Here is a 111,247-nt window from a genome sequence, read left to right as displayed (position 1 = left end):
GCCCAGTGCCGCGCAACGGTCGTCTTGCCCGCGCCCGCCGGGCCGATCAGCAGCACCGCGAGGGTGGCCGCGCCGGTGCCGGGGGCGACCGCGGGCGGCAGCGGGATGTGCCCGGTGGGCTCCGTCGACGGCGGCTGGGCGGGCGGCAGCGGAACGTATCCGCCGCTGTCCCGCGCCGGGGACCGGTCGTGCGGCGCCGGCGGCCCGGGCTGGGCCGGCGCCGCGGAGCCCGGCCAGCCCTGCGCCGGGGGTATGGGCGGCTGCGGGGGCGCCTGCGGATGCTGCCCCGGCTGCCCCCAGCCGCCGCTCCCCACTCCTTGCTGCATCCGCTGCCACTCCGTCTCGTTCCGGCGACTGATGCGAGAACGTTATATGACCTCGGGGCCCGAGCCGCCCACCAGCACCGTCAGAGCGTGACTTCGTCCGCGAGGGCGCGCAGGGCCAGCCGGTACGAGCCGATGCCGAAGCCCGCCACCGTACCCGTGGCGACGGAGGCGATGACCGACGTGTGCCGGAACTCCTCGCGCGCGTACGGATTGGAGATGTGCACCTCGATCAGCGGAGCCGTGCGCTGCGCCGCCGCGTCCCGCATCGCGTATGAGTAGTGCGTGAAGGCGCCCGGGTTGATCACGACGGGGATCTTGCCGTCCGCGGCCTCGTGCAGCCAGCGCACCAGCTCGCCCTCGTCGTTGGTCTCGCGGACCTCCACGTCGAAGCCGAGCTCCGTGCCCACCGCCCGGCAGCTCTCCACCAGCCCCGCGTACGAGGTGGCCCCGTACACGTCGGGCTCGCGCGACCCGAGCCGGCCCAGGTTCGGGCCGTTCAGGACCAGCACCCGCCGGCTCACGCGGCGACCTCACCGAAGGCGGCGAACAGCACCGCCGGATCCGGGCCCTCCAGGACGGTCGGCTTGGCCAGCCCGTCGAGCACGATGAAGCGCAGCAGGTCGCCGCGGGACTTCTTGTCGAGCTTCATGGTCTCCAGCAGCTTGGGCCACTGGTCGCCCCGGTAGGTCAGCGGCAGCCCGACGGAGGCGAGCACCGCCTTGTGCCGGTCCGCGGTCGCGTCGTCGAGCCGGCCCGCGAGCCGGCCGAGTTCCGCGGCGAAGACCATGCCGACCGAGACGGCCGCGCCGTGGCGCCACTTGTAGCGCTCGTTCTTCTCGATGGCGTGCGCGAGGGTGTGGCCGTAGTTGAGGATCTCCCGCAACCCCGATTCCTTGAGGTCGCTGGAGACCACGTCCGCCTTGACCCGGATCGAGCGCACGATGAGCTCGGCGGTGTGCGGGCCCGCGGGCGTGCGGGCCGCCTCCGGGTCCGCCTCGATCAGGTCGAGGATGACCGGGTCGGAGATGAACCCGGCCTTGATGATCTCCGCCAGGCCGCTGACGTAGTCGTGGACCGGCAGCGAGTCCAGCGCCGCGAGGTCGCAGAGCACACCGGCGGGCGGGTGGAAGGCACCGACGAGGTTCTTGCCCTCGGCGGTGTTGATGCCGGTCTTGCCGCCGACGGCCGCGTCCACCATGGCCAGCACGGTGGTCGGGACCGCGACCCAGCGCACGCCGCGCAGCCAGCTCGCCGCGACGAAGCCCGCGAGGTCGGTGGTGGCGCCGCCGCCCACGCCCACGATCACGTCGGTGCGGGTGAACCCGGACTGTCCGAGCGCCTTCCAGCAGTACGCCGCGACCTCGACGGTCTTGGCCTCCTCGGCGTTCGGCACCTGGATGGCGACGGCCTCGTAGCCCTGCGCCGCCAGGTCGTCCCGCAGCGCCTCGCCCGTCGAGGCCAGTGCCTCGGGGTGGATCACGGCCACGCGCTGGGCCCGGGTACCGATCAGGCTGCCCAGCTCGCCGAGCAGCTGCCGGCCGACCAGCACCTCGTACGCCTCGTGTCCCGCGCTCGCGCCGACCTGGATGCGCGTCACCTGGTCTGTCATACGTCCTTCAACTCCAGAGCGTCGAGGACCGCCTGGGCGACCTCTTCGGGGGTGCGGTCGTCGGTGGTCACCACGACGCGCGCGACTTCGGTGTACAGGTGGCGGCGGGCGTCCATCAGCTCGCGCCACTGGCGGCGCGGGTTGACGGCGAGCAGCGGGCGCGCGGCGCCGAGGCCGACGCGCCGTACCGCCTCCTCGACGTCCATCGACAGGTAGGCGACGGGCAGGCCGGCGAGCAGCTCGCGGGTGCCGGGGTCGAGGACGGCACCGCCGCCGAGGGCGAGGACTCCGGTGTGCTCGGCGACGGCGGCCGCGACGGCCCGGCGCTCCAGCTCGCGGAAGTACGGCTCGCCCTCGTCGACGAACAGGTCCGCGATCTCGCGGGCTTCGGCGGCGACGATGTCGGCGTCCGTGTCCCGGTAGGGGACGCCGAGCCGCTCGGCGAGGAGTCCGCCCACCGTGGACTTGCCGGATCCCATCGGTCCGACGAGGACGATCAGGGGCCCGCCGGTCACCGGATCTGCAGGTTGTCGAGGTACGAGCGGACGTTGCGGCGGGTCTCGGGGACGGAGTCGCCGCCGAACTTCTCCACGACGGCGTCCGCGAGGACGAGCGCGACCATGGCCTCGGCGACGATGCCCGCCGCCGGGACGGCACAGACGTCGGAGCGCTGGTGGTGGGCGACGGTCGCCTCACCGGTGGCGACGTCGACGGTGGCCAGCGCGCGCGGCACGGTCGCGATGGGCTTCATCGCGGCGCGGACGCGCAGCAGCTCGCCGGTGGTCAGGCCGCCCTCGGTGCCGCCGGAGCGGCCGGTGGTGCGCCTGAGGCCCTCGGGGGTGGAGACGATCTCGTCGTGGGCCTTCGAGCCGGGCACGCGGGCCAGCTCGAAGCCGTCGCCGACCTCGACGCCCTTGATGGCCTGGATGCCCATGAGCGCCGCCGCGAGGCGCGCGTCGAGACGGCGGTCCCAGTGCACGTGCGAGCCGAGGCCGACGGGGACCCCGTACGCGAGCACCTCCACGACGCCGCCGAGGGTGTCGCCGTCCTTGTGGGCCTGGTCGATCTCGGCCACCATCGCCTTCGAGGCGTCGGCGTCCAGGCAGCGCACCGGGTCGGCGTCGAGCTTCTCGACGTCGGCGGGGGTCGGGTAGACGCCGTACGGGGCCTTGGCGGAGGCGAGTTCGACCACGTGGGAGACGATCTCGATGCCGGCGGTCTCCTTGATGAAGGACCGGGCGATCGCGCCGAGGGCCACACGGGCGGCGGTCTCACGGGCGCTGGCGCGCTCCAGGATCGGGCGGGCCTCGTCGAAGCCGTACTTCTGCATGCCGGCGAGGTCGGCGTGGCCGGGGCGGGGGCGGGTCAGCGCCGCGTTACGGCCGGTGTCCTTGAGCAGCGAGGGGTCCACGGGGTCGGCCGACATGACCGTCTCCCACTTGGGCCACTCGGTGTTGCCCACCATGACCGCGATGGGGGATCCGAGGGAGAGCCCGTGCCGGACGCCGCCGAGGAAGGTGACCTCGTCCTGTTCGAACTTCATCCGGGCACCGCGGCCATAGCCGAGCCGGCGCCTTGCCAGGTGGTCGGCCACCAGCTCGGTTGTGACCGGGACGCCGGCGGGGAGGCCCTCCAGCGTCGCCACCAGGGCCGGTCCGTGCGACTCTCCTGCGGTCAGCCAACGCAACCTGCTCAACGATGCTCCTCATGCTCGCGCCTGGTACAGCCACGGCGCGATCGGGGTGCGCGGCCCGGATCCGCCGTACCCGATCCTCCCACGTCCGCGCCGGTGCACCACGCTCCGGTCCAGCTATCGGACGGCCGTCCCACGCCGGCGCCACCACTGGAAACCCTCCCAGAGGCCTGCGGCGGCCACGAGGGAGCCGACGGTCCACTTCGCCCAGGCCGGAAGCGTACCGAGCAGCACCCGGGCCAACACCACGACGCCGTACGCCGCATCCCACTTGGATGCCAGCGCCTGACCGGTCCCGATCGCGTCCACCCGAACCCCCTCGCCCCCGGACCCGCCGGTGGCAACCCTAACGGGCTGCGAGGGCCCGCTCTCCGGCGGCCCGCATGGCGGCGAGCGGGCCGGGGGCGCGGCCGGTCATCTGCTCGACCTGGAGCACCGCCTGGTGCACGAGCAGGTCGAGGCCGCCGACCAGGGCTCCGCTGCGGCCGGTCCAGGCGGCGGCCAGCGCGGTGGGCCAGGGGTCGTAGAGGACGTCGAACAGGGTGCCGGGGGCGGCGGGCACGGCGGGGGTCAGCTCGTCCGTGGCGCCGGCCGGGGTGGTGGCGATGACCAGCGGCGCGGACAGTGCCTCGGCCGCCCGCGACCAGTCGGCCGTGCGGACCTCGACGCCGAGCCGTTCGCCCCACTGCCGCATCTCGTCGGCCCGGGCACGGGAGCGCACGTACGCGGTGACCTCGCCGGTGCAGATCCGCGCGAGCGCGGCCAGCGCAGAGGAGGCGGTGGCGCCGGCTCCGAGGACCGCGGCGGCCGGCACCTTGTCGACGCCGCGCTCGTGCAGCGCGGCGACGATGCCGGGGATGTCGGTGTTGTCGCCGAGGCGGCGGCCGTCCTCGGTGAAGACCACCGTGTTGACGGCCTCGACGGAGGCGGCGGTGTCACTGACCCCGTCGAGCAGCGGCATGACGGCCCGCTTGAGCGGCATGGTCAGCGACAGCCCGGCCCACTCGGGTCCGAGCCCGGCCATGAACCCGGCCAGCGCGGCCTCGTCGATCTCGAACCGGTCGTAGGACCAGTCGGCGAGGCCGAGCTCGCGGTAGGCGGCGCGGTGCAGCACCGGTGAGAGGGAGTGCTCGATGGGCGAACCCAGCACCGCGGCCCGTATGCGTGACATGTACTGCTATCCGCCGTTCTTCTGCTTCTGCCGCTCCTGGAACTCCGCGGCGAGCCTCTGATGCTCCTCGTACGTCTTGGTGAAGGTCGTCGTCTTGCCGTCGACCGACACGAAGAACATCCAGCCACCGTGATCCGGGTTGAGCGTAGCGCTCAACGCGTCCGCACCGGGGTTGTCGATCGGGCCGGGAGGCAGTCCCTTGACGAAGTGCGTGTTGTACGGGTTGTCGAACGTCCTGGCTTCCTTGAGCGAGAAGTTGATGTTGCTCGTGCCCTTGACGTAGTTGTACGTGGAGTCGAATTCGAGCTTCTGGTTGGTGACGTCGTTCGTCTTCTTGAGGCGGTTGTACACGACCTCGGACATCTTCCGGAAGTCGTCGTGGTTCTTGCCCTCGGCGTTGACGAGACTGGCGACCGTGATCACCTGGAGCGGGTTTTCCAGGCCCAGGCTCTTGGCCTTGGACTCGATCCCGAGCTCCGTGTACTTGTCCGTCGCGTTCTTGACCATCTGCTTGAGCAGGGCCTCGGGGGCCATGTTCTTGGTCAGGTCGTAGCGCGCCGGGTACAGGAACCCTTCGAGGGGGTCCATGAGCTGCGGGTTGTTGCCGGCCCAGGCCGGCAGGCCGAGGTTCTTCGCCTCGCGCTTGGCGATCTCCTGGGTGGTGCCCTGCGGCTTGCCGAGCTTGTTGTCGATCATCTCGTAGACGGCGGCGTTGCGCTTGCCCTCGGGAACGATGATGACGTTCAGCTTCGACGGGTCCGTCATCAGTGCGACGGCGGCCGCGGCGGACATCTTCTTCTTGAGCGGGTAGGTACCGGGCTGGATGCCCTTGCCCTTGGGGGTGTCCGCGGCGGTGATGAAGGCCTTGGCGCTCGCGACGACGCCCGCCTTCTCCAGGATGCTGCCCATCTGGGCGAGGGTGGCGTTCTTGGGGATCTCGACGTCCACGGTCTCTTCGAGGCCGGGGCCGGCGTAGTCCTCGCCGGGGCCGTAGCGGGCCTTGATGTACGTGTAGCCGTAGTAACCGCCACCGCCGAGGACGGCCGCGACCACCACGGCCGCGACCAGGCAGGACATGCCGCGGCGTCTGGGTTTCGCCTTCGTCTTCTTCGAACGGCCCCCGCGGCGGCCGCCCTCGCCACCGCGCCCGTCGTCGTCGCCGGCGAGGGGCTCGGACTCCTCCTCGGGGTCCTCGGTGAGGAGGTCGGTGTCCTGGCTCCCCGGCTCCGGCTCCAGGTGGCGCCGGCTCGGGGGCACCGGCGGCGGGTAGGCCTCCGGGGTGGCGTACAGGTCGGGGGCCTCGCCGGGGAAGCCGGCGCCGGTCTGCTGGGCGTACGGCTCGGCGCCCGCGTACGGGTCCGCACCCGGGTACGGGTCCGCAGGCGCGGGCGCGCCCGCGTACTGGCCCTGGCCGGTGTCCCAGGGCTGGCCTCCGTACGCCGGCTGCGGCTGGTCGCTCTGCTGGTACTGCTGCTGCGGGAGGAAGCCCTCCTGCGGGTACTGCTGGTACTGCTGCGGGAGCTGGTCCGGGTGCTGCTGGTACTGCTGCCCGTCCTGGAACTGGGGGGCCTGCAACTGAGGGTCCTGGAACCGTGGGTCCTGGTGCTGCGGCGCCTGCGCGTACTGCTGCTGGTCACCGGCGTACGGCAGCTGACCCTGCTGGGCCGGATGCCCGGTGTACCCCTGGTCCCCGTACAAGGGGTCCTCGGGGTGCCACGGTTCGGGGGCGCGGCCCCGGCCATACTCAGTCATCGGTCCCCTAGAGCCGCGAGACGGAGGCAGCGGCTCATCGCCGCGGCACCCGGTTCCGCCTCTGAAGTGGTGGGCGACGGCTGTTCGAATGCCGTCACATCGCGCGGAACGTTACCGTATCGCGATCAGACAACCACTTCGACGCACTCACCGGGCGGATTACCTGATACCCGTTCGGTCTCAAGAGCGTTCTGGAGGATCACCACGGCGGCGGCCTGGTCGATGACCGCCCGCCCCTTCTTGGCGTTCCTGCCCGAGGCCCGCAGCCCCTGGGCGGCGGTGACCGTGGTCATCCGCTCGTCCACCAGACGGACCGTCACCGGCTTGATGCCCTTGGCGAGTTCGTTCGCGAAGGCGCGCACTTTGGCCGCGGCCGGCCCCTCCCGCCCGCTGAGCGAGCGGGGGAGGCCGACCACGACTTCGAGCGGCTCGTACTCCTGCACGAGCTGCCGCAGCCGCCGGTGGGCGAACGGGATGTCCCGGCCCGGCACGGTTTCCACCGGTGTGGCCAGCACCCCGTCGGGGTCGCAGGAAGCGACCCCGATCCGGGCGTCCCCGACGTCGATGGCCAGTCGGCGGCCGCGGCGCAGCGTCATCGTCAGGCCGTCTCGGCGACGAGGCGCTCGACCGCGGCGATGGCCTCGGGCACGGCGGCCGGGTTCTGGCCGCCGCCCTGGGCGACGTCCGGCTTGCCGCCACCGCCGCCGCCGAGGGTCTTGGCGGCGGTGCGGACCAGGTCACCGGCCTTGAGACCGCGCTCGCGCGCGGCGTCGTTGGTGGCGATGACCGTCAGCGGACGGCCGCCCGCCACGGTGAACAGGGCCACGACGACCGGGCGGCCGCCCTGGATGCGGCCCCGGACGTCGAGGACGAGCTTGCGCAGGTCGTCGGCGCCGGTGCCGTCGGGCACCTGACCGACGACGAGGGCCACCCCGCGGATGTCCTGGGCGTTCTCGGCGAGGCCCGCGGCGGCCTGGAGGACCTTCTCCGCGCGGAACTTCTCGATCTCCTTCTCGGCGTCCTTCAACTTGCCGAGCATGGAGGCGATCTTCTCCGGCAACTCCTCCGGACGTCCCTTGACCAGCTCCTGGAGCTGGGCGACGACCGTGTGCTCCTTGGCGAGGAAGTTGTAGGCGTCCACGCCCACCAGGGCCTCGACGCGGCGCACGCCGGAGCCGATGGAGGACTCGCCGAGCAGCTTGACCAGGCCGAGCTGGCTGGTGTTGGCGACGTGGGTGCCGCCGCACAGCTCCTTGGAGAAGTCGCCGATGGTCACGACGCGCACGCGCTCGCCGTACTTCTCGCCGAACTCGGCGATGGCGCCCTGCTTCTTCGCCTCGTCGATGCTCATGACCTCGGCGGTGACGTCGAGCTCGCGGGAGAGCACGTCGTTGATCTTCTGCTCGACGTCGGTGAGGACGCTGCCGGGGACGGCGTTCGGCGAGCCGAAGTCGAAGCGGAAGCGGCCGGGCGAGTTCTCGGAACCGGCCTGGGCGGCCGTCGGACCGAGCGCGTCACGCAGCGCCTGGTGGGTCAGGTGCGTGGCGGAGTGGGCGCGGGCGATGGCCCGGCGGCGCTTGACGTCGATGGCGGCGTAGGCGGAGGCGCCCACGGTCACCTCGCCGACCTGCACCGACCCCTTGTGCACGGAGACGCCCGGGACGGGCTGCTGGACGTCGCGGACCTCGATCACGGCGCCGGAGTCGAGCTTGATCCGGCCCTGGTCGGCGAGCTGGCCGCCGCCCTCGGCGTAGAAGGGGGTGCGGTCCAGGACGACCTCGACCTCGTCGCCCTCGGAGGCGGCGGGCGCGGAGACGCCGTTGACCAGCAGGCCGACGATGGTGGACTCGCCCTGGTTGGTGGCGTAGCCGGTGAACTCGGTGGCGCCGGAGCCGTCGGCGATCTCCCGGTAGGCGGACATGTCCGCGTGGCCGGTCTTCTTGGCCTTGGCGTCGGCCTTGGCGCGGTCGCGCTGCTCCTGCATGAGGCGGCGGAAGCCGCTCTCGTCCACGGAGAGGCCCTGCTCGGCGGCCATCTCCAGGGTGAGGTCGATCGGGAAGCCCCAGGTGTCGTGGAGCAGGAACGCCTTGTCGCCGGAGAGGACCGTGCCGCCGGTGGCCTTGGTCTCGCTCACGGCGGTGTCGAGGATGTTGGTGCCGCCCTTGATGGCCTTGAGGAAGGCGGCCTCTTCGGCGAGCGCGACGGTCTCGATGCGCTTGCGGTCGGTGACGAGCTCCGGGTACTGCTGCCCCATCGTGTCGATCACGACGCCGATGAGGTCCTGGACGACCGGGCCGGTGGCGCCCATGAGGCGCATGTTGCGGATGGCGCGGCGCATGATGCGGCGCAGCACGTAGCCGCGGCCCTCGTTGCCGGGGGTGACGCCGTCGCCGATGAGCATCGTCGAGGTGCGGATGTGGTCGGCGACCACGCGCAGCGAGACGTCGGTGCCCTGGGCGGCCCCGTACCGGACGCCGGTCAGCTCGGTGGCCTTGTCCATGACCACGCGCAGGGTGTCGGTCTCGTACATATTCTGCACGCCCTGCAGGATCATGGCGAGGCGTTCGAGACCGAGACCGGTGTCGATGTTCTTCGAGGGCAGGTCGCCGAGGATCGGGAAGTCCTCCTTCCCGTCGCCGGCGCCGCGCTCGTACTGCATGAAGACCAGGTTCCAGATCTCCACGTACCGCTCGTCGTTGACGGCGGGGCCGCCCTCGACGCCGAACTCGGGGCCGCGGTCGTAGTTGATCTCGGAGCAGGGGCCGCAGGGGCCGGGGACGCCCATGGACCAGAAGTTGTCCTTCTTGCCCAGGCGCTGGATGCGCTCGGCGGGCACGCCGATCACGTCGCGCCAGATCTGCTCGGCCTCGTCGTCGTCGAGGTAGACGGTGATCCAGAGCTTCTCGGGCTCAAGGCCGTAGCCGCCGTCCGCCACGGAGCTGGTGAGCAGCTCCCAGGCGTACTTGATGGCGCCTTCCTTGAAGTAGTCCCCGAAGGAGAAGTTGCCGCACATCTGGAAGAACGTGCCGTGGCGGGTGGTCTTGCCGACCTCTTCGATGTCCGGGGTGCGCACGCACTTCTGCACGCTGGTAAGCGTCGGGGCCGGCGGCTTGACCTCGCCCAGGAAGTAGGGCTTGAACGGCACCATGCCCGCGGGCACCAGCAGCAGAGTCGGGTCGTCCGCGATGAGCGACGCCGAAGGGACAACGGTGTGACCGCGCTCCTCGAAGAAGCTCAGCCAGCGGCGGCGGATTTCAGCCGACTCCATCAGTGGTCCTCATTCCGGTTGTACGAGAGATTCGGGCGGTGGGTGGTCTGGTCGTGCGGGTCGGGCGCGATGCCCCGCGTCCGCCGGGGCCCGGGCAGGGCCGTGACGTTGTGGGGCAGGGCCGGCCCGTCGGCGTCCTGGCGCAGGCCCAGTGCGTCGTTCAGCTGTTCCTCGCGCTGGGTCATTCCCGCCTTGACGTCCAGGGCGAAGTCCTTGAGGCGGTGGCCCGCCTCGACGGCCTTGTCGGCGGCCTGTGCGGCGAGGCTCTCCGGGGTCAGCTTCTTGAGCTGCCGGTTGACCTTGGTGGTGGCCCACACGCCGGCGGCTGCGCCTGCGGTGAACCAGAAGGCTCGGCGGAACATCGGAGTCTCAGCCCTTCTGCTTCCGGCGCCGGGCGGCCGGCACCGTACGGCCGACGATCACAGTGCGTCGGGTGGTCTTGGCGGCCTCGGCGTCGGTCCTGCCCAGGGCCTTGCGCACGCCGTAGCCGAAGGCGGCCACCTTGACCAGCGGGCCGCCGAAGGTGGAGGCCACGGTCGAGGACAGCGCGGAGGCGTTGGAGGTGACCTCCTGGACGTCGCTCGCGATCGCGTCGACCCGGTCGAGCTGGGTGCGCGCGGAGCGCACGGTGGTGGAGGCGTCGGCGAGCAGCGGGACCGCCTGCTCGGTCACGTCCGCCACGAGCTTGGTGGTCGCCTTGAGCACCTGGGCCAGTCTCACCAGTACCACGGCGAGGAAGGAGACCAGGATGGCCCAGAAGACGGCCACGAGGATCCCGGCCACCTCTCCACCGGACACGTTTGCACCGCTTCCTGCACATAGATCGCTGGGTATAAAAAGTCTTCTCCGACCCTATCGCGCCGGAGATCCCCGGCCGTACCGGAATTCCGGCCCGGGCCGGGAAAACAGGAAGCCCGCCGGCTCCCCCGAGGGGGAACCGGCGGGCTGACCAGCCTGTGAGGCTACGGCCGCCGGAAGATCAGCGGGCGTAGTACTCGACGACGAGCTGCTCGTCGCAGATGACCGGGATTTCCTTGCGGTTCGGGTCGCGGTCCAGGCGGAAGGCCAGGGCCTTCAGGTTGACCTGCAGGTAGCGGGGGGTCTCGCCCTCGCCTGCGTAGCCACCCTCACGGGCAACCTGGAACGGAACCTTCTCGCGGCTGCGCTCGCGAACCGTGATCACGTCGTCCGGGCGGACGCGGAACGACGGCTTGTCGACCTTGGCACCGTTGACCTCGATGTGGCCGTGAACGACCATCTGGCGGGCCTGGTAGATGGTGCGGGCGATGCCCGAACGCAGGACCAGGGCGTCGAGGCGACGCTCGAGCTCGACGACCAGCGCCTCGCCCGTCTTGCCTTCGGCCTTCTTGGCGCGGTCGTAGGCGCGAGCCATCTGACGCTCAGAGATGTCGTACTGCGCGCGAAGACGCTGCTTCTCGAGCAGACGAACCTTGTAGTCCGAGTTCTGCTTGCGGCCACGGCCGTGCTCGCCCGGCGGGTAGGGGCGGGCCTCGAAGTACTTGACGGCCTTCGGGGTCAGCGCAATGCCGAGGGCACGCGACTTCTTGACCTTGGGTCGCTTCTGGTTCACGTGGAACCTACCTCCATGTAGTCAGGTGAGACTTACCGGTAACGAGGGGGACGTAATGTCTCGACCACATGGGATCCCCCTGCCCAGTGCGCATCGGAGTTCGGGTTCCAACGAAACGGAATCCGCTTTCGACGACGGTAAGCAGGGTCAGCCGCGTCCCAGGGAAGGCGTTCGGCAGCTCACCGGAGCCGAACGCGTACGAACCCTCGTAAGAGTCCAACGCCTCAGTATCCCCCACGTCGCCGGATGCTCCTGACACCAGGAGCCGCCGGGGGTGCGGGACAGGGGGGCCGGCCGCTTGCGGCCGTCACCCCGGACGGGGACGTGGTCCTCCGTGTTCCCACGGGTTCCGCGGCCACCGAGGCGGTCGCCCACGTCCAGGACCGGCCTCACCGCCGTGATCGAGATCACGGATGTGGCGCCGGTTTCCGTGGACCATCGTATCCGAGGCCGCGACGGGCGCGGGGCCGCCCCGGCGCAGGTCAGCCGCGCTCCCCGCGCAGCCGTTCGCGTACCTTCTCCACCACGTCCGCGTACCGGGCCTCCGCGCCGTAGCGCGTGGGCTCGTAGTACCGCTTGCCCTGGACCTCGTCCGGTGCGTACTGCTGGGCGGCGATCGCGCCCGGCACGTCATGCGGGTACACGTACCCCACCGCGTGGCCGAGCTTGGCCGCGCCCTTGTAGTGGCCGTCCCGCAGGTGCGCCGGGACCGGGCCGGCCAGCCCGGCCCGTACGTCGGCCAGGGCCGCGCCGATCGCCGTCGTCGCGGTGTTCGACTTGGGGGCCAGGGCCAGCGCGATCGTCGCGTGCGACAGGGTGAGCGCCGCCTCCGGGAAGCCGATCATGGCCACCGCCTGCGCCGCCGCGACCGCGAGCGGCAGGGCCGTGGGGTCCGCCAGCCCGATGTCCTCGCTCGCGGAGATCATCAGGCGTCGCGCGATGAACCGGGGGTCCTCCCCCGCCTCGATCATCCGGGCCAGGTAGTGCAGTGCCGCGTCCACGTCGGAGCCCCGGATCGACTTGATCAGCGCGCTCGCCACGTCGTAGTGCTGGTCGCCGTCCCGGTCGTACTTGACGGCGGCGCGGTCGACCGACTCCTCCAGCGTCCGCAGGGTGATCTCCGGCTCCCCCTTGGCGATCGCCGACCCGGCGCCGGCCTCCAGCGCCGTCAGGGCGCGCCGGGCGTCGCCCCCGGCGATGCGCAGCAGGTGCGCCTCGGCGTCGGCGAGCAGGGTCACCGCCCCGCCCAGTCCCCGCTCCTCGGTGAGGGCGCGCCGAACCAGCGCGCTCAGGTCCTCGTCCGTCAGCGGCTCCAGCGTCAGCAGCAGGGAGCGCGAGAGCAGCGGCGAGATGATCGAGAAGTACGGGTTCTCGGTGGTCGCCGCGATGAGGGTGACCCAGCGGTTCTCGACGGCCGGGAGCAGCGAGTCCTGCTGCGCCTTGCTGAACCGGTGGATCTCGTCGAGGAAGAGGACGGTCTCCTTGCCGTACCCGCCGGCCGCCCGCCGGGCGCCCTCGATCACGGCGCGTACTTCCTTGACTCCGGCGGTGATCGCCGACAGCTCCACGAACCGCTTCTGCGTCGCCTGGCTGACGACGTAGGCGAGGGTGGTCTTCCCGGTGCCGGGAGGGCCCCACAGGATCACCGAGGACGCGCCGGCCGGGCCCCCGGCGCCTTCCCCGACCAGCCGGCGAAGGGGCGCGCCGGGTTTGAGCAGGTGCTGCTGGCCCACGACCTCGTCCAGGGTGCGCGGGCGCATGCGGACGGCGAGCGGAGAGCTGGAGGGGTCCTTCTCCTGGCGGTCCTCGGCGGCGGCGGTGAAGAGATCTGGTTCCACACCGGAAGCCTAAGCGAGGGCACTGACAGCCCGGGCGGCCGTCATATGACCGTCAGGAGGTCCAGAAGTCCCACCAGCGGGTCAGGATCAGCATCCCGATGACCCCGATGTGCAGGACGGGCAGCACCCAGGTGAACTCGTCCAGGAAGCCCCGCAGCCAGCCGGGGGCCGGCAGCATCCGCGTGCGCACGTTGTGGGCGGTCACGTACCAGAACATGAGGATGGTGGCGACCCAGGCGAGGCAGCACCACAGGCACAGCGAGTTGATGTTGTACAGCGACTGGTACATCAGCCAGGTGCAGAAACCGACGCCGAACAGCGTGCCCGCGTTGAGCGCGAGCCAGTACCAGCGCCGGAAGCGCGCTCCCGCCAGCAGGCTCATGCCGACGCAGATCACGATCCCGTAGGCCACGAGCCCGAGCATCGGGTTCGGGAACCCGAAGACGGCCGCCTGGTCGCTCTTCATGATGTTGCCGCAGGAGACGATCGGGTTCAGGCTGCAGCCCGGTGTGAAGTTCGGGTCCTCCAGCAGCTTGAACTTGTCGATGGTGATCACCCAGGCGGCCAGCAGCCCGGCCGCACCCGTGATCACCAGCAGCAGCGCCAGGGCCCGGCTGCCGCCGGAGGTCCGGGCGGTGTCCGCGTCAGAGCCTGTTGTCGTCATCCCGCCCGCTCCACATCTGCAAGGTCATCAAGCACCGGCCATTGTGCCGTACGGATGAGCCGCGGGGCCGTTCGATGGGGATAAGGGGGCCCTGCGGGGCCGACACGGCGAAGGGGCGGGACAGGGAGTCCTCCCCGGCCCGCCCCTCGACGACGCCTGCCGTCAGGCCAGCTGCGCCCGCAGCACCTCGACCACCTCGGTCAGCGCCACCGGGTTCTGCTCGCCGGACTCCAGGTCCTTGAGCTGCACGACGCCCTCGGCGAGGTCCCGGTCACCCGCGACGATCGCGTAGCGGGCGCCGGAGCGGTTCGCGTCCTTCATGGCCCCCTTGAGGCCCTTGCCGCCGTACGAGATGTCCGCCGCGACACCGGCCCGGCGCAGCTCCGTGACCAGGCCGAACAGCACCGGCTTCGCTTCGCCGAGCGCCACCGCGAACACCGACGTGGACGCGGGGATGTCCAGCTCGACGCCCTCCGCCTCCAGCGCCAGCACCGTACGGTCCACGCCCAGCGCCCAGCCCACCGACGGCAGCGCCGGGCCGCCGATCATCTCGGACAGGCCGTCGTAGCGGCCGCCGCCGCCGACCGCCGACTGCGAACCCAGACCGTCGTGGACGAACTCGAAGGTGGTGCGCGTGTAGTAGTCGAGGCCGCGCACCAGCTTCTCGTCGTCCTCGAACGCGACGCCGGCCGCCGTGATCAGCGCCCGCACCTCCTCGTGGTACTGCTTGCACGCGTCGCACAGGTAGTCCCGCAGCACCGGGGCGCCGACGAGCTGCTTCTGTACGTCGGCCCGCTTGTCGTCGAGGACACGCAGCGGGTTGATCTCGGCCCGGCGCACGGTCTCCGCGTCGAGGTCGAGGCCGCTCAGGAAGGCCTGGAGCGCCTCCCGGTACACCGGGCGGCACTCCTTGTCGCCGAGCGAGTTCAGCAGGATGCGGAAGTTGCGCAGGCCCAGCGAGCGGTACGCCTGGTCGGCGAGGATGATCAGCTCGGCGTCCAGGGCCGGGTCCTCGGCACCGATCGCCTCGGCACCGACCTGCGAGAAGTGGCGGTAGCGGCCCGCCTGCGGGCGCTCGTAGCGGTAGTACGAGCCCGAGTACCAGAGCTTGACCGGCAGGTTGCCCTTCTTGTGCAGGCTGGCCTCCAGTGCCGCGCGCAGCACCGAGGCCGTGCCCTCCGGACGCAGGGCCAGCTGGTCACCGCCCTTGGTCTCGAAGGCGTACATCTCCTTGGAGACGATGTCGGTGGACTCGCCGACGCCGCGCGCGAACAGGCCGACGTCCTCGAAACCGGGCGTCTCGATGTAGCCGTAGCCGGAGTTCCTCAGCGGGGCGGCGATGGCCTCGCGTACCGCCAGGAACTTCACGGAGACCGGCGGGATCAGGTCGTAGGTGCCCTTGGGGGCCTTGAAGGTGCTCACGGAAGTCTCGTCACATTCCTCGTCGTGGGGCGGCTGCGCCGTCCCCCAGGCCGGCGGCGACGTCCCGCAGGTACGGGTTGGTCGCGCGCTCGCGCCCGATGGTGGTCTGGGGACCGTGGCCGGACAGCACCACCGTCGAGTCGTCCAGCGGCAGGCACACGCGGGCCAGCGAGCGGAGTATCTCGGCGTGGGAGCCGCCGGGCAGGTCGGTGCGTCCGATGGAGCCGGCGAAGAGCAGGTCGCCGGAGAAGAAGACGGACGGGATGTCCGCGGTCTCCGGCATCCGGAAGGTCACCGACCCCTTGGTATGTCCGGGCGCGTGGGCCACCGAGAAATCCATCCCGGCCAGCTTGAGGCCCGCTCCGTCGGTCAGCTCGCGGACGTCGTCCGGTTCGCCGACGGTCAGCTCGCCCATGAGCGGCATCCCGATGGAGCGGCCGAGGGCCTTCTCCGGGTCGCTCATCATGTAGCGGTCCTCCGGGTGGATCCAGGCCGGTACGTCGTGTGCTCCGCACACCGGGACCACCGAGGCCACATGATCGATGTGGCCATGGGTGAGGACGACCGCGACGGGCTTGAGCCGGTGCTTCTTCAACGTCTCCTCGACGCCCTGGGCGGCCTGGTGGCCCGGGTCGATGATGACGCACTCCTCACCGGCGGCGGGGGCGACCACATAGCAGTTGGTCCCCCAGGCCCCTGCGGGGAACCCGGCAATCAGCACGTTCGTCCTCAATCGTCGTCCGGCGTGAGCTCGGGCGGCGCGCACGGAGCGCGATGCCGCTGCTCAGAGCCTACCGGGGCGGCTCATGACACAGCTAACCCATATACGGTACGGACTGCCCAGCCCGGACAGCGGTACCAGAGACGTACAAGGAGACGACCGGTGGTCAGCAGCGATCAGCGTCGGCGACAGCTCGCCAGGGAGAAGTACGAGCGCCAGCAGCAGCGGCGGGCCGAGGCCCGCCGGAAGGCGCGCCGCCGCACGGCGGTGATCGGCGCGGCCGTGGCCGTGGTGGTCGCGACGCTGGTCGGACTCGTGGCGGGCGGTGTCTTCGACAGCAAGGACAAGAAGACCGAGGCATCGGACACCCCCTCGCCGACCGCGTCGCCCACCCCCAAGCAGTCGCCCCCGGCGATGGCGATCGACGACAAGGCGAAGTACACCTTCGACCTCAAGACGAGCGCGGGCGACGTCAAGTTCGAGATGGACGCCGCGAAGACCCCGCAGACGGTCAACTCGTTCAAGTCGCTCGCCGACAAGGGCTTCTTCGACAACACCAAGTGCCACCGCCTGGTGACCAGCGGCATCTTCGTGCTCCAGTGCGGTGACCCGCAGGGCACCGGCATGGGCGGCCCCGGCTACACGATCCCGGACGAGAACCTCGACGCCCTGGGCAAGCCGAACGAGCAGGGCCAGGTGATCTACCCGGCGGGCACGGTGGCGATGGCGAACACCGGCCAGCCCGGGACCGGCGGCAGCCAGTTCTTCCTCGTCTACAAGGACAGCCCGCTCGCGCCCTCGTACACGCCCTTCGGCAAGATCGACGCGGCCGGGCTCAAGGTCGTGGAGGACGTCGCGAAGGCGGGGACGGCCGACGGCGCCCAGGACGGCGCTCCCAAGAACCCCGTGACCATCGAGAAGGGCACCGTCACCAAGAACTGACCGGGACCGGGACGCGGCGGCCGGACGCGGCCGGCCCCGGCGCCCGTACGTCGATATTGCGTCGTGCGGGATGCGGACAGCCGGCCCGGCGGTCGCCTATGTTGGCGTTGTGCAGGGCGGGCGCGGCCCGCCCCAGGAAACTGTGGACGATGCCCGGGGGTGAACCCCTCGCGAGGCATCAGGTGGAGGAGGCGCTGTGAGCAGCGACCCGTGGGGCCGAGTCGACGAGACCGGCACCGTGTACGTGCGTACTGCCGAGGGCGAGCAGGTCGTCGGCTCTTGGCAGGCGGGCACCCCTGAGGAGGCCCTGGCCTACTTCGAGCGCAAGTACGAGGGCCTGGTGGTCGAGATCGGCCTCCTCGAACGGCGGGTGCGGACCACCGATCTGTCCGCCAAGGACGCCCAGACGGCCATCGACCACCTGCGTACGCAGGTGGACGAGCACCACGCCGTGGGCGATCTCGACGCGCTGCGCGTCCGGCTGGACAAGCTGGTCGCGACGGTGGAGTCGCGGCGCGAGGAGCGCAAGGTCCAGAAGGCCAAGCAGGCGGACGAGGCCCGTGCGGCCAAGGACGCGCTGGTCACCGAGGCCGAGCAGCTGGCGCAAAGCGACCAGTGGCGCAGCGCGGGCGAGCGGCTGCGCGCCCTGGTGGACATCTGGAAGGGGCTGCCCCGGCTCGACCGCAAGTCGGACGACGAGCTGTGGCACCGCTTCTCGCACGCCCGCTCGGCGTTCTCCAAGCGCCGCAAGGCGCACTTCGCCTCGCTGGACGCGCAGCGCGAGGAGGCCCGCAAGACCAAGGAGAAGCTGGTCGCCGAGGCCGAGTCGCTGTCGAAGTCGACGGACTGGGGTCCGACGGCCGCCCGCTACCGCGAACTGATGGAGAGCTGGAAGGCGGCCGGCCGGGCGCAGCGGGAGGCGGAGGACGACCTGTGGAACCGTTTCCGCGGTGCGCAGGACGTGTTCTTCGCGGCCCGCAGCGAGGTCTTCGCGGAGCGCGACGCCGAGCAGGTGGAGAACCTGCGGCTCAAGGAGGAGCTGGCCGAGGAGGCCGAGAAGCTCGTCCCGGTGACGGACTTGAAGGCGGCCCGGGCCGCGTTCCGCTCCCTCAACGAGCGCTGGGAGGCCATCGGCCACGTGCCGCGTGACGCGCGGCCCAAGGTCGAGGGCCGGATGCACGCGGTGGAGCGGGCCATCCAGGAGGCCGAGGAAGGCGAGTGGCGGCGTACGAACCCGGAGGCGCGGGCACGTGCGGCCGGCCTGACGGGTCAGCTGCAGGCGGCGGTCGACAAGCTGCGCGAGCAGATCGACGCGGCCCGTGCCGCGGGCAACAACGCGAAGGCCGACAAGCTGTCCCGGGAGCTGGAGGGCCGTCAGGCCCTGCTGGACCAGGCCCTCAAGGGCCTTGAGGAGTTCGGCGGCTGATCGCCCCCTCCTTCGCGGAACGAGGCGGCCCCGGTACGCGAGTACCGGGGCCGCCTTCCGCTTGACCGGGCCGGGCTACGGACCGCGGGGCTACGGCCTGCGGGGCGGGCTACGGCCTGCGGGGCGGGCTACGGCCTGCGGGCCGAGGTAACGCGGTAGACGTCGTAGACGCCCTCGACGCCGCGTACCGCCTTGAGGACGTGTCCCAGGTGCTTCGGGTCGCCCATCTCGAAGGTGAACCGGGAGGTGGCCACCCGGTCGCGGGAGGTCTGCACGGCCGCCGAGAGGATGTTGACGTGCTGGTCCGACAGGACGCGGGTGACGTCCGACAGGAGCCGGGACCGGTCCAGCGCCTCGACCTGGATGGCGACCAGGAACACGGAGGACTGGGTGGGTGCCCATTCGACCTCCAGCATCCGTTCGGGCTGCTGGGAGAGCGAGTCCACGTTGACGCAGTCGGCGCGGTGGACCGATACGCCGCTGCCGCGCGTGACGAAACCGATGATCGGGTCGCCCGGTACCGGGGTGCAGCAGCGGGCCAGCTTGACCCAGACGTCGTCGACGCCCTTGACGACCACACCCGGGTCGGCGCTGCCGCGGCGCTTGCGGCCGCGCGAGGCCGGGACGCTCTCCTCCATGTCCTCGTTGGCCGCGTCCTCGCCGCCGAGGGCCTGGACCAGCTTCTGCACGACGCCCTGCGCGGCCACGTGGCCCTCGCCGATCGCCGCGTACAGGGAGGAGATGTCCGGGTAGCGCATCTCGTGCGCGAGGGTGACGAGGGAGTCGCCCGTCAGGATCCGCTGGATCGGCAGGTTCTGCTTGCGCATGGCACGGGCGATGGCGTCCTTGCCGTGCTCGATGGCCTCGTCGCGGCGCTCCTTGGAGAACCAGGCGCGGATCTTGTTGCGGGCGCGCGGGGATTTGACGAAGCCCAGCCAGTCGCGGGACGGCCCGGCGCCTTCGGCCTTGGAGGTGAACACCTCGACCAGGTCGCCGTTGTCCAGGGTCGATTCGAGCGGGACGAGCCGCCCGTTGACCCGGGCCCCTATGGTGCGGTGGCCGACCTCGGTGTGGACGGCGTACGCGAAGTCCACCGAGGTGGCGCCGGCGGGCAGCGCGATCACGTCGCCCTTGGGCGTGAAGACGAAGACCTCGTTGCGGGAGAGGTCGAACCGCAGCGAGTCCAGGAACTCGCCCGGGTCCTCGGTCTCCTTCTGCCAGTCCAGCAGCTGGCGCAGCCAGGCCATGTCGTTGACGGTGTCCTGGCCCGCGCTGCCCTTGGCCGCCTGCGGGACGTCGGTGCGGACCTTGGAGGTGCCGGCGACGGTCTGCTGCTTGTACTTCCAGTGGGCTGCGATGCCGTACTCGGCGCGGCGGTGCATGTCGAACGTGCGGATCTGGAGCTCGACCGGCTTGCCGCTGGGCCCGATGACCGTCGTGTGGAGCGACTGGTACATGTTGAACTTGGGCATCGCGATGTAGTCCTTGAACCGGCCGGGGACCGGGTTCCACCGCGCGTGCACGGTACCGAGGGCCGCGTAGCAGTCCCGGACGGTGTCGACCAGGACCCGGATGCCGACCAGGTCGTAGATCTCGGCGAAGTCGCGGCCCCGCACGATCATCTTCTGGTAGACGCTGTAGTAGTGCTTGGGGCGGCCGGTGACGGTGGCCTTGATCCGGGCGGCCCGGAGGTCGGCCTGGACCTCGTCGGTGACGATCGCGAGGTACTCGTCGCGCTTGGGGGCCCGTTCGGCGACCAGGCGCACGATCTCGTCGTACATCTTGGGGTACAGGATCGCGAAGGACAGGTCTTCGAGTTCCCACTTGATCGTGTTCATGCCCAGCCGGTGCGCCAGCGGGGCATAGATCTCCAGGGTCTCGCGGGCCTTCTTCTCCTGCTTCTCCCGCTTGAGGTAGCGCATGGTGCGCATGTTGTGCAGGCGGTCGGCGAGCTTGATGACCAGGACCCGGGGGTCCTTGGCCATGGCCACGACCATCTTGCGCACGGTCTCGGCCTGCGCGGCCTCGCCGAACTTGACCCGGTCCAGCTTGGTGACCCCGTCGACCAGCAGGGCGACGGCGTCGCCGAAGTCGCGTCTGAGCTGTTCGAGTCCGTACTCGGTGTCCTCGACGGTGTCGTGCAGCAGACCCGCCATCAGGGTGGCCGGGTCCATGCCGAGCTCGGCCAGGATCGTCGTCACCGCGAGCGGGTGGGTGATGTACGGGTCACCGCTCTTGCGCTTCTGCCCGCGGTGCCAGCGCTCCGCCACCTGGTACGCCTGCTCGATCTGGCGCAGGGTGGCCGTCTCGATCTTCGGGTCGTTGCTGCGGACTATGCGCAGCAGCGGCTCCAGTACCGGGTTGTACGGGTTGGAACGCTGGACCCCGAGGCGGGCGAGGCGGGCGCGCACGCGGTTGGAGGACCCGGCGGGCTTCGCCGGCACGGGCTTGACCGGCGGGACCGGCTTGACCGGCGGGGCGGGCGGGGGCGTGGCGGCGGCCGCCGCGGCCTGCTCGGCCTGCGGGTCGGGCTGAGCGGCGGAGAGTGGCTGGACCTCGTCTGGCAAGAGCGCTCCTCTGGGGGTCCCCCCGGACGGAGTCCGGAGGAGGATCCGGAGCCCCGGTCAGGTCCGGATAACCCATGGTAGCGAGGGTTCGGTCCCCTCGTTCTCCGAGCCTCCCGGCCCCGTGCCGGGCGCCTCCGGGCCGCCTCCCGGCCGCCTCCCCGTGCGTTGCGCCGCGCTCGGCGGACCGGTACGCGAAAGCGGCGGGTACCCGGGTGTCCCGGGTACCCGCCGCCGTGAGCGGGGCGAACGCGTCAGACCACGATCAGCGCGTCCAGCGGGGCGCCGCCCAGGGCGGGCTCCAGCCTCGCCCGGCCGGGCAGGAAGGACAGCTCCATCAGGACCGCCACCCCTGCGACCTCGGCTCCGGCCCGCCGGATCAGCGAGAGCGAGGCCTCCGCGGTGCCGCCGGTGGCCAGGACGTCGTCGATGACCATCACCCGGTCACCGATCGCGAGGTCCTCCGCGTGCACCTCGATCTCCGCGGTCCCGTACTCCAGGTCGTAGGCCTGGCCCAGGGTCGCACCGGGCAGCTTGCCGGCCTTGCGCACCGGCACGAAGCCGATGCCGGCCTGCACGGCCACCGGCGCGGCCAGGATGAACCCGCGCGCCTCCAGCCCGACGATCTTCGTCGCGCCGTACCGCAGCGCCAGCGCCGCCAGCGCGTCCGTCAGCGCCGCGAAGGCCTTCGGGTCGGCCAGCAGCGGGGTGATGTCCTTGAACGTCACACCCGGCTTGGGGTAGTCGGGTACGTCCTTGATCCTGCTGAGGAGCAGCTCGCGCACCTCGGGCGTGCACGCGGTCACCGGCGTCGCCGTCCCTGGCCCTGCGCCACGACCTGCGGGGCGTCCTCGGCGTCGTGCGCGTCGTCCTGGGACTCGCCCTTGGCCGCCGCGGCCGCCCGCTTGGCGAGCACCCGCTTGCGCAGCGCCTTCATCGCCGGCTCGCGCTCCTTGAGGTCGACGACCAGCGGGGTCGCGATGAAGATCGAGGAGTACGCGCCGGCCGCGAGACCGACGAACAGCGACAGCGAGATGTCGTTGAGCATGCCCGCGCCCAGGAAGCCGCCGCCGATGAACAGCAGCGCGCCGACCGGGAGCAGCGCCACGACCGTGGTGTTGATCGAGCGGACCAGCGTGCCGTTGATGCTGCGGTTGGCGATCTCGCTGAACGTGTAGCGGGTCTGCTTGGTGATGTCCTTCGAGCCCTCCTTGAGACCGTCGAAGACGACGACGGTGTCGTAGAGGGAGTAACCGAGGATCGTCAGCAGACCGATCACGGTGCCCGGCGTGACCTCGAAGCCGACCAGCGCGTACACGCCGACGGTGATGGTGAGGTCGTGGATCAGGGCGACGAGCGCCGCCACCGCCATCCGCCATTCGAAGGCGATGGCGAGGTAGAGCACCACGAGCACCATGAAGATGCCGAGGCCCGTCCAGGCCTTGTTCGCGATCTGCTCGCCCCAGCTGGGGCCCACGAGGTCGGCGTTGATCTGGTTCGCGTCGACCTTGAGGTCGGTGGCGAGCTGCTTCTTCACGCCGGTCGCGTCGTCGGTGTTCAGACCCGAGATCTGGATCCGCATGCCGCCGGTGCCGAGCTCCTGGACGATCGCCTCGTGACCGGAGGCCTTCTTGGCGTCCTCGGTCACGTGGGCGACCGACACGGCCGTCTTCGGGGTGGTGAAGACGGCACCGCCCTTGAACTCGATGCCCATGTTGAGGCCCTGTACGGCCAGGGCCACGATCGCCGTGATGGTGATCAGGATGGAAACGCCGTACCAGAGAAAGCGCTTGCCGACGAAGTCGTATCCGACCTCACCGCGGTACAGCCTGGCGCCGAGATCTCCCAGCTTCGACATCTCACGCCTCCTTTGCGTCGACGGGGGCGGGCACGGCGGCGGCGGTCGCTGCGCCGCCGGTACGACGGGACCGGCGCAGCGGCGGCTTGGCGCCCAGACGCTTGGGGTCCAGCCCGGACCACGGGTGGCCGCTGGAGAAGAACTTCGTACGCGCCAGCAGGGTCATGACGGGCTTGGTGAAGAGGAACACCACGACCACGTCGAGCAGGGTGGTCAGACCCAGCGTGAAGGCGAAGCCCTGCACCTTGCCGACGGTGACGATGAACAGCACCGCGGCGGCGAGGAACGACACGAAGTCGGAGACCAGGATGGTGCGCCGGGCCCGGGGCCAGGCACGCTCCACCGCGGGGCGCAGGGTGCGGCCCTCGCGGATCTCGTCGCGGATGCGTTCGAAGTACACGATGAACGAGTCCGCCGTGATGCCGATCGCGACGATGGCACCGCAGACGGCGGGCAGGTTCAGCGCGAACCCGATGCCCTTCCCGAGCAGCGCCATGATCGTGTAGGTGAGCACCGCGGACACCAGGAGGCTGACGATGGCGATGAAGGCCAGGCCCCGGTAGTACACGAGCAGGTAGATCACGACGAGCGCGAGGCCGATCGCACCGGCGATGAGGCCGGCCTGGAGCTGCTCGCTGCCGAGGGCGGGGGTGACGGTGGTGACGCTGTCCTCCTGGAAGGAGAGCGGCAGCGCGCCGTACGACAGCATGTTGCCCAGGTCCTGTGCGGACTGCTGGGTGAAGCCGCCCGAGATCTCGGCGTTGCCGCCGGTCAGCGCCTGGCTCACGGACGGGTCGGAGATGACCTGGCCGTCGAGCACGATGGCGAACTGGTTCTGCGGGGACTGCTTGGTGGCGAGCTCACCGGTGACCTTGGCGAACTTGTCGGCGCCCTTGTCGGTGAACTGCATCGTGACGATCCACTGGGCGGTCTGCGGGTTGATCGCGCCCTTGGCGTTGTCCACGTCCTGGCCGTTGACGGCGGCCGGGCCGAGCACCCACTTGCCCCAGGTGTTGCCGCGCTTGCCACAGGCCAGCGTCGGGTCCTCGGGCTTGACGTCCTTGCCCACCGTCGCGCGCTGCTTCTCGTCGTTGCAGTCCAGCGCGGCGAACTTCGCCTGCAGGTCCGCGACGGCGGCGTCCGCGCCCGACGGGGTCGGGGTCGGGGTCGGGGCCTTGTCGTCTGCCTTCTTCGACTCGCTCGCCGAGGGCGAGGGAGAGGGGGCGCCCGGGGCCTTGAGGGCCTCGCTGAGCACACGTCCCTGGGAAGTGGCGCTGGACGACGGGGTGGCCGAGGAGCCGGGCTTGCCGCTCTCCGCCTTGGGGGCGCCGGAACCGCTCGCCGAGGGGCTCGGAGCACCGCTCGTGGAGGGGCTGGGCGTCGCCTGCGGGGCGACGGGGGCGCCGTCGGCGAAGGCCAGGACAGGGCGGAAGTACAGCTGGGCGGTGGTACCGACCTGCTCGCGCGCCTGCTGCTCGTTCATCCCGCGGGGGATGTTCACGATGATGTGGTCGCGGCCCTGCGTCTGGACCTCGGCCTCCGAGACACCGAGACCGTTGACGCGGCGCTCGATGATGCCGACCGCCGTGTTCATGTTGGTCTCGTTGACCGCGTCCGGCTTGCCGGGCTCGCTCTTGGCCTTGAGCGTGATGCTCGTGCCGCCCGCGAGGTCGATGCCCAGCCGGGGCGTCGTCTGCTTCGTGAGGAACATCCCCGCGGTGAGCGCCACCATCGCGATCAGGATGATGGCCAGGGCGCGCCCCGGCCTCCCCTGAGCCCCCGTGGGCCGCCGGCCCTTCTTCGGTGCTGCCACCTTGTCGTATCTCCCTGTCCAACCGCCCCGCGCCGGGTCAGCGCGCGGACGGCCACGAAATGTGTGGTGGGGACCCCTGCCCCCCGCAGAAGTGTCGCTGACGGGGACCGCGGCGGCCGCCGGTCGGGCGGTGTCGCGGTCCCCGGGCGGTCGCTACTTGGCGCCGGCCTCGCCGTCGGTCTTGCCGTCGGTCCCGCCGTCCTGCGGCGCGTCGCCCTTGGGCTCGTCCTTCTTGCCCAGGTCGAGCTTGGGAGCCTCGCCCTGGTCCTTGGTGAGGTCGGTCTTGGCCGGCTCGTCCGCCGCGTCCGCGGTGAGCGAGGAGGCGTCGTCCGGTACGACCGGCGTGTCGCTGGTCGGATCATCGGTGATGCCGTGGACGATGCGGTTGTACTCCGCGTCCTCCAGGACCGCGCCGATGGCGTTCTTGGCGTAGATCGCGTGGACGCCCGGGGCCACCTCGAGGGTGAGGGTGTCGTCGCCGATCTCCTTGACCGTGGCGTACATGCCGCCGATGGTGCGGACGCCGGTGCCGGGTACCAGGTGGTCGCGCATCTGCGCGGCTGCCTGCTGCTTCTTCTTGGCGGAGCGGGTCATCAGGAACATCGCCCCGATGAGCACGATGAACGGGAGGAGTGTCACGAGATTCACGGGACGGAGATCCTTCGCACGACCGCAGGGGATGCGGCCTTTTCTACGGGGGGTGGGCATACCGACCCGAAGGGTCGGCATCGGCGGAGTCTAGGCGAGTCCGCACCGATGGAACAACGCCCAGCATGGCACCGTGGTTCCTGGGCGGTCGAACCTCCGCGCCGTCACGCCCCGAACAAGCCCTGTTGTCCGCTTGATCCGCCGCTCGATCCGACGGCGCCCTGCCCAGGCGGGACAAGGCCCAGGTGAGCCCATGCGGCGGGGGTCGCGACCCGCCCGCGGGGGGTACGCGCCAGCAGCCCCTCGCGCACCAGGAAGGGCTCGGCGACCTCCTCGACGGTCTCGCGTTCCTCACCGACGGCGACGGCGAGGGTGGACAACCCCACCGGACCCCCGCCGAACAGTTTGAGCAGGGCCTCCAGCACGGCCCGGTCCAGCCGGTCGAGCCCGCGCGCGTCCACCTCGTAGACCTGGAGGGCGGTGCCGGCGATCTCCCGGGTGATCACTCCGTCGGCCCGCACCTGGGCGTAGTCCCGGACCCGGCGCAGCAGGCGGTTGGCGATGCGCGGGGTGCCGCGCGAGCGTCCGGCGATCTCGGCGGCCCCGGCGGTGTCGATCTCCACGTCGAGGAGGCGGGCCGAGCGGTGGATGACGCGTTCCAGCTCCTCGGGGGCGTAGAACTCCATGTGCCCGGTGAAGCCGAACCGGTCGCGCAGGGGCGGCGGCAGCAGTCCGGCGCGGGTGGTGGCGCCGACCAGGGTGAAGGGGGGCAGCTCCAGGGGGATCGCGGTCGCGCCCGGCCCCTTGCCGACGATCACGTCGACGCGGAAGTCCTCCATGGCCATGTACAGCATCTCCTCGGCGGGCCGGGACATGCGGTGGATCTCGTCCAGGAAGAGCACCTCGCCCTCCTGCAGGGAGGAGAGGATCGCGGCGAGGTCACCGGCGTGCTGGATGGCGGGGCCGGAGGTGATCCGGATGGGCGCGCCCATCTCCGCCGCGATGATCATGGACAGGGTGGTCTTGCCGAGGCCGGGCGCTCCGGAGAGCAGGACGTGGTCGGCGGTGGCGCCGCGCTGGCGGGCGGCCTTGAGGACGAGGTCCAGCTGCTGGCGGACCTTCTCCTGGCCGACGAACTCCCCGAGGTCCTTGGGGCGCAGGGCCGCCTCGACGGCGGTGTCCTCGCCGTCCGCCGCCGCCGCGACAATGCGGTCGCTCTCGTCGTCCCAGTTCACGGTGTCAGTCTGCCTTCTCGGTTCGTACGGTGATCATCGTCCCGCCCGCGGCGGTGTGCGGGTCAGCGGGCCCGGTTCAGGGACTGCAGGGCGGCGCGCAGCAGCTGCGGGACAGGGGCCGAGCCGCCCGCGGCGATGGCGGCCTCGGCCTGCGGGGTCACCGCAGTGACGGCTTCCTCGGCCTCGCGGGAGGCGTAGCCGAGGCCGATGAGCGCGGCGGAGAGCTGCTCCGTCCAGGGCGCGGGGCCGGCTGCGGCGGCCCGCTGGGCCCCCACGACGGCGCCCAGCGGCGCGCCCAGCTTGTCCTTGAGCTCCAGCAGCAGTTTCTGCGCGCCCTTCTTGCCGATGCCCGGGACCGCCATCAGGGCCTTCTCGTCCCCGGTGGAGACGGCGAGGCGCAGCGCGTCGGGGCTGTGGACGCCGAGCATGGCCTGCGCCAGCCGGGGGCCGACCCCGCTCGCGGTCTGGAGCAGCTCGAAGACCTGCCGTTCGTCGTCGTCGGCGAAGCCGTACAGGGTGAGCGAGTCCTCCCGTACGACCAGGGACGTGGCGAGCCTGGCCGTCTCCCCCAGTCGCAGGCGGGCGACGGTGGCGGGTGTGCACTGGACGGCCATGCCCACTCCCCCGACCTCGATCACGGCCTGGGCGGGGGCGAGTGCGGCGACCGGGCCGCTGACGAACGCGATCATGAGGGGCGGCCTTTCACGGCGGAGGCATGCTGGGCGACCGCCTGCTGGAGGCGGTTTTGGGCGGGGGCCCGCCAGATGTGGCAGATGGCGAGCGCGAGGGCGTCGGCGGCGTCGGCCGGTTTCGGCGGGGCGCTCAGCCGCAGCAGCCGGGTGACCATCGACCCGACCTGCGCCTTGTCCGCCCGGCCGGAGCCGGTGACGGCGGCCTTGACCTCGCTCGGGGTGTGCAGGGCGACCGGCAGGCCGCGCCGGGCCGCGCACAGCATGGCGACGGCGCTGGCCTGGGCGGTGCCCATCACCGTGCTGACGTTGTGCTGGCTGAAGACCCGCTCCACGGCGACGACTTCGGGCCGGTACTTGTCCAGCCACTCCTCCATGCCGCGCTCGACGGCGACGAGCCGCAGCCCCAACTCGGCATCGGCGGGCGTCCGTACGACCCCGACCCCGAGCATGGTGAGGGGACGGCCGGCGACCCCCTCGACCACGCCGACACCGCATCGCGTCAGCCCCGGGTCCACACCGAGTACGCGCACCTCGCCCCCCCTTCTTCGATCGCCTGTCCGTGTGCAGGCTATCGGGCCGCACTGACACGACGACGGGCCGACGGGGTGTGTCCCCGTCGGCCCGTCACCACACACTGGGCGAAGGCGAAGCCTCAGGCGTCGACCTTCTCCATGACCTCGTCCGAGACGTCGAAGTTGGCGAAGACGTTCTGCACGTCGTCGCTGTCCTCCAGCGCGTCGATCAGCTTGAAGATCTTGCGCGCGCCCTCCTCGTCCAGCTCGACCTGCATGGTCGGGACGAAGCTGGAGTCGGCCGAGTCGTAGTCGATGCCCGCCTCCTGGAGCGCGGTGCGGACCGCGACCATGTCGGTGGGCTCGCTGATGATCTCGAAGGTGTCGCCGTTGTCGTTGACCTCTTCGGCACCGGCTTCGAGCACCGTCTCCAGGACGTCGTCCTCGGTGAGGTCGCCCTTGGGCAGCAGGACGACGCCCTTGCGGTTGAACAGGTACGAGACCGAGCCCGGATCGGCCATCGATCCGCCGTTGCGGGTCATGGCGACGCGGACGTCGGAGGCGGCACGGTTGCGGTTGTCGGTGAGGCACTCGATGAGCACCGCGACACCGTTGGGGCCGTAGCCTTCGTACATGATCGTCTCGTAGTCGGCGCCGCCGGCCTCGAGGCCGCCGCCGCGCTTGACCGCGGAGTCGATGTTCTTGTTCGGGACCGAGCTCTTCTTGGCCTTCTGAATGGCGTCGAAGAGCGTCGGGTTGCCGTCGATGTCGGCGCCGCCCATACGGGCCGCGACCTCGATGTTCTTGATCAGCTTCGCGAAGAGCTTGCCGCGCTTGGCATCGATCACGGCCTTCTTGTGCTTCGTCGTAGCCCATTTAGAGTGGCCGGACATCCGCCTGTCTCCTTCGCGTAACCAACAGTGTTCGTCACCGATCCTACCGGGACCTGATTACAGCCCCGCGCGCACCATGTCGACGAAGTACGCGTGAACGCGGTCGTCGCCGGTGAGTTCCGGGTGGAACGAGGTCGCCAGCACGTTGCCCTGCCGCACGGCGACGGTGTGGCCGTCGTACGTGGCGAGCACCTCGGCGGCCGCGCCGACCGACTCGACCCAGGGGGCTCGGATGAAGACGCCCTCGACGGGGCCTCCCCCGATGCCCGCGAAGTCGATCTTCGCCTCGAAGGACTCGTTCTGCCGGCCGAAGGCGTTGCGGCGCACGATCATGTCGATGCCGCCGAGCGTCTCCTGGTCCTCACGGCCGTCCAGCAGCTTGTCCGCGAGCATGATCATGCCGGCGCAGGTGCCGTAGACCGGCATCCCGGCCCGCACGCGCTCGCGCAGCGGCTCCAGCATGCCGAACAGCACGGCGAGCTTCGACATGGTCGTGGACTCGCCGCCGGGGATCACCAGGGCGTCGACCTCGGTGAGCTCCTCGGGACGCCGGACCGGCCTGGCCACGGCGTCCGCCGCGGCCAGGGCGATCAGGTGCTCCCGTACATCGCCCTGCAGAGCCAGGACACCGATGGTGGGAGTCGTCATTACCAGCCCCGGTTGGCGTAACGCTCGGCCTCGGGCAGGGTGTCGCAGTTGATACCGACCATGGCCTCGCCCAGGTTGCGGGAGGCGTCCGCGATGATCTTCGGGTCGTCGAAGAAGGTGGTGGCCTTCACGATGGCGGCGGCGCGCTTGGCCGGGTCGCCCGACTTGAAGATGCCGGAGCCGACGAAGACGCCCTCGGCACCGAGCTGACGCATCAGGGCGGCGTCGGCCGGGGTGGCCACGCCACCGGCGGAGAACAGCACGACGGGGAGCTTGCCGAGCTCGGCGACTTCCTTGACCAGCTCGTACGGGGCGCGCAGCTCCTTGGCGGCGGCGTACAGCTCGTTGTTGTCGAAGCCGCGCAGCTTGGCGATCTCGTTCTTGATCTGGCGCAGGTGGCGGACGGCCTCGACGACGTTGCCGGTGCCGGCCTCGCCCTTGGAGCGGATCATGGCCGCGCCCTCGGCGATGCGGCGCAGGGCCTCGCCGAGGTTGGTGGCACCACAGACGAAGGGGGTGGTGAACGCCCACTTGTCGGAGTGGTTGACCTCGTCGGCCGGGGTCAGGACCTCGGACTCGTCGATGTAGTCGACGCCGAGGGACTGCAGGACCTGGGCCTCGACGAAGTGGCCGATGCGGGACTTGGCCATGACGGGGATCGAGACGGCCTCGATGATCTCTTCGATCATGTTCGGGTCGGACATGCGGGCGACCCCGCCGTCCTTGCGGATGTCGGCCGGGACCCGCTCCAGGGCCATGACGGCGACGGCGCCGGCGTCCTCGGCGATCTTCGCCTGCTCGGCGTTGACCACGTCCATGATCACGCCGCCCTTGAGCTGCTCGGCCATGCCGCGCTTGACGCGGGAGGTGCCGATAGCCGACTCAGCGGACTGCGGGGTGGAGGGAAGCGTGCTCACGGATTGACCTCACTCGAAGGAAGAAGGGTGCTGCGGTACTACAGCACTGAGGAAACCCCCCGCGTCCAGTCCACTGCAAGGGCCAATGAGGAGCCGGTGGCTCCTTCCGATTTGGCCATCCGGTACAAGTACCGCGCCGCGGACCTGCGCTACGGGCGGTCGGCGAGGTCCGCGGGGGGCTCGTCGTCCATCTCGAAGGCGAGCGGGAAGGGGGCGTGGCCCGCCAGGCGGAACCAGCGCACCTTGCGGTGCCTGCGCAGGGCCCGCGCGGCCCGTACGGCGTCGTTGTGGAAGCGCCGGGCCATGGGCACCCGGCGCACGGCCGCCGCCAGCTCCTCCGCGGCCTCCACCCCCCCGGGCGCCGCCTTGACCGCCTCGACCTGGTCCGCGTCCGCGAAGACCGCGCGCAGCGCCTGGCTCAGCTCGCTCTCGGCCACCTCGCGCTGCTCCTCCTCGGCCTGACGCGCCGCGTGCGCCGCTTCGTACAGCACCAGGGAGGAGGCGGGGTCGAGCACCCCGGAGGTGGCCACCTCCAGCACCACGGAGGCCCGCCGCACCAACTGCGCGTCGAGCGCGGCCCGCGAGGCGTCCATCCGCGCGTGCAGCCGGTCGAGCCGCCCGGCGGTCCAGCTCAGGTACACGCCGACGACACCGAGCGCGAGGACGATCCAGACAAGGGTTTCGATCACGGACCGCGAGCCTACCGTTCAGGCCGGGGCGGCTTTGCAGGGTGCCCGGTCAGTCCCGGGACAGGCCCAGGCGGGTGCGCAGGGGGATGCGTTCGTCCGTGGCGACGGCGGCGGCTCCGTCGGTGACCGTTTCGTAGACGGCCAGGATGTCCGCGCCGACCGTGGACCAGTCGAAGCGGCGTACGTGCGCGGAGCCGCGGGCGCTGAGTTCCGCGCGGCGGGCCGGGTCGTGGAGGAGGCGGACCGCGGCGGCGGCCAGGGCGTCGGAGTCCTCGTTCGCGAAGAGGTCGCCGGCCCGGCCCTGGTCCAGGACCTGGGCGAAGGCGTCCAGGTCGGAGGCGAGGACCGCCGCCCCCGCCGACAGGGCCTCGACCAGGATGATCCCGAAGCTCTCCCCGCCCGTGTTCGGGGCGACGTACACGTCGACGCTGCGCAGCAGCCGGGCCTTGTCCTCGTCGGAGACCATGCCGAGGAACTCCACCCGGGAGCGCAGAGCGGCCGGCAGGGAGGCCACCGCCTCCTCCTCGTCGCCGCGGCCGGCCACCAGCAGGCGTACGTCCGGGCATTCCTCGACGATCCGCGGGAACGCCGCCATCAGGACGGGCAGGCCCTTGCGCGGTTCGTCGATGCGGCCGATGAAGCCGAGGGTCTTGCCGCCCCACTCCGCCTTGGGCGAGGCGGAGGCGAAGAAGTCCACGTCCACCCCGTTCGGGATGACCACCGCGTCGCCGCCCAGGTGCTCCACCAGGGTGCGCCGCGCGTACTCGCTCACCGCGATCCGGGCGCTGATCTTCTCCAGGGCCGGCTGGAGGATCGGGTAGGCCGCGATCATCGCCCGCGAGCGCGGGTTGGAGGTGTGGAAGGTGGCCACGATCGGCCCCTGGGCCGCCCAGCAGGACAGCAGGCCCAGCGACGGGGAGGCCGGCTCGTGGATGTGGATCACGTCGAAGACCCCGTCGTGGAGCCAGCGCCGTACCCGCGCCGCCGACAGGAATCCGAAGTTCAGCCGGGCGACGGACCCGTTGTAGGGCACCGGCACCGCCCGTCCCGCCGAGACCACGTACGGCGGCAGCGGGGTCTCGTCGTCCGCGGGGGCGAGGACCGACACCTCGTGGCCGAGGCGGATCAGGTGTTCCGCCAGGTCCCGGATGTGGAACTGGACGCCGCCCGGCACGTCCCACGAGTACGGGCACACGATGCCGATCTTCACTAGGCGCGCTCCTCCAGGTCGTCCAGCCACAGCCGCTGCAACATGTGCCAGTCCTCGGGGTGTGCGGCGATCCCGGCCGCGAACGCGTCGGCGACCGCCTGCGTCATGACGGCGGTCTTCTCGGTCCGCGTCCCGGCCTCGGGCACCGCCACCTCGGGGTGGATCCGCCCGTACATCCGCGGGGTCTCGCCGTAGTGCAGCGTGACCGGCAGCAGCGCCGCCCCGGTCTGCTGCGCCAGCAGCGCGGGCCCGGCCGGCATCCGCGCCGCCGCGCCGAAGAAGTCCACCTCGACCCCGGAGGCGGACAGGTCCCGGTCGGCGACCAGACAGATCAGGCCTCCCGAGCGCAGCCGGCGGGCGAGCGTACCGAAGGCGGCCCCGCCGTTGTGCGGCAGCACCTCCATGCCCAGGCTTTGGCGGTAGGCCACGAACCGGTCGTACAGGGACTCCGGCTTGAGCCGCTCGGCGACCGTCGTGAACGGGATGCCGACGTGGCCGGTCACCCAGGCTCCCGCCAGGTCCCAGTTCGCCAGGTGCGGGAGCGCCACGATCACTCCGCGGCCCGAGGCCATGGCCTCGCGCAGGATGTGCTCGTCGGCGATCTCCACGTCGGTGGAGAACCGCCGCGCGTCCATCGCCGGCAGCCGGAAGGACTCCATCCAGTACCGCATGTACGAGCGCATGCCCGCCCGGGACAGCTCACGCAGCCGCTCCGGGCCGGCGTCGGGCACGACCCTGGCCAGGTTCGACTCCAGTCGCAGCACGCTCTTGCCGCGCCGCTTCCACACGGAGTCGGCTATCCGGCGGCCCAGGGCCACCGCGGCCGGCTCCGGCAGCTTCTTGACGGCCGCCCAGCCGAGCCCGTAGAGCCCGTCGACGAGCCGGTCCTGTGCCTTGCCCATCAGGCCGCGCCGCCTTCGGACAGGTGCGCCTCGGCGTCGGCTTCCGCCGCCTCGCGCCGTACGGTCACCACGCGTTGGACCAGCGTGACGAGCGAGCCCGCCGCCACCACCCACAGCGCGACCGGCAGCAGCACCCCGATCCAGGACGGCACCCCGAAGGTCTGGAGCCCGGAGAGACCGGCCGCGACCAGCGAGATCACCAGGCGCTCGGCGCGCTCGACGAGCCCGTTGACGGCGACCGGCAGCCCGATCGCCTCGCCGCGGGCCTTGGTGTAGGAGACCACCTGCCCGCTGGCCAGGCAGAAGATCGCCACCGCGCACAGCACGTTGTCGTGGCCGGAGCCCGCGTACCAGAGCGCGAGCCCGCCGAAGATCGCCGCGTCCGCCACCCGGTCGAGGGTGGAGTCGAGGAACGCTCCCCAGCGGCTGGAGACGCCGGCCTGGCGGGCCATGTTCCCGTCCACCAGGTCGGAGAACACGAACAGGGTGATGGTGATCGTGCCCCAGAAGAACTCGCCCCTGGGGAAGAAGACCAGCGCTCCCGCCACCACTCCGGCCGTGCCGATCAGCGTGACCGCGTCCGGGCTCACCCCCCGACGGAGGAGAAAAGCGGCGAATGGCGTGAGAACACGCGTGAAGAATGCACGCGCGTACTTGTTCAGCATGGCCTTCCCGGAGGGTCGCTGGGCCGCACGGCCCCATCGGCCACCGGCTGGCCCATCGTAGCCAGCGCCCCGCACCCCTACGGCCCCGCACCCACCGGTTCGCGCCGGACAATCCCCGCGCCGGCCCCGCGCCACGCTCCGGACAGTGCCGGGTACGACGTATGGACGCAGTGTGACGGCGGTGCAAAGCTCGAAGAACCCCAGTCACCCTCCTCACCGCGACACCGGGAGGCACGATCACCATGGGAGCCACATCACACCAAGCCGGGGCCGCCGGCAGGGCACTGACGGCCGACCGCCCCGCATCCGTACGGAACGTCGTGCTGGTCGGCCACAGCGGCGCCGGGAAGACCACGCTGGTCGAAGCCCTGGCCCTGACCGCAGGGGCCGTGAACAGGGCCGGAAGGGTCGAGGACGGCGGCACCGTCTCCGACTACGACGAGATCGAACAACGCCGCCAGCGCTCGATCCAGCTCTCCCTCGTCCCCGTCGAGTGGGGCGGAATCAAGATCAATGTGCTCGACACCCCCGGGTACGCCGACTTCGTCGGGGAACTCAGGGCCGGTCTGCGCGCCGCGGACGCGGCCCTCTTCGTCGTCTCGGCCGCCGACGGGATCGACGGGGCCACCCGCATGGTGTGGGACGAATGCGAGGCCGTGGGCATGCCGCGGGCCATCGTCATCACCCATTTGGAGGCAGCCCGGGCGGACTACACGCAGATGACCGCGGTCTGCGCCGAGATCTTCGGAGGCGAGGACCCGGACGCCGTCATCCCGCTCTACCTGCCCCTGCACGGCCCGGCCGGGCCCGACGGGCACGCACCCGTCACCGGCCTGCTCGGGCTGCTGTCCCAGCGGGTCTACGACTACTCCTCCGGTGAGCGGGTCGAACGCGACCCGGACCCCGCCGAGCTCGCCCTGATCTCCGGGGCCCGCTCCCGCCTGATCGAGGGGATCATCGCCGAGAGCGAGGACGAGACCCTCATGGACCGTTACCTCGGCGGCGAGGACATCGACCTCAAGACCCTGGTCGACGATCTGGAGCGGGCCGTCGCGCGCGGCACCTTCCACCCCGTCCTGATGGCGGCGCCCGCCGCCGAGGGGGCCCGCCAGGGGCTGGGCACCGTCGAACTCCTCGAACTGGTCACCGGCGGCTTCCCCACCCCGCTGGAGCGCGCCCCGCTCACCGTCACCGCCCCCGACGGTACGGCCCGCCCCGAGGTCACCTGCGACCCGGACGGGCCGCTCCTCGCCGAGGTGGTCAAGACCTCCTCCGACCCCTACGTGGGGCGCGTCTCCCTCGTCCGCGTCTTCTCGGGCACCCTGCGTCCGGAGGAGACCGTCCACGTCAGCGGGCACGGCCTGGCCGACAGGGGCCACGAGGACCACGACGTCGACGAGCGGATCGGCGCCCTGACCTCCCCGTTCGGCAAGCAGCAGCGCACCCTCACCCACGTCGTCGCGGGCGACCTCGCGTGCGTGGCGAAACTGGGCCGGGCCGAGACCGGCGACACCCTGTCGGCCAAGGACGCCCCGCTCCTCATGGAGCCCTGGCCGATGCCCGAACCACTGCTGCCCCTCGCCATCGAGGCCCACAGCAAGGCCGACGAGGACAAGCTCTCCCAGGGCCTGGCCCGGCTCGTCGCCGAGGACCCGACCATGCGGCTGGAGCAGAACCCGCACACCGGGCAGCTCGTGCTGTGGTGCCTCGGGGAAGCCCACCAGGACGTCGCCCTGGAGCGGCTGCGCACCCGCTACGGGGTGCAGGTCGACCCCGTTCCGCACAAGGTGAGCCTGCGCGAGACCTTCGGCGCCAAGGCCGCCGGGCGCGGGCGGCACGTCAAGCAGTCCGGCGGGCACGGACAGTTCGCCATCTGCGAGATCGAGGTCGAACCCCTCCCGCCGGGCAGCGGCATCGAGTTCGTGGACAAGGTCGTCGGCGGATCCGTGCCGAGGCAGTTCATCCCGTCCGTGGAGAAGGGCGTGCGGGCCCAGGCCGCCCGGGGCGTGGCGGCCGGCTATCCGCTGGTCGACGTACGCGTCACCCTGCTCGACGGCAAGGCGCACTCGGTGGACTCCTCCGACGCCGCGTTCCAGACCGCGGGCGCCCTCGCCCTGCGCGAAGCCGCCGCCGAGGCCCCGATCCACCTGCTGGAACCCGTCGCGGAACTCGACGTCCTGGTCCCGGACGAGTACGTCGGCCCGGTCATGAGCGACCTCGCGGGCCGCCGCGGCCGCGTCGTCGGCACCGACCAGGCCGGGCCCGGGCGGACCAGGGTGCGCGCCGAGATCCCCGAGATCGAGATCGGCCGGTACGCGGTGGAGCTGCGCTCCGTGTCACACGGCACGGGCGGGTTCAGCCGTACGTACGCCCGGCACGAGCCGATGCCCCCGCAGCTGGCGGACAAGGTTCGCGAACAGGCCGAGAAGGGAAGTTAACCCACATAGCACATGGGATGCCGCCTACTCAACCTTGTTGCGGTGGGCGGTATTTCCCTGTCCCATGACCACGGGGTGGGCTCCGCCGATAGGCTCTTCGGCGGGGCGGACACACCACGCCGGCGGGCGAACCGCGGGCGGAGCAGCAGGTATGACGGCACGTCGATGGGGGCAATGGTGGCGGACGACGGATTCGACTTCAGGCCCGGAGCGCAGATTCCGCTGCAGGGGGGCGGTGGGCAGACCGCCGCGACCAACGCGCTCGCCTCCGCCGCCTACCGCGACGGCAAGGTCGACGAGATCCTCAAGGCCAACAACGAGTACCACGAGTCGAAGATCAAGCCGGGCAAGATCTCCCTCCTCGAACCCAACCTCGGCGAGGCCTTCTGCCGGGCCGTGGAGACCCGCACGCTGGGCCCCGCCCGCAAACCCCTGATCCAGTCCTTCGGTGCCGACCCCCAGACCGTCGTCGAGCACTGCCTGGCGGCGTCCCGCCTCCGCAAGGAACGCGACCGGAAGCTGCGCCTGATCACCCTGGTGAGCGGGGTGGTGTTCCTGCCCGGGCTGATGCTCTGGCTGGGCCTGTTCCAGCTCCGCCGGTGGCTCGCCAAGGGCAAGCGGGGGTCCTGGGCGGGCACCGCGCTCCTGGTCGGCGTCGGCATCGTCATCGCCGTACTGATGTTCCGGCTGCCCTTCACCGGGTTCTTCGGCCTCTACCTGCGCGCCATGGTCATCGCCCCGGCCGTGGGCTGGTTCCTGGCCCGCCGCCTCTGCGAGACCACCGCGGCGGACATGCGCTCGCGCTGGGACGGGCTGCTCGGCGGCGGCGGGGTCGCCGCGAAGATCCCCGAGGCGGTACCCGGCAACCCCGACGAGAAGGCCCGCGAGGACCTGCGCCACCAGCTGGCGAAGCTGACCGCGGAGGACCGCAGCAACTCCGTCTTCTACGCCGGCCCCAAGGGCATCCTCGGCATGGGCACCCGCTGGGGCAGCTGGCAGATGGCGGAGGAGCTGGTCCCGAAGACCGAGGGCGCCGAGATCCACCCGTTCCGCAGCTGGGACGTCATACGCGCGGTCGACACCGAGCTGCGCAAGCTCGAGCGCGGGCCCCTGCACACCGGCGGCTTCCCGCCCGCCTCGATCCAGCACTGGATCGTCACGCCGATCGGCGAGGGCGCCACCGAGGTGGCCCGCCCCACCGGTGAGGACGTCGACACCTTCCTGGTGAAGCCGCACGAGATCACCCGGATCTGCAACGAGCAGCAGTTCAGCGCCGGGAACCGGCACTACCTCGGCATCCAGTACCCGCTCTGGGACGGGCAGCTGGTGATCACGATGATGGTGACCGTCACCGTGCTGTACAAGACCCTGCGCGTGGACGTCACCGCGCACGCGCTGGGTCCCGTGCACGGCCTGTTCACCACGAAGTCCGCGCCCAAGACCGTCGAGGTCTCCAAGTCCGTCCGGTTCTGGGAGACGGTCGAGCGGCACCTGCCGCTGGTGGACGCCGACGAAGTGGTGCGCCTGGCCGTCCGCGCCCCGTTGACCTGGTACCCGCCGCTGCTGGACTACCTCGGCGGCAAGCTGATCCTCCCGGAGCCCTTCGGCGTCCGCCACGTCTGGGCGGGCTCCATGTGGCGCCACCGGTTCATGGCCGACGACGCCCTGCGCACGGTCACCCCGGTGCTGCGGGCGGTGCACACCGCCGCGTTCCGGGTCCTGGAGGAGAACGGCGTGGACACCGAGCGCTTCACCAACCGCTCGTCCATCATGAGCGGCCTCATCCAGGAGCCCGCCCCGCGCAAGGCGGACGTCTACGACGCGTAGGCCCGGGTACGACGCGTAGGCCCGGGCCGCCGGGCGGGGCGGCCCGGTCAGTCGGTCGGCCGGGCGGCCCGGTCAGTCGGTCGGCCAGGCCTCGGCGAGCATCCGGCGGGTGTCCGCGAGGAGTTGCGGCAGCACCTTGGTGTGGCCGACCACCGGCATGAAGTTCGTGTCCCCGCCCCAGCGGGGCACGATGTGCTGGTGCAGGTGCGCGGCGATGCCGGCTCCCGCCGCCGCGCCCTGGTTCATGCCGATGTTGAAGCCGTGCGCCCCCGAGGCCTTGCGCAGCGCGGTCATGGCCCGCTTGGTCAGCTCGCCGAGTTCGGCCGTCTCGGGGCCGTCCAGTTCGGTGTAGTCGGCGACGTGCCGGTACGGGACGACCATCAGGTGGCCGCCGTTGTACGGGTAGAGGTTCAGCACCGCGTACACGTGCTTGCCGCGGGCCACGATCAGGCCGTCCTCGTCGGACATCTCCGGAATCCCGCAGAAGGGACAGCCGTCCCCGGCCTCCGGGCCGGTCGGCTTGTTCTCGCCCTGGATGTAGGCCATCCGGTGGGGCGTCCACAGACGCTGGAACGCGTCCTGCGTGCCCACACCGATCTGCTGCTCCGGCTCACTCGTCATGGGATGCAGCATATGACCTTGCCCCCGCTGGGCGTGTCGCCGGGGCGGACCCCGGCCGGACACCGGCCATGCTGGGCGGATGCGCGACGACCCGACGACCCGCGAGGAGGACTGGGAGCGCCGTACCGAGCTGCCGCTGTTCTACGCCTCGCTGCTGTTCATCGCCGGCTACGCGGTGCGCGTGCTCGCCTCCCGTTCGGAGCACCTGTGGCGGGACGCGGCCGGGATCGTGGTGCTGCTGACCTGGCTGTGCTTCATCGGGGACTACGCGGTGCGCCTGGTGCTCAGCGGCGACCGGCCGCTGCGGTTCGTCCGCCGGCACTGGCTGGACAGCCTGATCGTCCTTTTGCCCACCCTGCGCCCGCTGCGCATGGTCAAGGTCCACGACGCCGTCCAGGCCCGGCGGGAGCGCCCGCGCCGGGGCCTGTACCAGCGCGTGATCACGTACGCCGGTCTCTCGGCGGTCCTGCTCGGCTTCTCCGGCGCGCTGGGCGTCTACCACCACGAGCACCGGGACCCGCGGTCCTCCATCCGCACCTTCTGGGACGCGGTGTGGTGGGTGTGCGAGACGCTGACGACGGTCGGCTACGGAGACGTGGCCCCGGTGACCCCGGCGGGGCGGGTGATCGCGATCGGGCTGATGGTCTGCGGGCTGGCGCTGCTGGGCGCGGTGACGGGCAGCTTTTCGTCCTGGCTGATCCAGGTCTTCCGGCGGGAGGACGAGGAGGAGCCCCCGGGGAACCGAGGTTCCCCGGGGGCTCCTTGAGGGCCGCGCCGGTCAGACCTGGACGCGGTCCTCGACGACCTTGGCCAGCTTGGCCAGCGCCTCGTCCTTGGCGATGCCGTTCTCCTGCGAACCGTCGCGGTAGCGGAAGGAGACGGTGCCCGCGGCCATGTCCTCGTCACCGACGATGATCATGAAGGGGACCTTGAGCTTCTGGTGGTTCCTGATCTTCTTCTGCATGCGGTCGGAGGAGGCGTCCACCTCGACGCGCAGGCCCTTCTTCTTCGCCGCGGCGGCGAACTCCCGCAGGTACTCCACGTGCCCGTCGCCGATCGGGATGCCGACCGCCTGGACCGGGGCCAGCCACGGCGGCATGGCGCCCGCATAGTGCTCCAGCAGTACGGCGAAGAACCGCTCGATCGAGCCGAACAGCGCCCGGTGGATCATGACCGGCCGCTGGCGGGAGCCGTCGGGGGCGGTGTACTCCAGGTTGAACCGCTCCGGCAGGTTGAAGTCGAGCTGGACCGTCGACATCTGCCAGGTGCGGCCGATGGCGTCCTTGCACTGGACCGAGATCTTCGGGCCGTAGAAGGCGGCGCCGCCCGGGTCCGGGACCAGCGGGAGGCCCTGCTTCTCGGCGACCTGCGCGAGGACGGCGGTCGCCTCCTCCCAGGCCTCGTCCGAGCCGACGAACTTCTCCGGGTCCTTGGTGGACAGCTCCAGGTAGAAGTCGGTCAGGCCGTAGTCGCGCAGCAGGCCGAGGACGAAGGTGAGGGTGGTGTCGAGCTCCTCCGCCATCTGCTCGCGGGTGCAGTAGATGTGCGCGTCGTCCTGGGTGAAGCCGCGGGCGCGGGTCAGACCGTGGACCACACCCGACTTCTCGTACCGGTACACGGTGCCGAACTCGAAGAGGCGCAGCGGCAGTTCGCGGTAGGAGCGGCCGCGCGCGTCGAAGATCAGGTTGTGCATCGGGCAGTTCATGGGCTTGAGGTAGTAGTCGGTACCACCGTCGAGCTGCATGGGGGGGTACATGCCCTCCGCGTACCAGTCCAGGTGGCCGCTCTTCTCGAAGAGGGCGCCCTTGGTGGCGTGCGGCGAGTAGACGAACTCGTAGCCCTCCTCCTCGTGCCGCTTGCGCGAGTAGTCCTCCATGGTGCGGCGGATGATGCCGCCCCGCGGGTGGAAGACGGCCAGGCCGGAGCCGATCTCGTCCGGGATGGAGAAGAGGTCGAGCTCGCTGCCGAGCTTGCGGTGATCGCGCTTCTCGGCCTCGGCGAGGAAGTCGAGGTGCGCCTTGAGCTCGTCCTTCGAGGGCCACGCGGTGCCGTAGATGCGCTGGAGCATCGGGTTCTTCTCGCTGCCGCGCCAGTAGGCGGCGGCGTTGCGCATCAGCTTGAACGCGGGGATGGTGCGGGTGGTGGGCAGGTGGGGACCGCGGCAGAGGTCCTTCCAGCACAGTTCGCCGGTCTTCGCGTCCAGGTTGTCGTAGATGGTCAGCTCGCCGCCGCCCACCTCGACGTCCGCACCGTCGTCGGACGAGGCGGAACCCTTGATGCCGATGAGCTCCAGCTTGTACGGCTCGTCGGCGAGCTCCTCGCGGGCCGCCTCGTCGGTGACGACGCGGCGGGAGAACTTCTGGCCCCGCTTCTGGATCTCCTGCATCTTCTTCTCGATGGCCTTGAGGTCATCGGGGGTGAAGGGCTTCGCGACGTCGAAGTCGTAGTAGAAGCCGTTCTGGACCGGCGGGCCGATGCCCAGCTTGGCCTCGGGGAAGAGCTCCTGCACGGCCTGCGCCATGACGTGCGCGGTCGAGTGGCGCAGGATGTTCAGGCCGTCCTCGGAGGAGATCTCCACCGGCTCGACGGACTCTCCGTCCCGCAGCTCGTACGAGAGGTCCTTGAGCTCGCCCGCGACGCGCGCGGCCACGACGGTGCGCTCGCCGGCGAAGAGCTCGGCCGCCGTAGTGCCCGTGGCCACCACGCGCTCGTCCCGCTCGGAATCGCGATGGATGATCACACGGACGTCTGACACCGGTCTCTCCTGAACTCTGGGGGTGCGCGAGCGAACACTGCGCGCCTGAATCGTACCGAGCCTTGCGGGCGCGCCGCTAAACGGTTTGCCGCCGGGCCCGCGCGGCGGGCGCTGCCGTGGGCGGGAGCGGGCCGCGGGCGGCCCGGTAGTGTGGCCCGGCCGCCCGAGCCCGCCGGAGGGACCCCCATGGCAAGCCCGCAGATCTGTCCGCTGGACCTGGCCGACGAGGCCACCGCGGCCGCCGTGTTCCGGATCGGGCGCGCGTCCTACGCGGTGGAGGCCGAGCTGATCGGCTTCGACGGCATCCCGGCGCTGAGCGAGAGCCTGGCGCAACTGCGCGAGCGGCCGCTGCGCTGGCTGGGCGCGCACGGCGCGGACGGGGGCATCGCCGGCTTCCTGGCCTGGGAGGAGGAGCCCGACGGCTCCGTCTGCGTCGACCGCCTGTGCGTGGCCCCGGCGTCGTTCCGCCGGGGCATCGCCTCGCTCCTGCTGCGCCACCTGCTGACGGAAACCGTCCCCGGCCGCCGGATCACGGTCACGACGGGCGCCGCCAACGTCCCGGCGGTGGGGCTCTACGACCGCCTTGGCTTCGCGCGCGGCGAGGACTTCTCCCCCGCCCCCGGCCTGCTGATGGCCTCGTTCACCCGCGCCCCGGAGCAGCAGGTCTAGTGCTGGAAGGGTAGCCGGGGCGCGGCCTGCTGATGGCCTCGCTCACCCGCGACCGGTGGACCTTCCCGGCCACAGCACTAGCGCAGTTGCGGGATCACGCCGAGCTGCTGGAGGAAAGCAAGGAGGTCCTTGTCGGACCACTTCTCCGCGAGCCGGCCGTTCTCGATGCGGTGGATCACCGTGCCGGTCATCGTCAGCGGCCTGCCGCTGGCGGGAGCGCCCGGGAGGTCCCCGCGGTGCACCCCGCGGGCCGTCAGCCGGGTCACCACCTTGTCGCCCTCCGCGATCTGGTCCTCGATCTCGTGGGTGCCGGGGGTGGCTTTCCAGAACAGCCGGAACGCGTGCTTCAGGCCCTCGCGTCCGCTCCCCAGCCCGGGGAACGGCGGGGGCGAGTGGTCGACGTACCCCTCGGCCACGAGTTCGTCCATGGCGTCGAGGTTGCCCGCGTCGATCTCCCGGTAGAAGCGGCGGACCAGCTGCTTGTTCTCCTCGGTGGACACGGTGGCCTCTCTGCCGGTTCGTGCGGATCGCCGGGCGGCTGTCCGCATCGTCACCGCACCCTCCCCCGTGGGCGCCCCCGGCACGCCGGGCGCCCCGCACTTTCGCCCGGAAGCACCGGGCGAGCCGGCTCAGTCGTCGGACGGCAGCGCGTCCGCCGGGTCGAAGGACTCGTCCAGCGATTTCATCAGGCGGTCCCGCTCCACCTCGTCCAGCGGGACGGGGGTGACGTCGGTGGCGTCGGTCAGACGGCGGAAGCCGCCCCGGCGCTGGAGCCGGCCGCTCACCCGGACCGGCAGGCCCACCAGGTGCGCGTGGCCGGCGACCCGGTACGCCTCCTCGTCCAGCTTGGCCCGTACGTAGGGCACCTCCGCCCCCGCCAGCACCCGCAGCCGGACCGTCCCGCCGCCCCCCGGGGCCGAGCGCCGCATCCGGACCACCGCCCCGGCCAGGCGCACCGGCAGCGCCGGCTCGTCCCGGGTGTAGCGGGCCGCCGCCTCCCGCAGCACCGGGAGGTCACCCGGGGAGAACTCCACCGGCTCCGGCCGCGCCGCGCACCCGGCGGGCACCCCGGCCGCCGGTGCCCAGGCCAGCGAGACGCGGGCCCCTTCGGAACCCCGTATGAGCGCGATCAGCGCGTCGGCGAGCTCCCGGCTGACCCCGGCCTCCACCGCCGCGTCGAAGGCGTCCATGCCCCCGGTGGCCCGCCGGTAGTCCACCGCCTCGCGCGCCGCGTGCAGGGCGTGGTGCAGCCGGGTCACCACCCCCCGCCCCCCGTCCACCGGGAGGTAGGCGGTCAGCCGGCGGCCGCCCGGCGAGGGGCCCACGAGCACGCCGTCCAGGGCCCGCTCGGCCTGCGCGCGGTGCCGCGCGCCGTAGTACCCGGCCCGGGCGCGGGCGGCGAGGGCCCCGGCCAGCAGCAGCTGCCGGGCGGCCGAGCGGAGCTGTTCGTGCACGGGCCAGGCCTGCGTCCGCTCGGAGGCGTACGCGCCCTCCGGGACCTCCCGCTCCCAGCGGATCTCGTCGCTCGGCACGCTCAGCCCGAGCAGCACCTCCTCGGCGGAGGGCAGCCCGCCGCGCGAGAGGGCGGTCAGCGCCTCCTCCAGCAGGTCGGCGCAGTCGGGGAAGGTCCGGCTCTCCGGTACGAGCAGGCTCGTACCCGTCTGTCCCGGCGGGGTCCAGCGCCCGTAGCGTCCGGCGGCGCCGCCCCGCCGCAGCCAGCCGTGGCGGTGCAGGAGCGCGCCGAGCACGGCCGGGTCGACCTGCGCCGCGTCGGGTATCCAGCCGGAACCCGGGTCCGCGTACGACGGCGGGGACGACAGCGGTTCGAGACGTGGCGTGTTCCGGTTCATCAGGGTGTCCCTCCCGACCCGACCCGGGTCATGATCTCGCAGAGCGCCCGGTCGTCGAAGATCCGTGTGGTGGGGATCCGTACGGTGGTCCGGCGCCGGCCGGTCACGGGGTGCCCGGCGAGATTGGTCCAGTAGCAGCAGTGCCGCAGGTCGAGCCGGTCGTGCTCGGCGCTCAGCCACTGCCCGCGCTCCCGCGGGACGAGCATCACCACGAGGATCTTGTGGACGGCGACCGGCGTGCGGGCCAGCTTCACGAGGTGTTCGTTGTCGAGGGTGAAGCCGAAGGTGGCCCCGGCCGGCCGCGGCGGTATCTGGTAGGTCGCCTTCAACTGCACCTTGATGGTGACCTCGTCGTCGACGACGTGCTCGGACGCGCCGTGACTGACGTGCCAGTCGATGCCGTTGTCGGGAAAGGGCTGGGACAGCGAGCAGCCGGCCGCGGCGGCGACCGCGTGGAGGTAGCCCACCTGGAGGGTCTCCATGCAGGCGGTGGTGGCGAGTGAGCCGCGCAGCGGTCCGGTCCCCGCGTCCGTCCGCGGTCCGATCCGCCCCTGCAGCACCCCGCCCGGATCGGGCTGCGCGAGCGCCATGGCCGGCTCCCCATGCCTTGCGGGCTCTGCCTCGTAGAGGGGTGGTGGGGGTGACGACCGATCAGGTGTGCGGTCCCCCAAGGAGGTTGTCTCCGCAGCGGAGGTCCGGCAAACGGCGTACGGGGCAAACAGCCCGGGTATCACCGGTTCGGGCAAGGGGGTGGCGAGTTCCCGTCGCGCCCCATCTGCCGATCGGGAACGAGGAGTTCGCCATGACACGCTGGTACGAGGGCCCGCTGGCCGCATTCGACACGGAGACCACCGGGGTGGACGTCGAGCAGGACCGGATCGTGTCCGCCGCGCTCGTCGTGCAGGAGTGTGCGGGCGGCCGGGTCCGCACCACGCGCTGGCTGGTCAATCCGGGCATCCCGGTGCCCCGGGGCGCCACGGAAGTGCACGGCCTGACCGACGAGCACCTCCAGCGCAACGGCCGTTGGCCGGCGCCGGTGGTGGAGGAGATAGCCCGTTCGCTCGGTGAGCAGCGCCTGGCGGGCCGTCCGCTGGTGGTGATGAACGCGCCGTTCGACCTGACGCTGCTGGACCGGGAGTTGCGCAGGCACCGGGCGTCCTCGCTGGCGCGGTACCTGGACGACCGGCCGCTGACGGTGCTGGACCCGCGGGTGCTGGACAAGCACCTGGACCGCTACCGCAAGGGCCGCCGCACCCTGGGCGACCTGTGCGCGCACTACGGGATAGAGCTGGAGGGCGCGCACGACGCGGCGGCGGACGCGCTGGCCTCGCTGGAGCTCGTACGGGCGCTCGGGCGCCGGTTCGCGGGCCGGCTGGAGCGGCTGACACCGGCGGAACTGCACACGCTCCAGGCGGTGTGGCACGCGGCGCAGGCGCGCGGGCTCCAGGCCTGGTTCGCCCGCCAGGGCACCCCGGAACCGGTGGACCCGCACTGGCCGCTGCGTCCGGAGGTCCCGGCAGCGGCCTGAACAGGGGCCGCAAACGCGGAAGGCCGGTCCGTCTTGCGACGGACCGGCCTGTCCCGGTGGGCGATACTGGGATCGAACCAGTGACCCCTTCGGTGTGAACGAAGTGCTCTCCCGCTGAGCTAATCGCCCGGAACGGGTTGAACAATACAAGAGCCCCGGGGTTTCGTTCAAACCGCTTCCGGCCGGGCCGCCAGCCGCGCCGCGAGGGCCCGCCGTCCGGCGCGCATCATGAGGGTGTGGTTGAGACGGAACAGGGGCCGCCCGGGCACCGCGAGGCGGCGCAGCAGCGGGCGGCACACCTCGGCCTCCTGTTCGTACAAGGCGCGCGTGCGGGACCCACGTGGGCGTACGGTCCAGCGCGCCCATCCTTCGAGGTCCCCGCTCAGCGCGACCTCCAGCACACCGCGGGCGGGATCGCGGAGCAACTCGGCGGCGGTGACGCGCAGCGCGTACGGGAGCACCGAGCGGATGACGGCGGTACCGGTGCGTCCGTCGGCGCCGTCGGACTCGAAGCGGCGGACCTGCGGCCACCAGAGCGGATAGTCCGCGGCTCGCTCCAGGGCGCGGTAGACGGCCGCCGGCGGGGCGTCGAGGTCCCAGACACTGCGGAAGCGGAAGCGGTGCGATCGGTGCCGGAGGCTGCGGTCCATGCCCCGAGCCTGCCCCGGGCGCGGGCGGGCCATCCCCCGCCGCCCGCCCGATGCCCCCTGGGGCGGGCTCCCGGGGCCCCTGACGCCCCCGCGACTCCCAGGTGACGGACGGGACCGGCGGCCCGCCGGGAGGTCGCGAGAACGCCGCACGGGCGGGCGCGCACGACAAAGGCCCGGAGACTCTTCACGAGTCTCCGGGCCTTTGATCCGGTGGGCGATACTGGGTTCGAACCAGTGACCCCTTCGGTGTGAACGAAGTGCTCTCCCACTGAGCTAATCGCCCGGACGCACCGCAAACATTACCGCATGTCAGCGGCGCTCTACGCCATCAGGTGCCGATCACTGGTCCTTGATGTTCCACGGCAGCATGAAGCCGTACTTCCACAGGTAGAAGCCGATCAGCGCGGCCGCCACGGCGAGGCCCACGCCGGTCAGGATGAGGTTGCGGCGGCGGACCCTGGGGTCCATGGCCTTCTGGGCGGCCTCGGCGACCTTGCGCTTCGTCCAGCGCAGCACCACCTGGGCCCAGGCGAACTCGGTGCCCCAGATGAACAGGCCCGCGAAGATCGCGACCCAGCCCGGGCCGGGCAGGACGAGCATCGCGACGCCCGCGGCGATCACGGCCAGGCCGACGACGAACACCCCGACCTGCCAGCTCAGGTGCAGGCTGCGGTTGGCCTTGACGAAGGCGGGCGCCCTCGACACGTGCGGCTCGGCTGCGGAATCCGTTCCGCCCTGCGCGGACTCGTTGGTCTCGCGGTCACTCCCCGTATTCATGGGTCGAATCTACCGGAGGTGAAACGCGGGCCGGAAGCACACGGGATCGGCCGTTTGGATCCGCCGTACGAGGGACCCAGAGGTCCGCAAAACGGTCAGAGGGGTTTACAACGCCACCGTAGGTGGCATGTCGATTTCGCCGACGTGCGAATCCCCGAGCGCACACTGAGCGAAAGGCCCTGGCGCTTATGAACACCACGGTCAGCTGCGAGCTGCACCTGCGCCTCGTTGTGTCGAGCGAGTCCTCACTGCCTGTTCCCGCGGGCCTGCGGTATGACACGGCCGATCCCTACGCCGTGCACGCCACCTTCCACACCGGCGCCGAGGAGACGGTCGAATGGGTATTCGCCCGCGACCTCCTCGCGGAGGGTCTCCACCGGCCCACCGGCACCGGCGACGTCCGCGTCTGGCCGTCCCGCAGCCACGGTCAGGGAGTCGTCTGCATCGCCCTCAGCTCTCCGGAAGGAGAAGCACTGCTCGAAGCACCCGCCCGAGCCCTTGAGTCGTTCCTCAAGCGGACGGACGCCGCGGTCCCACCCGGGACCGAACACCGGCACTTCGACCTCGACAAGGAGCTCTCCCACATCCTGGCCGAAAGCTGACCCAGGACGAGTGCTCCTCCCGGCAGCGGCCGGGGGGCCACCCGACACCGTCCGACTCGGGGCGACGGTGCGGGAGCGACAACCACATGTGGCAGTGCCGGCGCTGTTCTCGCGGAAGCCAACCGCGGGAGCGGCGCCGCCGTGCGTCGCGGGAGCGGTCGCACCTCCCGGTGGCGGCCGGGGGCGGCTAGAGTCGGCCCCCAACGCGGCAGAGACCGATCGCCGCAGGCCCGGCCTCCAGGGAGACCCCGTGCAGATCCCCCACGACACCCGTCGCGCGCTCGACGTCGTCGTCGCGCTGGTGAACACCGCGGCCGAGCCCGGCAGGCCCGACGGACTGTCCGACGTGGGCGCGCTGCGGGGTTTCGTCCAGGAGTACGCGATCAGCGACGTGGGTGAGCTCGGCGCCCGCGACCTCGCCGGGGTACGCACCGTCCGCGAGAAGTTCGCGCAGACCTTCGCCGCCCCGAACCCGCGTGCGGCGGCCGCACTGATCAACGAGCTGGTGGCCACGGCCGGCACCACCCCGCGGCTGACCGATCACGACGGCTACGACTGGCACGTGCACTACTTCGCGCCGGGCGCCTCGGTGGGCGACCACCTGGCGGCGGACGGCGGCATGGCACTGGCGTTCATCGTCGTCTCGGGGGAGCAGGAGCGGCTGCGCCGGTGCGAGGCCCCCGACTGCCGACGGGCCTTCGTCGACCTCTCCCGCAACCGTTCTCGGCGCTACTGCGACAGCCGGACCTGCGGGAACCGGCTGCACGTGGCCGCGTACCGGGCGCGCCGCAAGGAGGCGGACACGCACGGCTCAGAGCAGGAAGAGGTCGTGTACGGCGGCGAGCAGCAGCAGGGTTCCGATCACCGCTAGGAAGATCATCAGGGGCGGCTGGGACAGCGCGAAGAGGCAGCCGCGGGCTTCTTCGGCGGGGGTGTGAGCCGGCGGCTCACCAGGTGATGTGTCCGGCATGTCGGGCCGATGATCGCCCAGTGCGCCCTGATCCGTCCCTCAACACGCCAGTGGCGTGGCGGGAGTTCGCCCTTTTCCGTGACGGGGCGGGGCCGCCGGCGCGGTGGCCGGTCCCCGCCGTCAGATGCCGTGCTTCTTGAGGATCGCCTCGATGTCGGAAAAGTCGTCCGCCGGGGCGGCGGCCCGCTCCGGCGCCGGCCGGGGGCGGGAGCCCGCGCCGAGGGAGGGCGCGGAGGCGTCGGGGGCGACGGCGTCCCGGGCGGAACGGCCCCCGGCCGCCTTGGGCTCCTTCTGCTTCGGCGGCCGGCCGAGCGCGCGGCGCTCGACGGCCCGGGCGGCCAGCAGCAGCGCCCACGCCACTCCCAGCAGCCCGAAGCCGATCCAGACGGACGGCTTGAACACCATCCCCGCGATCCACTCCACGACCCCGGTCAGCACCAGCGCGACCGGCACCAGCGCGTACGCGGCGATGCGCGTCGCGGCGCGGAAACGCCTGCGGTACGCGGTCACCGCGGCGATTCCCAGGCCCGCCGCGGACACCGCGGAACAAATGGTCTCGGCGAGCATGCTGTCCTCCAGGATCCGACGGGGCCGGGCGGGGAGCGGTGCTCCGTCCCCGTCCATCGTGCACCGGCCGACGGCGCGGGGGCCACGCCCCGGGCGTTCCCCGGGCCGAATTCCGGGACATCTCGGGGTCGGGCCTCCTCCGCAGGTCCCGGTCGGTGCGGCGAACGGCGGGCTGGGAGACTGGGGGCATGACCGATTCCCACTCCCCCGACTCCGCCTCCGCCTCCGCGCCCGCCGCCCCCGTCGTCCTGGAGGTGTGGTGCGAGCTCCAGTGCCCGGACTGCCACGGCGCGCTGGAAGACGTACGCGCCCTGCGCGCCCGCTACGGCGACCGGCTGGACATCGTGCTGCGGCACTTCCCGCTGGAGAAGCACAAGCACGCCTTCGCCGCGGCCCAGGCCGCCGAGGAGGCCGCGGAGCAGGGGCAGGGCTGGCCGTACGCCGAGGCGGTACTGGCCCGCACCGCCGAGCTCGGCGAGCGCGGGGAAGCGGTACTGCTCGACGTGGCGCGCGAACTCGGCCTGGACGTGGAGGAGTTCGACACCGCCCTGGTCGACGGACGGCACATCCTGATCGTCGACGCCGACCAGGCCGAGGGCAAGGCGATCGGCGTGACCGGCACCCCGACGTACGTGATCGGCGGCGAGCGCCTCGACGGCGGCAAGAGCCAGGAGGGCCTGCGCGCCCGCATCGAGGAGATCACCGACCGGCTGCTCGCGGGTTGAGGGACCGGAGGCCAGGGGCGGCCGGCTACAGCAGGTCCTTGGCGTAGTTGAGGTTCGTGGGCCAATAGCCGAGGGACTCGTACAGCCGCAGCGCCGGGGTGTTCGTGGTGAAGACCTGGAGGGCGACCGTCCGGTGGCCCGCCGCCAGGGCCTCGCGTTCCGCGAGCAGCATCAGCGCACGGCCGTGGCCGCGGCCGCGGTGCCCCTCGGCGACCTCCACCTCGAAGACGTAGGCGCCCTCGCCGTGCGCGGCGAGCCACAGGTGGCCCACGGGGGCGCCGGCCGCTTCGAGGACGGCGAGGGTGACGCCCGCGGTGTCCGGGCCGTCCGGGAAACGGGCCGCGTGGTCGGCGACCGCCCTCGCGTGCGCGTCGCGCTCCGGCATGCCGCGGGCGGCCAGTTCCGCCGCGTAGCCGGCCGGAGCCGCCGTCGACCACGCCGCGTACTCGTCCCGCGTCATCGGGCGGGAGGTGACGCCCTGCGGCAGGGCGGGCGGCTCGGCCGGGAGCTGCTTGGCCATGTTCCGGCTGTACTCGGTGTACCCGAGGGTCTCGGCCAGCCGAAGCCCGCCCGGGGACCCCGCGGGGACCGAGACCCGAACCCGCCGGCAGCCCCAGCCCCGCAGCACCTCCTCGGCGGCGAGGGCGGCGACGGTGGCGCGGCCCCGGCGGCGGTCCGGCGGGTCGATGACGAGACCGCCGATCTCGCCGACCTGGGGCCCGAACGCGGTTCCGGCGCGGATCAGCAGCTCTCCGACGCGCCTGCTGTTGACGCGTACCTCGTACGGGCGCGACCGCGCGCCCCCCTCGCCCTGCTGGAGCGGCCCGCTCGGCCGCAGTGTGGTGGTCATCGTCGAGTTCTACCCTCCGCACGCCCGCCGCGACAGGGCGTGCGGGGCGCAGGAACCCTGCCCGGCGGGCTGCTGCCCGGCCGGCTCCTGAGGGGCGGACCCCTGCGAGGCGGGCTGCTACGGATCGAGGTCGGAGCCCGCGCGCTCGTCGAAGATCCGCATGGCCTTGGCGGTGACGGGCCCCGGTGCGGCGCTCAGGTCGCGGCCGTCGATGCGGTGGACCGCCTGGACGTCGCGCAGGGTGGAGGTGAGGAAGACCTCGTCGGCGCGCTCCAGTGCGTCGAGGGGCAGGTCGGTCTCCTTCGCGCCGGTCCACTCCACCGCGAGGGCCCGGGTGATGCCCGCCAGGCAGCCCGAGGCGAGGGGCGGGGTGTGCAGTTCCCCGTCCAGGACGACGAACACGTTGGAGCCGGTGCCCTCGCAGAGCTGCCCCACGGTGTTCGCGAAGAGGGCCTCGGAGGCCCCCGCCGCGTGGGCCCGGGCGAGCGCGACCACGTTCTCGGCGTACGAGGTGGTCTTGAGGCCGGCCAGCGCCGACCGCTCGTTGCGGACCCAGGGCACGGTGACCACGGCGGTCGTGTCGGGGCGCCGGGTGGTCTCGCCCACGGCGACGACCAGGGTGGGGCCGGTCTTGCCGCGCTCGGAGCCCAGCGGGGAGACGCCGCCCGTGTAGGTGATGCGGAGCCGGCCGAGCGGCATCGGGTTGGCTTCGAGCACGGCGGCGCAGGCCCGGCGCACCTCGTCCAGGTCGGGGTCGGGCAGTCCGAGGCCGCGCGCCGAGCGGGTCAGCCGGTCCAGGTGGCGGGTGAGCGCGAACACGGTCCCGTCCTGCGCCTTGAGCGTCTCGAAGAGGCCGTCGCCCACGGTCAGCCCGTGGTCCAGTACGGACACCTTCGCCGCGTCAGCGTCCCGCAGCTCTCCATTGAGCCAGATCCTCACCGAACGGTCCCTTCACTCAGCCCATGTGCACCGTGTGCCTCATGCGGCTCGCGTGCCTCGTACGTCTCGTGCGTCCCCGACGCTACCGCGAGCAGCCGGGCCGCCTTCAGCTCGGTCTCGGCCCACTCCCGCTCCGGGTCCGAGCCCCAGGTGATCCCGGCGCCGGTGCCGAACCGCAGGCGGGGGCCGCCGGGCACCTCGCGGTCGATCCAGAAGGTGCGGATGCCGACGGCGAGCTCGGCGGTGCCCCGGTCGGCGTCGACCCATCCGATGCCCCCGCAGTAGGGGCCGCGCGGGGCCGTCTCCAGGGCCTCGATGATCCGCAGGGCCGAGGACTTGGGGGCCCCGGTGACGGAGCCGGGCGGGAAGGTGGCCCCCAGCAGCTGCGGCCAGCCCGAGTCCTCGGCCAGCTGCCCGCTGACGGTGGAGACGAGGTGGACCAGGCCGGGGTGCTCCTCGACGGCGCACAGCTCGGGGACGGCGACCGAGCCCGGCACGCAGACGCGGCCGAGGTCGTTGCGCACCAGGTCCACGATCATCACGTTCTCGGCGTGGTCCTTGGGGAGCAGGTCGGCGACGGTACGGCCGGTCCCCTTGATGGGCCCGGACTCCACGTGCCGGCCGCTGCGGCGCAGGAACAGTTCGGGGGAGGCGGTGGCGATCTCGACGCCGTGGGCGGGGAGCCGAATCGTTCCTGCATAGGGCGCGGGGTTGCCGCGCGCGAGCAGGGCGGTGAGGGCGTCGACGTCCGCCCGGGCCGGGTCGGGCAGCGGCGCCGACATCACGCGGCAGAGGTTGGCCTGGTAGACCTCGCCCCGGGCGATGTGCTCGCGGATGCGGCGTACGCCCGCCACGTAGGCCGCGCGGTCGAGCGAGGAGGTCCACTGGTGGGCGGCCGGGCCGTGCCAGGCGCCGGGGGCGGGCGCCGGGACGGGGTCGGGACGTACGTCCCCGAAGCGCGCGCACACCAGACGGCCCTCGAAGTCGGCGGCCACCGCCCAGAAGCCGGTGGAGTCCAGGGCGGAGGGGTCGCTGGTGACGTCGCGGAGGTCGGTCGCGAGGCGGCCGCCGAAGCGGGCCATGGGAGGCAGGTCGTGCACGGCTGCGAGTCTATGACCGGTGACGGGATGGCGCCGGAGAGGTGACGGCGGGGTGACCGGCGGTGATCGGGCGGCAGCACGCTGCGGAAACGCGTTTTTGAGCTGGCCCGGGAATCCGCTAGAGTTCAACACGTCGCCAGGGAGCGAAGGGGAACACCCCGGAGCGAGCACGGCGACCTGCGGACGTAGCTCAGTTGGTAGAGCACCACCTTGCCAAGGTGGATGTCGCGAGTTCGAGTCTCGTCGTCCGCTCGAAGTGGGGGGTCTTCCCGAGAACCCCCGCAGCTCCTGGTGGAGTGGCCGAGAGGCGAGGCAACGGCCTGCAAAGCCGTCTACACGGGTTCAAATCCCGTCTCCACCTCCAAGGACGATTAGCTCAGCGGGAGAGCGCTTCCCTGACACGGAAGAGGTCACTGGTTCAATCCCAGTATCGTCCACTGGTCCGCGAGGACCACCCGCGCGATTAGCTCAGCGGGAGAGCGCTTCCCTGACACGGAAGAGGTCACTGGTTCAATCCCAGTATCGCGCACGCAGCACCGGTAACACCTGCTCCACCTGCGGCTTTCGAGCCGTGATCCCGCGCGATTAGCTCAGCGGGAGAGCGCTTCCCTGACACGGAAGAGGTCACTGGTTCAATCCCAGTATCGCGCACCACCGGGAAAGCCCCGGCCGTATCCACGGTCGGGGCTTTTCGCGTTGCGCCCGGCGCCGTGCGCGAGGAAGCGGACGTCTCGCCGCACGAGCGGGCGCGGAAAAGGGGCGGGCGCGAACAGGGGCGGGCGTGAAAAAGGGTGCTGCCCGTCCGACTCCCCAGTCGTACGGGCAGCACCCTTCACCTGCCGTCCGTCGCGCCCCCGTCCCCACGGGGTACGACAGGGCGATGTCCCGGCCCGGACCGCTCTTCCGGGCCTGGAGCGCCGCTCAGCGCCCCAGCACCGCGCCCACGGACGACGCCTGTGCCGCCACCTGCTCGAAGCCTCCGAAGACGAAGAGCAGGAGGACGGCCAGGGGGAGCACCATGGCCGCGGCCACCAGCGGGTGGCGCGTACCGGACTCGTGGCTGTTGAACGCGAATGCCTTGCGCCCCTGCCGTGCGGAGTCCGCCATGGTCCTCTCCCTGTCGTCTGGCAGCGGCGGGCTCGTGACCTCGGGGGACGAGTGTGCCGCCCGCCGCTTGTTCCCAACACTAGGCGGGCCCGGGGGCCCTGGCCTCATGCCCTCGTACCCATTGCCGGGCCTCCGGGAGGATGAGGGACCGCCCTCCCGTGTACTCCCCAGGGTGGAGATCACTCCCCCGGTATGGGGGTCTCCCCGGAAGGGATGACCGGAGGGTAGTGACTTCGCTCACTTCCGTCACTCCCCGCACACGCGTGTCTTCCTACGAGGTGTGCGCGCGCGCAGTGGCGGCCGCCGGGCCGGCCGTGCGCCCGGAGACCGCCGCGGATACCGTCCGCGGGGCCAATCGCCTTGGTGCGGGGGCCGTTTGGAGGTCTGCGGTGGGGGCGCCAGAAAACCCGTCGGACCATCTGAGCCACCCTCAAGTGGCGTGCCCCGTACTGACGATCGATTGCCCCGGCGAGGGCGCGGCCTCTGAGCGCACATGCCGGATGGTCCGTAAGCTGTGGCACGTCAACAGGACGACCGGGCAGCGGGGTGGACATGGCGATGATGCGGCTCCGGCGCGAGGACCCGCGTGTCGTCGGCTCGTTCAGGCTGCACCGGCGGCTCGGGGCCGGCGGCATGGGCGTCGTCTACCTGGGGTCCGACCGGCGCGGGCAACGGGTGGCGCTGAAGGTGATCCGGCCGGACCTGGCGGAGGACCAGGAGTTCCGCTCGCGCTTCGCGCGCGAGGTGTCCGCCGCGCGCCGGATCCGCGGGGGCTGCACGGCCCGGCTGGTCGCCGCCGATCTGGAGGCCGAGCGGCCGTGGTTCGCGACCCAGTACGTGCCCGGCCCGTCCCTGCACGACAAGGTGGCCGAGGAGGGCCCGCTGACGGCCGCTCAGATCGCCGCGATCGGGGCCGCGCTGTCGGAGGGCCTGGTGGCCGTCCACGAGGCCGGGGTCGTCCACCGCGACCTCAAGCCCTCGAACATCCTGCTCTCCCCCAAGGGCCCGCGGATCATCGACTTCGGGATCGCCTGGGCGACCGGGGCCAGCACCCTCACCCATGTGGGCACGGCGGTCGGCTCCCCCGGCTTCCTCGCCCCCGAACAGGTGCGCGGCGCTGCCGTCACCCCCGCGACCGACGTGTTCGCCCTCGGCGCCACCCTCGCCTACGCGGCGACCGCCGACTCGCCCTTCGGGCACGGCAGTTCCGAGGTCATGCTCTACCGCGTGGTGCACGAGGAGCCCCACTTGCAGGGGGTCCCGGACGCCCTCGCGCCCCTCGTACGGGCCTGCCTGGCCAAAGACCCCGAGGACCGGCCGAGCACGCTCCAGCTGTCGATGCGGCTCAAGGAGATCGCGGCCCGCGAGGCCCACGGGCTGGGCGAGGTGCGGCCGCCGGCTCAGCGCGCCCGTACCGAGCGGCCCACGGGCCGGCTGGCGGAGCAGTACACCGAACAGCACACGGAGCGGCGTACGGGAGGGGGAGGCGGCGCGGGCGGCGCCACCCCGAGGCCGCAGGGCCCGCACAGCGGCTCCCAGTCGCGCCCCTCGTCGCCCCGCAACCCCGGCTCCACCGCCGGGCGTACGGGCGGCCGCCCGGCGCCCCGGACGACCGGCACGGGCCGCCGGCCTTCCCGGCCCGATCCGAAGCTGATGCGGCAGCGGCTGATCGTGTTCGTCGTGGTCACCCTGATCGTCGCCCTGGGCATCGCCGCCGCGCAGAAGCTCTGAGGGCCGGGGCGCGGCCCCGGAGCGGGCCTACGCCGACGGCGGCCGGGTCGCGTAGAAGGCCACCGCCGAGGCCGCGGCCACGTTGAGGGAGTCGATGCCCTCCGCCATGGGGATGCGGACCCACTCGTCGGCGGCCCGCAGCGCGTACGTCGACAGGCCGTGGCCCTCGGAGCCCAGCATGATCGCCGAGCGTTCGAAGCGCTCCGGCGGGACCTGGTCCAGGGGGGTCGCCTTGGGGCTGGGCGTCATGGCGAGGATCCGGTAGCCGGCCTCACGGACCTTCTCCAGGTCGGCCGGCCACTGGTCGAGGCGCGCGTAGGGGACGGAGAAGACCGAGCCCATCGAGACCTTGATCGCGCGCCGGTACAGGGGGTCCGCGCAGTCAGGGGAGAGCAGTATCGCGCTGATGCCGAGCGCCGCCGCGCTGCGGAACGCGGCGCCCAGGTTGGCGTGGTCCACGAAGCCCTCGAAGACGCCGATGCGGCGGCCCTCGGACTCGTCGGCCAGCAGTTCGTCCGGCGCCGGAAGGGGCTTGCGCTGCATCGACGCGAGGGCGCCGCGGTGCACGTGGTAGCCGGTGACCCGTTCGGCGAGCTCGGGCGTGACGGCGTAGACGGGGGCCGGGAGTTCGTCGATGACGTCGCGCATGACGTCGACCCACTTCGCGGACAGCAGCATCGAACGCATCTCGTAGCCGGCGTCCTTGGCGCGGCGGATGACCTTCTCGCCCTCGGCGATGAAGAGCCCTTCGGCGGGCTCGCGCCTGCGCCGCAGTTCGACGTCGGTCAGGCCCGTGTAGTCGCGCAGGCGCGGGTCGTCGGGGTCTTCGACGGTGATGAGATCAGCCACAGGGTGATACTGCCTTGTCCTGGGTGTGGTGCCAACGGCCCGGTCAGGCCGGCGGAGGTGGTCAGGCCTTGGGGGCGTTGACGGCGACGACCGCGCCGATGACGATGACGGCCGGCGGGCGGACCTCCTGCGCGCGCACCGTCTCCCCGACCGTGGCCAAGGTGGCGTCCACGCGGCGCTGGGTCGCGGTGGTGCCTTCCTGGACGACGGCGACGGGGGTGTCGGAGGGCCGGCCGTGGCGGACCAGCGCGTCGGCGATCAGGCCGATCTTGTCCACGCCCATCAGGATGACGAGGGTGCCGGTCAGCTTGGCGAGGGAGGCCCAGTCCACGAGGGACCGCGGGTCGTCGGGGCCGACGTGGCCGCTGACGACGGTGAACTCGTGGGCGACGCCCCGGTGCGTGACCGGGATGCCGGCCGCGCCGGGCACCGAGATGGAGCTGGAGATGCCGGGCACGACGGTGCAGGGGATTCCGGCTTCGGCGAGGGCCTGGAGCTCCTCCATGCCGCGACCGAAGACGTACGGGTCGCCGCCCTTGAGCCGGACCACGGCCTTGCCGGCCTTGGCGTGCTCGATGAGGGCGTTGTTGATGGCCTCCTGGGCCATGAAACGGCCGTACGGGATCTTCGCCGCGTCGATGACCTCTACGTGCGGCGGGAGTTCGTCGAGGAGGTCGCGCGGGCCGAGCCGGTCGGCGATGACGACGTCCGCCTCGGCGAGCAGGCGCCGGCCGCGGACGGTGATCAGGTCGGGGTCGCCGGGGCCGCCGCCGACGAGGGCGACGCCGGGGGTGCGGGTGCGGGCCGCGGTGAGGGAGCCGTCGCGCAGCCCCTCGACGACGGCGTCGCGCACCGCGGCGGAGCGGCGGGGGTCGTTGCCGCTCAGGACCGCGACGGTGACCCCCTCGACGCGCCCGGTGGCCGGGGTCCAGGCGGTGGCCGCCTCGGCGTCGTCGGCCCGTACGCACCACACGCGGTTGCTCTCGGCCTCGGCGGAGGCGCGGTCGTTGGCCTCGCGGTCCCGGGTGGCGATGAGGGCGTACCAGGCGCCGGCCAGGTCGCCGTCCTCGTAGCGGCGGCGCTCCCAGCGGATCTCGCCGGTCTCGGCCATGGCGTCCACGGAGGGGGTGGCCGAGGGCGAGACGAGCAGGACGTCGGCCCCGGCCGCGATCAGCGCGGGCAGGCGGCGCTGGGCGACCTGGCCGCCGCCGATGACGACGACGCGGCGGCCGGCGAGGCGCAGACCGACGGGGTACGCGGGGTGTTCGGCCATGGCGGTGCGGCTCCTGATACGGCGGTGTGTCTGCCGCTGCTGCGCTGGAGCGGCTGGTCGGGGTGTGCGGGTCCACGATACGACCCGTGGCGTCCGCCGCTGCGCGGGCCGGGATCTGCGCGGCAGAACCCGGCCCCGCCGGCGATCGAGGCGCGGAGTCCGGGGCGGAGCCCCGGTTCCGCAAGGGGCGGGGCGGGGCTTCGCGCAGCGGTTCGGGCGGCTACTTCTCGGTGACGCCGGCCGAGTCGAAGGTGGCGACCTCGTGCATCGCGCGGGCCGCGCTCTGCACCAGCGGCAGCGCCAGCAGCGCTCCGGTGCCCTCGCCGAGGCGGAGGTCCAGGTCCACCAGCGGCCGCAGACCGAGCTTGTTCAGGGCCGCCACGTGCCCCGGCTCCGCGCTGCGGTGGCCCGCGATGCACGCCGAAAGGGACTCGGGGGCGATGGCCCGGGCCACGAGCGCGGCCGCGCCGGCGCTGACGCCGTCCAGGATCACCGGGGTGCGCAGGGACGCGCCGCCCAGTAGGAGGCCCACGATCGCCGCGTGCTCCAGGCCGCCGATGGCCGCGAGGACGCCGATCGGGTCCGCCGGGTCCGGCTGGTGGAGTTCCAGGGCGCGGCGGACGACCTCGACCTTGCGGGCGTGCGTCTCGTCGTTGATGCCCGTACCGCGGCCGGTGACCTCGGCGGGGTCCACTCCGGTGAACACGGAGATCAGCGCGGCCGACACCGTGGTGTTCGCGATGCCCATCTCGCCCGTGAGCAGGGCCTTGTTGCCCGCCGCGACCAGATCGCGGGCGGTCTCGATGCCCACCTCGATGGCCTGTACGGCCTCTTCGCGGGTCATCGCCGGGCCGGTGGAGAGGTCGGCCGTGCCGGGGCGGACCTTGCGGGGCAGGAGTCCGGGCGTGGCCGGGAGGTCCCCGGCGACGCCGACGTCGATCACGCAGACCTCGGCGCCCACCTGGTTGGCGAACGCGTTGCACACGGCTCCGCCGCCCAGGAAGTTGGCCACCATCTGGGTGGTGACCTCCTGGGGCCAGGGGGTGACGCCCTGGGCGTGCACCCCGTGGTCACCGGCGAAGATCGCGACGGCGGCGGGCTCCGGGATCGGCGGCGGGCATACCCGGGACAGGCCCGCCAGCTGGGCGGAGATGATCTCCAGCATGCCGAGCGCGCCCGCCGGCTTCGTCATGCGCTTCTGCCGCTCCCAGGCCTCGCCGAGCGCCTTCGCGTCGAGCGGGCGGATCTGGGCGACGGTCTCGGAGAGCAGGTCGTGCGGCTCCTCGCCGGGCAGCGCGCGGCGCCCGTACGTCTCCTCGTGCACGACCCAGGCCAGCGGCCGGCGCTGCGACCAGCCGGCCTGCGCCAGCTCGGGCTCCTCCGGGAACTCGTCGACGTAGCCGACGCACAGGTACGCGACGACTTCGAGGTGCTCGGGCAGGCCGAGCTCGCGGACCATCTCGCGCTCGTCGAAGAAGCTGACCCAGCCGACGCCGATGCCTTCGGCGCGGGCGGCGAGCCAGAGGTTCTCGACGGCGAGGGCCGAGGAGTACGGGGCCATCTGCGGCTGGGTGTGCCGGCCGAGGGTGTGGCGGCCGCCGCGGGTGGGGTCGGCGGTGACGACGATGTTCACCGGGGTGTCGAGGATGGCCTCGATCTTGAGTTCCTTGAACTGCTTCGCCCTGCCCTTGGGCAGCGACTTGGCGTAGGCCTCGCGCTGGCGCTGGGCGAGCTCGTGCATGGTCCGGCGGGTCTCGGCCGAACGGATGACGACGAAGTCCCAGGGCTGGGAGTGGCCGACGCTGGGCGCGGTGTGCGCGGCTTCCAGGACCCGGAGCAGGACGTCGTGCGGGATCGGGTCGGGGCGGAAGCCCTTGCGGATGTCGCGCCGCTCACGCATGACGCGCTGGATGGCCTCGCGGTCGGCCTCGGCGTAGGCGGGGGCCGGTTCGCCCGGCGCGGCGGCGGGCGCCAGGACCTCGGGGCCCTCGGGCAGTTCCGGGGCCCCGGCGGGCGCGGGGGCTTCGTCCACGGCCGGGAGGGGCTCGGCGGGCGCCTCCGCGGGGACCTGCGCCTCCGGCTCGACGGCGGGCTCCGCCACGGGCGCGGGCGCGGCCTCGGCGGGGACCGCGGCCGGCTCGGCCGGGGCGGCCTCCTCGGCGACGGGGGGCTCAGGTGCCCCGGCGGCGGCCGGGGCGGGTTCCGCGGCGGGGGCCTCGGCTACCGGGGCGGGTTCCGCGGGGGCCTGGGCCGGCTCGGGCTGCGGCTCGGGCTGAGCCTCGTGGACGGCTTCCGCCTGCGCGGGCTCAGCGGCGGGCGCGGGCTCCGCCTCGGCGGCGACCGGCTCCGGTTCGGCGACCGGTTCGAGCGGGGCCGTGGGCTCCGGCGCGGGCTGCGGCTGCGGTTCGGACACCGCGGCGTGCTCCGGGCCGGGCTGCGGCTGCGGCTCGGACACGGCGACGTGCTCCGGCGCGGGCTCCACTGCGGCGGCCGGCTCCACGGCCGGCTCCACCACGGGCTCGGCCACGGGGGCGGGCTCCACGGCGGCGGCGGGCTCCACGGCGGGCGCGGGCTCCGCCTCGGCGACGGCGACGGCCTCAGGGGCGGCGGCCCCCGCCACCGGCTCCGCCGTCCACGGCGTGCCGGTCTGCGGCGGGGTCTCGGCCTGCTGCGGTACGGCCGGGGCCGCGGCGGCCTCGGGGGCTTCCTCCGGCTGCGGGACGTCCAGGTACTCCGGGCCCGTGGTGGGCGGACCGGACCGGCGCGCGGGGATGGGCGTCACCGGCGCGGCCGCCGCCGGGGCGGTGGCGGGGCCCCGGTCCGCGAGGGACCGTACGAGCCCACCGGCCTCCGGTACGGCCGGGCCCATGTGCAGCGGGCGCCGGGCCGTGGCGACGGGGGCCGCCTGTGCCGCGGCCGGCGGCGGGACCACGAGGCCGCCGAGGTCGAGCGCGCCGGAGTCCCGGCCGCCCGCCTCGTGCGCGCCGGCGCTGTAGGCGGGCTCGGGCTGCGCGGGCGCGGGGTGAGCGGTCTCCGGGAGGCCGGGGTAGCCGTTGTCCGCGGCGGGGGTCTCGAACGGGGTCTGCGCGTACGGGGCCTCGGCGTAGACGCCGCCGGTCTCCTCCGTGTAGAGCGGCTGCGGGTACTCGGGGAACCCCTGCTGCGGTTCGACCGGGAAGACGGGAGCCGGCGGGACGGGCTGCGGGTCGCTCCAGGCGCCCTGGCCGCTCGGCATCAGCAGGAGTTCCTCGTCCTCCCCCTCGGCGGAGTCGTCCACGAGGTCCTGGAAGGCGTAGCCCGCCGGGGCCTGCGGGGGGACGGGGGGATGGGGCGGGACCTGAGCGGGGATGCCCTGCTGATCCACCATGCCCGCGTTGTCCGGGTGACCCTCGCCCGGGACCTGGCCGGTGTCAGTCATGCGTACCCCTCGCCCATCGGTGTTGCCTCTTCGATCGCCCGGTCGCCCACAGGGCCGCCGCGCGGAGTTGCCGTGCGGGGTTGCCGTGAGCCGCGTTCGCCTCGGGTGCGCCTGCACAACAACTACTGAGCATTGTCGCGCTCGTCAGCCGCCGTGTGGGCCATAAACCGGCACGGTCCGCTGTGGACTGCGCCACGTCCGGTCCTGCCCGGGGCGGTACGACGATCGGTCAGCCTACCCCGGGGCCGGAGCCGGGGCCTGCCGGGGCAGTTCGGGGCCGTTCGGCTGCCAGGAGGAACACGACGGAACGGTCCTGTTCGTCCCAGGTGCGGGGGTCGAGTCCGACGGACTGGAGGAGCGCGCATTCGACGGCGTACCCGTGTTCGGTGAGGGCGCGGCCGATGGCCTCCGCCTCGTCGCGGGTGGAGGCGTGGCTGACGATCCGTTCGGGCCGGCGGTCGGCGACGGCGGAGACCACCGGCGCTCCCCCGGCGCCGACGCGTACGACGTCGGGTTCGGGCAGGTCTTCGAGTACCAGGGGCGCGCGTCCGGCGACGACCTGGATCTGCACTCCGCGCGTGCGGGCGAGGGCCGTTACGCGTGCGCAGGCGCCCGGGTCGGCGTCGACCGCGATGACGGCGGCGCCGAACGCGGCGGCGTCCACGGCGAGTGCGCCGGAGCCGGCGCCGATGTCCCAGACGAGGTCGCCGGGGCGGGGGCCGAGGCGGGCCAGCTGTGCGGCGCGCAGCGTGGCCGACTCGCCTTCTCCGGTGCCGGGCTGCGGCCGGGCCCAGCCGCGTCCGGTGGTGCGGGCCGCGTTCTGGCCGAGCAGCCAGGCCGGTTCGGCCGCGGCGGAGACCTGGCCCCCGATGACGATGACGACGTTGGGGTCGCGCCAGCTGTGGTCGGCTGCCTTGTCGGAGGTGAGGACGGTGACCCGTTCGCCGGCGGTGCCCAGTTCCTCGCAGATGACGAAGGTGCGGTGGACCGGGCCGAGGAGCAGGGCGAGTTCGGCGGGGCCCGCGCCGGGCGAGGTGAGGACGGCGACCTTGGGGTGGGCCCGGCAGACGTTGACGGCGCGGCGCAGGGTGCGGGGGTGGGCGACGACCACCTGGGCGTCGTCCCAGGGCATCCCGGCGCGGGCGAAGGCGGCGGCGACGGAGGAGACGGCGGGGACCACTTCGACTTCGAGGCCGTACTCGGGTGCGCGCAGGGTGCGTACGACTCCGAAGAAGCCGGGGTCGCCGTCGGCGAAGACGACGGCGGTGCCGCGGTGGCCGGCGATCCGGCGGGCGGCGAGTCCGACGCTGCCGAGGCGGATGCGCTCGGCGGCGGGCGGCACCTCGGGCAGGGCGAGGTGGTGGGCGGCGCCGGCCACCAGGGTGGCGGCCGAGAGCGCGGACCGGGCGGCCGCGGTCAGCGCGGAGCCGTCCCAGCCGATCACCGTGACCCGGTCGGCCATCGTCGTCAGTCTCCTGGGGTGGGGGGAGGCGGAGCTTCGCCGGGCAGGGCGGGCAGGGCGGGCACGGTGAGACTACCTGGTCATCGGTTCACAGCGCCTCCGGCGCCCAGGACCGCCGCCGGTCGGCGCCGGCGGTGTGGCCGCCCACGTCGGCCCGCTCCCGGAACTCGTACCGCTCGCCGTGTCCGGGGTACTCGTCGTAGTCGTCGGTGTCGTCGAGGTCCTCGGGGACCAGGCCCCACACGATGAGGTCGCTGCGGGTCTCGGTCCAGCTGCCGTCCGCGGTCTGGGTGCGCACTATGCAGGCGTTGCGCAGGACGCCCTCGCTGATGCAGCCGATCTTCTGGGCCACTTGCTGGGAGGCGGCGTTGTCGGCGGCGGTGCGCAGTTCGAGGCGCTCGAAGTGCCGGTCGCTGAAGAGCCACTGGGCGACCGCGAGGACGGACTCGCTGGCGTAGCCCTCGCCGCGGGCCCAGGGGGCGGTGAGGTAGCCGACCTCGGTGGTGCGGGTGCGCCAGTCGGTGTTGCGCAGGTGCACGGCGCCGACGAGGCGGTGGGTGAGGAACTCGGTGACGGCGAGGACGATGCCGCGCCCCTCGGTGCGTTCGGCGTGCGAGCGGCGGGTGGCCCAGTCGTGGGCGTCGGCCCGGGTGTAGGGGTGGGGGGCGGAGGTCCAGGCGATGACCTGCTCGTCGTTCATCATCTCGGCGAGCGCGGTGACGTCCTCTTCCTCGAAGGGGCGCAGCACCAGCCGGTCCGTGCTGATGGTGACGTCCGGGAAGGTGGTAGTCATGCGCAGCTCCATGCCTGAGACCGTGGTGCGACCGTGGTGCGGGAGGACCGTTCGTGCGGGTCGTAGGCCACAGCATGCAGCATCGGAAGGGTGATGTGCAGGGCCGGGCTGCCCGGATGCGGGCAGGCGCCGGCCCCGCCCGCCCGGTGTGGGCGGGCGGGGCCGAAGACCCCGGCGGCTCAGGCCGCGGGGGCGCCGAAGGCCGGGGTGACCGAGCCCTGGTACTTGTCCTCGATGAACTTCTTGACCTCGTCGGAGTTCAGGAGCTTGGCGAGCTTCTGGATGCGCGGGTCGTTCTGGTTGCCGTCCTTGACCGCGAGGAAGTTGGCGTAGGGGTTGCCCTCGGCCTTCTCCAGGATCAGGGCGTCCTTGGCGGGCGCGAGCTTGGCTTCCAGGGCGTAGTTGCCGTTGATGACGGCGGCGTCGACGTCGTTCAGGGCGCGCGGGACCGTGGCGGCCTCCAGCTCCTTGAACTCCAGGCCCTTCTTGTCGGTGATGTCGGACAGCTTGGCGCCGGTGCCGACACCCTCCTTGAGGGTGATCAGGTTGTTGGCGGCGAGCAGCTGGAGCGCGCGGCCCTCGTTGGTGGTGTCGTTGGGGACGGCGATCGTCTGGCCGGCCTTGATGTCACCGATGGCCTTGACCTTCTTGGAGTAGAGGCCGAGGGGCTCCAGGTGCACGTTGACGACGGGCACGATGTGGGTGCCGTTCTTCTTGTTGAAGTCGTCGAGGTACGGCTTGTGCTGGAAGTAGTTGCCGTCGACCTGGCCCTGCTCGGTGGCGGTGTTGGGCAGGACGTAGTCGGTGAACTCCTTCACCTCCAGCTTCAGCCCGTCCTTGGCCGCCAGCTTGTCCTTGACGAAGTTCAGGATGTCGGCGTGGGGGCTCGGGGATGCCGCGATGACGAGCGGCTTGCTCGCGTCGGTCTTGCCGCCGTCGGCCTTGGTGGAGGACGGGTCCGAGGAGCTGCCGCAGGCGGTGAGGCCGAGGGCGAGCGCGGCGGAGGCGGCGGCGAAGGCGGTGAGCTTGATGTTCTGACGCACGAAGAGTGCCTTTCATTGCTTGCAAGTGCGCGGATCGTGCGCAGGTCTTGCGGGGTGGTGGCCCAAGCACGACAAGTGCGGGCTCTCTTGGGGGTGGGTCTGTGGGGCCGTCGCGGTTCAGGCGGTGCGGCCGCGGCGGGCGAGGAGGCGTACGACGCCGTCGCCGATCAGCTGGATCACCGTGACGAGTGCGATCAGGACGACGACGGTGGCGACCATGAAGCCGGTCTCGAAGCGCTGGAAGCCGTAGGTGATGGCCTTGGAGCCGAGCCCCTCGCCGCCGACCGCGCCCGCCATCGCCGAGTAGCCGACGAGGGTGATGACGGTGGTGGTGACGCCGGCGATCAGGGAGGGCAGGGCCTGCGGCAGCAGGACCTTGCCGACCAGGGTCGGGATACCGCCGCCCATGGACTCGACGGCTTCGACGAGGCCGTGGTCCACCTCGCGGACGGCCGTCTCGACGAGCCGGGCGAAGAAGGGGACGGCGCCGATGGCGAGCGGAACGATCATGGCGGTGGGGCCGATGAAGGTGCCGACGACGGCGGTGGTGACCGGGATCAGGGCGATCAGCAGGATGATGAACGGCAGCGAGCGGCCTATGTTCACGATCACGCCGAGCGCCTTGTTGAGCGGCTGGTTCTGGAGCAGGCCGCCGCGGTCGGTGAGGACGAGCAGGATGCCGATGGGCAGTCCGCCTGCGACGGTGACCAGCGTCGACCACAGCACCATGTAGAGGGTGTCGTAGGTGCCCTGGGTGAGCAGGGGCTGCATTTCCGACCAGGTCACTTGGCACCGTCCTTGACGAGCTCGGCGAGCTCCGCGTCAGCGATCACGTCTTCGTCCACGTCCTGGGCCGGATCGGCGTCCTCTTCGACCACGTCGACCTGGAGGCCCTGCTCGCGCAGGAAGCCGACCGGGACGACGTTCTCCTCGTAGCGGCCGGGCAGCTCGATGCGCATCCGGCCGACCTGCTTGCCCGCGACGGTGTCCATCGCCGCGCCCAGGATCGAGATGTCGATGTTGTACGTCCGGGCGAGCTGGGAGATGACCGGCCGGGTCGCGGCCTCGCCGTGGAAGGTGACGTCGATGACCGTGCGGTCGGGGCCGGTGGCGGCGCCGCTGACGGGGAAGAGTTCGCCGGCGAGCTGTGAGCCGGGGGTGGCCAGCAGTTCCGGGACGGTGCCGGACTCGATGATCCGGCCGCCCTTCATCAGCGCGGCCGAGTCGCAGACGGCCTTGACCACGTCCATCTCGTGCGTGATCAGCAGCACGGTCAGGCCGAGCTGGCGGTTGAGGTCGCGCAGCAGCTGGAGGATGGAGCGGGTGGTCTCGGGGTCGAGCGCGCTGGTGGCCTCGTCGGAGAGGAGCACCTTGGGGTCGCCGGCCAGGGCGCGGGCGATGCCGACGCGCTGCTTCTGGCCGCCGGAGAGCTGGCCGGGGTAGGCCTTCGCCTTGTCGGCGAGGCCGACGAGGTCGAGGAGCTCGGCGGCCTTGCGGGAGCGTTCGCGGCCGGAGACGCCGAGGATCTCCAGGGGCAGCTCGATGTTGCCCTGGACGGTGCGCGAGGACAGCAGGTTGAAGTGCTGGAAGACCATGCCGATGCGGCTGCGGGCCTGGCGCAACTCCTTGCCCGCGCGGCGGCCGCGGCCGGCGAGCGCGGTGAGGTCGACGCCGTCGACGGTCACCGTGCCGCTGGTGGGGCGCTCCAGCAGGTTCACGCAGCGGATGAGGGAGGACTTGCCGGCGCCGCTCTGGCCGATGACGCCGTACACCTCTCCCTCCCTTACATGGAGGTCGACGCCGTCCAGGGCGGTGACCTCGCGGCCACGGGACTGGTAGACCTTCGTGAGGCCCGATGTGGTGATCACAGGATTTCCGTCGCTGTCGAGTGCGCGGCGCAGCGGGGTGCCGGCACGGGGCAAACATCTGGCACGCGATACGGGTCGCACCGTCACAAAAGGGTGAGGCGGGCGCATGCGCGGGGCGGGAGCGTTTCCGGGTGTCACACGGTGGTGTCCACGGGGCTCGGCCGGTCTCGCTTCGGGGCGCGAGACTGCGGGGAAGGGGCCCTCAGAAGGCGCACATTCGACACATACAACGAGCACCGGGCGTCATCGTCGCCTCGGTCGCAAGGGTGCGGCTGCTCGTCGTGGTCATGGGCCCCAGTAAACCAGACCGATCGGCTCAGCGTTCAACGCTGTCCGCATAGCGGACGCAATGGGGTCACATGCCGGACGGGCGGTGGGAGGGCCGGAGGCGGCCGGCGGAGGTTCGCGGGGGCCCTCCAGGGGCGCGCGCAGCGGATCTTCCGCCCCGTAATACCCTCGCTGCATGCTCGATGCCCTGACGGTCGCCCTCGGCGCGGCCGCCCTCGCCCTCGCCGCCTGGTGCGGTTTCGCCGCGCTGCGGAACCAGCCGACCAAGGACTGGCACTTCATCGGCATGGCCGTGGTGACCGTGCTGGTCCTGGCCCAGCTGGTGGTCGGCCTGGTCAAGCTGGGCTCGGGCGAGAAGCCGGAGCAGGGCACGGTGCTGTTCGTCGCCTACCTTCTGGGCGCCTTCGCGGCGGTCCCGGCGGCCGGGCTGCTCTCGCTCACCGAACGCACGAAGTGGGGCTCGGTGACGGTGGCGGCGGGTGCGGTCGTCCTCGCCGTCCTCGAAGTACGCCTCTACGACATCTGGGGAACCGCCGGTGCCTGATCTGCCCGACACCGAATCCGCCGGGGCCGGCACCGCCGGGGCGCCCGCCCGACGCGAGCGGCTGGTCTCCGGGCCGGGGCTGCTGCTGGTGTGGCTGTACGGGGTGATCACGGTGGGCGCGGTCTCGCGCTCCGCCTTCCAGATCTCCACCGAGTTCGACCGGGCCCCGCTGCCCTACTCGCTGTCGGCGGTGGCCGCGCTGGTGTACGTCTTCATCACGTACTCGCTGGTGCGCGGTGGGGAGACGGCCCGCAAGGCGGCGCGGGTGTGCTGCGCCGCCGAGCTCACCGGGGTGCTCGTCGTCGGAACCTGGACCGTGCTGCGGCCCGAGGCGTTCCCCGACTCGACCGTGTGGTCGCAGTTCGGCATGGGCTACCTGTTCATCCCGGTGATCCTGCCGGTCACCGGGATGCTCTGGCTGCGCGCGAAGCGCTGACGCGCGGGCGGGCCCGAAAGGGGCTCACGGGCGGGCCCGGAAGGGGTTCAGGCGCTGACCGCGAAGTCGGCCGCGTCCTTCGCCTCCTTCTCCAGGATGACGAGGTGGACCCCGTCGGAGGCGGTCCGGTCGCCGACCCTCACGTAGCCCGCCTTGCGGTAGAGCCGCAGGTTGGACTCGCTCTTGTGGCCGGTGTGCAGCCGGAACCGGCTGGTGCCGCTGTTGCCCGCGAGGGCCTCCTCCACCGCGCGCAGCAGGCGGGCGCCGAGCCCGTGGCCCTGCAGCCGGGGGTGGACGCACAGCTTGGCGATCTTTCCGGTGCCGTCCGCGTCGACGTTGCCCCGCACCGTGCCGACGACTTCGTCGCCGAGGCGCGCCACGAGCACGGTGTCGGTCGCGAGCTCCGACTTGAGGGAGTCCAGGGTCTGGGTGAGCGGCTGGATGCGGTAGTTGCCGTACAGCTCGGCCTCGCGCTGGAACGCCAGGTACTGGAGCTTGAAGATCTGCTCGACGTCCTCGGCGGCTGCCGCCGAAATGGTCACGCTCATACCCATGTGCGCATGCCTCCAGCTCACCTGGTAGCCCGTTGGTCTACCGCTCCATTCCCCGAAGGCGTGGAGCCGCAACCTCTGCAGCCAGCATTCTGCGCAGACATCCCAGGCAACGGGAACGCACCGGCCCCAAACTTCCTTGTGAGATACCCAACTCTCCTGCGATTTCACGGTAAGTGAGGTCCCTCGGCGACAAAAGTGCCCCTATGAGTTCCGGACACCGTCCGGGCAACCGGGCGACCGCCGACCGGAGGACCCGCCGCTGCTCCCCGTGCAGCACGGCGTCCTCGGGGTCGGCGCCGGCGCAACCGGGCCGCGCCCCGTACGGCACCTCGCGCAGGGCCCGTCGCCTGGCCCGGCGGGCCTCCGCGCGCACCGCCCGGCGCAGCCAGCGGGCCCGTTCGGCGGAGGCGTCCGCCGCGGCGCCGGCCGGCCCGGGAGCGGCGGGGCCGCGTTCGAGCAGCCTGACCCAGACGGCCTGCTCCAGGTCGGCGGCGTCGACCCCGGCGGCCGGGGCCTCCGCCGCGGCCTCGGCGGAGAGCAGCGGGCCCAGCTCGTTCAGGAGGTCGGTGTCCTTCATGGCGTCCATGCCGGGCGGGACGCGACGGCTGTGCCCGGCGGTTTCCCCGCCGGGCACAGCACACTCGTACGAGAAGATCCGCCCGGTCGTTGACGCCGCGTCGGCGCCGGGGGCGGGCGGAGGCGCGGCGGTACGGGCGGGAGCGCGGCGCTACCGGCGGGGCGCGGCGCTACGGGCGCGCGCCCCTCCCGGGCCGGAAGGCCTCGGCCGCCAACAGCCCCGTGTCCGGGTTGTCGGTGAAGATGCCGTCGATCCCGAGCTCGAAGTAGCGGCGGAAGGCGCCGAAGGCGTCACCGTAGGCGTTCGGGTCGGTGCCCTTGCGGTACTCGGCCGGCAGGAAGGTGTTCTCGTTGCGCGCGGTGTAGGGGTGCAGCACCAGCCGCTGGGCGTGGGCGTCGCGCACGAGGGTCGTCGGGGTGCCCAGCCTGCCGTCCGCGTCGCGCGGCACGATCAGGTCGAGGGTGGGGCCGATGCCCTGGGCGAAGCCGGCGATCCACTGGAGGCCCTCGGGCGTGACGAGGTCGGCGACGGTGCGGGGGTCCTTGGCCAGCTCGAAGTCCCAGGGGCGGGTGTTCGCGGCCCCGAGCAGCACGACGCGCGGCGCGGAGACCAGCCGGGAGAGCCGCTGGATGCTGGACGGCTCGAAGGACTGGAGGAACAGCGGCGCGTTCCTGCCGTCGCGGCCGTAGCGGCGCAGCAGCTTGGCGAGGGGCTCCTCCAGGGCGAGGCCCAGTGCCCGGAAATAGCTGGGGTGCTTGGTCTCGACGTGGAGCCAGACCCTCTTGCCGCGTCGGCGCCCCTCCTGGTCGGCCCAGCGCAGCACCTCCTCGAAGGTCGGGACGTCCCACCGGCCGTCGTAGAGCGTGTTGCGCTGGCGGACGGCGGGGATACGTTCCTTCGCGCGCAGGGTCTTGAGTTCGGCGAGGGTGAAGTCCTCGGTGAACCAGCCGGTGACCGGCACCCCGTCGACGGACTTGGTGGTCCGGCGGGAGGCGAAGCCGGGGTGGTCGGCGACATCGGTGGTGCCGCCGATCTCGTTCTCGTGACGGCAGACCAGATGGCCGTCCTTGGTGGGGACGAGGTCCTGCTCGATAACGTCGGCCCCGAGGTCGAGGGCCAGTTGGTAGGAGCCCAGGGTGTGCTCGGGCCGGTAGCCGCTGGAACCGCGGTGGCCGACGATCAGCGGGAGGGGGAGGTCCCGGTAGCCGCCCTCGTGGCCGGCGGCCGCGGCGGCCGGGCCTGCCGCCAGTCCGGTGATCCCGCTCCCCGCCGCGAGTACCGCGGCCCCCAGGACCGTACGCCGTGCCGCCCCGCCCTGCGTCATGAGTGCACTCCCTGTTTCTGAGGGCCGCCCGCCCAGGGATTTCCAGGTCACGAGGCCTGCCCGGCCCGCCGATGGTAGGCGGCGGGCGGTGGCGGGGAGGAGGTCCCGGGGGGAACATGGCGCAAACACGCGTCAACATTGCGTATCCGACACGTGAACCCGATGTGCGATCAGGGTTGACCCGCGAGTATCGTCCTCACCTGCACTACCACTGCGTCGTGCGCAGCCGCTTTTCGATGCCGGAGGGCTCACGTTGTTCCGTACCGCGCTCATCAAAGCCACCGTAGGACCGGTCATGCGGCTGATGTTCCGCACCCGGGTGGAGGGCATCGAGAACATCCCGGGCACCGGCCCGGTGATCCTCGCGGGCAATCACCTCACCTTCATCGACTCGATGATCCTGCCGCTCGTGTGTGACCGTACGGTCCACTTCATCGGCAAGGACGAGTACGTGACGGGCAAGGGCCTCAAGGGCCGCCTGATGGCGTGGTTCTTCACGGGCTCCGGCATGATCCCCGTCGACCGCGACGGCGCGAACGGCGGAGTCGCGGCCCTGATGACGGGCCGCCGCATCCTCGAAGAGGGCAGGATCTTCGGCATCTACCCCGAGGGCACCCGCTCCCCCGACGGCCGGCTCTACCGCGGCCGCACCGGGATCGCCCGCCTCACCCTGATGACCGGCGCGCCCGTCGTGCCGTTCGCGGTGATCGGCACGGACAAGCTCCAGCCGGGCGGCAAGGGCATGCCCCGCCCGGGCCGGGTGACCATCCGCTTCGGCGAGCCGATGGAGTTCTCCCGCTACGAGGGCATGGACCGCGACCGCTACGTGCTGCGCGCCGTCACCGACTCGGTGATGGCGGAGGTCATGCGGCTGTCGGGCCAGGAATACGTGGACATGTACGCCACGAAGGCCAAGGAAGCCGGCGTGGCCGAAGCCGCGTAGCTACTGGCGTCGCAGTGACCGGCTGACGCCCGCCGCGGTCGTCGTGGCGAGGACCCAGCCGGTCACCACCAGCAGGTACGACAGCCACTGGTACCAGCCGCCCGGCGCGAAGGCCTCCTCCTGGCCGAAGCCGATGATCGGCAGCATCAGGTCGATCGTGTAGAACACCGGATTGAAGTCCGGCGCCTCACCCTGCTTGAGTTCCCTCGGGTGGTGGAGGGCGTACGCGAGCGAGCCCGTCACCAGCAGGGCCAGCAACCAGAGCGTGGCGCGCAGGGGCCGGAAGCCGTAGCCCACGGTGGCGTCCTGGAGGAGCCCCCACAGCCTGGCGTACCGGGGCAGGGTGCGGCGGTGCCGGCGGAGTTTGGCCAGCTGCACGGTCCGGGCGGCCGCCTCGTCCCCGGCGGTGCGGTAGGCCGCGGCGAGCTGTTCGTAGGCGTACGGGAGGTACCCCGACTCCTCCCGCTCCAGCGCGGGCAGGCGTTCTCCGGCGGGCAGGTGCGGGGCGAGGGTGCGGTAGGTGAGGCCGTCGACGGCGATCCGCTCAGGCCAGGTCCGCGGCTCTATGTGGAGCATGTCGAAGGTAGAGCGGCGCAGGTTCACGACGCCCCGGATCGGCGGGCACCGGCGCAGCCACAGCTCACCGATGGAGCAGCTGGAGGCGCGCAGGGCGGTCCCGCCGGGGTTGGCGAGGTCGCTGCGGGTGAACATGGCCTGGCCGGGGATGCGCGATCCGCTGAGGTTGACCATGCCGCGGGCGTGCAGCCGGTGGGCGCGCAGGTCGGTTCCGACGGTCAGCGTCTCGGCGTGCAGGGCTATCCCTGCGGGGGCGAGCAGCCGGGCGCCGTCGAGCTGGATCTGTCCGCCCACCGTGGCGCCGTTCAGGCGCAGTTGGCCGTGGACGGTGAGGTCGTTGGCGATGATGTCGGTACCGACTTCCGCGTGGTTGAGCTGGAGCGCGGCCTCGCCCGCCTCCTCACCGGGGGCCGGATCGATCACGGCTCCCTGGAGGAAGAGGCCCCCGGCGATCCGGGCGCCCTGGAGGCGGACGGGCCCGGTGATCCGGCAGCAGGAGAGCCGCAGCACCACCTCGACGCGCACCGTGGCGGCGGTCAGGCCCGGCAGGGTCGAGAAACCGAGGACGAGCGCCTTCAACTGGGCCCCGTACAGCAGCGGTTTGCGCTCGAACCAGCAGTCCCGCAGCCGGATCGGGTGGTCGACGACGGCGAACCTGAGGTCGAGTGCGCCGGTGATCCGGGCGCCCTTGATCTTGAGACCGGCGACCTGGCCCGCCGCGGCCGGCCGGGCCCCGAGCAGGAGGGCCCGGAGCACCTCGGCACGGACGGTGCGGCCGGGTCCCCACCCGGCCCCGTCGACGGAGCTGTCCCCGGGCTCTTCGCGGAAGTCGACGCCCTCGCCGCGCGGGAAGGCGTCCCATACGCGGCGTTCGGCGGGCGTCAGATCGTCGGTCTCCATCGCCGGGATGGTGTCCCGAAGATCGACGGAGTGTCAACTTAGGCCGGAGCAACACGCCTTGGGATGACTCAGTGCTCGATGCCGTCCTGGAGCTCCTGGCCGCGCAGCAGGAACCAGGCGGCCGCGGCCGTGGCGAGCAGCACGGCCGCGCCGACGCCCGAGGCGAGCCGCAGCCCGTCGACGAAGGCCTCCTGGGCCGCGCCGACCATCGTCTGGGCGGTCTGCGGGTCCAGCATCCGGCCCGCTTCGACGGCGCCGCCCAGCGATTCGTGCGCGGATTCCGCGACGGCGGCGGGGACCGAGGCCGGGGCGGTGAAGCCCTGGTAGACGCCGGTCACGATGGAGCCGAGCAGGGCGATGCCGAGGGCTGCGCCCAGTTCGTAGGCGGTCTCGGAGACGGCGGAGGCCGAACCGGCCTGCTCCTTGGGCACGCTGGAGAGGATCACGTCGGCGGTGACGGTGAAGGAGAAACCGGCGCCGAGACCGACGACGAGCAGGGCCGCGCCGAGCAGCGGGTAGGCGCTGTCCTTGTGGATCAGGGTGAGCGCGCCCAGGGCCACGCCGATCGCGGAGAGGCCGCCGCTGACCAGCACGCGGACCGAGTACCGGCGGGCGTAGCGGCCGGCGACCAGTCCGGTGGCGACGGCGCCGATGGCGGCGGGCAACTCGGCCAGGCCCGCCTCCAGCGGATCGCGGCCCTGCACGAGCTGGAGGAACTGGGACAGGAAGAAGACGAGTCCGGACAGCCCGAAGACGGTGAGCAGGTCGGCGAGGACCGCGCCGGAGAAGCCGCGGTGCTTGAACAGCCGCATGTCGAGGAGCGGCGCGCTCAGCGTGAACTGGCGCCTCACGAAGGCGTACAGGGCGCCGGCGCCGAGGACGGCGGCGGCCCCGACCTCCCAGGTGACGCCGTGGGTGGCGGCTTCCTTGACGGCGTAGACCACGCCGATGATGCCGACGAGCGAGAGGGCGACGCTGAGCAGGTCCCAGGGGCCGGCGACGGGGTTCTTCGACTCGGGCAGCAGCTTCACGCCGACGACGACCAGGACGGCCATCACGGGCAGGTTGATGAGGAAGACCGAGCCCCAGTAGAAGTGCTGGAGCAGGGCTCCGCCGACGACGGGTCCGACCGCGGCTCCGGCCGAGGCGGTGGCGCCCCAGATGCCGATGGCGAGGCTGCGCTCGCGCGGGTCGTGGAAGATGTTGCGGATCAGCGCGAGGGTGGACGGCATGAGGGTCGCGCCGGCCACGCCGAGTAGCGCCCGGGCGGCGATCATCATCTCGGGGCTGGTCGCGTAGGCGTTCAGCACGGAGACCGCGCCGAAGGCGGTGGCGCCTATGAGCAGCAGCTTCTTGCGGCCGATGCGGTCGCCGAGGGAGCCCATGGAGACGAGGAGACCGGCGATGACGAAGGAGTAGATGTCGCCGATCCACAGCAGCTGGGTGCCGGACGGCTTGAGGTCCTCGCTGAGGGAGGGGGTGGCCAGACCGAGTACGGTGGCGTCGACCGCGACCAGCAGGACGGCCAGGACGAGTACGGAGAGCGCGAGCCAACGGCCGCTGCTGCTTTCCTGCGCCCCCTTCTGCCGCTTGAGCTGTTCGGTTCGGGTCATTTCTCCACACTCCGTCTTGCGCCACCGAGCAGCAACTCGATGATCATGTACTGGAAGTCCTTGGCCGCGACCCGGCCGTCCATGACGGCCCAGGCGCAGGTGCCGATGAGGCCGTAGAGGGCCTCGGTGAGCCAGGCGGGGCTCAGGTCGATCCGGATCGTCCCCTCTTCCTGGCCGCGCCGGAACAGCGCGCTGACGCGGGCGTCGAGCCGGGCCCATCCCTCGTGGACCTGATCGCCCTCGAAGAGCTGGTTCTCGGTGACGAGGAAGGCCAGCAGCTGGGCGTTGGGCTCGGTCTCGGCGACGAGCCGCCGGAGCGCCTCGACCGCCGTGCCCTCGCCGAGGCGGGCGTTGTCGAACGCCACTTCGAACTCGCGGATGCCCATCTCTTCCAGGGCCCGCACGAGGGCGTCCCGCCCGGCGAAGTGCCGGTGCAGCGTCGCCCGCCCGATCCCGGCGGCACGCGCGACCTCGTCCATCGTCGCGGTCGACTTGCGGGAAAGCAGGGCCGCCGCAGCGCGGAGCACCTGGTCACGATCCATGGCCATGAGACAAGCCTACCCCAAATGAGACGTCCATGTCTCATTACCTGCGATAAATGGGCTGCCGTGGCGGCCGCCGGAAGGAATCCTGCCGAGATGGAACCGCTGAAGCCGTTGCTGTTGATCGATGTCGACGGACCGCTGAATCCCTACGCGGCCAAGCCCCAGCGCCGCCCCGAGGGCTATACCACCCACCGGATGCGCCCGACCGGTTGGACGGAGGCCGAGAGCCGCAAGCCGTTGCGGGTGTGGCTGAACCCCGGGCACGGCGCGGAACTGCTCGCACTGGCGGGCGCGTACGAACTGGTCTGGGCGACGACGTGGAAGGACGAGGCCAACGACTGGGTAGGGCCGCACCTGGGGCTGCCCCGGCTGCCGTTCATCGACTGGCCGCGGATGCACGGGCGGGCACCGCGCGGCACCTTCTGGAAGACGCAGTACGTCCTGGAGTACGCGGCGGGCCGGCCCTTCGCGTGGATCGACGACGACATCACGGCCGAGGACCGGGAGTACGTCGACCAGCGCCATCCCGCGCGGGCGCTGCTCCTGCGGATCGACGAGCGGATCGGCCTGGTGGGGGCGGACTTCGAGGCGCTCGCGGCGTGGGCGGGGCGGAGGGCGTAGAGGGGCGGACGGCGTAGAGGGGCGGACGGCGTAGACGGCGGGAGGGCGGCCGGAGCGGGTGCTCCGGCCGCCCTCACGGGGGGTGACGCGGTTACTGCTTGTGCGCCGCCCAGGCGTGCTGGATGACCAGGTCGGCCTTGAGTTCGGTCAGCTGGACGGCCACGGCCGACGGCGCGGTGCCGCCGCGGCCGTTGCGGGAGGCCAGGGCGCCCTTGACGTTGAGGACCGTGCGGACCTCCGGCGTCAGGTGCTCCGAGATCTTCGAGAACTGCTCGTCCGTGAGCTCGTCCAGCTCGATGCCGAGCGCCTCGCACTCCTTGACGCACTCGCCGGCCACCTCGTGCGCGACCCGGAACGGAACGCCCTGCTTGACCAGCCACTCCGCGATGTCCGTCGCGAGCGAGAAGCCCGCCGGAGCCAGCTCCTCCATCCGCTCGCGGTTGACCGTGAGCGTCGCCATCATGCCGGTGAAGGCGGGCAGCAGGACCTCAAGGGTGTCGCAGGAGTCGAACACCGGCTCCTTGTCCTCCTGGAGGTCGCGGTTGTACGCGAGCGGGAGGGCCTTGAGGGTGGCGAGCAGCCCGGTCAGGTTGCCGATGAGGCGGCCGGACTTGCCGCGCGCCAGCTCCGCGATGTCCGGGTTCTTCTTCTGCGGCATGATCGACGACCCGGTGGAGAAGGCGTCGTGCAGCGTCACGAAGGAGAACTCCTTCGTGTTCCAGATGATGATCTCCTCCGCGATCCGGGACAGGTTGATCCCGATCATCGCAGTGATGAACGCGAACTCGGCGACGAAGTCGCGCGAGGCCGTGCCGTCGATGGAGTTGCCCACCGAGCCGCGCTCGAAGCCGAGGTCCGCGGCGACCGCCTCCGGGTCCAGGCCCAGCGAGGAACCGGCGAGGGCCCCGGAGCCGTACGGGGAGACCGCGGTGCGGGTGTCCCACTGGCGCAGCCGCTCGGCGTCCCGGGACAGGGACTGCACGTGGGCCAGCACGTGGTGGGCGAAGAGCACCGGCTGCGCGTGCTGGAGGTGCGTACGGCCCGGCATGGCCACGTCGGCGTGCGCCTCGGCGAGGCCGACCAGCGCGTCCTGGAGGTCGGCGAGCAGGCCGCCGATGATCCGGGCGTGGTCGCGCAGGTACATCCGGAAGAGGGTGGCCACCTGGTCGTTGCGGGACCGGCCGGCGCGCAGTTTGCCGCCGAGGTCGGCGCCGAGCCGCTCCAGCAGGCCCCGCTCCAGGGCAGTGTGCACGTCCTCGTCGGCGATGGTGCCGGTGAAGGAGCCGTCGGCCACGTCGGCTTCGAGCCGGTCCAGGCCGGCGACCATGCGGTCGAGCTCGTCGGCCGTGAGCAGGCCCGCCTTGGCGAGCACGCGCGCGTGGGCGCGGGACCCGGCGATGTCGTACGGCGCGAGGCGCCAGTCGAAGTGGACGGACGCGGACAGCTTGGCCAGGGCCTCGGCCGGACCGTCGGCGAACCGGCCGCCCCAGAGCCGGACGTCACCGTTGTTGCTGCTCACAGCTACTGCTCCTCAAGAGGGTGGGTGTTCGACCGGCTCCCTGTCGCGGAGGAAACAGGGAGCCGGACTTCGTACTGCATGGAACGACTCGGCTCGGGCGAGGTCGCGGACGCTCCGGCCCCGCTCAGGCGAGGTCGCGGCGCGCTGCGACCTTCGAGGACAGGCCGAAGATCTCGATGAAGCCCTGCGCCTTGGACTGGTCGAAGGTGTCGCCCGAGTCGTAGGTCGCCAGGTTGAAGTCGTACAGCGACTCGTGGGACTTGCGGCCGGTGACGACGGCGCGGCCGCCGTGCAGGGTCATCCGGACGTCCCCGGTGACGTGCTGGTTGGCCTCGTCGATGAAGCCGTCCAGCGCACGCTTGAGCGGGGAGAACCACAGCCCGTCGTAGACCAGCTCGCCCCAGCGCTGCTCGACCTGCCGCTTGTAGCGGGCCAGCTCGCGCTCGACGGTGACGTTCTCCAGCTCCTGGTGGGCGGTGATCAGCGCGATCGCGCCCGGGGCCTCGTAGACCTCGCGGGACTTGATGCCGACGAGGCGGTCCTCGACCATGTCGATCCGGCCGATGCCCTGGGCGCCGGCGCGCTCGTTGAGCCGCTGGACGGCCTGGAGCACGGTGACGGGCTCGCCGTCGAGGGCGACGGGGACGCCCGCCTTGAAGGAGATGACGACCTCGTCGGCCTCGCGCGCGGTGGCCGGGTTCGCGGTGTATTCGTAGATGTCCTCGATCGGGGCGTTCCAGATGTCCTCCAGGAAGCCCGTCTCCACGGCGCGTCCGAAGACGTTCTGGTCGATGGAGTACGGGGACTTCTTGGTGGTCGCGATCGGGAGGTCCTTCTGCTCGCAGAAGGCGATGGCCTTGTCGCGGGTCATCGCGTAGTCCCGGACGGGGGCGATGCACTTGAGGCCGGGCCCCAGCGCGGCGATGCCGGCCTCGAAGCGGACCTGGTCGTTGCCCTTGCCGGTGCAGCCGTGGGCGACGGTCGTCGCGCCGTGCTTCTTCGCGGCGGCGACGAGGTGCTTGACGATCACGGGCCGGGAGAGGGCAGAGACCAGCGGGTAGCGGTCCATGTAGAGGGCGTTGGCCTTGATCGCCGGGAGGCAGTACTCGTCCGCGAACTCGTCCCTGGCGTCCGCGACCTCGGCCTCGACGGCGCCGCAGGCGAGCGCGCGCTTGCGGATGACGTCGAGGTCCTCGCCGCCCTGGCCGACGTCCACCGCGACGGCGATGACCTCGGCGCCCGTCTCCTCGGCGATCCAGCCGATGGCGACGGAGGTGTCAAGGCCGCCCGAGTAGGCGAGTACGACGCGCTCGGTCACGGGTTTCTCCTCACGGTGGTCATGGCGGATGCTGCGTTCGACGACAGGCATAACTATGCACTGCTCCGTATGTTTCGTCAATCGAGTTCGGGTCGCAACCCGCCGACCAGCGCGAATATCAGGAGCACCCCTTGCGGCAACGCCCTAGGATCGGCGGTCTGAGCCATTTGGGGAGGGGCACATGGGAGCCGACGCACGGCGGCAGAGCGAAGAGGGCCGGACCGCGGCGGCGGCCCTGCTGCACGGCGGGCGCTTCGGGATCGGCGGCGTCGCCCGGCCCGTCCTGCCGGCCTCCTGGATCGCCCTCGACGCGGAGATCCGGCGCAGCCACTCCCCCTGGTTCCCGGGTCCGCGCGGCGCAGCCCGGATCGAGGTGCGCCTGTGCCACCCCGACGGCCGGGTCCGCGAGGCCGCGCTCCAGGATCCGAAGCCGCCGCTGCCCCTCGTCGCGATCCGGTGCGCCGACTGGGCACCCGCGGTGCGCGAGCGCGCCCGGCGGGTGCTCGCCGGGGCACTGGCCACGCGCCCCGCGGACACCCTGATCGGCCTGACGCCCCTCGTGCTGCGGCTCGGCGGGCGAGAGCAGGGCGCCTGGGCGCTGGAGCTGTTCGAGACCGCCCTGCGCGCGCCGGAACCGGTGCTCGCCCCCTACTGGCGTCCGGCGCGCCCCGCGCGGTGGGGCCGGGCGGCGAAGCCCGCGCGCACGATGACCGGCGAGGAGCCCGACACGGTGCTCGGCTGGCTGCGGCGCAGCGGGGACCTGCCGACCCGGCGCTTCGCCACGCGCATCACGCTCGGCGCCGGGCTGTTCGGCGTACGGGAGCTGGCCCGGCGGGCCGGCCGGGAGCAGGATCCCGCGACGGCCCGGCTATGGGCGGACGCGGCGCTGGCCGCGCTGGCCGCCGACGGGCCCGACGACGAGGCGATCGACTCCCTGCTGCGCGGGCACATGCCGATGGTCCGGGCCGGCGGAGTCACCGCACTGCGCCGCGCCGGACGCTGCGCCGAGGCGGCCGACCACCTGGCCGACCCCTCCGGGCTGGTACGGGCCTGCGCACGCTGGCTGGTCAAGCAGGACGGCAGCGACCCGTACGCCCTCTGCCGAGCCCTGGTCGAGGACCCGGCCCGGTTGACCGGGCACGCCGTCACCGGCTTCGCCGAATGCGCACGGCGGGCGGACGCGCCGCTGCTGCGCGCCCTGCTGGTCCACCCCGCGGGGGCGGTGCGGGCCGCGGCGGTCGCCGGACTGCGCACCCTGGACACCACCGACGTGGACCTGCTGCGACCGCTGCTCGACGACCCGTCGGCCGCGGTCGCCCGCGAGGTGTCCGTGAGCCTGGCCCAGGGCGCCGCCCGGCTGCCCGCCGACTGGCTGCTGGAGCGGATCGCGCCAGGCCGCCCCGCGCACACCCGCCGGGCCGCCTACCGGGTGCTGCACGCCCGCGCCGGCGTCGTCGGGCTGCGGGCCTCCGTGGAGCTGCTGGCGGACGCCGATCCGGGGCTGCGCCGACTGGCCGCGCAGCGCGTGCAGAGCCTGTGGTCCCCGTACGGGCCGCCCGCGCTGCCGCTGCGCGATCCGCAAGTGGCCGCCCTGCTGGACCGCTGCACCGACCTGTTCAGCGATCACGTCATGGGCCGGATGCGCTCACAGCTCGGTATTCCCCGCGCGGTGTCCGGCCGCACCGGACGCTGATCCGTAGGGGAAAGCTCTACGAACGCATAGACGGCCGGCTCCGCGCTTTCATCGAGGAGCAGCCGGTCTTCTTCACGGCCACCGCCCCGCTCGCCGGGGACGGCCACGTCAACCTGTCCCCCAAGGGCCGGGCGGGCACCCTCGTCGTCATCGACGAGCAGACCCGGGCCTACCTGGACTTCGGCGGCAGCGGCGCCGAGACCATCGCCCACGTCCGCGAGAACGGCCGGATCACGCTGATGTGGTGCGCGTTCAGCGGCCCTCCCAACATCGTGCGCATCCACGGCGAGGGCCAGGCCGTCTTCCGCGACGACCCGCGCTGGGCTGAGCTGATCGGGCTGTTCGGGACGGCCGACGGACCCTCCGCGCGGGCGATCATCCTCGTGCACGCCCGCCGGATCGCCGACGTGTGCGGGTACGCCCGTCCCTTTCATGGAGTACCAGGGCGAGCGCACCCTCCACGCCGAATACTTCGGCCGCAAGAGCGACGAGGAGTTCGGCGCGTACTGCGAGAAGAAGGAGTTCATCGGATCGAGCCTCGACGGCCTGCCTGCGCTGCCGCTGCCTCTTGCGCCCCGTACCGTCTGACATGTGCTGCGTACCGCTCTCGTCACCGCCTCACTGATCGTCACCAGCCTGCTCGCGCAGGGCCCGTACGGGCCCGGTCCGTTGCCGGCGCGGCTCGCCGACACCGGCGGCGGCAGCCAGCTCATCACGGCCGTCGCGCCCGCTCCCGGAGCCACGACTGGGTGGCTGACCTGGTGGGACCGCAGGGCGGGGCGCTGGTACGAGGCCGGCAGCGCCGAGGCCCGCTTCGGTGCGAAGGGCCTGACCGAGGGCGCGAGCCGCACCCAGGGCACCCACACGACGCCGACGGGCCTGTACGAGCTCCCGTACGCCTTCGGGATCCGCCGCGCACCGGCCGGGACGGAGTTCCGCTACCGCCGGGTGACCCCCGATTCCTGGTGGTGCCAGGACAACGCCTCACCCGCGTACAACCGGTGGACCGAGCCGCTCCCCGCGCACTGCGCGCCCGGCGAGGCGGAGCACCTGGCCGCCTACGGGGAGCAGTACGCGCACGCCATGGTCATCGGCTTCAACTACGACCGGCCGGTGCGCGGCCGGGGCGCGGGCATCTTCCTGCACGTCAACGGCAAGGGGGCGACGGCCGGTTGCGTATCCGTGCCGGAGCGGGCGATGCGCGCGATCCTGCGCTGGGCGAACCCGCGCAGGCACCCGCACATCGTGGTCGGCACCGAGTCCGGGACCCTGGCCGTGACCCGCTACTGAGGGCCGTCCCGCCTGCTGAGGGCCGTCCCGCGATTCCCGGCGACCGCGCTCCGCGGGTCGCGGGACGGACTGCCCTTCGGCTCGTCAGCTTTCCTTCTGCGCCAGCCGCAGCAGGTGGTCCGCCAGGGCCTGGCCGCCCGAGGGGTCCCGGCTGATCAGCATCAACGTGTCGTCCCCCGCGATCGTGCCGAGGATCGACCGGAGTTCCGCCTGGTCGATCGCCGAGGCGAGGAACTGGGCCGCACCCGGCGGGGTGCGCAGGACCACGAGGTTCGCGGAGGCCTCCGCCGAGATCAGTAGCTCCCCCGAAAGGCGCCGCATGCGCTCCTCCTTCGCCGACTCGCCGAGCGGGGCCTGCGGGGTGCGGAAGCCGCCCTCACTGGGGACCGCGTAGATCAGCTCGCCGCCGGTGTTGCGGATCTTCACCGCGCCCAGCTCGTCGAGGTCGCGCGAGAGCGTCGCCTGGGTGACGCTCAGCCCGTCGTCGGCGAGCAGTTTGGCCAGCTGGCTCTGCGAGCGGACCGGCTGCCGGTTGAGGATGTCCACGATCCGGCGGTGGCGGGCGGTGCGGGTCTGCGGGACGGACTGGCTGCCGTTCTGCTCGTGTTCCTGCGCCTGACTCATCGTCGTCTCATTCCCCGGTTCGTCCGTCCCCATCGGCCTCATCGGCCCCATCGGCCGTGTGCGCCGCGGCCTGGGCCGCGTCGAGGACGCCGGGCAGCGCCCGGACGAACGCGTCCGCCTCGGCCTCGGTCAGTACGAACGGCGGCATGAGCCGGACGACGTCGGGGGCGGGCGCGTTGACCAGGAAGCCGGCGTCCTGGGCCGCCTTCTGCACCAGCGGTGCGAGCGGCCCGGTCAGCACGATACCCAGCAAAAGGCCCGCGCCACGGACATGGGAGACCAACGGGTGGCCCTTCCCGCCGCACAGACCCTCGATTCCGGAGCGCAGCCGTTCCCCCCGCGCCTTGACCCGGTCCAGCAGCCCGTCCGCGGCGATGGTGTCGATCACGGCGAGGCCGGCGGCGCAGGCGACCGGGTTGCCGCCGAAGGTGGTGCCGTGCTGGCCGGGCCGCAGGAGGTCGGCGGCCGGGCCGAAAGCGGCCACCGCGCCGATCGGCAGTCCGCCGCCGAGACCCTTCGCGAGCGTGACGAGGTCGGGCTCGACGCCCTCGTGCGCCTGGTGCTCGAACCACTGGCCGCAGCGCCCGATGCCGGTCTGCACCTCGTCGAGGACGAGCAGGGTCCCGGTCGCCCGGGTGATCTCGCGGGCCGCCCTCAGGTAGCCGGCCGGCGGTACGACCACGCCGTTCTCGCCCTGGATCGGTTCGATGACCACCAGCGCCGTCTCCTCGGTGACGGCGGCCCCCAGGGCCTCCACGTCGCCGTACGGGACGTGGGTGACGTCGCCCGGCAGGGGCAGGAAGGGCGTCTGCTTCGCCGGCTGGCCGGTGAGCGCCAGCGCGCCCATCGTCCGGCCGTGGAAGCCACCGTCGGTGGCGACCATGTGGGTGCGCCCGGTGAGCCGGCCGATCTTGAAGGCAGCTTCGGCCGCCTCGGCGCCGGAGTTGCAGAAGAAAACACGGCCGGGGCGGCCGAAGAGCTGGAGCAGCCGCTCGCCGAGGGCGAGCACCGGTTCGGAGGCGTACAGGTTGGAGACGTGCCCGAGGGTGGAGATCTGCCCGGTCACCGCCGCGACGACCGCCGGGTGGGCGTGCCCGAGGGCGTTGACGGCGATGCCGCCGACGAAGTCGGTGTACTGCTTGCCGTCCGCGTCCCAGACCTGCGCTCCCTGGCCACGTACCAGGGCCAGCGCCGGCGTGCCGTAGTTGTCGGTCAGCGCGCCCTGCCAGCGGGCCGCGTACTCCTGGTTTCCGGTCGCGCCGGACGTGCCGGTCATTCGGGTTCCCCTCCCTGTGCGTCGGGCACGACCATGGTGCCGATGCCCTCGTCCGTGAAGATCTCCAGCAGGATCGAGTGCGGGACCCGCCCGTCGATCACGCGGGCGGTGCTGACACCGCCGCGGACGGCGTGCAGGCAGCCCTCCATCTTGGGCACCATGCCGCTGGACAGTTCGGGCAGCAGCTTCTCCAGCTGGCTCACCGTCAGCCGGCTGATGACCTCGTCGCTGTCGGGCCAATCCGCGTACAGGCCCTCGACGTCGGTGAGCACCATCAGCGTCTCGGCGCCGAGCGCCGCGGCGAGCGCGGCGGCCGCCGTGTCGGCGTTGACGTTGTACACGTGGTGGTCGTCGGCGCTGCGCGCGATGGAGGAGATGACCGGGATCCTGCCGTCGGCCAGCAGGGCCTCGATCGCCCCGGTGTCGATGGCGGTGATCTCGCCGACCCGTCCGATGTCGACGCGTTCGCCGTCGATCTGCGGGCTGTGCTTGGTGGCGGTGATGGTGTGGGCGTCCTCGCCGGTCATGCCGACGGCGAGCGGCCCGTGCTGGTTGAGCAGCCCGACCAGTTCGCGCTGGACCTGTCCCGCCAGCACCATCCGTACGACGTCCATGGCCTCCGGGGTGGTGACGCGCAGGCCCGCCTTGAACTCGCTGACCAGGCCCTGCTTGTCGAGCTGGGCGTTGATCTGGGGACCGCCGCCGTGCACCACGACGGGCTTGAGCCCGGCCTGGCGCAGGAAGACGACGTCCTGGGCGAAGGCCGCCTTGAGGTCCTCGTCGATCATGGCGTTGCCGCCGAACTTGATGACGACGACCTTGCCGTTGTGCCGGGTGAGCCAGGGCAGCGCCTCGATGAGGATCTGCGCCTTGGGCAGCGCGGTGTGCTTGCGCGCGGTTCCGGTGCCGGGCTGTCCGGCCTTGTCGGCGCTCATGAGCTGTACGCGCTGTTCTCGTGGACGTACTCGGCGGTCAGGTCGTTGGACCAGATCACCGCGGACTCGGAACCGGTGGCGAGGTCGGCGGTGATGCGGACCTCGCGGTCCTTCATCGAGACCAGGTCGCGGTCCTGGCCGACGCTGCCGTTCTTGCAGACCCAGATGCCGTTGATGGCGACGCTGAGCCGGTCCGGGTCGAAGGAGGCCTTGGTGGTGCCGATCGCGGAGAGCACCCGGCCCCAGTTGGGGTCCTCGCCGTGGATGGCGCACTTGAGGAGGTTGTTGCGGGCGATGGACCGGCCGACCTCGACCGCGTCGTCCTCGTTCGCCGCGCCGACGACCTCGATGCGGATGTCCTTGCTCGCGCCCTCTGCGTCGCCGATCAGCTGGCGGGCGAGGTCGTCGCACACGGCCCGTACGGCCTCGGCGAACTCCCCGTACGCGGGCACCTGGCCGGACGCGCCGGAGGCGAGCAGCAGCACGGTGTCGTTGGTGGACATGCAGCCGTCGGAGTCGATCCGGTCGAAGGTGGTGCGGGTGGCGGCGCGCAGCGCCTTGTCCAGGGTGGCGCTGTCCAGGTCGGCGTCGGTGGTGAGGACGACGAGCATGGTGGCGAGGCCCGGGGCGAGCATGCCCGCGCCCTTGGCCATGCCGCCGACCGTCCAGCCCTGTCCCGTGACGACGGCCGTCTTGTGGACGGTGTCGGTGGTCTTGATGGCGATGGCGGCGGCCTCGCCGCCGTCGGCGGACAGCGCCTCGGCGGCCTTCTCGACGCCGGGCAGCAGCTTGTCCATGGGGAGCAGGACGCCGATCAGCCCGGTGGAGGCCACCGCGATCTCGCCGGCGTTGTGTTCCGCGCCGAGGCCGAGCCCGTTCAGCGTGGCCGCCACCTTCTCGGCGGTGGCGTGGGTGTCCTGGAAGCCCTTGGGGCCGGTGCAGGCGTTCGCACCGCCCGAGTTGAGGACCACGGCGCTGACGGCGCCGCCGCGCAGGACCTGCTCGGACCAGTGCACGGGTGCGGCCTTGACGCGGTTGGAGGTGAAGACGCCCGCGGCGGCCAGACGCGGCCCGTTGTTGACCACGAGGGCCAGGTCCGGGTTTCCGTTCGCCTTGATCCCGGCGGCGATGCCCGCCGCCGTGAATCCCTGTGCTGCCGTGACGCTCACTGCATCTCCTTCTTCGTGGTGGCTGCTTCGTGGCCTGCGGTGTTCACGGAGCGACTCCGATCGCCGAGAGCCCGAGCTGCTCGGGCAGCCCGAGGGCGATGTTCATGCTCTGCACCGCGCCGCCGGCGGTGCCCTTGGTGAGGTTGTCGATGGCGCTGATCGCGACGATCCGCTGCGCGGAGCCGTCGTGGGCGACTTGGATCTGCGCGGCGTTGGATCCGTAGACCGACTGGGTGGCCGGCCACTGCCCCTCGGGGAGGAGGTGGACGAACGGCTCGTCGGCGTACGCCTTCTCGTACGCGGCGCGCACCGCGTCGGCGGTGGTGCCGGGCAGGGCCTTCGTCGAGCAGGTGGCGAGGATCCCGCGGGCCATCGGCACCAGGGTCGGGGTGAAGGAGACGGAGACCCGGCGTCCCGCGAGCGGGCTCAGGTTCTGCACCATCTCGGGCGTGTGCCGGTGGCCGCCGCCCACCCCGTAGGGGCTCGCGGAGCCCATGACCTCGGAGCCCAGCAGGTGCGGCTTGAGCGCCTTGCCCGCGCCGGAGGTGCCGGTGGCGGCGACGATCACGGCTTCGGGCTCGGCGAGGCCGGCCGCGTACGCCGGGAAGAGCGCGAGGGAGACGGCGGTGGGGAAGCAGCCGGGGACGGCGATGCGCTTGGTCCCCTCCAGGGCGGCGCGGGCACCGGGGAGTTCGGGGAGCCCGTAGGGCCAGGTGCCGGCGTGCGGCGCCCCGTAGAAGGCGTCCCAGTCGGCGGCGTCCTTGAGCCGGTGGTCGGCGCCCATGTCGACGACGAGCACGTCCTCGCCGAGCTGCGCGGCGACGGCGGCGGACTGCCCGTGCGGCAGCGCGAGGAAGACGACGTCGTGCCCGGCGAGCACCTCGGGGGTGGTCGCCTCCAGCGTCCGCCCGGCGAGGGGCACGAGGTGCGGCTGCAGCGCGCCGAGCGGCTGGCCGGCGTTGGCGTTCCCGGTCAGGGCGCCGATCTCCACCTCGGGGTGCGAGAGCAGCAGGCGCAGCACTTCTCCGCCCGCGTACCCACTCGCCCCGGCCACCGCTACACGTACCACCATCGGACCTCCTCCTCGATGGCATGACTATACGGTTGCCCGCACTTTTATGCAAAGCCTTCCGTCGCCCGGCTACCCCTTCCGGGCACGGAAGGCGGCGGCCTTCATGCGGTTCTGGCAGGCGGTGGAGCAGAACTGGCGGGCCGCGTTGCGGGAGGTGTCGACGTACACGCGGTCGCAGCGGTCGGCGCGGCAGACGCCGAGGCGGCCGGCGAGGCCACCGCCCACCACCAGGGCCAGCGCGGTCGCGCAACCGGCGCTGCATCCCGCCACGAACGAGTCGTTCGCGCCGTGGAAGTGCACCTGCCACGCCTCGCCCGCGGCCCGGTCCAGCCGGGGCCGGGCCGAGGTGTCGCGCAGCAGGGCGTTCACGGCCCGGGCGGCCACGTCGAGCTCCCCGTCCTGCACGGACTGGAAGACCTCGCGCATGCGCGCCGCCGTCTCGACCATGTACCGCGCCTGCTCGGGGCCGATGTCGCGCGGCAGAGAGGCGGCGTGGCGCGATACGGCGGCGTCGATCGCCTCGGGCAGCCGCGTCCCGCGGGGCGCGGCGTAGGGGCGGCCGCGCGCTTCTCCGTCGGTCAGCGTGTTCACGAGCGACACGGCCTGGTCCAGCAGTACCGCCACGTGACTGTCGAACAACACTTGACCAGTCACTCCTTCCGTGGTTAGCGTCTATGTGACTGACATTAGTCGATTCGACAGTTACGTGAGGGGTGGGGACATGCCGCGGACCGTATGGCTGCTGGTGGCTGCGCGGGCGATCAACCGGCTCGGCGCCTTCTCCCTGCCCTTCCTGACCGTCCTGATCAGCACGGACTTCGGCGCGAGCGCCACCACCGCCGGACTGCTGTCCGCCGCCTTCGGCCTCGCGACGATCCCGTCCCGGCTGGCCGGCGGCCGCCTGGCGGCCCGCCTCGGGCGGCGCCGCACGATCGTGCTCGGCCTCACGGGATGCGCCCTCGCGCAGCTGGGGATCGCGGCCGCCGGCTCCCTGGCCGCGGTGGCGGCCTTCGCGATCCTGCTCGGCCTGGCCTTCGAGCTGTACGAACCGCCGAGCCAGGGCATGATCGCCGACGCAGTCGGGCCCGCCGAGCGGGTGCGGGCGTACGGCCTGCTGAACGCCGCGCTCGCCGCGGGCGGCACCGGCGCCGGACTGATCGCGGCGGCCCTCGGCCGGTGGGACCTGCGCTGGCTGTTCGTCGCGGACGCCCTCACCTGCCTGGCCTGCGCGCTGGTCCTGCGCACCGCGCTGCCCGCCGACCGCCCCCGCCGCGCGTCCGCCCCCACCGGCCGGGGCGGGGAGCCGGAGCCCGTCCAGGTCCAGCCGTGGCGGGACCGGGCGCTGTGGGCCATGTGCGCGGCCGGCACCGTCTTCGCGCTGGTCTCCATGCAGATCGTGGTCGCGCTGCCGCTCGCCCTGGAGCGCATCGGCTTCGCCCCGGCCGACGCGGGGCTGCTGTTCACCGCCTCGGCCGTGACCGTCGTCGCCGCCCAGCCCGCGCTGCGCCTGCCGCGCCTGGCCGGGCTGCCCGCCCATGCGGCCCTCGCCCTCGGCTACGCGCTGATGGCGGCCGGACTTGCCGGCTACGCGGTGGCGCACACCCTGCCCTCGCTCCTGGCGGCCACCGCCGTGTGGAGCCTGGGCGACGTACTCGTCCTGGCCCGGGCGTTCGGCGTCGTGGCAGACCTGGCGCCGCCGGGCGGAACGGACCGCTACCTCGCGGTGTACGGGATCAGTTGGGGCATCGCCACGACCGCCGCCCCGGTCACCGCCACCCAGCTCCTCGCCCACGTCGGCGTCGCCGCCCTGTGGGCCGCCGCCGCAGGCCTGTGCCTGGCGCTGGCGGCCGCCCAACTCCTCGTGGTCGGCCCGCTCGTCAGCCGCCGCACGTCGCCGCACCGCACCGCGGCGGCGAAGGCCGCCGCAGGGGCCCCCTCCGGCCCCCGGGGGTGACCGCGGGGGCGCCGAGATGCAGCGCACCCCGTTCGGACGCACACTGGGCATGGCCCCGCCGCAGTGGCCGGCCCAGCCGGGCGGAGTTCCTTAAGGGTTCCCATGGGGAGGCTCTCGTGCTCTTCGCAGCCCTGTGCGTACCGGTTCTGATGATGCTCTTCCTGATCGGAATGGGCGCGTTCGAAGACCTCCTCTCCGAGCCGGCCCCCGAACCCGTCGAGGTGACCGCCGAGCAGGCCCCCGAACTCTGAGGCGCGCTACCCGAGCGGGTGGCGTACCCATACGTTCGGTTCGACGTACACCGCGTGACCGTGCCGCGGTTCGCAGTGGACCGGCACCAGCGCTCGGGGTACCCGCACCGGTCCCGGTGCGTCGAACGGCAGGCCCGTCCACTCCCGCCACTGGGCCAGCGAGCCGCTGATCGTCATGGACAGCGGGGCCACGGAGTCGATGACGGCGCCCGCCCGCGCATGGACCCGTAGCCACGGGTCGCAGGGCAGCCCGTCCTCGCGGGTGCGGTACGCGTACTCCTCCATCGGGGTGTCCGGCTCGGCCGGCTTCCCGTTGGGCCGTACGGGTGCCACCACCTCCGCGAAACCGTGCGCGCGGGCGTTGTCCCGCATCGCGGCGAGCATCAGGTGGGAGAGGCCCCGGCCCTGGCGGGCGGGGGCGACCGTGATCTCGATGGCGCTGACCGTGTCGGGCCGGTTCCCGCTCCGCCGGTCCGCGAAGGCCCACATGAGCACCTGGTCCCAGCCCCGCGCGGGCAGCGTCCCCCGCCCGTCGGCGTGCAGGGCGAAGGGCACGCTGAACGCCCGGGCGACGACCTCGTCGCCGTCCGTGGCGATGAACACGTACTCGTTCAGCTCGGCCACCATCCACGGGTACAGCAGCGAGGAGACGGGGTCGTGGAGGGCGAACTCCGGCCAGGGGTTCGCCATGTCCCAGAGTCGTCCGGTCAGTTCGGGCCGCTGGGCAAGAGTGGTGATCAGGATCCCGGTCATGCCCGGAGGCTAGGTGCGCGGCCGGGGCTCCTCAAGCGTTTTACTCCCCGCTGCCGTTCGGGGCCGCCGTCCCCAGGCCGTCGCGCAGCCGCCGCACCGCTTCCGTCAGCTCCGCCGCGGCCGCGACCCCGGCGAAGCTGAGGCGGACGTACGGGCCCGGCGGCTCGGCGCAGAAGTAGGGCCGGCCCGGGGCGACCGCCACACCGGCCCGCAGCGCGGTCGCCGCGAACGCGGCGTCGTCGGCGCCCTCGCCCGGCCGGACCCACAACTGATAGCCGCCGCGCGGCAGGTGGGGCACCTCCAGGGCGGGCAGCTCCCGGCGCAGCGCGCCCGCGAGCACCTCCCGGCGGTGGCGCAGCTCGGCGGCGACGGCGCGCAGGTGGCGCGGCCAGGCGGGCGCGCCGACCAGTTCGAGGGCGGCTTCCTGGAGCGGCCGGGGCACGAAGAAGCTGTCCACGACCTGGATGGCCCGCAGCCGGTCCAGCACCGGGCCGCGGGCGGCCAGCGCCCCCACCCGCATGCTGGGCGAGGTGACCTTGGTCAGGGACCGTACGTGGACCACCACCCCGTCCTCGTCCTCGGCGGCGAGCGTCGGGGGCAGCGCTCCGGCGTCCTCGTGGGCCAGCGCACGGGCGTAGTCGTCCTCGACCACGAAGGCGCCCGCGGCCCGCGCGATCCGGAGCACCTCGCCGCGCCGGGCCTCGGTCAGCACCGCGCCGGTCGGGTTCTGGAACAGCGGCTGGCATACGAAGACCCGCGCGCCCGTCGCTTCGAAGGCGGCGGCGAGCAGCTCCGGCCGGACCCCCTCGGAGTCGACGGGGACCGGCACGGGCCGGCACCCCGAGGCGCGGGCGATCGCCAGCAGACCCGGGTACGTCGGCGATTCCACCAGGATCGGGGCCCCGGGCGGCGCCAGGGCCCGCAGCGCGGTGGTCAGCGCGCTCTGCCCGCCCGCGGTGATCAGGACGTCGGCCGCGGTGAGGGCGCGGGCCGCGCCGCCGATCTCCCGGGCGAACCAGTCGCGCAGCTCGGGCAGCCCCTCCACGGGCGTCCGCCCCCACGCGCCGGGCCTGCGCCCCGCCCGGGCCAGGGCCGCCGCCATGGCCCGCTCCGGCTGGAGCGAGGGGTGCAGGTAGCCGCTGTGCAGCTCGATCACCCCGGGCGGCGGCGCCGCCAGGGTCACCAGCACCCCCGAGGCGTCGACGGAGCGCGGCACGACGTCCCCGGCGCCCTCGGCGGTCAGGGTGACCTCCTGCCACGAGGTGTCCCCGGGTGCGGGGGCCGACGTACGGGGCGGCGCGCGGAAGACCCCGGCGCCGGGCCGGGTGACCACCAGCCCCTCGGCGGCAAGCTGGGCGAGGGCCCGGGAGACGGTGACGGGGCTGACCCGGTAGCGCTCCACCAAGGCACGGCTCGACGGCAGCTTTCCGCCTACCGAGTAGCGGTTCAGCTCGGCTCGCAGGGATTCTGCCAGGGCCGCCACACTGCTACGCTCGTACATGACAGCACAGAATAGCGCTACTCTCGCCTCTCCGATAGCGGTCCGGGGCTCGGTGAGGGGCGGAACCGCACTGGCGGCGCTCGGCGTCACCACCTTCTCCCTGACCTTCCCCGGCACCGCCTGGGGTCTGGAGAGCTTCGGCCCCTGGTCCCTGGTCGCCCTGCGCGGCGTCCTCGCGGCGCTGGTGGCGGGCGGCTTCCTGCTCGTCCTGCGCGTGCCGCTGCCCGCCCGGGAGCACTGGGGCGGGCTGCTGGTGGTCGCGGGCGGGGTCGTCGTCGGCTTCCCGCTGCTGACCACCCTCGCGCTCCAGACCTCCACCACCTCGCACGCCGCCGTGGTGGTCGGGCTGCTGCCGCTGACCACGGCGGTGGTGTCCTCGCTGCGCACGGGCGCCCGGCCGTCGGGCCGCTTCTGGGCCGCGGCCGTCACCGGGGCGGTCATCGTCCTCGCCTTCACCCTCGGGCAGAGCGGCGGCTCCCTCTCCGCCGGTGACCTGTACCTGTTCGGCGCACTGCTGGTGTGCGCGGCCGGTTACACGGAGGGCGGCCGGCTGGCGCGGGTGCTGCCCGGCTGGCAGGTGATCGGCTGGGCGCTGGTGCTGTGCCTGCCCGTCGGGCTGGCGGGTTCGGCGGTCGGGCTCGCATGCGAGCCGGTGCACCTGAACTGGCACGGGCTCGCCGGGCTCGTCTGGGTGGCGTTGGGGTCGTCCTTCTTCGGCCTGTACGTCTGGTACCGGGGCATGGCGGAGATCGGCGCCGTCCGGGCCAGCCAGCTCCAGCTCGCCCAGCCGCTGCTGACCCTGGTCTGGTCGGTGGCGCTGCTGGGCGAGCGGCTGTCTCCGGCCGCGCCGGCCGCCGCCTGCGCGGTCCTGGTCTGCATCGCGGTGACCCAACGGGTCAAATAGCCGCCTATCGGCCTAAACTGCTAGCACGGATCGGACCGCCACCGAGGAGGTCAGCTATGCGCGCGACCGAGGGCGACCAGCTGGTGCAGCACGGCAGGATCGTGGGCCAGCACGACAAGGTCGGAGAGATCACGCAGGTCCTGGGAGAGAACGGCACCCCTCCCTACCGCGTCCGCTTCCAGGACGGGCACGAGGCCGTGATGTCCCCGGGCCCCGACTGCGTGGTCAAGCACCCGACCGAATCACCCCAGTGACCTGTCCTCCCCTCCTTCCCCAGTTTCTTGAGCCCGTCCTGAGCCGGTCTGCTGAGCCGGTCTCCTGAGCCCCTTCCGAGCCCTGCCCGCAGCCGGGTTCAGCGCGGTGGCACCGGCGTCGGATAGTGATCGGCGACCACCCGGGCCATCGCCCCATTGGGGTCCGCGACCACCTGCTTCGCAGAGAAGTAGACGTGGCCGCGGACCTCGGGGCAGCCCTTGGCAAAGCTCACGTGCCGCGACAGCTCCGCCGGATCCCGCCACGCCTCGGTCGGGCTGTCGGCGTCGCAGCGGTACAGCGCCTCCCCGATGTACAGGTCCACGCCCGTCCCGGCGACCGTACGGGCCCACCAGGGCACGATCTCGGCGTAGTCGGCGGTCGGGTGCCCGAGCTGCCAGTAGGCCTGCGGCACGATGTAGTCGAGCCAGCCCTCCTTGACCCACTTACGGGTGTCCGCGTAGAGGTCGTCGTACGTGCCCACGCCCGCGCGGGTGCGTGAACCGAGTGGGTCCACGTCGTCGTTGCGCCAGACGGCGAACGGGCTCACCCCGAACCGGGCCGCCGGGCGGATCCGGCGCAGCCGCTCGGACATCTCCCGCACCAGGGTGTCCGTGTTGTCGCGGCGCCAGTCCCCACGGGATTCGAAGGAGCCGCCGTACTCCTCGAACGCGGCGTCGTCGTCGAACTCCTCGCCCTCGGCGGGGTACGGGTAGAAGTAGTCGTCCCAGTGCACCCCGTCCACCGGGTAGCGCGCGACGGCGTCGGCCATGGCGTCCTGCACGAACCGCCGCACCTCGGGGATCCCGGGGTTGTAGTAGAGCTTCCCGCCGTACGGGACCACCCATTCGGGGTTGCGGCGGGCCGGGTGGGTCTCGACGAGCCGGTCGGGGTCGGCGTGGTTGGCCACGCGGTACGGGTTGAACCAGGCGTGCAGCTCCAGGCCCCGCTCGTGCGCGGCGGCGACCGCCGTACCCAGCGGGTCCCAGCCCGGGTCGCGGCCCTGGGTGCCGGTCAGCCACTGCGACCATGGCTCCAGCGGGGAGGGCCACATGGCGTCCGCCGCGGGCCGGACCTGGAGGATCACGGCGTTGAGCCGGCGCTCCACGGCGGTGTCCAGCAGGGACAGCAGCTCCGCTCGCTGCCGGACGGCGGTCAGTCCCGGCTTCGAGGGCCAGTCGACGTTCTCCACGGAGGCGATCCACATGGCCCGGAACTCCGCCGGACCGGCCCCGCGCCGCCCGCCCGCTCCCCCCCGAACAGCCCGTGCGGGGCCCGCCGCCGCCCCCGCGGCCAGCAGGCCGGCGGCCCCCGCCAGTAGCCTGCGTCGTCCGATGTGCGCCATGTGACGGCTCCGTTCCGCTCTGTGACATCGCTCGCGTCCGCCCAGCATGCCCGCCCCGGGCCGCCACCCGGTGGAAGGTCGGGGGTAACGTCGTGGGGCGTGGCGGGCGCCGGGCAGCAGTTACCACTGCCGAGCACGGGGGACCCGCCGACGGATGAGCAGCGAAAGGCACGAAGTGACTGACCTCCCTTCCGACATCGTTCGAGTCGGCGTAGTGGGCTGTGGCCAGATGGGCGCGGGTATCGCCGAGGTGTGCGCCCGCAGTGGCCTTGAGGTCAAGGTCGCCGAGACCACGGGCGAGGCCCTGGAGATCGGACGTACCCGGCTGTACAACTCTCTGACCAAGGCCGCCGAACGCGGCAAGATCAGCGAGGAGGAGCGGGACGCCACCCTGGCCCGCCTCACCTTCACCACCGACCTCGGCGAGTTCGCCGACCGTGACCTCGTCATCGAGGCCGTCGTGGAGAACGAGCAGGTCAAGACGGAGATCTTCCAGGTCCTGGATCAGGTCGTCACCCGACCGGACGCGATCTTGGCTTCCAACACCTCCTCGATCCCGCTGGTCAAGCTGGCCGTCTCGACCTCGCGGCCCGACCAGGTGATCGGCATCCACTTCTTCAACCCGGCCCCCGTGCAGCAGCTGGTCGAGCTGATCCCCGCGCTGACCACGGGCGAGGAGACCGTCAAGCGGGCCGAGGCCCTGGTGCGGGACGTGCTCGGCAAGCACGCGATCCGCGCCCAGGACCGGTCCGGCTTCGTCGTCAACGCGCTGCTCATCCCGTACCTGCTGTCGGCGATCCGGATGTTCGAGTCCGGCATCGCCAGCCGCGAGGACATCGACAACGGCATGGAGCTGGGCTGCGCCCACCCGATGGGCCCGCTGAAGCTGGCGGACCTGATCGGCCTGGACACCGTCGCCTCGGTCGCGGACAGCATGTACGCCGAGTTCAAGGAGCCGCTGTACGCCGCTCCCCCACTGCTCCAGCGGATGGTCGACGCCGGCCGCCTCGGCCGCAAGACGGGCGCGGGCTTCTACCCGTACGGCTGACCGCTCAGCCCAGGCGCAGGTGGCGCAGCAGGAGCAGGCCGGCCGCCATGTTGGCGGCCGGCACCTCGCCCCGGGCGATCATGTCGGGGATCTGTTTGAGCGGGACCCAGGCGCGGCGCGAGGATTCGAAGTCGTCCTCGGGGTGGCCGGTGTAGGTGGCCGCGTCGGCCCAGTAGAGGTGGTGGCGGGCGTCGGTCAGCCCGTTGGAGGGCTCGACCGTCATCAGGTGGTGCAGGGGACCGGGCCGCCAGCCCGATTCCTCCTCCATCTCGCGGGCGGCCGCGGCCGCGATGTCCTCGCCGTCCTCGACCACCCCGGCGGGCAGTTCCCAGCCCCAGCTGCCGGTGATGAAACGGTGGCGCCACAGCAGCAGCACCTCGTTGGCGTCGTTGACGGCCGTGGCCGCGGCGACGGGCCGCAGCCGGATCACGAAGTGGTCCAGGTGCCGCCCGTCGGGGAGTTCCACATCGGCGAGGTTCACATCGAACCAGCGGTTCTTGTACACGGTCTGCTCACTCAGGTTCGTCCACTGCACGGCTTTGCCACCTTCTCTTCGAACGGGTGGCACCATGGCAGCAGTCGGGGACGTCACAGGGGAACGCGCAGCGCCCCGTCGATGAGGCCCGCGGTCTCCTCGGCGCCCGCGCAGCCGCTGGTCAGCAGCTGTTCGCGGACCGCGCGCAGCCGGTCGCGCAGCCGCAGCGACTCCATCCCTTTGGCCCGCTCCGCCATTTCGGCCGCCGACGCCACCGCACGGTCCGCCTCCCCCTGGCGCAGCTGGATCTCGCACAGCATGGCGAGCCGGTGGACGCGGCCACGCTCGTGCGCCGGGGTCCCGGCGGCCGCCGCCGCCTGCTCGTGCGCGGCGTCGAGGTCGCCGAGACTGAGCAGCGCCTCGGCCACCTGTACGTTGACCAGGCCCGGCTGGACGTACCCGGTCTCGGCCGGCTCCGCGCCCGGGCGGATCCGCTCGGCGGCCGCCTCCGCGTGGCGGATGCAGGCCAGCGCGGCCGCGCCGTCTCCCAGCCGGGCGTAGGCCTTGGCCTGCATCGCGTACAGATCGGCGGTCAGGGCCGGGGTGGTGTGCCGTCCGGCGGAGCGCAGCGCGGCCTCGGCGAAGGCGACGGCCTGCCGGTGGTCGCGCAGGTGCAGCGACTGGTTGACGAGCAGCGCGATCACGTACGCCCCGAGGCCCCGGTCACCGCTGGCCTTCGCGAGCCGCAGCGCCTGGTGGAAGTAGCGCTGCGCGAGGCCGTGGGCGTCCGAGTCGTACGCGCAGATGCCCGCCACCGCCACCAGGGATCCGGTCGCCCGGTGCAACCGCCGCCCGAGGGCGTCGGGGTAACTCCCGCGCAGCATGGGCGCGGTCTCGCTGCCGAGGAAGCGCACGATGCGGGAGCGGGTGGCGAGGCCGCCCGAGCGGCGGTACATCAGCTCGTAGTGTGCGCGGGCGGCGCTGAGGATCTCGATGTGCTCGGGCCCGATGCGGTGGGGGCCCTCGCGGGACACGTCGCAGTCCTCCGGCGGGTTCTCCCACTCCCAGACCGGGATCACGGCGGGCGTTCCCGTGAGCGCCTCCACGGCCGCCGGCCGGGACCGGCCCTGCTCGTCGGCGCGCCACAGCGCGGCGGCCCGGTCGACGAAGCCGCTGAGCGGCGTCGGGTGGAGCGCGGGCTGCCCGGGCGGGCCGAGTCCGGCGTCGTCCACCGAGACGGGCCGCCGCAGCCGTCCGCCGAGCACCTCGCAGATCAGCTCGGGCACCTGGCCGCGCGGCCGCTGCCCCTTCAACCAGCGGGACACGGCGGTGTGTTCGTAGCGCAGCGCCAGTCCGCGGGACCGGCCGGCCTGGTTGACGTGCGCGGCGAGGCCGGCGTGGGACATTCCCGCCTCGGCGAGGAGGGCGTCGAGCAGGGCGTTGGGCTGCATGGGGCCCCTCCAAGGGCTTGTCCCGCCCAGGCTAGTGGGTGCGGGGTTCACACGGGGTGTGAACCGAGTACGCGCATAAATGCGATACGCACCCTGCCGCGGGGGTGCCCGGGGGCGCTTCACTTAAGGGCCTCGCCAAGAGGCCGCTCGGGTCGTCGGCTCCCCCTCGTACAGTGCGACGACCCGGCACCGCGCCGTCCGTCCTGTTGTCTGCCCGACACTCCACGGCAGGCGGGCGGCGCGCCGCGGTTCCCGCGGGTGCCCGGTTGGTCGCCGGGCCGCGCGGGACCGGGGCGACCGCGCACCGGGCCCTCCCACCGGGACCCGGTGCGCCGTCCCGCCCGGCGCCCCCCTCAAGGAACCATCCCCGCCCCTGATCGAGACGCGACACCCGTGCGGCATTCCAACCCCGCCCGCCACCGAGGCCGGGGGCATTTCAGCCCCGCCGGCGATTGAGGCGCGGGATGCGGGGCGGCGTTTCGGCCCCGCCCGCGATTAAGGCGGGCCGCCGGGGCGGCATGTCAACCCCGCCCGCCACCGAGGCCGGGGGCATTTCAGCGCCGCCGGCGATTGAGGCGCGGGATGCGGGGCGGAGCCCCGCTGAGCCCGGCGCAGCCGGGGGCGCTGGCGCGACGGCGGCACGGCCGAAGGCCCGGAACGGGTCCGGAACGGGTCCGGAACGGGTCCGGAACGGGTGAGGGGCGCACCCGCGCGGCGGGTGCGCCCCTCGTCGAGCCCTGCGGCGGCTACGCGCCCCGCAGCACCGCCCCGGCCCGCTCCGCGGCCAGCGCCACGGCCGCGTCACGCGCCGCCGTCGACTCCTCCGCCGTCAGCGTCCGGTCGGCCGCGCGGAAACGCAGCGCATACGCCAGGGACTTCTTGCCCTCCCCGACCTGCTCACCGGTGAACACGTCGAACAGCCGCAGCGATTCGAGGAGTTCGCCCGCGCCCTCGCGCAGCGCCGCCTCGACGTCAGCCGCCGGAACCGACGCGTCCACGATCAGCGCGACGTCCTGCGTCGCCACCGGGAAGGTGGAGATCCGCGGCGCCCGCACGGCCTCGCCGCCGGCCGCCGCGAGGCGGTCCAGGTCGAGTTCCATCGCGCTGGTCCGCGCCGGCAGGCCCATCGCCTTGACCACGCGCGGGTGCAGCTCACCGGCGTGGCCGATGACCGTTTCCACCCCGTCCAGGGTGACGACCAGCTCGGCGCACCGGCCCGGGTGCCACGGGCCGTACTGGCCCTGGCGCACCACGAGTTCCGCACCGGCCTCGACCGCCAGCGAGCGCGCGGCCTGCACCGCGTCCGCCCAGTCGGCCGGTCGGCCCTTGCCCCACCAGCCGGCCGCCTCACGCGCACCGGCCAGCACGACCGCGGCGTACCGCGGCTGGGCGGGCAGGGCCGCGTTCAGCGTGGCGATCTCCTCGTCCGTGGGACGCCGGTCGACGGGCAGCCGTACGGCGACACCCGCCCGCTCGCCGGCCAGGAAGACCGAACCGGTCTCGAAGAGCGCCAGGTCGTGGCTGCCCCGGCTGTCGTTGCGGCGCAGCGCGCCCAGCAGGCCCGGCAGCAGCGTCGTGCGCAGCGCCGGCTCTTCGTCGGAGATCGGGTTGACCAACTTGACGACCCGCCGGGCGGCGTCGTCCGCGGGCAGCTGGAGCTGGTCGAAGACGCCCTCGCCGAGGAACGGGTAGCTGAGCGCCTCGACGTAGCCCGCGCCGGCCAGCGCGCGACCGACCCGGCGGTGCAGCTGCTGCCGGGCGGTCAGACCGCGGCCGGACGGCACCTGGGGCAGGGTCGAGGGGAGGTTCCCGTAGCCCTCCAGCCGGATGACCTCTTCGGCGAGGTCGTTCGGCTCGGCGAGGTCGGGCCGCCAGGACGGGACGGTGACGACGAGCTCGTCCTGCCCGTAGACGTCGCAGCCGACCTCCTGGAGGCGGCGTACGACGGTCTCGCGGCCGTAGTCCATGCCCGCCACCCGGTCCGGGTGGTCCGCGCTCATCGCGATGGTGCGCGGGGCGCCCGGGGCGGTGAGCTCGGTGACGCCGGCCTCGGCGGTGCCGCCGGCGAGCAACACCAGCAGGTCGACGGTCCGCTGCGCGGCCGCGGCGGCGGCCTGCGGGTCGATGCCCCGCTCGAAGCGCTTGGACGCCTCGGAGGACAGCTTGAGCCGGCGGGCGGTGCGCGAGATCGACACGGAGTCGAAGTGCGCCGCCTCGATGACGACGTCCGTGGTGCCCGTGACCTGGCCGGTCTCCGGGTCCGTGACGGAGTCGGCGATCTCGGTGTTGGCGCCGCCCATGACACCGGCGAGCCCGATCGGCCCGCTGTTGTCGGTGATCACCAGGTCCTCGGCGTCGAGCGTGCGCTTGACCCCGTCGAGGGTGGTGAACTTCTCGCCCTGCTCGGCGCGGCGGACGCCGATGGCGCCGTCCAGGCGCGAGCGGTCGTACGCGTGCAGCGGCTGGCCGAGTTCCAGCATCACGTAGTTGGTGACGTCGACGGCGAGCGAGATCGGGCGCATGCCGGCCTTCTGCAGGCGGCGGGTGAGCCAGATCGGGGAGCGCGCCTCCGGGTCGAGACCGGTCACCGTACGGGCGGTGAAACGGTCGCAGCCGGCCGGGTCGTCGATCTTGACGAGGTAGCCGTACGAGTTCGGCGCGGGCACGTCCAGCAGCGCCGGGTCGCGCAGCGGCAGGCCGTAGGCGGTGGCGGCCTCACGGGCCACGCCGCGCATCGACATGCAGTAGCCGCGGTCCGGGGTGATGTCGATGTCGAGGACCTCGTCGACGAGCTGGAGCAGCTCGATCGCGTCGGTGCCCACCTCGTGCTCCGGCGGCAGCACGATGATCCCGTGCGTGCCGTCGTCGCCCATGCCCAGCTCCTCGCCGGAGCAGATCATGCCGTGCGAGGTCTTCCCGTACGTCTTGCGCGAGGCGATCGCGAAGTCGCCGGGCAGCACCGCGCCGGGCAGGACCACGACGACCTTGTCGCCGACGGAGAAGTTCCGGGCGCCGCAGACGATCTCCTGCGGCTCGCCGGTGCCGTTGGCCCGGCCGACGTCGACCGTGCAGAAGCGGATCGGCTTGCGGAAGCCCTCCAGCTCCTCGATGGTCAGGACCTGGCCGACGACCAGGGGGCCCTTGAGCCCGGCGCCGAGCTGCTCGACGGTCTCGACCTCCAGGCCGGCGTCGACGAGCTTGGCCGCGACGTCGCGACCGGTTTCACCCGCGGGGAGGTCGACGTACTCCCGCAGCCAGGAAAGCGGGACCCGCATCAGATCTCCATCCCGAACGGCCGGGTGAAACGGACGTCACCCTCGACCATGTCTCGCATGTCTTCTACGTTGTGGCGGAACATCAGCATCCGTTCGATGCCGAAGCCGAAGGCGAAGCCGCTGTACTTCTCCGGGTCGACGCCGCAGGCGACGAGCACCTTGGGGTTGACCATGCCGCAGCCGCCGAGCTCGATCCAGCCCTCGCTGGAGCAGGTACGGCACGGGCGGTCGGGGTTGCCCACCGACTCGCCGCGGCACACGTAGCACTGCATGTCCATCTCGGCGGACGGCTCGGTGAACGGGAAGAAGTGGGGGCGCAGGCGCGTGGTGGTGCCCTCGCCGAAGAGCTCCTGGACCATGTGGTCCATGGTGCCCTTGAGGTCCGCCATGGTCAGGCCCTCGTCCACGGCGAGCAGCTCGACCTGGTGGAAGACCGGGGTGTGCGTCGCGTCGAGCTCGTCGGTGCGGTACACCCGGCCCGGGCAGACGATGTAGACGGGCGGCTTGCGCTCCAGCAGCGAGCGCGCCTGCACCGGGGAGGTGTGGGTGCGCAGCACGACGCCGGACTCGTCGCCCTCGGTGCCGGCGGGCCCCTGGACGAAGAAGGTGTCCTGCATCTGGCGCGCCGGGTGGTCGGGCGTGAAGTTGAGGGCGTCGAAGTTGAACCACTCCGCCTCGACCTCGGGGCCCTCCGCGACCTCGTACCCCATGCCGACGAAGATGTCCGCGATGCGGTCCATCAGGGTGGTCAGGGGGTGGCGGGCGCCGGCCGGGACCCGGTCGTAGGGCAGCGTGACGTCCACTGCCTCCTCGACCAGCACCCGCTCGTCGCGCTCGGCTTCGAGCTCGACGGTGCGGGCCCCGAAGGCCTTGTTCACGGCGCCGCGGGCCTGGCCGACGCGCTTGCCGGCCTCGGCCTTGGCCTGGGGCGGCAGGGCGCCGATCTCGCGGTTGGCGAGCGCCAGGGGCGAGCGGTCGCCCATGTGCGCGGTCTTCGCCTCACGGAGCTCGTCGAGGTCGCCGGCGGCCGCGAAGGCGGCGAGCGCCTCGTCCCGCATGCGCTCGATCTCTTCCGGTTTCAGTGCCTCGACCTCGACAGGGTCGTACGACTTGTTCGGTGCCGACATCTCTTCCCGTACTTCCGATGGCTGGCTGGTGGTCCCCGTACGACTCGATCGGACCGATCGAAGCAGAGACACAAAGGTGCCAAAGCACGAGTCTAAAGGCCGCCGGGGGTGAAGGAGCCCGTGGGCCGCCTGGCGAGACGCTCCGCAGGGTTACTGCGTGAGGTAGGCCGGGGCGGCGACGGGCAGGATAAATCGGAACTCGGCGCCGCCGCCGGGGCCGCGGCCGACCGTGATGGTGCCACCGTGCGCCTCCACGATGCCCTTGACGATGTACAGGCCAAGGCCGGTGCCGCCGCGTTTGCTGCCCCGCCAGAAGCGGGTGAACACGCGGCCCATCGACTCCTCGGGGATGCCGGGGCCCTCGTCGGTCACGGTGACGGCGGTTCCCTTCTCGGTCTTCCCCGCGGCGTTCGCGAAGGTGGTCGGCGATACGTCGATGGTGACGGTTCCCTCACCGTGCCGCACCGCATTTTCGAGCAGGTTGCCCAGGATCTGGTCGATCTTGTCCGGGTCGGCCCACAGGTCGGGCAGCGGGCGGCTGACCCGTACGAGGAACCGGTCGGGGGCCTGCCCGTTCGCGGTCAGTGCCTGTACGTGCCGGCCGACGGCGGTGGCGATGTCCACCGGCTGCCGGCGCACCTCCAGACGCCCGGAGTCGATGCGGGAGATGTCCAGCAGCTCCGCGATCAGCCGGGTGACGCGGTTGGCGTCCGCGTCGACGGTCTCCAGCATCAGCAGCTTCTGGTCGTCGGTGAAGCGGCCCCACTTGGCGAGCAGCGTCGCGGTGAAGCCCTTGACGGAGGTCAGCGGGGAGCGCAGCTCGTGCGCGACGGTGGCGATCAGCTCGGCGTGGCTGCGCTCGGTGCGCCGCCGCGCCTCGGTGCCGCGCAGGGTGATCACCAGACGGCGCAGCGGGCCGGTGGGGTGGGTGCGTACGTAGCGGGCGGAGACCAGGACCTCCCGGCCGCCCGGGAGCAGCAGGTTCCGCTCGGGCTGCCCGCGCCGGGTGGCCAGGCCCCCGTACGGGTCGGTCAGCGTCCACCAGCGGCGGCCTTCGAGGTCCTCCAGCGGCAGCGCCCGGTCGATCCGTACGCCGAGGGCCTCGCCGGGCGCGAGCGCGGTGATCCGGGCGGCGGCGGAGTTGAAGCAGATGACCCGGCCGGTGTGGTCGGCGACGACCAACCCGTCGGGCAGGTCGTCGGCGTCTATCCCCAGGGCCCCCAGGTCCGCCGGGGCGGCCTGGGCGGGAACGGCGCGGCCCGACGGCCCGGCCTCTCCGGCATCCGCCGGAGAGCTGTTCGTACCGACGCTCATGTCCCCGCTACCCCACATCTCCGAGTACCGCAGTGGGCCCCCCGGGCCGCCACATTACTAGCTGGGGGTCACGGAGCGGCACCCTCCGGACGCCCGCTGTGCACGCGCGGACGCGTACAGGCACACCGCGGCGGCCGTGGCGAGGTTCAGGCTCTCCGCCTTGCCGTGGATCGGGACGCGTACGACGGCGTCCGCCAGCGCCCGGGTCTCCTCGGGCAGCCCCCACGCCTCGTTGCCGAACACCCAGGCGGTGGGGCCGCCCATGGTGCCCGCGTCCAGTTCGGCGTCCAGGTCGTCCTCGCCGGCGCCGTCGGCCGCCAGGATGCGCACGCCCGCCGCCCGCAGCCCCTGTACGGCCTGCTCGACCGGCACCCCGACCGCCACCGGCAGGTGGAAGAGGGAGCCCACGGAAGCCCGTACGGACTTCGGGTTGTACAGGTCCACGGAGGCGTCGGTCAGCACCACCGCGTCGGCGCCGGCCGCGTCGGCGCAGCGCAGCACCGTACCGGCGTTGCCGGGGTCGCGGACGTGCGCGAGGACGGCGACCAGCTTGGGGCCGGCCTCCAGGATGTCCTCGAACGGCGAATCGAGGAAACGGCAGACGCCGACCAGCCCCTGCGGGGTGACGGTCTGCGAGACCTCGGCGAGCACCTCGTCGTCGGCGTAGTGCACGCGCGCCCCGGCCAGCAGGGCGGCTTCGACGATGTCGGCGTACCGCTCGGCGGCCTCGACGGTGGCGAACAGCTCGATCAGGGTCGGCGTACCACCGGGGCCGCGGTGCTCGACGGCCTCGCGGACCGCCTGCGGGCCCTCGGCGATGAACCGGCGCTCCTTGGTGCGGAAGTTGCGTCGCGCCAGGCGCTTGGCGGCGGCCACCCGCGGGGATCGGGGGGAGATCGGCTCGGCGGGGTAACCCATGGTGTCTGCGGTTCTCTCTCGGGCTCGGGGGTCCGGGGCGGACGGGGCCGGCGGGGTCGCGGCGCTGCGGCCGCGGGCGGGCGGGGTGAAAACACACCCGGGCGGGCCGCCCGGGTGAAAGCACACGGACCCGCAGGCGAATCGCCTGCGGGTCCGTGGGTGCCGACTGCGTTACGCGGCCGGCCAGTCCTTAGGCAGCGGCCTTCGGGGCGTTGACGTCGGCCGGGAGGGCCTTCTGCGCGACCTCGACCAGCGCGGCGAACGCGTTGGCGTCGTTGACGGCCAGCTCCGCGAGGATCTTGCGGTCCACCTCGATGTTGGCGGCCTTGAGACCCTGGATGAGGCGGTTGTACGTCATGCCGTTCTGGCGGGCAGCGGCGTTGATGCGCTGGATCCACAGCTGACGGAAGTCGCCCTTGCGCTTCTTGCGGTCGTTGAAGTTGTAGACCAGCGAGTGGGTGACCTGCTCCTTGGCCTTGCGGTACAGGCGCGAACGCTGACCGCGGTAGCCGGAGGCCGCCTCGAGGATCGCCCGGCGCTTCTTGTGGGCGTTTACTGCCCGCTTGACGCGTGCCACTTTTTAACTCCTTGTAGCGGGGCCGTGGGTGTCTTCACACGGCCCGAATTCAGATGGGGTCCCGGTCTCGACGTACCGCTCCCGCGAGGGGAGCGGGGCACGTCACTTGCCGAGAAGCTTCTTGATCTTCGCGGCGTCGCCGGGGGCCATCTCCGCGGTGCCGGTCAGGCGGCGGGTGACACGGGACGACTTGTGCTCGAGCAGGTGGCGCTTGCCGGCGCGCTCACGGAGCACCTTGCCGGAGCCGGTGATCTTGAAGCGCTTCTTGGAACCGCTGTGCGTCTTGTTCTTCGGCATAGCGCCGTTATCTCCTCGTCGGTGGCGCTCCCGCCGGTCCTGGGGACCGGCTGACGGGAGCGTCATGTTGTGTCGGTGATTCCGAGACGGGCTGCCTCGGGATCAGGCCTCGGCAGATGCCTCGTGGGAGGTGTCCGCCTCGTCGGAGGCGGCCTCGGCGGAGACGTCTGCCTCGTCGGCGTCGGCCTCGACGGCGGTGGCGGCTTCCTCGGAAGCCTCCTCCTCGCCGGCGGGGGCCACGCCCTGGCGCTCGGCCTTGCGGGCGGCCTGCGCCTCGCGGGCTTCGGCCATCGCCTCGGTCTTCTTCTTGTGCGGACCGAGAACCATGATCATGTTTCGGCCGTCCTGCTTCGGGTTCGACTCGATGAACCCGAGGTCCTCGACGTCCGAAGCGAGACGCTGCAGCAGTCGGTAGCCGAGTTCCGGCCGGGACTGCTCGCGACCACGGAACATGATCGTGATCTTGACCTTGTCGCCCTGCTTGAGGAACCGAACGACGTGACCCTTCTTGGTGTCATAGTCGTGCGGGTCGATCTTCGGCCGGAGCTTCATTTCCTTGATGACCGTGTGCGCCTGGTTCTTGCGCGCCTCACGGGCCTTCATGGCCGACTCGTACTTGAACTTGCCGTAGTCCATGAGCTTGCAGACCGGCGGGCGTGCGGACGCCGCGACCTCGACCAGGTCGAGGTCGTACTCCTGCGCGAGCTCAAGCGCCTTGGCAAGCGGCACGATGCCGACCTGCTCGCCGCTGGGACCGACGAGTCGTACCTCGGGAACGCGAATCCGGTCGTTGATGCGGGGCTCGGTGCTGATGGATCCTCCTCGGTAGCACCACACGACTGCCTGGCAGACAGCCGTTGACGTTGGTGTCGTCAGACCGGCCGCGGCGGGAACCAAAAAAGCCCCGCCGGGACACAGGCAGGGGCTCCAACACAACCGGAGCACCGTCGCGTGCGAACCGCGGGGCGCAGACTCGGGCGGCTTTCCATCGTCCGTACGGAACGATGGATGCCACCAGACCGGTGACCCGCCGCCCCGGAAGGCGGTCAGGTGGGAGAATCGGAGCCTCCACTTGTGGGCCGGGGACACAGGTCTCCGGCCGGTCGTAGCCCAATATAGCATTCCGCGCCAGAGCCGCTCACCCGGAGCCGGGCGGTCCGCGGCCGGCGCGGCCCGGCTTATCGTGTGGAGCATGACTGACGCGACCCCCACCCCCGCCACCGAGGACGGCTCCACGCCGGACGCCCCCGACTACGACGCCATGACCCGCGACATCGCGGACGTGCCCGCCGTCGAGGTGATCACGACGGTGGCCGTGCACCTGCTGAGCGCCGCGGCGGTCAACCTGGGGCTGGACAAGCCCGACTCCGAGCACAAGGACCTCGACGAGGCCCGCAAGCTGATCACGGCCCTCGCCGGCCTGGTCACCGCGAGCGCCACCGAGATCAGCTCCTTCCACGCGGCCCCGCTGCGCGACGGCCTCAAGTCGCTCCAGCTGGCCTTCCGCGAGGCCTCGGTCGTACCGGACGAGCCGGGCCAGGGGCCGGGCGAGAAGTTCACGGGTCCGGTGTACGCGTAACCCCCGCACCCCCACCGCACTGACCGCAAGGGCCGGGACCGCCGCCGAGCGGCTGTCCCGGCCCTTGCGCGTACCTGCGCGCGCTCACCCGGGCTGCGGGCCCGGCCTCAGCGGGTGAAGAGGGGCTCCCCCGGCGGCGGCGCGGCGGCCGACGGCAGCAGGGCCAGGTCCAGCCCGCGCACCAGCCGGCCGCGCAGGGTCTCGTCGGCCGCGAGCGCCTCGGCGACCCGGCGGGCGGCGGCCGGGCCCCCGGCGTCGGAGACCGGCACGATCGCGAGGGTGCCGTCGGAGCCGGCGCTCCCCGGGCCGAGATGGGCGCGCAGCACGTCGGGCTCCCCCGCCACCGCCGCCCGTACGGCCTCGCGCACGGCGGGATCGGCCAGCGGGTCCGGGTCCGTACGGCCCTCCGCGAGGGCGAGCAGGGCCGGACCGGTGAGCTGGTACGGGACGGGGCCGGCCAGGTCGAGCACGACCGTGTCGGCCTTCTCGTGCGCGGCGGCGGCCAGGGCCTGGTGCAGCGGGACCGCCACCGGGCGGGCCGCCGGGTCCCACAGCGCCAGCGAGGCGGTGGAGGTGAAGGCCGGCAGGGCCCGGCGGTTGCCCGCGGTCAGCGTAGGGACGGCCATGTCGCTGGTCTTCTCGCGCCGCAGCCCCGTCTCGGGGTCGGTTTCGACCTCCCCGAGCACGGCGACGACGGGCACCAGCAGACGCGCGCCCTTGAGGGCGGCCAGCACCTGCGGTTCGCGCGAGCGGTCCTGCGCCCAGGCGGCCAGGGCCGCGCTCAGGGCGGGATCGGCGGAGCCGTCGTCGTCGGAGAAACCGGGGTCGGGAATGTTCTTGTTCGCCACAGTTACCCGACCCTATCCCGCCGCGGGCCGCGCGGGCGCCGGGCCAGTACGGCGGCCACCACGAGCAGCGCCACTCCCGCGGCGGCCGCCGCGGGCGCGCCCAGGCGCGGCCGGCGCTCGGTGCGTCCGGCCGGCTCCGGGCCGGGGCCGAAGTAGGCGCGTCCGGCGGCGACCGGGGTGGGCAGGGCGGCTTCCGGCCGGAGCCCCGCCGCGCCCTGGAGCGCGGCGGCGGCGTCCACGGTGCCGTACCCGCGGGAGTCGTCGCGGCCGCCGGCCGGGGCGTCCGAGGCGGTGTCCCGCAGCAGCTTCTTGATCTGTGCCGGGGACAGGCCCGGATGGGCGGCCTTGACCAGGGCGACCGTGCCGGAGACGAACGCGGCGGCGGCGCTGGTGCCCCAGCCCTCGTAGTAGCTGCGGTCGGGATCGGCGATGACCACGTCGACGCCGGGGGCGCTGACGGTGGCGTACCAGTGGCGGGTCGAGAAGCCGGCCTTCCTGCCCCTGCGGTCGACGGCGGCGACGGCGATCACCCCGGGGTAGGCGGCCGGGTACGAGGCGGGGTCGCCGTGCTCGCCGCCGTTGCCCGCGGAGGCGACGACGACCACGCCCTTGCCGAGGGCGTACTGGACGGCCTCGTCCTCGGCGCCTTCGTGGTGGGCGGATTCGCTGTCGTCGCCCAGCGAGAGGTTGATGACGTCCGCGCCGTGGTCGGCGGCCCAGCGGATGCCTTCGGCCAGGGCGCCCGACTTGCTGTCGCGGGCCTTGGCGCGGCCGGGGTCGCTCTCCTCCAGGATCACCCGGACCGGGAGGATCCTGGCGCGCGGGGCGACGCCTAGCACGCCGTCGGCGCGGTCGGGGCCGTGGCCCCGACCGGCGATGATGGCGGCCATCGCGGTGCCGTGGCGGGCCCAGGCGCGGTCGCCGGGCCCGGCGCCCATGGCGACGAGGTCGGCGCCGTCGAGGACCTGGCCGGTGAGGTCGGGGTGGGTGCCGTCGACGCCCGTGTCGAGGACGGCCACGGTGACCCCCTCGCCCTGGGTGGTGCCCCAGGCCTCTTCGGCGCGCAGGGTGAGCAGCCCCCACTGGCGGTCGCGGATGGTGTCGGCGGTCGCGGGGTGGGCCGTGGCGGCGGTGAGGACGGCGGCCAGGGTCACGGCGGCGGCCGTGCGGGGTCGGCTCATCGGGCGGGTTCCGGGTCCGTGCGGTGCGCAGCGGGCGGGGCGGCGAGGTCCTCGACGGCGCGTTCGATCCGACCGGCGACGGCCTTGGCCTCGTGGCCGAGTCCCGCCTGGGCCGGCGCCCCGGTGGCTCCGGGGCGGGCCGCCTCCTCCGCGGGCTGGGGCGCGTCCTGCACCCGGCCGTCGGCGAAGGCGGAGACGGCGTAGACCACGGCCGGTGCCCCGGCGACGACGCTCGCCGTCCAGGTGGCCCGCTGGGCGTCGGTGAAGCCGTAGGCGGAGGGGGCGGGGAGGTGACCCCGCAGCCCGTCCATGGCGGCGGGGCCGGCGGTGGTGAAGACGAGGCCGACGCTGACCAGGGAGCTGCGGGTGGAGTCGGTGTAGGTGGCGCGCAGGACGTGGGCGCAGCCGGTGGGGGCCAGGGCGGAGCGCCAGTCGGCGGCCAGGGCGGTGGGGCCGCAGTCGGCGGCGGGGGCGAGCGCGACCCGGGTCCAGGTCCGGTCGGCGCCCCCGGGGCCGTCGCCGGGGCCCTCCAGCACGGGTGGCAGGAGCCGGTCGGCCGGGGCGTTGCGCCACAGCGACGCGGCCGCGCGGTAGGCGGCTTCGGCGGTGGGGGTGCGCCGGGCGGCGCGGTGGTCGCTCCAGGCGGTGGCGCCGGCCCCGGCGGTGAGGCCGGCGCCGAGGAGCGCGCAGAGCACGGCGGCGGTGACCCGGGCGGGGCTGCGGGGGCCGGCGGCGGGGGCCGCTTCGGGTCCGGCGAGGTGCGCGGGCAGCGGTGTGGACGTCGTCATCCGGCGGCTGGCCCCCCGTTCGTCCGCTGCGGCCTTGTCCGTACTCTACGAGGTCGCGCGGGCCCGCCCGCGGTCTCCCCCCGTGGCGCGGGACGGTCCAACGGACCTCGACGGACCCCTACCCACGGGTACACCCGCGTGGCAGGCTGCCGCCATGACTTCCGACCGTGCCCGGTACGACGCGGCCACCGCCCACCTCGACGCGCCGCTGGCGATCGTCGACCTGGAGGCGTTCGACGCCAACGCCGACGACGTGGTCCGCCGGGCCGGCGGCAAACCGGTCCGCGTGGCCAGCAAGTCCGTGCGGTGCCGGGCGCTCCTGGAACGGGTGCTGGCCCGGCCCGGGTTCGCCGGGATCATGTCGTACACCCTCGCGGAGAGCATCTGGCTGGCCCGCTCCGGTTTCGAGGACGTGCTCCTGGCGTACCCCAGCGCCGACCGCTCCGGCTTCGCCGAGCTCGCCGGGGACCCGAAGCTCGCCGCCGCCGTCACCGTGATGGTCGACGACCCCGCGCAGCTGGAGCTGATCGACCGCTCCCGCGACGGCGGCGTCCAGGAGGTCCGGGTCTGCCTGGAGCTGGACACCGCGCTGCACCTGCTCGGCGGCAGGATCCGTGTCGGGGCCCGGCGTTCGCCGCTGCGCGAGCCGGACCAGCTCGCCTCGCTCGCCCGCGCGGTCGGTGCCCGTCCGGGGTTCCGGGTGGTGGGGCTGATGGGCTACGAGGGCCACGTCGCCGGGGTCGGTGACCTCCTCGCGGGGCGCCCCGTGCGCTCCCGGGTGATCCGGCTGATGCAGGCCGCGGCGCGCAAGGAACTCGCCGCCCGTCGCGCCGAGGTGGTACGGGCGGTGCGGGCCGTCGTCCCGGACCTGGAGTTCGTCAACGGCGGTGGTACCGGGAGCGTGCAGCACACCGCCGCGGAGGAGGCGGTCACCGAGATCGCCGCCGGGTCGGGGCTGTACGTGCCGCGCCTGTTCGACAACTACACCTCGTTCCGGGGCCGCCCGGCGGCGCTGTTCGCCCAGCCCGTGGTGCGCAGGCCCGGGGTCGGGGTGGTGACGGTGCTCGGCGGCGGCTACCCGGCCTCCGGCGCGGCCGGCCCGGACCGGCTGCCGGAGCCGTACCTGCCGCGGGGGCTGCACTACGACCCGCAGGAGGGCGCGGGCGAGGTGCAGACGCCGCTGCTGGGCGCCCCGGCCGACGACCTGCTGATCGGGGACCGGGTCTGGTTCCGTCATGCGAAGGCCGGCGAGCTGTGCGAGCGCTTCGACGCGCTGCACCTGGTCGAGGGCGACCGGGTCACGGCCACCGTCCCGACCTACCGGGGTGAGGGCCGCACCTTCCTGTGACCGCGGCGGGCGTTCGTGCCCGCGGCCCGGGCGGTGACCGCCTCCGGTGCGCGCGGCCCCGGGGAATTTCCGGATGACCGCGGTCCGTACCGGCACGTAACGTGCCGTCCATGGACCCGCTCACCGAACAACAGATCCGTTCGTCCTTCGTGAACTGCAGCAAGGGCGAGGCGGCCCGGCTGAAACTGCCCCTGGACTTCGCCGAACTCCCCTGGAAGGACCTGGACTTCCTGGGGTGGGTGGATCCGGGCGCGCCGCTGCGCGCCCACATCGTGCGTCCCGGTACGGACGGTCCTCCCGTCGGCATCACGCTGCGGGTCCCGGGTGCGAACCGGGCGGGCGCCTTCAAGTCCAGCATCTGCCAGATATGCCTGACCGGGCACGCCTCCTCCGGTGTCGCCCTCCTCGTCGCGCCCCTGGCGGGGGCCCGCGGCCGGGAGGGCAACAGCGTGGGCACGTACCTCTGCGCCGACCTGGCGTGCTCCCTCTACATGCGGGGCAAGCGGCAGCCGAAGCTGCGCACCCGCGGCTACGAGGAGACGCTGTCCGTGGAGGAGCGCATCGCGCGCGCCGAGGCGAACCTGGACGCCTTCGCCGCCAAGGTCACCGGCTGACGTCGCGGGCCGGGTCCTGTCCGGACGGTCGCCGCGGGCCCGGAAGACGGCCCGGACGGCGCCCGGACGGGGCCTGGTACACGGAGTCCGTCTGGTCCGGGACGACGCTCGTGTCGGTCCGGCGGACGGGGCCCGGGGTGCCGTCGTGGTCGACGTAGCCCGTCGTCGCGCACGGGTACGGAGTGTCCTTCCGCTTCTTCGGTTCGATGAACATCGGGTTCACGATCCACTTGCCGTCGCTGTTGTCGTAGGCGCGGCACATCAGTTCGTTCTTGTTCCGGTTCAGTACGAGCCGCAGCGCGGTCGCGTCGCGCAGCAACGAGACGTCGGTGTCGGAGTCGCCCGCGGCGAAGACCTGGCGCCGGGCGGCCGGCTGGACCTCCTCGGCGGCGGCTCCCCGCACCCCGAGGACCTCCTGGTTGATCCAGCAGCGCTTGCCGTCGATGTAGGTGGTCATCGTGTCGGCGCCGTCCTCGACCGACCCGCAGCCGCGCAGGTGGGAGGTGTACCTGCCGCCGGAGGTGGTGGTGTTGCGTATGCCGATGACGTGGTCCGCGCCGACTCCCACGCCCTTCGCCCAGACCTCCACCACGGGCTGGGGTGACGCCGAGGTGATCCACACGTCGAAGCCGGCCCCGCGCAGAGCGCCGATCAGGTCCCGCTGCTGGTCGTAGTAGCGGACCCAGGCGGTGGTGGTGGCGCTGCCGACCCGCTGGGTGGCTCCGACCGGTGCGGCGAGGTTCTCGGCCCGCGCGGCGGCCGCGAAGGCGCGGACCTCGGCGGGGCGCCAGCCCTGGGTCAGCTGCGACAGCCAGGCGTAGGCGGGTTCGAGCGTACGGTGGTCCCAGCCGGCGAAGGCGGGGGCTCCGGCCCTGGTCGTGGCGGTGCCGTAGACGGCCAGCACCTCGTCCGCGCAGGCCGTGCCCGCGGGGGTGCCGGTGGGCAGCGGGGCGCCGGGGCGGGCGAGGGGGTCGCAGGCGGCCGCGAGGGCCCGGACGGCGGCCGGGGTGAGGTAGCGGCTGGTGGCGGACCAGTCGCCGGTCGCGGGGCGGCGTATCTTCCCGCCGCGCAGCAGCCAGTACATGGTGGCGTCGCCGACGTCGTTCTTGACGACGGTGTTGTCCCAGTCGAAGACGGCGACGGGCTTGGTGCGGGTCGGCCGGTACGGGTCGCACGTGCCGTACCGGTCGATCAGCTGCTGGAGCCGCGCCCGGTTGTCCCCGTACCAGCCGGCCGCGAGCTTCGGGGTGGTGCAGCGGGCGGCGGGCACGGCCTGGGCCGCGGGCGCGCCGGCGGCGAGGGCACCGGCGCAGAGGGTGACGGCGGCGGCCACGGCCTGGAGCCGCTGGGCGCGGGTGGGTCGGGCCACTGGCGTGGACCCTCCTGTTCTGCGGAGATCACGGAGATCACGGAGGTCGTCGGGGACGGTGGAGCACGGCAGCCGGGGGGGGGGGGGCGGCGGGGGCCGGCGGGGGGGGGGGGGGGGGGGGGGGGGGGGGCCGGGGGGGGGGGCGCCCGGACCCCCACGACCCACCCCCCAGAACCACAA

The 111,247-nt window shown here is 72.6% G+C and carries 106 protein-coding genes, 7 tRNA genes and 2 pseudogenes (1 of these 115 running past the window's edge); 31 read left to right on the top strand and 84 right to left on the bottom strand.

All coding sequences use genetic code 11. The annotated features are described in order from the left end of the window. The 17 genes from ACIA6C_RS25105 to ACIA6C_RS25025 form a co-directional block, all read right to left on the bottom strand. Nucleotides 1-326, bottom strand: the 5' end (the start) of a protein-coding gene (locus tag ACIA6C_RS25105) for an AAA family ATPase (RefSeq protein ID WP_399279081.1). 484 nt of this gene lie to the left of the window's left edge; only the first 326 of its 810 coding nucleotides appear in the window; it begins with the start codon at nt 324-326; its stop codon lies beyond the left edge, outside the window. An 80-nt stretch (nt 327-406) separates the two neighbouring features. Further along, nucleotides 407-847 (bottom strand): type II 3-dehydroquinate dehydratase, encoded by a 441-nt coding sequence (aroQ, locus tag ACIA6C_RS25100; protein WP_361133696.1) that lies wholly within the window; start codon nt 845-847, stop codon nt 407-409. Continuing rightward, nucleotides 844-1,935, bottom strand: coding sequence for a 3-dehydroquinate synthase (gene aroB, locus ACIA6C_RS25095; RefSeq protein WP_366080596.1), 1,092 nt, complete (start codon nt 1,933-1,935; stop codon nt 844-846). Before aroB ends, aroQ begins: the two co-directional genes overlap by 4 nt. Next, complete coding sequence (locus tag ACIA6C_RS25090) at nt 1,932-2,450, bottom strand: shikimate kinase (RefSeq protein ID WP_399279079.1); 519 nt, start codon at nt 2,448-2,450, stop codon at nt 1,932-1,934. The genes aroB and ACIA6C_RS25090 overlap by 4 nt, the downstream gene beginning before the upstream one ends. Further along, on the bottom strand, nt 2,447-3,631 hold the full coding sequence (gene aroC / locus ACIA6C_RS25085; RefSeq protein ID WP_361133688.1) for a chorismate synthase: 1,185 nt from the start codon (nt 3,629-3,631) through the stop codon (nt 2,447-2,449). The genes ACIA6C_RS25090 and aroC overlap by 4 nt, the downstream gene beginning before the upstream one ends. A gap of 114 nt (nt 3,632-3,745) precedes the next feature. Further along, entirely contained in the window at nt 3,746-3,937 is a 192-nt protein-coding gene (locus ACIA6C_RS25080) for a hypothetical protein (protein ID WP_399279076.1), read from the bottom strand. Nucleotides 3,938-3,974: 37 nt separating this feature from the next. After that, complete coding sequence (locus ACIA6C_RS25075; protein WP_399279074.1) at nt 3,975-4,799, bottom strand: shikimate dehydrogenase; 825 nt, start codon at nt 4,797-4,799, stop codon at nt 3,975-3,977. A gap of 6 nt (nt 4,800-4,805) precedes the next feature. Next, entirely contained in the window at nt 4,806-6,551 is a 1,746-nt protein-coding gene (mltG, locus tag ACIA6C_RS25070; RefSeq protein ID WP_399279072.1) for an endolytic transglycosylase MltG, read from the bottom strand. 125 nt (nt 6,552-6,676) lie between these two features. Continuing rightward, nucleotides 6,677-7,147, bottom strand: coding sequence for a Holliday junction resolvase RuvX (gene ruvX / locus ACIA6C_RS25065; protein ID WP_361133677.1), 471 nt, complete (start codon nt 7,145-7,147; stop codon nt 6,677-6,679). A gap of 2 nt (nt 7,148-7,149) precedes the next feature. Continuing rightward, nucleotides 7,150-9,819 carry an alanine--tRNA ligase gene (alaS, locus tag ACIA6C_RS25060; protein WP_399279069.1) on the bottom strand — a complete coding sequence of 890 codons (2,670 nt, stop codon included), beginning with the start codon at nt 9,817-9,819 and terminating at the stop codon, nt 7,150-7,152. Then, nucleotides 9,819-10,181, bottom strand: coding sequence for a DUF6167 family protein (locus ACIA6C_RS25055; RefSeq protein ID WP_361133670.1), 363 nt, complete (start codon nt 10,179-10,181; stop codon nt 9,819-9,821). The genes alaS and ACIA6C_RS25055 overlap by 1 nt, the downstream gene beginning before the upstream one ends. Before the next feature lie 7 nt (nt 10,182-10,188). After that, on the bottom strand, nt 10,189-10,617 hold the full coding sequence (locus tag ACIA6C_RS25050; protein ID WP_399279067.1) for a DUF948 domain-containing protein: 429 nt from the start codon (nt 10,615-10,617) through the stop codon (nt 10,189-10,191). 181 nt (nt 10,618-10,798) lie between these two features. Next, on the bottom strand, nt 10,799-11,410 hold the full coding sequence (gene rpsD, locus ACIA6C_RS25045; RefSeq protein WP_030026606.1) for a 30S ribosomal protein S4: 612 nt from the start codon (nt 11,408-11,410) through the stop codon (nt 10,799-10,801). A gap of 482 nt (nt 11,411-11,892) precedes the next feature. After that, the gene (locus ACIA6C_RS25040; RefSeq protein ID WP_399279064.1) at nt 11,893-13,248 is read right to left on the bottom strand and encodes a replication-associated recombination protein A; all 1,356 of its coding nucleotides are present in this window, start codon (nt 13,246-13,248) and stop codon (nt 11,893-11,895) included. Between the two features lie 52 nt (nt 13,249-13,300). Further along, nucleotides 13,301-13,912: a vitamin K epoxide reductase family protein gene (locus ACIA6C_RS25035; protein WP_399279062.1), complete on the bottom strand. Its 612-nt coding sequence runs from the start codon at nt 13,910-13,912 to the stop codon at nt 13,301-13,303. 162 nt (nt 13,913-14,074) lie between these two features. Beyond that, nucleotides 14,075-15,334: a histidine--tRNA ligase gene (gene hisS / locus ACIA6C_RS25030; protein ID WP_399279060.1), complete on the bottom strand. Its 1,260-nt coding sequence runs from the start codon at nt 15,332-15,334 to the stop codon at nt 14,075-14,077. A 10-nt stretch (nt 15,335-15,344) separates the two neighbouring features. Continuing rightward, nucleotides 15,345-16,055, bottom strand: a complete 711-nt coding sequence (locus ACIA6C_RS25025; protein ID WP_361133656.1) for an MBL fold metallo-hydrolase — start codon at nt 16,053-16,055, stop codon at nt 15,345-15,347. A gap of 162 nt (nt 16,056-16,217) precedes the next feature. Between ACIA6C_RS25025 and ACIA6C_RS25020 the strand changes: the two genes are divergently transcribed. Continuing rightward, on the top strand, nt 16,218-16,997 hold the full coding sequence (locus ACIA6C_RS25020; RefSeq protein WP_366080588.1) for a peptidylprolyl isomerase: 780 nt from the start codon (nt 16,218-16,220) through the stop codon (nt 16,995-16,997). A 196-nt stretch (nt 16,998-17,193) separates the two neighbouring features. Further along, entirely contained in the window at nt 17,194-18,423 is a 1,230-nt protein-coding gene (locus tag ACIA6C_RS25015) for a DUF349 domain-containing protein (protein ID WP_399279057.1), read from the top strand. A 128-nt stretch (nt 18,424-18,551) separates the two neighbouring features. Here ACIA6C_RS25015 and ACIA6C_RS25010 read toward each other — a convergent pair whose 3' ends face one another. The 15 genes from ACIA6C_RS25010 to pgsA form a co-directional block, all read right to left on the bottom strand. Beyond that, the gene (locus tag ACIA6C_RS25010) at nt 18,552-20,990 is read right to left on the bottom strand and encodes a RelA/SpoT family protein (RefSeq protein ID WP_399279055.1); all 2,439 of its coding nucleotides are present in this window, start codon (nt 20,988-20,990) and stop codon (nt 18,552-18,554) included. 251 nt (nt 20,991-21,241) lie between these two features. Then, a complete protein-coding gene (locus tag ACIA6C_RS25005) occupies nt 21,242-21,793 on the bottom strand; it encodes an adenine phosphoribosyltransferase (RefSeq protein ID WP_361133643.1) in 552 nt (183 codons plus the stop codon). Continuing rightward, nucleotides 21,790-22,845: a protein translocase subunit SecF gene (gene secF, locus ACIA6C_RS25000; protein ID WP_361133641.1), complete on the bottom strand. Its 1,056-nt coding sequence runs from the start codon at nt 22,843-22,845 to the stop codon at nt 21,790-21,792. The genes ACIA6C_RS25005 and secF overlap by 4 nt, the downstream gene beginning before the upstream one ends. Nucleotide 22,846: 1 nt before the next feature. Next, nucleotides 22,847-24,658 carry a protein translocase subunit SecD gene (secD, locus tag ACIA6C_RS24995; protein WP_399279052.1) on the bottom strand — a complete coding sequence of 604 codons (1,812 nt, stop codon included), beginning with the start codon at nt 24,656-24,658 and terminating at the stop codon, nt 22,847-22,849. A gap of 153 nt (nt 24,659-24,811) precedes the next feature. Further along, entirely contained in the window at nt 24,812-25,306 is a 495-nt protein-coding gene (gene yajC / locus ACIA6C_RS24990) for a preprotein translocase subunit YajC (protein WP_366081973.1), read from the bottom strand. Nucleotides 25,307-25,470: 164 nt separating this feature from the next. Beyond that, nucleotides 25,471-26,541, bottom strand: a complete 1,071-nt coding sequence (ruvB, locus tag ACIA6C_RS24985; RefSeq protein ID WP_399279050.1) for a Holliday junction branch migration DNA helicase RuvB — start codon at nt 26,539-26,541, stop codon at nt 25,471-25,473. A gap of 62 nt (nt 26,542-26,603) precedes the next feature. Continuing rightward, a complete protein-coding gene (gene ruvA, locus ACIA6C_RS24980; protein WP_399279048.1) occupies nt 26,604-27,230 on the bottom strand; it encodes a Holliday junction branch migration protein RuvA in 627 nt (208 codons plus the stop codon). After that, a complete protein-coding gene (ruvC, locus tag ACIA6C_RS24975; RefSeq protein WP_399279046.1) occupies nt 27,227-27,763 on the bottom strand; it encodes a crossover junction endodeoxyribonuclease RuvC in 537 nt (178 codons plus the stop codon). The genes ruvA and ruvC overlap by 4 nt, the downstream gene beginning before the upstream one ends. Nucleotides 27,764-27,885: 122 nt before the next feature. Then, on the bottom strand, nt 27,886-28,638 hold the full coding sequence (locus ACIA6C_RS24970) for a YebC/PmpR family DNA-binding transcriptional regulator (RefSeq protein ID WP_366081976.1): 753 nt from the start codon (nt 28,636-28,638) through the stop codon (nt 27,886-27,888). Between the two features lie 57 nt (nt 28,639-28,695). Then, nucleotides 28,696-29,286: a pyridoxal 5'-phosphate synthase glutaminase subunit PdxT gene (gene pdxT / locus ACIA6C_RS24965; RefSeq protein WP_329193710.1), complete on the bottom strand. Its 591-nt coding sequence runs from the start codon at nt 29,284-29,286 to the stop codon at nt 28,696-28,698. Beyond that, nucleotides 29,286-30,203, bottom strand: coding sequence for a pyridoxal 5'-phosphate synthase lyase subunit PdxS (pdxS, locus tag ACIA6C_RS24960; RefSeq protein ID WP_356869601.1), 918 nt, complete (start codon nt 30,201-30,203; stop codon nt 29,286-29,288). The genes pdxT and pdxS overlap by 1 nt, the downstream gene beginning before the upstream one ends. A 149-nt stretch (nt 30,204-30,352) precedes the next feature. Further along, nucleotides 30,353-30,892, bottom strand: coding sequence for a hypothetical protein (locus ACIA6C_RS24955; protein ID WP_361133622.1), 540 nt, complete (start codon nt 30,890-30,892; stop codon nt 30,353-30,355). A gap of 49 nt (nt 30,893-30,941) precedes the next feature. Next, complete coding sequence (locus ACIA6C_RS24950; RefSeq protein ID WP_399279043.1) at nt 30,942-32,102, bottom strand: glycosyltransferase family 4 protein; 1,161 nt, start codon at nt 32,100-32,102, stop codon at nt 30,942-30,944. Then, nucleotides 32,102-33,004: a phosphatidylinositol mannoside acyltransferase gene (locus tag ACIA6C_RS24945; protein ID WP_399279041.1), complete on the bottom strand. Its 903-nt coding sequence runs from the start codon at nt 33,002-33,004 to the stop codon at nt 32,102-32,104. Before ACIA6C_RS24945 ends, ACIA6C_RS24950 begins: the two co-directional genes overlap by 1 nt. Next, nucleotides 33,004-33,669, bottom strand: a complete 666-nt coding sequence (gene pgsA, locus ACIA6C_RS24940; protein WP_366081979.1) for a phosphatidylinositol phosphate synthase — start codon at nt 33,667-33,669, stop codon at nt 33,004-33,006. The genes ACIA6C_RS24945 and pgsA overlap by 1 nt, the downstream gene beginning before the upstream one ends. 242 nt (nt 33,670-33,911) lie before the next feature. Between pgsA and ACIA6C_RS24935 the strand changes: the two genes are divergently transcribed. Both ACIA6C_RS24935 and ACIA6C_RS24930 read left to right on the top strand, forming a co-directional pair. After that, the gene (locus tag ACIA6C_RS24935; protein ID WP_399279039.1) at nt 33,912-36,107 is read left to right on the top strand and encodes an elongation factor G-like protein EF-G2; all 2,196 of its coding nucleotides are present in this window, start codon (nt 33,912-33,914) and stop codon (nt 36,105-36,107) included. Between the two features lie 165 nt (nt 36,108-36,272). Then, complete coding sequence (locus ACIA6C_RS24930; protein ID WP_366081981.1) at nt 36,273-37,934, top strand: hypothetical protein; 1,662 nt, start codon at nt 36,273-36,275, stop codon at nt 37,932-37,934. Between the two features lie 72 nt (nt 37,935-38,006). On the opposite strand, the gene ACIA6C_RS24925 is transcribed toward ACIA6C_RS24930, so the two are convergent. Continuing rightward, the gene (locus ACIA6C_RS24925; RefSeq protein WP_361318556.1) at nt 38,007-38,567 is read right to left on the bottom strand and encodes an HIT domain-containing protein; all 561 of its coding nucleotides are present in this window, start codon (nt 38,565-38,567) and stop codon (nt 38,007-38,009) included. A 67-nt stretch (nt 38,568-38,634) separates the two neighbouring features. Between ACIA6C_RS24925 and ACIA6C_RS24920 the strand changes: the two genes are divergently transcribed. After that, a complete protein-coding gene (locus ACIA6C_RS24920; RefSeq protein WP_399279036.1) occupies nt 38,635-39,321 on the top strand; it encodes a potassium channel family protein in 687 nt (228 codons plus the stop codon). A 12-nt stretch (nt 39,322-39,333) separates the two neighbouring features. Here the strand turns inward: ACIA6C_RS24920 and thrS are convergent, their stop codons facing one another. After that, nucleotides 39,334-41,310: a threonine--tRNA ligase gene (gene thrS / locus ACIA6C_RS24915; RefSeq protein WP_399279033.1), complete on the bottom strand. Its 1,977-nt coding sequence runs from the start codon at nt 41,308-41,310 to the stop codon at nt 39,334-39,336. A 186-nt stretch (nt 41,311-41,496) separates the two neighbouring features. Here thrS and ACIA6C_RS24910 point away from each other — a divergent pair, with 186 nt between their 5' ends. Then, nucleotides 41,497-41,979, top strand: coding sequence for a GNAT family N-acetyltransferase (locus ACIA6C_RS24910; RefSeq protein ID WP_399279031.1), 483 nt, complete (start codon nt 41,497-41,499; stop codon nt 41,977-41,979). Nucleotides 41,980-42,056: 77 nt separating this feature from the next. On the opposite strand, the gene ACIA6C_RS24905 is transcribed toward ACIA6C_RS24910, so the two are convergent. The 3 genes from ACIA6C_RS24905 to ACIA6C_RS24895 form a co-directional block, all read right to left on the bottom strand. Next, nucleotides 42,057-42,479, bottom strand: a complete 423-nt coding sequence (locus ACIA6C_RS24905) for an ester cyclase (protein ID WP_399279028.1) — start codon at nt 42,477-42,479, stop codon at nt 42,057-42,059. A 129-nt stretch (nt 42,480-42,608) separates the two neighbouring features. Continuing rightward, nucleotides 42,609-43,829 (bottom strand): hypothetical protein, encoded by a 1,221-nt coding sequence (locus ACIA6C_RS24900; protein ID WP_399279026.1) that lies wholly within the window; start codon nt 43,827-43,829, stop codon nt 42,609-42,611. Further along, nucleotides 43,829-44,419 (bottom strand): DUF4365 domain-containing protein, encoded by a 591-nt coding sequence (locus ACIA6C_RS24895; protein ID WP_399279024.1) that lies wholly within the window; start codon nt 44,417-44,419, stop codon nt 43,829-43,831. The genes ACIA6C_RS24900 and ACIA6C_RS24895 overlap by 1 nt, the downstream gene beginning before the upstream one ends. A 212-nt stretch (nt 44,420-44,631) precedes the next feature. On the opposite strand from ACIA6C_RS24895, the gene ACIA6C_RS24890 reads away from it, so the two are divergent. Beyond that, a complete protein-coding gene (locus ACIA6C_RS24890) occupies nt 44,632-45,357 on the top strand; it encodes a 3'-5' exonuclease (protein ID WP_361133584.1) in 726 nt (241 codons plus the stop codon). 57 nt (nt 45,358-45,414) lie between these two features. Here the strand turns inward: ACIA6C_RS24890 and ACIA6C_RS24885 are convergent. The 4 genes from ACIA6C_RS24885 to ACIA6C_RS24870 all read right to left on the bottom strand — a co-directional run bounded on the left by ACIA6C_RS24885 (nt 45,415) and on the right by ACIA6C_RS24870 (nt 46,784). Further along, nucleotides 45,415-45,486 (bottom strand) — tRNA-Val (locus ACIA6C_RS24885). A 38-nt stretch (nt 45,487-45,524) separates the two neighbouring features. Beyond that, complete coding sequence (locus ACIA6C_RS24880; RefSeq protein WP_399279022.1) at nt 45,525-46,007, bottom strand: SRPBCC family protein; 483 nt, start codon at nt 46,005-46,007, stop codon at nt 45,525-45,527. Nucleotides 46,008-46,218: 211 nt separating this feature from the next. Beyond that, nucleotides 46,219-46,290 (bottom strand) — tRNA-Val (locus ACIA6C_RS24875). A 56-nt stretch (nt 46,291-46,346) separates the two neighbouring features. Beyond that, a complete protein-coding gene (locus tag ACIA6C_RS24870) occupies nt 46,347-46,784 on the bottom strand; it encodes a TIGR02611 family protein (RefSeq protein WP_361133578.1) in 438 nt (145 codons plus the stop codon). A 188-nt stretch (nt 46,785-46,972) separates the two neighbouring features. On the opposite strand from ACIA6C_RS24870, the gene ACIA6C_RS24865 reads away from it, so the two are divergent. Beyond that, nucleotides 46,973-47,386 (top strand): SsgA family sporulation/cell division regulator, encoded by a 414-nt coding sequence (locus ACIA6C_RS24865; protein ID WP_030011909.1) that lies wholly within the window; start codon nt 46,973-46,975, stop codon nt 47,384-47,386. A gap of 250 nt (nt 47,387-47,636) precedes the next feature. After that, a complete protein-coding gene (locus ACIA6C_RS24860) occupies nt 47,637-48,257 on the top strand; it encodes a CGNR zinc finger domain-containing protein (protein ID WP_361133574.1) in 621 nt (206 codons plus the stop codon). Between the two features lie 219 nt (nt 48,258-48,476). Here the strand turns inward: ACIA6C_RS24860 and ACIA6C_RS24855 are convergent, their stop codons facing one another. After that, nucleotides 48,477-48,923, bottom strand: a complete 447-nt coding sequence (locus tag ACIA6C_RS24855) for a hypothetical protein (protein WP_399279019.1) — start codon at nt 48,921-48,923, stop codon at nt 48,477-48,479. A 188-nt stretch (nt 48,924-49,111) separates the two neighbouring features. Here ACIA6C_RS24855 and ACIA6C_RS24850 point away from each other — a divergent pair, with 188 nt between their 5' ends. Next, nucleotides 49,112-49,648 (top strand): DsbA family protein, encoded by a 537-nt coding sequence (locus ACIA6C_RS24850; RefSeq protein ID WP_399279017.1) that lies wholly within the window; start codon nt 49,112-49,114, stop codon nt 49,646-49,648. A 25-nt stretch (nt 49,649-49,673) separates the two neighbouring features. On the opposite strand, the gene ACIA6C_RS24845 is transcribed toward ACIA6C_RS24850, so the two are convergent. The 3 genes from ACIA6C_RS24845 to ACIA6C_RS24835 form a co-directional block, all read right to left on the bottom strand. Further along, complete coding sequence (locus ACIA6C_RS24845) at nt 49,674-50,498, bottom strand: GNAT family N-acetyltransferase (protein ID WP_399279015.1); 825 nt, start codon at nt 50,496-50,498, stop codon at nt 49,674-49,676. A gap of 117 nt (nt 50,499-50,615) precedes the next feature. After that, a complete protein-coding gene (locus ACIA6C_RS24840) occupies nt 50,616-51,437 on the bottom strand; it encodes an aminotransferase class IV (protein ID WP_399279013.1) in 822 nt (273 codons plus the stop codon). Next, on the bottom strand, nt 51,434-52,537 hold the full coding sequence (locus tag ACIA6C_RS24835; RefSeq protein WP_399279011.1) for a chorismate-binding protein: 1,104 nt from the start codon (nt 52,535-52,537) through the stop codon (nt 51,434-51,436). Before ACIA6C_RS24835 ends, ACIA6C_RS24840 begins: the two co-directional genes overlap by 4 nt. Nucleotides 52,538-52,716: 179 nt before the next feature. Here ACIA6C_RS24835 and ACIA6C_RS24830 point away from each other — a divergent pair. The 5 genes from ACIA6C_RS24830 (at nt 52,717) to ACIA6C_RS24810 (ending at nt 53,191) form a co-directional block, all read left to right on the top strand. Next, nucleotides 52,717-52,789 (top strand) — tRNA-Gly (locus tag ACIA6C_RS24830). 38 nt (nt 52,790-52,827) lie between these two features. After that, nucleotides 52,828-52,901 (top strand) — tRNA-Cys (locus tag ACIA6C_RS24825). 1 nt (nt 52,902) lies between these two features. After that, nucleotides 52,903-52,974, top strand: a tRNA-Val gene (locus ACIA6C_RS24820). Between the two features lie 20 nt (nt 52,975-52,994). Further along, nucleotides 52,995-53,066, top strand: a tRNA-Val gene (locus tag ACIA6C_RS24815). 50 nt (nt 53,067-53,116) lie between these two features. Then, nucleotides 53,117-53,191, top strand: a tRNA-Val gene (locus tag ACIA6C_RS24810). Nucleotides 53,192-53,458: 267 nt separating this feature from the next. Here ACIA6C_RS24810 and ACIA6C_RS24805 read toward each other — a convergent pair. Next, entirely contained in the window at nt 53,459-53,644 is a 186-nt protein-coding gene (locus tag ACIA6C_RS24805) for a hypothetical protein (RefSeq protein ID WP_361133556.1), read from the bottom strand. 546 nt (nt 53,645-54,190) lie between these two features. Here ACIA6C_RS24805 and ACIA6C_RS24800 point away from each other — a divergent pair. Next, nucleotides 54,191-55,372: pseudogene (locus ACIA6C_RS24800) on the top strand (serine/threonine-protein kinase); the annotation flags it as partial. A gap of 30 nt (nt 55,373-55,402) precedes the next feature. Here the strand turns inward: ACIA6C_RS24800 and ACIA6C_RS24795 are convergent. The 8 genes from ACIA6C_RS24795 to ACIA6C_RS24760 all read right to left on the bottom strand — a co-directional run bounded on the left by ACIA6C_RS24795 (nt 55,403) and on the right by ACIA6C_RS24760 (nt 66,081). Further along, complete coding sequence (locus ACIA6C_RS24795) at nt 55,403-56,224, bottom strand: RNA methyltransferase (protein ID WP_361133550.1); 822 nt, start codon at nt 56,222-56,224, stop codon at nt 55,403-55,405. A 61-nt stretch (nt 56,225-56,285) separates the two neighbouring features. Next, nucleotides 56,286-57,497 carry a uroporphyrinogen-III C-methyltransferase gene (gene cobA, locus ACIA6C_RS24790; RefSeq protein WP_399279009.1) on the bottom strand — a complete coding sequence of 404 codons (1,212 nt, stop codon included), beginning with the start codon at nt 57,495-57,497 and terminating at the stop codon, nt 56,286-56,288. A 220-nt stretch (nt 57,498-57,717) separates the two neighbouring features. Then, the gene (cobT, locus tag ACIA6C_RS24785; RefSeq protein ID WP_399279007.1) at nt 57,718-60,915 is read right to left on the bottom strand and encodes a nicotinate-nucleotide--dimethylbenzimidazole phosphoribosyltransferase; all 3,198 of its coding nucleotides are present in this window, start codon (nt 60,913-60,915) and stop codon (nt 57,718-57,720) included. Between the two features lie 229 nt (nt 60,916-61,144). Continuing rightward, nucleotides 61,145-62,377, bottom strand: coding sequence for a precorrin-6y C5,15-methyltransferase (decarboxylating) subunit CbiE (cbiE, locus tag ACIA6C_RS24780; RefSeq protein ID WP_399279005.1), 1,233 nt, complete (start codon nt 62,375-62,377; stop codon nt 61,145-61,147). An 88-nt stretch (nt 62,378-62,465) separates the two neighbouring features. Continuing rightward, nucleotides 62,466-63,170, bottom strand: coding sequence for a GNAT family N-acetyltransferase (locus ACIA6C_RS24775; protein ID WP_399279003.1), 705 nt, complete (start codon nt 63,168-63,170; stop codon nt 62,466-62,468). Between the two features lie 179 nt (nt 63,171-63,349). Further along, nucleotides 63,350-64,213, bottom strand: coding sequence for a MetQ/NlpA family ABC transporter substrate-binding protein (locus ACIA6C_RS24770; RefSeq protein ID WP_399279001.1), 864 nt, complete (start codon nt 64,211-64,213; stop codon nt 63,350-63,352). Between the two features lie 117 nt (nt 64,214-64,330). Beyond that, entirely contained in the window at nt 64,331-64,999 is a 669-nt protein-coding gene (locus ACIA6C_RS24765; protein ID WP_361133532.1) for a methionine ABC transporter permease, read from the bottom strand. After that, on the bottom strand, nt 64,996-66,081 hold the full coding sequence (locus tag ACIA6C_RS24760) for a methionine ABC transporter ATP-binding protein (RefSeq protein ID WP_399278999.1): 1,086 nt from the start codon (nt 66,079-66,081) through the stop codon (nt 64,996-64,998). The genes ACIA6C_RS24765 and ACIA6C_RS24760 overlap by 4 nt, the downstream gene beginning before the upstream one ends. Before the next feature lie 463 nt (nt 66,082-66,544). On the opposite strand from ACIA6C_RS24760, the gene ACIA6C_RS24755 reads away from it, so the two are divergent. Both ACIA6C_RS24755 and ACIA6C_RS24750 read left to right on the top strand, forming a co-directional pair. Further along, nucleotides 66,545-66,913, top strand: coding sequence for a hypothetical protein (locus ACIA6C_RS24755; protein WP_361133526.1), 369 nt, complete (start codon nt 66,545-66,547; stop codon nt 66,911-66,913). A 1-nt stretch (nt 66,914) separates the two neighbouring features. After that, complete coding sequence (locus tag ACIA6C_RS24750; RefSeq protein WP_361133823.1) at nt 66,915-67,349, top strand: hypothetical protein; 435 nt, start codon at nt 66,915-66,917, stop codon at nt 67,347-67,349. 47 nt (nt 67,350-67,396) lie between these two features. Here ACIA6C_RS24750 and ACIA6C_RS24745 read toward each other — a convergent pair whose 3' ends face one another. From ACIA6C_RS24745 to ACIA6C_RS24735, 3 genes are all read right to left on the bottom strand, one after another. After that, entirely contained in the window at nt 67,397-67,903 is a 507-nt protein-coding gene (locus ACIA6C_RS24745) for a GNAT family N-acetyltransferase (protein ID WP_190185218.1), read from the bottom strand. Between the two features lie 37 nt (nt 67,904-67,940). Beyond that, nucleotides 67,941-68,489 carry a sigma-70 family RNA polymerase sigma factor gene (locus tag ACIA6C_RS24740; RefSeq protein ID WP_399279124.1) on the bottom strand — a complete coding sequence of 183 codons (549 nt, stop codon included), beginning with the start codon at nt 68,487-68,489 and terminating at the stop codon, nt 67,941-67,943. Nucleotides 68,490-68,649: 160 nt separating this feature from the next. Next, nucleotides 68,650-69,804 (bottom strand): glycerophosphodiester phosphodiesterase, encoded by a 1,155-nt coding sequence (locus ACIA6C_RS24735; protein WP_399278996.1) that lies wholly within the window; start codon nt 69,802-69,804, stop codon nt 68,650-68,652. 295 nt (nt 69,805-70,099) lie between these two features. Between ACIA6C_RS24735 and ACIA6C_RS24730 the strand changes: the two genes are divergently transcribed. Next, nucleotides 70,100-70,747, top strand: coding sequence for a lysophospholipid acyltransferase family protein (locus ACIA6C_RS24730; RefSeq protein WP_361133520.1), 648 nt, complete (start codon nt 70,100-70,102; stop codon nt 70,745-70,747). Here ACIA6C_RS24730 and ACIA6C_RS24725 read toward each other — a convergent pair whose 3' ends face one another. The 3 genes from ACIA6C_RS24725 to ACIA6C_RS24715 form a co-directional block, all read right to left on the bottom strand. Next, nucleotides 70,748-72,223: a membrane-associated oxidoreductase gene (locus ACIA6C_RS24725; RefSeq protein WP_399278994.1), complete on the bottom strand. Its 1,476-nt coding sequence runs from the start codon at nt 72,221-72,223 to the stop codon at nt 70,748-70,750. Nucleotides 72,224-72,291: 68 nt separating this feature from the next. Next, nucleotides 72,292-73,836, bottom strand: a complete 1,545-nt coding sequence (locus ACIA6C_RS24720) for an MFS transporter (RefSeq protein WP_399278992.1) — start codon at nt 73,834-73,836, stop codon at nt 72,292-72,294. Then, a complete protein-coding gene (locus ACIA6C_RS24715) occupies nt 73,833-74,384 on the bottom strand; it encodes a helix-turn-helix domain-containing protein (protein ID WP_361133512.1) in 552 nt (183 codons plus the stop codon). The genes ACIA6C_RS24720 and ACIA6C_RS24715 overlap by 4 nt, the downstream gene beginning before the upstream one ends. A 99-nt stretch (nt 74,385-74,483) precedes the next feature. Here ACIA6C_RS24715 and ACIA6C_RS24710 point away from each other — a divergent pair, with 99 nt between their 5' ends. Next, nucleotides 74,484-75,002 (top strand): HAD domain-containing protein, encoded by a 519-nt coding sequence (locus ACIA6C_RS24710; RefSeq protein ID WP_399279122.1) that lies wholly within the window; start codon nt 74,484-74,486, stop codon nt 75,000-75,002. Between the two features lie 91 nt (nt 75,003-75,093). On the opposite strand, the gene argH is transcribed toward ACIA6C_RS24710, so the two are convergent. Continuing rightward, nucleotides 75,094-76,521: an argininosuccinate lyase gene (gene argH, locus ACIA6C_RS24705; RefSeq protein ID WP_399278990.1), complete on the bottom strand. Its 1,428-nt coding sequence runs from the start codon at nt 76,519-76,521 to the stop codon at nt 75,094-75,096. Nucleotides 76,522-76,645: 124 nt separating this feature from the next. After that, nucleotides 76,646-77,839: an argininosuccinate synthase gene (locus ACIA6C_RS24700; protein ID WP_399278988.1), complete on the bottom strand. Its 1,194-nt coding sequence runs from the start codon at nt 77,837-77,839 to the stop codon at nt 76,646-76,648. Nucleotides 77,840-78,020: 181 nt separating this feature from the next. On the opposite strand from ACIA6C_RS24700, the gene ACIA6C_RS24695 reads away from it, so the two are divergent. The 3 genes and pseudogenes from ACIA6C_RS24695 (at nt 78,021) to ACIA6C_RS24685 (ending at nt 80,822) form a co-directional block, all read left to right on the top strand. Next, nucleotides 78,021-79,532, top strand: coding sequence for a hypothetical protein (locus ACIA6C_RS24695; protein ID WP_399278986.1), 1,512 nt, complete (start codon nt 78,021-78,023; stop codon nt 79,530-79,532). Further along, nucleotides 79,532-80,120: pseudogene (locus ACIA6C_RS24690) on the top strand (pyridoxamine 5'-phosphate oxidase family protein). Before ACIA6C_RS24695 ends, ACIA6C_RS24690 begins: the two are co-directional and overlap by 1 nt. 6 nt (nt 80,121-80,126) lie before the next feature. After that, the gene (locus tag ACIA6C_RS24685; protein ID WP_399279120.1) at nt 80,127-80,822 is read left to right on the top strand and encodes a L,D-transpeptidase; all 696 of its coding nucleotides are present in this window, start codon (nt 80,127-80,129) and stop codon (nt 80,820-80,822) included. Nucleotides 80,823-80,906: 84 nt separating this feature from the next. Here the strand turns inward: ACIA6C_RS24685 and ACIA6C_RS24680 are convergent, their stop codons facing one another. The 6 genes from ACIA6C_RS24680 to ACIA6C_RS24655 all read right to left on the bottom strand — a co-directional run bounded on the left by ACIA6C_RS24680 (nt 80,907) and on the right by ACIA6C_RS24655 (nt 86,540). Beyond that, entirely contained in the window at nt 80,907-81,446 is a 540-nt protein-coding gene (locus ACIA6C_RS24680) for an arginine repressor (protein ID WP_329193792.1), read from the bottom strand. Between the two features lie 7 nt (nt 81,447-81,453). Then, a complete protein-coding gene (locus ACIA6C_RS24675; protein WP_399278984.1) occupies nt 81,454-82,722 on the bottom strand; it encodes an acetylornithine transaminase in 1,269 nt (422 codons plus the stop codon). Continuing rightward, entirely contained in the window at nt 82,719-83,657 is a 939-nt protein-coding gene (gene argB / locus ACIA6C_RS24670) for an acetylglutamate kinase (RefSeq protein ID WP_361133484.1), read from the bottom strand. Before argB ends, ACIA6C_RS24675 begins: the two co-directional genes overlap by 4 nt. Then, nucleotides 83,654-84,826 carry a bifunctional glutamate N-acetyltransferase/amino-acid acetyltransferase ArgJ gene (gene argJ / locus ACIA6C_RS24665; RefSeq protein WP_399278982.1) on the bottom strand — a complete coding sequence of 391 codons (1,173 nt, stop codon included), beginning with the start codon at nt 84,824-84,826 and terminating at the stop codon, nt 83,654-83,656. Before argJ ends, argB begins: the two co-directional genes overlap by 4 nt. Nucleotides 84,827-84,869: 43 nt before the next feature. Beyond that, nucleotides 84,870-85,898, bottom strand: coding sequence for an N-acetyl-gamma-glutamyl-phosphate reductase (gene argC / locus ACIA6C_RS24660; protein WP_399278980.1), 1,029 nt, complete (start codon nt 85,896-85,898; stop codon nt 84,870-84,872). A 69-nt stretch (nt 85,899-85,967) separates the two neighbouring features. After that, nucleotides 85,968-86,540, bottom strand: coding sequence for a CGNR zinc finger domain-containing protein (locus ACIA6C_RS24655; protein ID WP_399278978.1), 573 nt, complete (start codon nt 86,538-86,540; stop codon nt 85,968-85,970). A gap of 79 nt (nt 86,541-86,619) precedes the next feature. On the opposite strand from ACIA6C_RS24655, the gene ACIA6C_RS24650 reads away from it, so the two are divergent. Beyond that, nucleotides 86,620-87,852, top strand: a complete 1,233-nt coding sequence (locus tag ACIA6C_RS24650) for an MFS transporter (protein WP_399278976.1) — start codon at nt 86,620-86,622, stop codon at nt 87,850-87,852. A 116-nt stretch (nt 87,853-87,968) separates the two neighbouring features. After that, the gene (locus tag ACIA6C_RS24645) at nt 87,969-88,103 is read left to right on the top strand and encodes a hypothetical protein (protein ID WP_361133470.1); all 135 of its coding nucleotides are present in this window, start codon (nt 87,969-87,971) and stop codon (nt 88,101-88,103) included. Nucleotides 88,104-88,109: 6 nt separating this feature from the next. Here the strand turns inward: ACIA6C_RS24645 and ACIA6C_RS24640 are convergent, their stop codons facing one another. Beyond that, nucleotides 88,110-88,856, bottom strand: a complete 747-nt coding sequence (locus ACIA6C_RS24640; protein WP_399278974.1) for a GNAT family N-acetyltransferase — start codon at nt 88,854-88,856, stop codon at nt 88,110-88,112. Nucleotides 88,857-88,896: 40 nt separating this feature from the next. Continuing rightward, nucleotides 88,897-90,357: a PLP-dependent aminotransferase family protein gene (locus ACIA6C_RS24635; RefSeq protein ID WP_399278972.1), complete on the bottom strand. Its 1,461-nt coding sequence runs from the start codon at nt 90,355-90,357 to the stop codon at nt 88,897-88,899. On the opposite strand from ACIA6C_RS24635, the gene ACIA6C_RS24630 reads away from it, so the two are divergent. Together ACIA6C_RS24630 and ACIA6C_RS24625 are read left to right on the top strand one after the other, a co-directional pair. Further along, a complete protein-coding gene (locus tag ACIA6C_RS24630) occupies nt 90,356-91,261 on the top strand; it encodes a DMT family transporter (protein ID WP_399278970.1) in 906 nt (301 codons plus the stop codon). The two genes, ACIA6C_RS24635 and ACIA6C_RS24630, sit on opposite strands and share 2 nt — an antisense overlap. Nucleotides 91,262-91,317: 56 nt before the next feature. Further along, nucleotides 91,318-91,515 carry a DUF1918 domain-containing protein gene (locus tag ACIA6C_RS24625; protein WP_190185235.1) on the top strand — a complete coding sequence of 66 codons (198 nt, stop codon included), beginning with the start codon at nt 91,318-91,320 and terminating at the stop codon, nt 91,513-91,515. 98 nt (nt 91,516-91,613) lie between these two features. Here the strand turns inward: ACIA6C_RS24625 and ACIA6C_RS24620 are convergent, their stop codons facing one another. Continuing rightward, entirely contained in the window at nt 91,614-92,858 is a 1,245-nt protein-coding gene (locus tag ACIA6C_RS24620) for a glycoside hydrolase family 10 protein (protein ID WP_399278968.1), read from the bottom strand. 154 nt (nt 92,859-93,012) lie between these two features. Between ACIA6C_RS24620 and ACIA6C_RS24615 the strand changes: the two genes are divergently transcribed. Continuing rightward, nucleotides 93,013-93,906, top strand: coding sequence for a 3-hydroxybutyryl-CoA dehydrogenase (locus tag ACIA6C_RS24615; protein ID WP_329193815.1), 894 nt, complete (start codon nt 93,013-93,015; stop codon nt 93,904-93,906). A 4-nt stretch (nt 93,907-93,910) separates the two neighbouring features. Here the strand turns inward: ACIA6C_RS24615 and ACIA6C_RS24610 are convergent, their stop codons facing one another. The 9 genes from ACIA6C_RS24610 to infC all read right to left on the bottom strand — a co-directional run bounded on the left by ACIA6C_RS24610 (nt 93,911) and on the right by infC (nt 104,177). Further along, nucleotides 93,911-94,441 (bottom strand): NUDIX hydrolase, encoded by a 531-nt coding sequence (locus tag ACIA6C_RS24610; RefSeq protein WP_399278966.1) that lies wholly within the window; start codon nt 94,439-94,441, stop codon nt 93,911-93,913. 53 nt (nt 94,442-94,494) lie between these two features. Then, on the bottom strand, nt 94,495-95,832 hold the full coding sequence (locus ACIA6C_RS24605; RefSeq protein WP_399278964.1) for a transcriptional regulator: 1,338 nt from the start codon (nt 95,830-95,832) through the stop codon (nt 94,495-94,497). A 746-nt stretch (nt 95,833-96,578) separates the two neighbouring features. After that, nucleotides 96,579-99,107 carry a phenylalanine--tRNA ligase subunit beta gene (gene pheT, locus ACIA6C_RS24600; protein ID WP_399278961.1) on the bottom strand — a complete coding sequence of 843 codons (2,529 nt, stop codon included), beginning with the start codon at nt 99,105-99,107 and terminating at the stop codon, nt 96,579-96,581. Beyond that, a complete protein-coding gene (gene pheS / locus ACIA6C_RS24595) occupies nt 99,107-100,234 on the bottom strand; it encodes a phenylalanine--tRNA ligase subunit alpha (RefSeq protein ID WP_329193822.1) in 1,128 nt (375 codons plus the stop codon). The genes pheT and pheS overlap by 1 nt, the downstream gene beginning before the upstream one ends. 150 nt (nt 100,235-100,384) lie before the next feature. After that, nucleotides 100,385-101,548 (bottom strand): ATP-binding protein, encoded by a 1,164-nt coding sequence (locus tag ACIA6C_RS24590; protein ID WP_399278957.1) that lies wholly within the window; start codon nt 101,546-101,548, stop codon nt 100,385-100,387. Nucleotides 101,549-101,605: 57 nt separating this feature from the next. Continuing rightward, nucleotides 101,606-102,466, bottom strand: coding sequence for an RNA methyltransferase (locus ACIA6C_RS24585; RefSeq protein WP_366081181.1), 861 nt, complete (start codon nt 102,464-102,466; stop codon nt 101,606-101,608). Between the two features lie 190 nt (nt 102,467-102,656). Then, the gene (rplT, locus tag ACIA6C_RS24580) at nt 102,657-103,043 is read right to left on the bottom strand and encodes a 50S ribosomal protein L20 (RefSeq protein WP_007263143.1); all 387 of its coding nucleotides are present in this window, start codon (nt 103,041-103,043) and stop codon (nt 102,657-102,659) included. Nucleotides 103,044-103,145: 102 nt separating this feature from the next. Further along, nucleotides 103,146-103,340 carry a 50S ribosomal protein L35 gene (gene rpmI, locus ACIA6C_RS24575; RefSeq protein WP_030387121.1) on the bottom strand — a complete coding sequence of 65 codons (195 nt, stop codon included), beginning with the start codon at nt 103,338-103,340 and terminating at the stop codon, nt 103,146-103,148. 102 nt (nt 103,341-103,442) lie between these two features. Then, nucleotides 103,443-104,177 carry a translation initiation factor IF-3 gene (infC, locus tag ACIA6C_RS24570; RefSeq protein ID WP_329193828.1) on the bottom strand — a complete coding sequence of 245 codons (735 nt, stop codon included), beginning with the start codon at nt 104,175-104,177 and terminating at the stop codon, nt 103,443-103,445. A 355-nt stretch (nt 104,178-104,532) separates the two neighbouring features. Between infC and ACIA6C_RS24565 the strand changes: the two genes are divergently transcribed. Next, nucleotides 104,533-104,919 carry a DUF1844 domain-containing protein gene (locus tag ACIA6C_RS24565; RefSeq protein WP_361133435.1) on the top strand — a complete coding sequence of 129 codons (387 nt, stop codon included), beginning with the start codon at nt 104,533-104,535 and terminating at the stop codon, nt 104,917-104,919. A gap of 107 nt (nt 104,920-105,026) precedes the next feature. On the opposite strand, the gene ACIA6C_RS24560 is transcribed toward ACIA6C_RS24565, so the two are convergent. The 3 genes from ACIA6C_RS24560 to ACIA6C_RS24550 are packed head-to-tail and all read right to left on the bottom strand — an operon-like array spanning nt 105,027 to nt 107,736. Next, the gene (locus tag ACIA6C_RS24560; protein WP_399278954.1) at nt 105,027-105,767 is read right to left on the bottom strand and encodes an SseB family protein; all 741 of its coding nucleotides are present in this window, start codon (nt 105,765-105,767) and stop codon (nt 105,027-105,029) included. 2 nt (nt 105,768-105,769) lie between these two features. Further along, entirely contained in the window at nt 105,770-106,948 is a 1,179-nt protein-coding gene (mycP, locus tag ACIA6C_RS24555; protein ID WP_399278952.1) for a type VII secretion-associated serine protease mycosin, read from the bottom strand. Continuing rightward, nucleotides 106,945-107,736: a hypothetical protein gene (locus ACIA6C_RS24550; RefSeq protein ID WP_399278949.1), complete on the bottom strand. Its 792-nt coding sequence runs from the start codon at nt 107,734-107,736 to the stop codon at nt 106,945-106,947. The genes mycP and ACIA6C_RS24550 overlap by 4 nt, the downstream gene beginning before the upstream one ends. A 154-nt stretch (nt 107,737-107,890) precedes the next feature. Between ACIA6C_RS24550 and ACIA6C_RS24545 the strand changes: the two genes are divergently transcribed. Then, nucleotides 107,891-109,084 carry an amino acid deaminase/aldolase gene (locus ACIA6C_RS24545; RefSeq protein ID WP_399278947.1) on the top strand — a complete coding sequence of 398 codons (1,194 nt, stop codon included), beginning with the start codon at nt 107,891-107,893 and terminating at the stop codon, nt 109,082-109,084. A 110-nt stretch (nt 109,085-109,194) separates the two neighbouring features. Next, nucleotides 109,195-109,698, top strand: coding sequence for an FBP domain-containing protein (locus tag ACIA6C_RS24540; RefSeq protein ID WP_399278945.1), 504 nt, complete (start codon nt 109,195-109,197; stop codon nt 109,696-109,698). On the opposite strand, the gene ACIA6C_RS24535 is transcribed toward ACIA6C_RS24540, so the two are convergent. Beyond that, nucleotides 109,688-111,067 (bottom strand): haloacid dehalogenase-like hydrolase, encoded by a 1,380-nt coding sequence (locus tag ACIA6C_RS24535; RefSeq protein WP_399278943.1) that lies wholly within the window; start codon nt 111,065-111,067, stop codon nt 109,688-109,690. The two genes, ACIA6C_RS24540 and ACIA6C_RS24535, sit on opposite strands and share 11 nt — an antisense overlap. Nucleotides 111,068-111,247: the final 180 nt, after the last annotated feature.

Origin of the sequence: Streptomyces sp. NPDC051578 (genome assembly GCF_044454045.1) — a bacterium.
In the GTDB taxonomy this organism is placed as follows: domain Bacteria; phylum Actinomycetota; class Actinomycetes; order Streptomycetales; family Streptomycetaceae; genus Streptomyces.
This window is presented reverse-complemented; position numbering and strand designations above follow the sequence as displayed.

What these genes read in the sequence shown, in the direction of transcription:
- aroB (WP_366080596.1), bottom strand. Translation starts at nt 1,935, where the DNA reads ATGACAGACCAGGTGACGCGCATCCAGGTCGGCGCGAGCGCGGGACAC.
- ACIA6C_RS25075 (WP_399279074.1), bottom strand. Translation starts at nt 4,799, where the DNA reads ATGTCACGCATACGGGCCGCGGTGCTGGGTTCGCCCATCGAGCACTCC.
- mltG (WP_399279072.1), bottom strand. Translation starts at nt 6,551, where the DNA reads ATGACTGAGTATGGCCGGGGCCGCGCCCCCGAACCGTGGCACCCCGAG.
- ruvX (WP_361133677.1), bottom strand. Translation starts at nt 7,147, where the DNA reads ATGACGCTGCGCCGCGGCCGCCGACTGGCCATCGACGTCGGGGACGCC.
- alaS (WP_399279069.1), bottom strand. Translation starts at nt 9,819, where the DNA reads ATGGAGTCGGCTGAAATCCGCCGCCGCTGGCTGAGCTTCTTCGAGGAG.
- ACIA6C_RS25055 (WP_361133670.1), bottom strand. Translation starts at nt 10,181, where the DNA reads ATGTTCCGCCGAGCCTTCTGGTTCACCGCAGGCGCAGCCGCCGGCGTG.
- ACIA6C_RS25035 (WP_399279062.1), bottom strand. Translation starts at nt 13,912, where the DNA reads ATGACGACAACAGGCTCTGACGCGGACACCGCCCGGACCTCCGGCGGC.
- secF (WP_361133641.1), bottom strand. Translation starts at nt 22,845, where the DNA reads ATGTCGAAGCTGGGAGATCTCGGCGCCAGGCTGTACCGCGGTGAGGTC.
- ruvA (WP_399279048.1), bottom strand. Translation starts at nt 27,230, where the DNA reads ATGATCGCGTTCGTCAGCGGCCCGGTCGCCGCACTCGCCCCCGCCCAG.
- ACIA6C_RS24970 (WP_366081976.1), bottom strand. Translation starts at nt 28,638, where the DNA reads ATGTCCGGCCACTCTAAATGGGCTACGACGAAGCACAAGAAGGCCGTG.
- pdxT (WP_329193710.1), bottom strand. Translation starts at nt 29,286, where the DNA reads ATGACGACTCCCACCATCGGTGTCCTGGCTCTGCAGGGCGATGTACGG.
- ACIA6C_RS24945 (WP_399279041.1), bottom strand. Translation starts at nt 33,004, where the DNA reads ATGGGCAAGGCACAGGACCGGCTCGTCGACGGGCTCTACGGGCTCGGC.
- pgsA (WP_366081979.1), bottom strand. Translation starts at nt 33,669, where the DNA reads ATGCTGAACAAGTACGCGCGTGCATTCTTCACGCGTGTTCTCACGCCA.
- ACIA6C_RS24935 (WP_399279039.1), top strand. Translation starts at nt 33,912, where the DNA reads ATGGGAGCCACATCACACCAAGCCGGGGCCGCCGGCAGGGCACTGACG.
- ACIA6C_RS24930 (WP_366081981.1), top strand. Translation starts at nt 36,273, where the DNA reads ATGGGGGCAATGGTGGCGGACGACGGATTCGACTTCAGGCCCGGAGCG.
- ACIA6C_RS24925 (WP_361318556.1), bottom strand. Translation starts at nt 38,567, where the DNA reads ATGCTGCATCCCATGACGAGTGAGCCGGAGCAGCAGATCGGTGTGGGC.
- ACIA6C_RS24920 (WP_399279036.1), top strand. Translation starts at nt 38,635, where the DNA reads ATGCGCGACGACCCGACGACCCGCGAGGAGGACTGGGAGCGCCGTACC.
- ACIA6C_RS24910 (WP_399279031.1), top strand. Translation starts at nt 41,497, where the DNA reads ATGGCAAGCCCGCAGATCTGTCCGCTGGACCTGGCCGACGAGGCCACC.
- ACIA6C_RS24900 (WP_399279026.1), bottom strand. Translation starts at nt 43,829, where the DNA reads ATGAACCGGAACACGCCACGTCTCGAACCGCTGTCGTCCCCGCCGTCG.
- ACIA6C_RS24895 (WP_399279024.1), bottom strand. Translation starts at nt 44,419, where the DNA reads ATGGCGCTCGCGCAGCCCGATCCGGGCGGGGTGCTGCAGGGGCGGATC.
- ACIA6C_RS24890 (WP_361133584.1), top strand. Translation starts at nt 44,632, where the DNA reads ATGACACGCTGGTACGAGGGCCCGCTGGCCGCATTCGACACGGAGACC.
- ACIA6C_RS24880 (WP_399279022.1), bottom strand. Translation starts at nt 46,007, where the DNA reads ATGGACCGCAGCCTCCGGCACCGATCGCACCGCTTCCGCTTCCGCAGT.
- ACIA6C_RS24870 (WP_361133578.1), bottom strand. Translation starts at nt 46,784, where the DNA reads ATGAATACGGGGAGTGACCGCGAGACCAACGAGTCCGCGCAGGGCGGA.
- ACIA6C_RS24865 (WP_030011909.1), top strand. Translation starts at nt 46,973, where the DNA reads ATGAACACCACGGTCAGCTGCGAGCTGCACCTGCGCCTCGTTGTGTCG.
- ACIA6C_RS24855 (WP_399279019.1), bottom strand. Translation starts at nt 48,923, where the DNA reads ATGCTCGCCGAGACCATTTGTTCCGCGGTGTCCGCGGCGGGCCTGGGA.
- ACIA6C_RS24850 (WP_399279017.1), top strand. Translation starts at nt 49,112, where the DNA reads ATGACCGATTCCCACTCCCCCGACTCCGCCTCCGCCTCCGCGCCCGCC.
- ACIA6C_RS24845 (WP_399279015.1), bottom strand. Translation starts at nt 50,498, where the DNA reads ATGACCACCACACTGCGGCCGAGCGGGCCGCTCCAGCAGGGCGAGGGG.
- ACIA6C_RS24805 (WP_361133556.1), bottom strand. Translation starts at nt 53,644, where the DNA reads ATGGCGGACTCCGCACGGCAGGGGCGCAAGGCATTCGCGTTCAACAGC.
- cobA (WP_399279009.1), bottom strand. Translation starts at nt 57,497, where the DNA reads ATGGCCGAACACCCCGCGTACCCCGTCGGTCTGCGCCTCGCCGGCCGC.
- cobT (WP_399279007.1), bottom strand. Translation starts at nt 60,915, where the DNA reads ATGACTGACACCGGCCAGGTCCCGGGCGAGGGTCACCCGGACAACGCG.
- cbiE (WP_399279005.1), bottom strand. Translation starts at nt 62,377, where the DNA reads ATGGCCGACCGGGTCACGGTGATCGGCTGGGACGGCTCCGCGCTGACC.
- ACIA6C_RS24775 (WP_399279003.1), bottom strand. Translation starts at nt 63,170, where the DNA reads ATGACTACCACCTTCCCGGACGTCACCATCAGCACGGACCGGCTGGTG.
- ACIA6C_RS24755 (WP_361133526.1), top strand. Translation starts at nt 66,545, where the DNA reads ATGCTCGATGCCCTGACGGTCGCCCTCGGCGCGGCCGCCCTCGCCCTC.
- ACIA6C_RS24745 (WP_190185218.1), bottom strand. Translation starts at nt 67,903, where the DNA reads ATGGGTATGAGCGTGACCATTTCGGCGGCAGCCGCCGAGGACGTCGAG.
- ACIA6C_RS24740 (WP_399279124.1), bottom strand. Translation starts at nt 68,489, where the DNA reads ATGGACGCCATGAAGGACACCGACCTCCTGAACGAGCTGGGCCCGCTG.
- ACIA6C_RS24735 (WP_399278996.1), bottom strand. Translation starts at nt 69,804, where the DNA reads ATGACGCAGGGCGGGGCGGCACGGCGTACGGTCCTGGGGGCCGCGGTA.
- ACIA6C_RS24730 (WP_361133520.1), top strand. Translation starts at nt 70,100, where the DNA reads ATGCGGCTGATGTTCCGCACCCGGGTGGAGGGCATCGAGAACATCCCG.
- ACIA6C_RS24725 (WP_399278994.1), bottom strand. Translation starts at nt 72,223, where the DNA reads ATGGAGACCGACGATCTGACGCCCGCCGAACGCCGCGTATGGGACGCC.
- ACIA6C_RS24720 (WP_399278992.1), bottom strand. Translation starts at nt 73,836, where the DNA reads ATGACCCGAACCGAACAGCTCAAGCGGCAGAAGGGGGCGCAGGAAAGC.
- ACIA6C_RS24715 (WP_361133512.1), bottom strand. Translation starts at nt 74,384, where the DNA reads ATGGCCATGGATCGTGACCAGGTGCTCCGCGCTGCGGCGGCCCTGCTT.
- ACIA6C_RS24695 (WP_399278986.1), top strand. Translation starts at nt 78,021, where the DNA reads ATGGGAGCCGACGCACGGCGGCAGAGCGAAGAGGGCCGGACCGCGGCG.
- ACIA6C_RS24680 (WP_329193792.1), bottom strand. Translation starts at nt 81,446, where the DNA reads ATGAGTCAGGCGCAGGAACACGAGCAGAACGGCAGCCAGTCCGTCCCG.
- ACIA6C_RS24675 (WP_399278984.1), bottom strand. Translation starts at nt 82,722, where the DNA reads ATGACCGGCACGTCCGGCGCGACCGGAAACCAGGAGTACGCGGCCCGC.
- argB (WP_361133484.1), bottom strand. Translation starts at nt 83,657, where the DNA reads ATGAGCGCCGACAAGGCCGGACAGCCCGGCACCGGAACCGCGCGCAAG.
- argC (WP_399278980.1), bottom strand. Translation starts at nt 85,898, where the DNA reads ATGGTGGTACGTGTAGCGGTGGCCGGGGCGAGTGGGTACGCGGGCGGA.
- ACIA6C_RS24650 (WP_399278976.1), top strand. Translation starts at nt 86,620, where the DNA reads ATGCCGCGGACCGTATGGCTGCTGGTGGCTGCGCGGGCGATCAACCGG.
- ACIA6C_RS24640 (WP_399278974.1), bottom strand. Translation starts at nt 88,856, where the DNA reads ATGACCGGGATCCTGATCACCACTCTTGCCCAGCGGCCCGAACTGACC.
- ACIA6C_RS24630 (WP_399278970.1), top strand. Translation starts at nt 90,356, where the DNA reads ATGACAGCACAGAATAGCGCTACTCTCGCCTCTCCGATAGCGGTCCGG.
- ACIA6C_RS24635 (WP_399278972.1), bottom strand. Translation starts at nt 90,357, where the DNA reads ATGTACGAGCGTAGCAGTGTGGCGGCCCTGGCAGAATCCCTGCGAGCC.
- ACIA6C_RS24625 (WP_190185235.1), top strand. Translation starts at nt 91,318, where the DNA reads ATGCGCGCGACCGAGGGCGACCAGCTGGTGCAGCACGGCAGGATCGTG.
- ACIA6C_RS24620 (WP_399278968.1), bottom strand. Translation starts at nt 92,858, where the DNA reads ATGGCGCACATCGGACGACGCAGGCTACTGGCGGGGGCCGCCGGCCTG.
- ACIA6C_RS24615 (WP_329193815.1), top strand. Translation starts at nt 93,013, where the DNA reads ATGAGCAGCGAAAGGCACGAAGTGACTGACCTCCCTTCCGACATCGTT.
- ACIA6C_RS24605 (WP_399278964.1), bottom strand. Translation starts at nt 95,832, where the DNA reads ATGCAGCCCAACGCCCTGCTCGACGCCCTCCTCGCCGAGGCGGGAATG.
- pheT (WP_399278961.1), bottom strand. Translation starts at nt 99,107, where the DNA reads ATGCGGGTCCCGCTTTCCTGGCTGCGGGAGTACGTCGACCTCCCCGCG.
- pheS (WP_329193822.1), bottom strand. Translation starts at nt 100,234, where the DNA reads ATGTCGGCACCGAACAAGTCGTACGACCCTGTCGAGGTCGAGGCACTG.
- ACIA6C_RS24590 (WP_399278957.1), bottom strand. Translation starts at nt 101,548, where the DNA reads ATGAGCGTCGGTACGAACAGCTCTCCGGCGGATGCCGGAGAGGCCGGG.
- ACIA6C_RS24585 (WP_366081181.1), bottom strand. Translation starts at nt 102,466, where the DNA reads ATGGGTTACCCCGCCGAGCCGATCTCCCCCCGATCCCCGCGGGTGGCC.
- rpmI (WP_030387121.1), bottom strand. Translation starts at nt 103,340, where the DNA reads ATGCCGAAGAACAAGACGCACAGCGGTTCCAAGAAGCGCTTCAAGATC.
- ACIA6C_RS24565 (WP_361133435.1), top strand. Translation starts at nt 104,533, where the DNA reads ATGACTGACGCGACCCCCACCCCCGCCACCGAGGACGGCTCCACGCCG.
- mycP (WP_399278952.1), bottom strand. Translation starts at nt 106,948, where the DNA reads ATGAGCCGACCCCGCACGGCCGCCGCCGTGACCCTGGCCGCCGTCCTC.
- ACIA6C_RS24550 (WP_399278949.1), bottom strand. Translation starts at nt 107,736, where the DNA reads ATGACGACGTCCACACCGCTGCCCGCGCACCTCGCCGGACCCGAAGCG.
- ACIA6C_RS24545 (WP_399278947.1), top strand. Translation starts at nt 107,891, where the DNA reads ATGACTTCCGACCGTGCCCGGTACGACGCGGCCACCGCCCACCTCGAC.
- ACIA6C_RS24540 (WP_399278945.1), top strand. Translation starts at nt 109,195, where the DNA reads ATGGACCCGCTCACCGAACAACAGATCCGTTCGTCCTTCGTGAACTGC.